Here is a 102,571-nt window from a genome sequence, read left to right on the forward strand (position 1 = left end):
CACCGATAATGTTGGCGCCGTTGATCAGGCCCGCACCCGCTTGTGCATTCAGGGTCGAGTTGACGGTGCTGAAGTTGCTCACCAGCGGCATATTTTCGCGGTAGTTCAGGTCAAGACCGACGCTGACCGGCCCCACACTTTTCGACAGGCTGATGCCGTAGATGTCGATGTCATCGGCATAGGCGGCCATGTACTCAACGCCTTGCAACCCCGCCAAACCTGGCTGGTGCAAGTTAGGTGCGTTGATCAGCACCGCGGGCATCGGGTCCGAGGTGTTGCGGTAGTAGAAGCCCAGGGTGCCGTCCAGCCATTCCGGGCTCCACTTGGCCATCAGCCCGAAGTCGCCAGAATTGCGCGGTTTGACATCATGCCCGCGCGGTGCGGCGAAATAGGCACCGGCCCCGCCAAGCAGCGTCGGCAAGGGCAGCCAGAACACGTCGGCCCCCTCGCCCAGCATGTCGTAGCCGCCCATGTAAGTCCCGCCCTCAGGCAGACGGGAATTCTGGAATTCCAGGAAGTACTGCGCGCCCAGCGTCAGTTCCGGGTTGACCGTGAACGACACGGAGAGCTGGTTACGCGGCAGGAACAGCTCTTTGGTTTCAGTGCCCGGTACGTTGTACAGCTTGGCAATGTCGAGGGCCGATTGGCCGTAGTTGATGCCGTTGGCCGCGTTGAACAGGGTCTCACCCCAGTACACGTTGTGCTTGCCAAGCTTGGCGCTCAGCATCGACTCATCACCGATTTCAGTGCTGTAGAACACAAAGGCATCGAGGATTTCGCCGGACGGCCCGTTGTAATACCGATCGGTATAACTGCTCAGCCCATGCTTGCTTGCCGTGTGGCCATTCAGCGAGTCGCCCGGCTGAATCAAACCGCCGTTTGCAGGACGAGCCGCCACCAGGTTACCCGCATTGCCCGCCTGCCCCGGGAAAGGGTTGGAGTTGGAACCTACGTGGTCATAGGCATGGTCATACCAACTCGCGCCACTGACACGAAAGCCCATTTTTCCCTGGTAGACCACATCCAGCTCGCTCAGCAGATCGACCCGCTGGCTCACTGCACTGCCGACGCCAAAGTTCTTGTCGCCGTCGTTGAGGTTGGAGGTGTTGGCGATCTTCGAGTTCTGGCCTTCGACCCGCTGGCCATAGCTTGCCTTAAGGGTGTTATCGAAACGTACAGCCCAATCTTCACTGCCATCGGTGAGTTCGAAAGCATAGGCGCAAGGCATGGAGGCCAGCAGAATGGCCGTGGCGAGCAGGCTGCGATGAAAAGAGCTGTGACTTGTTGTGTTGCGCATTACGTTGTCTCCGTTTTTTTTGTTTTTTTTGTTCTAACAACGGCTCACACCCGGGTAAGGCGGCGATGCGAGTGTCTTTCCGGCACCTTTACTCAAGTGCTGACTTGCGATTCTCCAGGGTGACGTGAAGCCAGGCTCGTCGCGCCTAGCGATCCAGCGTGCGGATAAAGGCTTCAGCCTGCGGCCATTCGCCGTAACCGGCGGCCGGGTTGAGATGGCCTACAGCGCCGAGATTGACCAGTTCACTGCCCCAGTCGCGGGCCATTTGGGTCACCGCCTCCAGGCTGGCAAGGTGATCGTTGGTGCTGGCGGCCACCAGGCTGCGGAACGGCAGCGGGCCTTGGGGTAGAGGATCCCAACCCTGGGTACGCAGGGTCTGGGGGGATGGGTAGCCTTGCGGCCAGTTGGCATCGAGATCCGGTGGCGCGGCCAGCAGAGCGCCCTTGATCGGGCGACTGTGCCGCGCAGCCCAGTGCGCGACCATCAACACGCCGGCACTGTGGGCCACCAGAATCACCGGCCCTTCGATCTGCTCCAGCTCGTGCTGGATCGCCTGGACCCGGGCGCAGCAGTCGAGCTTGTCGGTTTCAAGCGGTGGCACACTGCGCACCTTGCACAGCCTGGCCTCAAGCAACGTTTGCCAATGCTCGGCAACGTGCTCGCGCAGGCCCGGTACGATCAGAACGGTTGCGGCAGTTTGCAGTTTGTCCACGTCAACACCTTCGCTTTCTCGATGACTCGACTGGCTCTATCGCCAGAAGCTTTTTGTAGTGCCGACATTAAAGAGCGCCCACACGAGGCGCTTTTCATTGGACGTCAGTCGCTTTTCTTTTGATGACAGATTTCCAGGCATTACCATGCCGCGGCCATGGGTCGAAAAACACCGCAGGTCCTCCCAAGGTCACTGTAATCAATGGGTGAGAGTCGATTAATCCATGAGGCGGCGGTGATTCAGGACAGAACCGGGTGCACACCATCGATGACGTCACAACTGTTCAATTGACGATGTGCTGGATATAGTCGCCACGCTCATGTCCATCGCAACCGGCCCAGGAAAGACCTTCGCATGACCAAGCTTGTTCGCGCCGCCGTCTTGACCAACTACCTGGAGGTCACCCAGTACCTGGGGTTCAACCCGCGCGATTTACTGGCTGCCGTCGGCCTGAGCAAGGCCCAGCTGCAAGCCCCTGAACACCGTATCCCCATCGATGCCGCCGTGCGTTTGCTGGAGGATTCGGCCGCCGCCAGCGGCTGCCAGAGCTTCGGCCTGAGCATGGCCGAGTCGCGCCAGCTCTCGGACTTCGGTGTGGTCAGCCTGCTGCTCAGCCACCAGCGCACGCTGCGTGATGCCTTGCAGGTCGTGGTGCATTACCGTCATCTGATGAACGATTCGCTGGCCATCTTCATTGAAGAGGCCGGCAAGATGGTGATCATTCGTGAGGAGGTGGTCACCGAATCACCGATGCCCTGCCGACAAGCCACTGAGCTGGCAATCGGGGTGATGTTCCGCCTGTGTGCCGCTCTACTCGGCACACACTGGCATCCCTACAGCGTCAACTTCACGCACCAGCCCCCCGACAACCTGCAACTGCATCGTCGCCTGTTCGGCTGCAATCTGGAGTTCGGCAGCGAGTTCAATGGCATTGTCTGTTCCGACGCCAGCCTCGACATGACCAACCCCCATGCCGACCCGGCCATGGCTCGCTACGCCCAGAGTTACCTCGACTCGCTGCTGAGCCACGAAGGCCCCTCGATGCTGTTCGAGGTACGCAAAGCCATCTACCTGCTGTTGCCGATGGGGCGCGCCACCATCGAGCAAATCGCCCAGACCCAGGGCATGAACGTTCGGACCCTGCAGCGCCGCCTCAAAGACGACGGCTGCGCCTTCAACGACCTGATCAACGACGTGCGCCGCGATTTGGTGCTGCGCTACCTGGAAAACCCGAATTACTCGCTGGGCCGCATTGCCGACATGCTCGGCTACTCCATGGCGAGTTCCTTCACACGCTGGTTCATCACCCAGTTCGGCATGCCGCCCGCCGCGTGGCGCAGCGCACAAAAGCACGCCGCCAAAGCACCGCTGGACCTGACCACCCTGCCCTGCTCCAGCGAACCCTGAACCGAACGAAACAGACGCGGGGGATTACAAAAAAAAGCGGCGACTGCTGGTACAGTCGCCGCGAAAGAGCCGGTGTCCATGACACCGGCCCAAAAGCCTGTGGCGAGGGAGCTTGCTCCCTCGCCACCGGTTTTGTGCGCTTACAGCCCCCAATGCAGCAACAGCAGCACCAGCACGACAAGGAACACCGTCTCCCCCACCATCAGCAGGATGGGCTTGATGCCGACTGCCGCCAGCTCCTTGAGTTGGGTCTTCATACCCAGGGCGCTGATGGAGACCACCAGGCACCAGCGCGACAACTCGTTGACCGAGCCCTGCACCACGGGAGCGATCCACCCGGTACTGTTGATACAGGCCAGAATCAGAAAACCGACGGCGAACCACGGCAGCAGCGGCGGTCGTTTGCCCTCCGTGTCGGCGCCCTGCATACGGGTGATCATGGTGGCGCAGACGATCACCGGCAGCAGCATGGCGACCCGCATCAACTTGACCACGGTGGCTATGTCGCCGGTCTCGGTCGACATGCTGTAACCGGCACCGACCACCTGGGCGACATCGTGGATGGTGGCGCCCAGGAACACGCCGGCCACTTGTGGTGACAATGACAGCCAGTTGGCAATCATCGGATAAAGGATCATCGCCGTGGTGGACAGCGCCGACACCCCAATGACGGTGAACAGCGTGGCACGCTCTTTCTGCGGATGATTGGGCAACGCCGCCGCCAGCGCCAGCGCCGCAGAGGCGCCACAGATCGCGGTTGCCCCACCGGTGAGCATGCCGAACAAACGCTGAAAACCCAGCGCCTTGGCCGCGACCACCGAGACGCCAATCGTCACCACCACCAGAATCACCACCAGGGCCACAGGCTTCCAGCCAAGTGCAGCAATCTGTTCGAGGGTGATGCGCATGCCCAGCAGGGCCACGCCGATGCGCAATACGGTGCGTGCCGTGAACTCGATGCCGGCCTTGCACGCGCCCTCGCTGGCGAGGAAGTTCAGCGCCATGCCCAGCAGCAAGGCAAACAGCATGACCGGCGCACCGTAATGCTCGGACAGAAAGGAGGCTGCCGCCGCAACAATCAGACTGACGATGAAACCCGGCGCCAATTCGCGCGTTCGGCTATGGATATGGGTGAGAGCGATGGCGCTCATGGCGCGGACTCCTCAGAAACGATGATGAATGCCTGGCCGCCGACAACCTCGACCGGGTAGTTGGCGACTTTGAGTTGGGTTGAATTGAGCAAGTAGCCGCTGCGTAGATCGAAGCGCAGGCCATGGGCGCAGCATTGAATCACCCTCCCCTCAAGGCGGCCTCCGCACAGCGAGGCGCCCTGGTGCGGGCAACTGTCGTCGATGGCAAACAGGTCACCCTCGACGTTGAACAACGCCAGGCTTTTGCCTTCGAATTCAACCAGCGCACGGCCACCCACCTGCGGGAGTTTTCCGGCGGGCACGGGTACACGCCGACTCATGCCGGGAGCCGCGCGCGATGGCTATCGAGCAAGGCTTCGCACATGGCGTCAAACAGCGCCTCGGCAGGCTGCGCGCCTACCACCGTCAGACGACGGTCGAACTGAAAACAGGGCACACCGCTGCCAGCCCCCGCATCATTGTCATTGCTGACAAAGGGACGAGCGTCGCCTTGCAGGCAATCAGCCAGGTCGCCCGCGTCGAAGCCGCAGGATTGGGCGATGGTGATCAAGGTCTCACGGCAACCCAGGTCCTCGCCGTACTGGAAGTAGGCGGCGAACAGGCGCTCGAGCAAGGCATCGCGCTGGGCTGTGTTGCCAGGCACGCTGGCATGCTCCAACAGACGATGGGCGTCAGCGGTGTTGGGCATTGTGGCGATGCGGCTCAGGTCGATGGGCACCCCCACCGCCTCGGCGGCCTGCTGCACCTGGGCCTGGCGCATGCGTACGGCTTCGGCACTGCCCAGACGCTTGAGATAGAACTCGGCAAAGGGTTCACCCTGTACCGCCAGTTGTGGCAGCAACTGCACCCCGTGCCACACCGTAGTGATTTCCACCTCCGGTTGCTGTATGCGCAGCAACTCCTGCGCACGTTCCATTTGGCGCTTGCCGATCAGGCACCAGGGGCAGATGAAATCGAAGAACACATCAATACGTAAACGACCACTCACGCCTTCACCTCTAACACAGCTTCACTAATCGAATCGTTGACACGCTCGCCCTTAAGCCGGGCGATATCCTTGTGGTAATGGCACTTGGCGTAAAAGAACACCGCCGCTGCCGCGATGCTGACCAGTGGCACCAACTGGAAGGCGGCCTGCAAGCCGATCACATCGGACACCTTGCCGGTGATGAATGGCCCAGGGGCCAACCCGAGCAGGTTGTTGGCCAGGGTCAGCGTGGCAAAGGCCGTGCCGTGGACTGAATAATGGGTCAGGTTGGCAACCATCGCCCCGGCAGGTCCGGTGGTGCCGGCGGCAATCAGCATGCCCAGGCAGATCAGCGCCAGTTGCGCAGGCCCTGCCGGCAAGGCGAAAGCCGCCGACAGCAACAGGCAACTGCCCAGGCAAAAAGCGATGGCCAGGGCGACCTTGCGCTCCGGCGAGTGGAGACACAGTCGGTCGCTGAGCATGCCGCACAGAATCATCCCCGCACCGCTGCACAGCACGATGATCGCCGCGACGCCACCGGCCTTGTCCGTCGTCATGTCGTAATAACGATTGAGGTAACTGGGCATCCACACAATCACGGTGCCACCGACAAACAGTTGCAAGCCACTGCCAATATAGGCCGCGACCACTGAACGGCTGGAACACAACGTGCGTAACGGCCGCTTGACCGCTGCAGCCGCCTTGTTCGCGGCGAGGGCGGCGCGTTGGGGGGCGATGCGCGCCTCCTTGACGATGATCGGGTAAAGCACTGCCAGCAGCAGGCCGAACAGCGCCATGCCGGCGAACGACCAGCGCCAGCCCAGCTTAGCCGCTATTACACCGCCCAACGCCATGCCCAATACCGAACCGAACATGCCGCCCGCCATGAAAGCACTGGCCAGCGTTGCACGCATGTGTTTGGGAAAGACCGAAATCACCACCGCGACGCCGACACTGCCATAGGCCGCCTCGCCGACACCCACCATGAAGCGGGCAATAAACATCTGCTGGTAGTCCTGCGCCAACGCGCAGCCCAGGGTGGCGATGCTCCACAACAGGGCCATCAGCGCCAGGCTTTTTACCCGACCGAAGCGATCAGCCATCAACGACAGGGGAAATGTCAGCAGGCCAACCATCAAGGCGACAATGCCACTGAGCAGGCCAAGCTGGCCGTCGCTCAGGGCCCACTCGCCCTTGAGCATCGGGAACACCGCGTTCAGCACCTGGCGCGACATGTAATCGGAAATCAACAGGCCGAACGTCAGTGCGAAGACGATCCAGGCATATTTGCGCGCAACAACGACACCACTGGAGTCGTCATCGTCTGCGACGATTGGGTGTAAGGCCATGCAGCCTCCTCAAAGCTTTGTTTTATTTTTGTTATCAAGCGTGTTGCAGTGCAGCGAGCGAGAGGCCATCGACCTCCCGCCTGGGCCACTCGGTCAGCCGCGTTGCGGCACACCTTTCTGTCCAGCCTTGCGGTTGGGGGCCATACCGTTGGCCAACAGGGTTTCTTCGATACTCTGGTACTGCACACCGATGCGGTAGATCTCACGCGCCTCTTTGCCGGTGGCGATTGCGCGACCCAGTTCATGGGCCACACGTACGGTTTGCTCGATCTGGGCAACCGAGCCGAAACGATCGCCCTTGTGATCAATGATTGTGTCTTCATTGCCCACGCGCGGGTGCATGCCCATGGCCATTGACATGGTGTTGAACGGCAGCACGTTCTTGAGCAGCGACTCGGAGGTCAGGGTGCAGCCGTCCGGTGCGCGGTGGATGAAGTTGAAGAAGTTGAACGGATTAGGGCCGTCGAAACCACCGCCGATACCGATCCAGGTCAGGTTCAACGGCCCCTTGTAGACGCCCCTGCGTACCAGGCGCTCAAGGGTTTCCATGGCGTGCATGCCGGTCAACTGGAAGTGCGGCTGAATGCCGTTGTCCATCAGACGCTTAAGGTGCTCCGCGACCCAGGCTGGACCTGCCGGTACGGTCATCTCGCTGTAAGCGGCCTGATAGGCCGGGTTAGCCAGGGACGTGCCTTCCAGGTATTCCGGATACAGCAGTTCCATGATGTTCATCTGGGTGGTGTTGATGGCCACCGTGACCTGATCCGGTTTTGGCGTCAGCTCAGCCAGCATGTGGCGAGTATCGTCGGACAGCCACTTGGCGGCTTCGCCATCGCTTTCCGGCGCGAAGGAAATCGAGCCACCGACCTGGATGATCATGTCCGGCACGGCTTCCCGTACGCCGGCGATCAACTCGTTGAACTTGGACAGACGCTTGGAGCCCTTGCCGTCCAGCTCGCGCACATGCAGGTGCAAGACCGTGGCACCCGCCTTATAACAATCGACCGCCTTCTGCACTTGCTCATCCATGGTCAGCGGGATGTCTTCGGGGAAGTCTTCCGGCATCCACTCGGGGCCATACGGGGCCACGGTGATGACCACCTTTTCCATGTTTTCCGGGTGCAAGGAATCGTCGAAGAATTGCATGAGTTACTCCTTTTATTATCATTGTCCGTCCACTCCGGGCGTTGCCGGGGGACGTGTGTACGAGTGCGAATGCAGAAACGGTTGATCAGTAAGTCCTGTCGCCGATGATCCCGGCGCGATCCATCTTGCGATGGCACGGCGGGTAATCCATGACGGCGTAATGCTGGGCACTGCGGTTGTCCCAGATGGCGATGCTGTTGGGCTTCCAGCGCCAGCGCACTTGATACTCGGGGATGTACGCCTGGCTGATCAGGTAACGCAGCAGCTCACTTGCGCCGGGGTTGGCGTCCTGGCCGAAGCGCACCCGCTCAGGAGTGTGGTAGTTACTGATGTGAGTGGCGAAGGCGTTGACGAACAGCACCTTCTCCCCGGTTTCCGGGTGAGTGCGCACCACCGGATGCTCGGCGTCCGGGTACATCGCCCTCAGTGCCAGACGCTTTTCGATCGGCATGGCCGCACCGAAGCTGGCTTCGATGCTGTGGCGGGAGCGCAGGTCGGCAATCTTCACCTTCACGTCTTCCGGCAAACGCGCGTAGGCCTCGACCATGTTGGCCCACATGGTGTCGCCGCCCACCGGCGGGCACTCTACGCAACGCAGCACGCAGCCCATCGGCGGGGCTTCACGCCAGGTGGCATCGCTGTGCCAGGAGTTTTCATAGCGGTCCGTCGGCTGGTCCGGGTTCTTGTAGATGCGCACCAGCCCTGGATGATCCGGGTCGCTGCCGGCCACCGGATGATCTTCCAGCTCGCCGAAACGACGGGCGAAGGCCACGTGCTCGGCGCGGGTGATGTCCTGGTCGCGCAAAAACACCACGCGATGCTTGAGCAACTGGGCGCGGATCTCGGCAAACAGACCGTCGTCATGCACCGCGTCGGCAAGGTTGACGCCGATCAGCTCCGCGCCAATGCTGCAGGTCAATTGTTCGACTTTCATGGCAGACGACTCCCTTAAATGACGAAAATCGACGAGCCCGTGGTCTTGCGTGACTCCAGGTCACGATGGGCCTGGACTGCATCCTGCAAGGCATAGTGCTGGTTAATCTCGATCTTGATTCGACCGCTGCCGACGTGGTCGAACAGTTCGCCAGCCAGCGCTGCTTTCTCAACCGGATCGGCGATGTAGTCGGCCAAGGCCGGGCGGGTCATGAACAGCGAGCCCTTCATCGCCAGCAGTACCGGATCGAAGGCCGGGATCGGGCCGGACGCCGTGCCGACGCACACCATCAGTCCGCGGCGCTTGAGCGAATCCAGGGAGCCCATGAAGGTATTCTTGCCGACACTGTCGAACACCACGTTGACACCCACGCCGTCAGTCAATTCGCGAACGCGCTTGGCGACGTCTTCGTGGCTGTAGTTGATGACATGGTCGCAGCCATGAGCCCGGGCAATTTCGGCCTTGGCCTCGGTGGACACGGTGCCGATGACCGTCAGGCCGAGCAGCTTGGCCCACTGCGAGACGATCAGGCCGACGCCACCGGCGGCGGCATGCAGCAGTATGCTGTCGCCGGCCTTGAAGTCGTAAATGCGTCGCATCAGGTACGACGACGTCAGGCCGCGCATGGTCATGGCCGCGGCGGTCTCGAAACTGATGGTTTCCGGCAGTTTGATCAGCGGCGCGGCCGGGATCAAACGCTCGGTGCTGTAGGCTCCCAGGGTGTTGAGAAAGCCGGTGTAGGTGACGCGATCACCCACTTGTACGTTGGTAACCCCCTCGCCAATGGCCTGGACCACACCGGAAGCCTCAACCCCCATGCCGTTGGGCATCGGGATCGGGTAGGTGCCATTGCGAAAGTAGGTGTCGGCATAGTTCAGGCCGACCGCCACATGGCGGAGACGAACCTGACCCGGCCCGGGATCGCCGACCTCGACCTCCTCATAGCGAAGGACTTCGGGACCACCGGTTTCGTAGAAGCGTATGGCTTTGGCCATGTTTTATTATTCTCCAATCTGCAAGGTTGGCGTGCTGCGTCGATTTGCGCTGATTGGACTGTAGGTTGCAGGTCGATGAGACGCTTCTCATCAGACGACAATGGCTTTTCATTTCATGACAGGCAGTACGCCTGCGTGCGGTGCATCGTTCCGGCAGAGGCGCCTGAACACAAGGGCTCGCACAAGACCTGCGGTGGGTGACTTATCCAGTGCCTCTCGATACCCTTGCGCTCCTCGGCGCCTGACAGTGTTCCAGGTCATTCCACACTCCATCCAAACGAGCATGTCATGAAATCCCCTGCCGGCTTGCTGCTGACGGGTATAGAGCTGGACCGTGCCAGCTCCATTCCCCTTTACCGTCAACTCTATTTGCAGATTCGCAAACAGATTCTGTCCGGACGGCTTCAAGGGGGCGTGCGCTTGCCATCGACCCGGACCTTGAGCAAAGAGCTTGCGCTGTCGCGGATCACCCTCCTCAATGCCTTCGATCAGCTGATTGCCGAAGGCTTTCTGGCGTCGCGGACCGGGGCCGGTACCTATGTGGGCAATGAGTGGGAAAGCCGTGGTATTGCCGACGATCAGCGGCAGCGCCAGCCTCCTCGCCTGTCCAATCTGAGCCAGTCCATGCTGTCTCTGCGCAGCAATCATTTTCGAGGGGTTTCCTATTCCGGCTGGGACCCCGCAAGCCCCACCTCGTTCCTGCCCAGCCACAGCGCTTACGACGCGTTCCCGCAACCTGTCTGGAAGCGTCTGATGAACCGCCACCTGCACAAGCCGACCAAGGCCATGCTTGGCTACGGCGAACTGCAAGGGTATCTGGCCCTGCGCACAGCGATTGCCGACTACGTCTTTGATGCCCGGGGTATCGACTGCAGTGCCGAGCAAGTGGTGATCGTTTCCGGCGCCCAGCAAGCCTTCAACCTGGTGGGCATGTTGTTGCTCAATCCGCAGGACAGTGTGTGGATGGAGGATCCGGGGCATATCGCGGCGCGAATTGCGCTCCAGGCCCAGGGAGCCCGGGTGGTCCCATTGCGTATTGATGAACAGGGGATCGATATCCGCCAAGGCCTGGCCGAGTGCCCTGACGCCCGCCTGGTGTTTACCACGCCGTCGCGCCAGCATCCGTTGGGCGTCACCATGAGTTATGGGCGGCGTCAGGCGCTCATCGACTGGGCCGCGCACAACCAGAGCTGGATCATCGAGGACGATTGCGACAGTGAGTTTCGCTACAGCGGTCGCCTCCTCCCCGCGCTCTATGCCATGGACCCGTTGGCTCGAGTGATCTACGTCGGGACGTTCAGCAAAGTCCTTTTCCCCTCCCTGAGACTGGGCTACGTGATACTGCCGCCGGCGTTGGTCGAACCGTTCTGCACCCTGCGGGCGGTCATGGATCGCAGCCCGCCTACGCTCCTGCAGGCCACAACTGCGGACTTCATGCGCGAAGGCCACTTCCTCGGCCATATCCGCCGCATGCGTACGCTGTACCAGGCCCGTCAGGCAGCACTGGTTAAGCAACTGCAACAGCGTCTGGGCAGTTTCTTCACCCTCACCCCGGTAGAAGCCGGCATGCACCTGATCGCGTGGCTGCCACCCGAGCTCGATGACGGCGCCATCGCCAAGGAACTGGCCCGGCACAATATTCACACCTATGCCCTGAGCGACTACTGTCTTGAGCATGTCCTGCCACCTGCTCTATTGATCGGTTTTGCCGGCACGCCAGAGGACAAGGCCGAGGAGCGCGTCGAAGCACTGGCTCAGGCGCTGATCAAAATGGGGCACCTGCGCCAGGACCCCGTCAGGTGAGCAGAGTGGTCTTATCATTTAAATAATAATGGATCTATCGAGAGTTCCTGTCTGGCGCGATAAAGGCTGCGCCGGTAGACCCGGTGTCTGAACCAGGAATGACTCGAATGAACAATAATATCCAAGAACGATTCAATGCCTTGCTGAGCCACAAGGCTGTCGAAGCCGGGGCACCTCCCGCACTGACTGAAGCACTGGCCCGTCAGCTGCTCGAGCGCCTCGGCCAGTTGCGCTTGTTTGCCCATGCCTATCCCCTGCTGACCAACCTCACCCATGGTCGCGTCACGCCGGCCGACCTGTTGGACTTCGCCTATCGCCACGAGCTGCAGGGTCTGAGCCTGCACCTGCTCGACGGCGAGAAAAACAGCCTGAGTCAAATGACACCCACGCAGCTTCAGGCGTTTGCTGACAAAGCCAATGCGCTGGGGCTGGACGTACACCTGGAAATCAGCAGCACACTGAAAAAAGATGTCGATCAGGTGATCGCCATAGCCAAGACCCTGGGGGTGCGCAACATCCGCGTTTACTCACGCTACGAGGGAACGCTGTCTCGGGTCATGGACGTGATCGAGTCAGACCTGCATTACCTCGCGCAGCAGGCAGACGAGCATGACCTGTTCTTCGACTTCGAGCAGCATGAGGAACTCAAGAGCGCCGAGATCGCGCAACTGCTGAACCGCCTCAACCACCCCCGACTGCATGCATTGTTCGACTTCGGCAACATGATCAATGCCTGCGAACAGCCTATGCAGGCGCTCCGTACTTTGGCGCCGCACATACGCCAGACCCACCTCAAGGGTGTGCGCATCGTCCCCGAGCAAAACGGATTCGGCCATTACGGCGTGCTGCAGGGCTGTGACGAAGACGATCTGCCCAACGCACGCATGTTGTTCGAACTGCTGATGCTCGGCGATTCAACTCCGCAAGTGATCGCGTTCATCCTTGAGCAGGAAAATCACTACGTTGCCCCGGCGTTCCGCCAGACCTTTGAGGCCGCCGACCCGTTCATTGCGTACCGGGAAATGAGTGAAACGGCGCTGCCAGGCGGCTACTCACTTGAGCGAATGTTGGCCGATGAACACCGCTGGGCGAACAACCAGGTCGCCTATGTACGAAGCCTGCTGGCCGAGTTCCGAACCCTGGCCGAGTTGACCCTGGACAACCGCGCTAACGGCTGAACCTGACGTGACAACCGGCACTGCTTACCCAATTACGCCTGGAGAACAATAATGACAACTCATGACAAGGCCAAATGGCTCAGATTCCTGATTCTCATCCTCGGTGGGGGCACCATTTACAAGCTGGCGAACCTCAAGGACGCCTTCTATGTACCCATGCAAGAATTCATGGGGTTGACCCACACTGAAATCGGCCTGCTGCTGAGCGCCAACGCCATCATCGCCACTGCGCTGTTTGTCGTAGGCGGTCTGCTCGCGGACCGTTTCGACACACGCAAGCTAATTCCCATCGGTCTGCTCGGCACCGGTAGCCTGGGGCTCTACCTGGCGACCTTCCCGCCCTTCAGTAATCTGCTGATCGTGTTCAGCCTGCTGGCCGTCTGTGCCGACTGCATCTTCTGGCCCTCGCTGCTCAAAGCCATCCGCAATCTGGGCGACGACAAGGAACAGGGGCGGTTGTTCGGGCTTCTGGAAGGCGGGCGTGGCGTCGTTGATACCGTGGTCGCCTTTTCTGCCCTGGGCGTCTTCGTCGCCATGGGCTCCGGTGAGGCCGGTCTGAAATCGGCGATCCTTTTTTACTCGCTCATCGACATTCTTGCCGGAACGTTGTGCTGGTTCCTGCTCAAGGGCGGCACCACGCAGTCGAACACACAGCCCAAAAACGGCCTGTCCAACCTGCTCGAAGCCATCAAGGTCCCGGGTATCTGGCTGGTCAGCCTCAACGTGTTCATGGTCTATATCGTGTACTGCGGTTTGACCTACTTTATTCCCTACCTCAAGGACATGTACGAACTGCCCGTGGCACTGGTGGGCGCTTACGGCATCATCAATCAGTACTTCCTCAAGATCCTGGGCGGTCCTGCCGGTGGTTTCATTGCCGACAAGCAGTTCAAGAGCACCAGCCGCTATATGAAATGGGCATTCCTGGCTCTACTGCCACTCATGGGCGTGATCATGCTCATCCCTAAAAGCCACGATTTCATCTATGCGGGCATGGCGGCCACCCTCTCCTTCGCGCTCATCGTGTTCTCCATGCGCGGCGTCTTCTGGGCGCCCATGGGTGAAGTCGGCATCCCCCAGCACATCACAGGCTCAGCCTTCGGTATTGGCTGCCTGATCGGTTATGCGCCGGGGATGTTCGCTTACGTCATCTATGGCGCGATCCTCGACCATTTCCCCGGCCAGCAAGGCTACAACTACGTCTTCAGCTTAATGAGTCTGTTGGCCATTCTTGGGTTCATGATGTCCAGTCTGCTGTATCAGGCCGTCCAGAAAAAATCCACCGCAACCGCCGGGGTTAGCGCAGCGCAAACCTGAACATCGTCCTGATAACCAGGAAGAGGCCTGCGTAATGCCTCTTCCTGGAAAAGTTGCTGCAGGATGAAGGACAGTGGTTTCAGGCTGATCAACCTTGTGCCTTGCCTACGGGAGCGCAAGTCGGCTGAATGTTAAAGACGTCACCCTGAGGGATATGCAACTGACATAAGAAACGCCGGGCCGGATCGGAGTTGGCGCTCCCCGTAAAGACGATCATCCTGGACTCGCGCAATACCTGCCGGCTGAGTTATACCAAGATGAGCATAAGGAAAATGGCAGGGGCGGCTGGATTCGAACCAACGCATGGCAGGATCAAAACCTGCTGCCTTACCGCTTGGCGACGCCCCTGTATCTGTTGCTACGAGTGCCCAGCACCCTCTTCCTGATTGTGCAGCTTGGAGCAACATCGAGATGTTGCTTCCTTTCGCTACAAGCCCTGTAAGAGCCTCTGCAAGAATGCGCGGGAATTTATCAACTTTCGCTTCGCCTGGGAAGACCCAAAAAACATAAATTTGTTTGAAAACAGCCAGTTACTATTGATTGAGGTTAGGCACAATCCTCTCGGGGGCTTTTGAGCTTTCCAGTGGGCGCTGGAACGCCCAGGCCAGGCCAGTCTCCATCAAGGCTTTCCTGGCACCGGGCGAAATCAAAAACGCGGTTTGATCGCCTTCCACTCCGGCTTGTAACGCCGCATCTGTTTCACGTCATCGCGCTGCCGAATGCCGCAGGTCAGGTATTGGTCATGCAGCTTGCCCAGTTGGTCGTGATCTAGTTCCAGACCCAACCCGGGCGCACGCGTGATTTTCACGCAGCCATCGACGATGGGCAGCTTGCCGCCCTTGATCACCTCTTCATCCGGCTCCTGCCAGGGGTAATGCGTGTCGCAGGCATAATCCAGGTTGGGCACCGAGGCGGCTACATGCGCCATTGCCATCAGGCTGATGCCCAAGTGCGAGTTGGAATGCATGGACACTCCAAGGCCAAAGGTCTGGCACATTTTGGCCAGCGCCTGAGTGTCGCGCAGCCCCCCCCAATAGTGGTGGTCGGCGAGCACGATTTGCACGCTGTTCAACGCCACACTGCGGCGAAACTCATCGAAGTCAGTCACCACCATATTGGTCGCCAGCGGCAGGCCGGTGCGCTTGTGCAGATCGGCCATGCCCTCCAGGCCAGGCGTCGGATCTTCGTAATATTGCAAATCGTCGCCCAACAGTTCGGCCATGCGAATCGATGTTTCCAGGGACCAGTTGCCGTTCGGGTCGATGCGCAGCGGGTAACCGGGGAAGGCCTTTTTCAGCGCCTTGATGCACGACACTTCGTGTTCTGGAGGTAGCGTACCGGCCTTGAGTTTGATGCTCTTGAAACCATAGGTCTCGATCATGCGTCGCGCCTGCGCGACGATCTGCTCTTCGTTCAGGGCTTCCCCCCAACTGTCCGGTTTGTAAGGCGAGTCGACATGCTGGGCATACTTGAAAAACAGATAGGCACTGAACGGAATCTCGTCGCGAATCGCACCGCCCAGCAAGTCCACTAACGGCACGTTCAACGAATGTGCCTGTAGATCAAGGAAGGCCACTTCGAACGCCGAATACGCGTTGCTCACCGCTTTGCTGGCATGAGAGCCCGGCGCCAGTTCCGCACCGGCGATGCTGGCGGGTTTGTTCGCCGCCACGGTGGCCTGCACGATGGTGCGCAGCTGATTGAGGTTGAACGGATCGAGGCCGATCAACTGATCCTTCAGTTGTTGCTGGATCAACAGCGCCGGGGCATCGCCGTAGCTTTCGCCCAGGCCAATGTAGCCATTGTCGCTCTCGATCTCGATGATCGAACGCAGCGCGAAAGGTTCGTGAATACCGCTGGCGTTAAGCAGTGGCGGATCACGAAAAGCGATGGGGGTGACGGTGACTCGTTTGATTTTCAAGAGGCTGCTCCCTTTGGACCTGAACTCGAGGCTTGATGACGGATGGATTTTTTTGGCGCCGAGTCTTCGGCAGGTTTGCCGGTCAGCGAGCGGAGCGCGTCGCCACGCGGTGCAGTACGGGCGAAAAAGATCACCACGGCCGCCACCAGTGATGTGGCCGCCAGGCCGTACAGGCCGCCTTCGATGGAGCCGGTGGTCTGCTCCAGAAAACCGAACGCGGTGGGGGCCACAAAACCGCCAAGGTTGCCAATGGAGTTGATCAAGGCGATCACCGCGGCGGCGATGCGTGCGTCCAGGTAGCCTTGTGGAATTGGCCAGAACAACGCCGAGGCAGCCTTGAAACCAATGGCGGCAAAACAGATGGCGACAAAGGCGAAGATCGGTCCGCCCATGGTCGACATGAACATGCCGAACGCTGCAATCACCAGCGTCAATGCAACCCAGGCCTGCTGGTGTTTCCATTTGCTGGCCATCGCGGCGAAGCCATACATCGCGATGATCGAAATGATCCACGGAATCGAGTTGAACAAGCCGACCTGGAAGTCGCCGAGGTTGCCCATTTTTTTAATCATGCTCGGCAGCCAGAACGTGGCGCCATAGATGGTCAAGGCGATGGAAAAGTAGATGAAGCAGAACAACGCAATCTGCTTGTCGGCCAGCAGTTTGAACATCGACGGTTTGACCGTTTGCACGGCTTCGCGAGCCTGCTGTTCCAGCGCGATGGTTCCAACCAGTGCGCTCTTTTCTTCTTCGCTCAGCCATTTCGCTTCGCGCGGATGGGATTGCAGCCAGAACCAGACAAAACCGCAGAGCACGATGGAGGCAAAGCCTTCAATCAGGAACATCCACTGCCAGCCATGCAGGCTGAAACCGCTGACGTTCAGCAGCGCGCCGGATACCGGGCCGGAAATCACCGACGCAATGGCCGAACCGCTGAGGAAAATCGCCATGGCCTTGCCACGTTCGGTCGACGGTAGCCATTGGGTGAAGTAGTAAATGATGCCGGGGAAAAAACCCGCTTCGGCTGCACCGAGAACAAAACGCAGCACATAGAAGCTGGTCTCGCCGCGCACAAAGGCCATGGCCATGGCGGCTGCGCCCCAGGTGAACATGATGCGCGTCAGCCAGGCGCGAGCACCGTAGCGTTGCAGCAGCAGGTTGGAGGGGACTTCGAATATCGCGTAACCGATGAAAAACAGCCCGGCCCCCAAGCCATAGGCCGCAGCGCCAATGCCCAGATCGGTTTCCATGTGACTGCGCACGAAGCCGATGTTGACCCGGTCAATGTAGTTGACGATGAACATCACCACGAACAGCGGCAGCACATGGCGCTTCACCTTGGCCGCTGCACGGGCAAGCACAGTGGGGTCCGGCGGACTCTGGAGGGTATTCAAGGGGCAACTCCCGATCATTGTTTTTTTAGGGGCAAGCCGATCATGGACGCGCCAATTGATCCCGTCTAATCTAACTTGGCATTCGATTGATACCTGGATTAGATCAATGTTCGAGCTAACACAACTGCGTTGTTTCACTACCGTGGCGACCGAACTCAACTTCCGTCGTGCCGCCGAACGACTGAACATGACTCAACCGCCCCTCAGTCGACAGATTCGACTGTTGGAGCACCACCTGGGCGTCGAGCTATTCACCCGCACCACCCGCAGCGTCGCCCTGACCGCCGCCGGCCGCGCATTTTTCATCGAAGCACAGAACCTGCTGGAGCGCGCCCAGCAAGCCGCAGTGACCGCCCGGCGCTTCGCCGAAGGGGACATCGGCTCGGTCAACATCAGTTTCGTCGGCAGCGCGGTATACGAGTTCCTGCCCAAGGTCATCGCTGAAGCACGGCTTAAACAGCCTCAGGTCAAAATCGATCTATCGGAGATGAACACCTACCAGCAGCACGAAGCCCTACGCGCTCGCCGCATCGACCTGGGCATCGTCCGCGCACCTTTGCTGGAGCCGGGCTACGCCACCGAATGCCTGGTGCGCGAGCCGTTCGTATTGGCCGTCCCCAGCAACCACCGGCTGGCCAGTGCCGAAACCGTGTCCGTCAAAGACCTCGACGCCCAACCCTTCCTCATGTACTCCCACGCAGCCTATCCCCCGTTCAACGAACTGCTGACCGGCATGCTCCGCTCTGCCCGCGTCGCCCCGGAATACGTGCAATGGCTCGGTTCATCACTGACCATCCTGGCCTTGGTCAACGCGGGAATGGGATTGGCCCTGGTGCCGCGCTGCGCCACCAGCGTCGTGTTCAAGAACGTCGTGTTTCGTGATATCGATTTGGGGGAAGGCGTACAGAGCGAGCTGCATTTGATCTGGCGCGAGAACAATGACAACCCGGCATTTGCGATGTTGTTGGACGGGATTCGCAAGGCTGTGAGGGAGGGATGGGGAGTATAAATACTGTCCGATCCCCAGGTATCGAGGTAGACGACACTTTGGAGATTGCAGAGCAGACAGAGGTTGGATCACCCTCTGCCGGTGCCAGCCACACAGCTCGCTAACCGGCCATTTTCTGCCGGTCGGGATCGGCTGCGCTGGGTCGCTGGCAGCCGGTCACGCCAATTTGATGGAGCCGCCCTGGATGTCGTCGCGCGCCAATCGCAAGTCATTGGCGTCCTGATTGAGCCGGTGAATCAGGTTGAGCAACCGCTGGCGCAACACCTCGTCCTTGAGCTGCTCAGTTGCGCGCATTACATCCAGCGCCGCGGCCTCGTTGTTGGCGGCGACTGAGTCGAGCAGTTTGCGCATGCTGCGTGATGGCCGATTCATCTCTAGAACCCTTGGTTTCCGTTGACGCGGATCATACGGCCCGAATGTTTCGCCAGTGTTTCAGTTGTGGCCATAGCCACTGTGATAAACGACGGCAACGCGAGTAATGTTAGTCATGGTGCTTTCCTCAGAAGTGATCAAGTGGGTCCACCCATGATTTGCTGCGGATTTAGAGTGATCATCTACCGATCAAAATCGATTGACGCACCATGCTTCATGGCCTACTCGTTCGAGGATTTGGAACATGTTGTCGATTGAAGACCTCACCCTCCTTGAAGCCATCCGGGAAACGGGCAGCCTGTCGCGGGCCGCCGCACGCCTTGGCAAGGCGCCTTCGACAATCTCCTACGCTGCGCGGCAACTGGAAGAGCGCTTTGACGCTCTGCTGTTTGATCGGCGTCGCTATCGCTTGCAACTGACACCCGCCGGGGAGTTATTGGTGAATGAAGCTGCGCGACTGATGCAGGACGTATCACGACTGACTCAGCGAGTGCAGCAGGTAGCCAATGGATGGGAGAGCCGCTTGTGGATCGTCACCGATGAACTCCTGGAGTTCGAAGCGTTGATCCCGGCAATTCACGAGTTCGATGCGCTGGAATCCGGTGTGCCGCTGCGGGTGACCCATGAAGTATTGAAGGGGGTCTGGGAAGCCCTGCGCGAAGGCCGCGCGGATCTGATTATCGGCGCCACCAACGAGCCTCCGGCCATCCCGACATTGCGCTGGATGCAACTGGGCGAAATGGAATGGGTGTTCGCTGTCTCGGCGAAACATCCCCTCGCCAAAGCAAAGGAGCCGATTTCAAGGGCAATAGTTGCGCAACACCGGGCGATTGTCGTAGCCGACTCGTCGAGAGCCACTGAAGGCAGCACCTATGGCGTATCCGGAGGGCAATCTGTGCTCGCCGTGCCAAGCATGCGCGCGAAAATCCTGGCCCAGTGCGACGGCCTCGGTGTTGGCTGGTTGCCGAGACATCGGGTCGGGTCGTTGCTGAAAAAAGGCACGCTGATTGAAAAACAGATGGCCGACCCACGAGAGCCCAATATCCTCTACGCCGGCTGGCGAGGGGATCATGACGGCCGCGCCCTCGGATGGTGGCTCGAAAAACTGAAACAGAGCTACTTTTCCAAGAGGCTGGTTCAAGGGAATGACTCGTTTATTTAATAACGTCCTCGCTCGGTTTAATGAGCCGTTCTCACCTCTGCCCCCCCATCATTCGCGTCGATGTTCACCATCGACCCAATGAAGTTCTCATAAAAATTCTGACGCGTAACATCCGCTCCATACCCAACCAATAGCACTCCGGAGCACACCACCATGAAACGCCAAATCATCCTCAGCATTGCTTTCTCGGTACTTGCAGCCAACGCTTTTGCTGCTTCCTCGGCTCACCCGGTCATCGCTGAAGGTGGTTCCGACCGCCTGATCGAAAGTCGCGTCGCCGAAGGTGGCTCGGATCGTCTGATCGAAAGCCGTGTTGCTGAAGGTGGTTCGGATCGTCTGATCGAAAGCCGCGTTGCTGAAGGTGGTTCGGATCGTCTGATCGAGAGCCGTGTGGCTGAAGGTGGCTCGGATCGTCTGATCGAGAGCCGTGTGGCTGAAGGTGGCTCGGATCGTCTGATCGAAAGCCGCGTCGCTGAAGGTGGTTCGGATCGTCTGATCGAAAGCCGCGTCGCTGAAGGTGGTTCGGACCGTCTGATCGAAAGTCGCGTTGCTGAAGGTGGTTCCGATCGTCTGACTCAGAATCGTGCATGAATGGCCTGTCTGCGGTACTCAACGAAAAGCCCGGCTTAATCAGCCGGGCTTTTTTTATGGGCGCTGCTAAAAGCGCAGAAAACCGTTTACCCCGTCAGCGGCCCGAAGCCCGAGCCATGCAGCGCTGATGACGTTCGTCGACCCGTTTGGCATACCAGGCTGTAGTGAGTTTGCGGGTGATTTTCGGGCTTTGCAGCAGGATGCCCGGCAGTACCGCCCGTGGCAGTGGCTTGCCTTCGGCCTTTTCGGCCAGGGCGAACACTCGTTCGTAGAGCGTGCTGTCTTCGAATTCGAGGCTTTTGCCCTGCTCCAGCTGACTTCTGATCGTCGGGTTACGCATGTCCAATTGCTTGCCCAAGGTGCGCACCGCCAACTCCGTCGCCCCGGGCATGATGGCGCCAGGGCGGATCAGATCGCCGTCAAGTTCCAGGGGTATGCCCGAAGCGCGACTGACGGCGCTCTGGAAAGCGGCATTGCGGCTGGCGTACCAACCGGCATTGAAATCAGCGAAGCGGTACAGCGGTTTGGAGTAACTCACCGGATAACCCAGCAAATGCGCGATACCGAAGTACATGCCGCCGCGACGGCTGAACACTTCGTGGCGAATCGAACCCTCCACAGGATAGGGATAGGCCCGTGCCTGGGATTGGGCAAAGTCGATGCTGACTTGCATCGGCCCGCCGGTATGCACCGGATTGAAGTTCCCGAAGAGACTGCGGCCCATCGGCACCATGCCGATGAAGTCGTCGAAAATGGCGCTGAGCTCCTTTTCGGTACGCGCGGCACTCAGGCGATCGCTGTAACTCTTGCCGTTGGGCGAGCGAACCTGCAAAGCGGCGCTCACCAATAAAGCGGGAACATGGGCGGCGGCGGCACGGCGGTCGATCTCATCCCGCGCGATTTTCCCCAGCCCTGGTACCACAGGATCGACCTGAAAAGTGGACTCCTGCTCAGCCACTGCCAGCACGGAACAAAGGTTTTCCGTGGTCGGTGCAATGCCTTGCGCCGCGAACGCCGCATAAATGTCGGTGGCCCAGCCCTCACGATCAACCGTCTTCGCCGGCAATAGCCGAACAATCTTCGCCTTCACCTCGGCCGGTCGTGCAGGCGACTCCTGAGTGCGCTGACTGCCGCAACCGGCCAGCATCAGAAGCATGGCGATACCCATGATGAATCGATTTGATCGCATGTGTCCCCGAATGGCGTTGGGCTAATGGAGCGACTATGAACAAAGCCGCCGCGGATATCGACCCTTGCGTCGAATGGCTGTTCAATGCCGGGAATCTATTCAACTGCTCAACTCGCAACATAGGCGCACAATCAACGGCATGGAATTGATCTCTACCTGAGGGCAACGACATGAAACGCTGTGACGTTCTGATAATCGGGGCCGGCCCGACGGGGCTGGTTCTGGCGCTCTGGCTCAGCAAGCTTCGGATCAAGGTGCGGATCCTCGACAAGACCGCCGTGCCAGGCACGACATCGCGAGCCCTGGCGGTCCAGGCGCGAACCCTAGAGCTCTACCGTCAGCTCGACCTCGCAGACGCCATTGTGCAACGCGGTCACACGGTGCCTGCGGCCAACCTCTGGGTCAAAGGCGAACCGGTTGCGCGTTTGCCGTTCGAGACTATTGGCAAGGATCTGACGCCTTATTCTTTCCTCGAAATGTACCCTCAGGACGAACACGAACAACTGCTGATCGAACGTCTGGAAATGTTCGGCGTTTCGGTCGAGCGCGAAACCGAACTGAAGAACTTCGAGGAGGCCGACGGTTACCTCACCGCGCACTTGATCAACGCTCATGGGCAGGAAGAGACCTGCGAAGCCCGTTATCTCGCGGGTTGCGACGGCGCCCGTTCGACGGTGCGCAAAACCCTTAATACGGGTTTTCCCGGGGGCACCTATCAGCAGGTTTTCTATGTCGCCGATGTGGACGCAGCAGGTCCACCGATCAACGGTGAACTGCACGTGGACCTCGACGAAGCAGACTTCCTCGCAATCTTCCCCCTGGCAGATGCAGGTCGTGGACGTGCCCGGTTGATCGGGACGGTACGCGACGAGCGCGCCGAACACGCCGAGACGCTCAAGTTCGAGGACGTCAGCAGCCGGGCCATGGAGCATCTCAAGGTTCAAGTGCTCAAGGTGAACTGGTTTTCCACCTATCGTGTGCATCACCGGGTGGCGGACCACTTCCGCAGCGGACGAACGTTCCTGCTGGGCGACGCCGCGCATGTCCACAGCCCCGCCGGTGGTCAGGGGATGAACACCGGGATTGGCGATGCGATCAATCTCGCCTGGAAACTCGCCGCCGTGCTGAAGGGCAACGCTTCGGACACCCTGCTGGAGAGTTATGAAACCGAGCGCATTGAATTTGCCCGGCGACTGGTGGCAACCACCGATCGGGTGTTCAGCTTCGTCACCGCCGATGGGCCCATTGCCAACATTGTGCGTACACGCCTGGCGCCGTTACTGCTCGCCAAGGCCACCTCACTGGCAGTGGTACGCGAATTTATGTTCCGCACGATTTCGCAGATCACCCTGAACTATCGAGGGATGCCCCTGAGCACCGGCAGTGCCGGCGACGTTCATGGGGGTGATCGGTTGCCCTGGGCGCACGATGGCGATTTCGACAACTTCGACACCCTGTCGAGCCTGTCCTGGCAGGTCCATGTGTATGGGCTTGCCAGCGACCCATTGGTTGCATGGTGCACTGAGCACGGCATAGCGCTGCACATTTTTCCTTGGGGACCGGCCCCTGAAGCGGCCGGTCTTGCGCGCAATGCCTTCTATCTGCTGCGACCCGACACCTACGTGGCGATCGCTGAACTGTCCAGCGATCCAAAGGTGCTTGAGCGTTACTTCAACGCGCGCGGGATCCAGCCAGGGCCCTAGTGGCCTATGTGATTAGTCATCATGGAGCCAACCTTGGCTGCAGCCATTTGCTGAACAGACGGGTCACCCGTGGCATGAACACATAGACGACCAACAGCACGATGCTCAGGGTGATCAGCACATTGCTCTGCACGTAACCACCCAGCCAGGGTTGCCAGGCGAACAGTGGCTTCCACAGCATCGGCACCAAAAAACTCAGCGGAAGGATCACCAGAAAGGTTATGCAGGCCTGTTTCCAGCGAGGCGGCGGGCCTTGCCCTTCATCGACCGGCGTAAACCAGAACTCACGGTCGGCGTTGACTTCGATTTGATCACCATCGGCCAACAGTGGCTGCGCTTCTGATACCAACTGCTGGCGATCTTCCGAATCCAGCCAGTGCTGCAATTGCGCAGTCGAGGCGAAGCGCAACACAGAGGTGAACAGTGCCAGCCCACCGTTTTGCCCGCGCATCACATCAATGCCCAGATGCCCCGGATAACCACGGGCAATCGCGATAGTGCGGCGCAACCAGGCTTCATACTCCTCATCCCGGCCCTGTTTGACTCTGTGCCGCACCAGCAGCGTTACCACCCCATCCGATACCTCGATGTTCATGCCTGGCTCCTCCCGATCGTGATCGTGGATCAGCTTAGTCCAAGCCAGGAGACAGGCCTGGGCGTTGTCGGTTTTGACGAACGCCCCAGTACAACGCCCAGCGTTTATGGCACAACGCAGCGCCTTACCAGAGCGCGATGTCATAGGTGAAATACACTCGATTACTGTCGCGACCACGGGAGAAGTCCGAGCGGTACACGTAGTTGCGCAGTTTCACCCCCAGCCCTTTGAAAGTGCCACTCTGGACGACATAGGCCACCTCCGCATCGCGCTCCCATTCGCGAACGTTTGAGTTCGACTTGCCATCGTCGCCTTTCAAATAGCGGGTCATGAACGTCAGCCCCGGCATCCCGAGCGGCGCAAAGTCGTAGCCATAACTGAGCATCCAGGTTTTTTCGTCCTCCTCAATGAACTTGCCGACGCCGACGTTACTGAACGAGTAGACGGTGGCCCCGTTGACAAAGGGCAAACCTGCGTCACCGCTGAGTTTTTGATAACCGGCACCCAGGGCGTGGCCGGAGATGGCATAGGAAAGCTGGCCGCTGAGCATATCGTTGTCGATCTTGCCGCCATAGGCAGTCCCGGCATCGGAACTGTGGAAGTAACGCAAGTCACTGGTCAGTACGCCGGAGCCCAAGGGCAGATCGTGCTGGATACCGGCAAAGTTCTGGCGGTAGAAGTTTTCCAGTTCCCCGTAAAAATAACTGAGGCGTATGTTTTTGCCGAGTTTGTAATCGGCCCCGGCAAAACTGAAATCGCCCCCCTTGGTGCCTGAGTAGCCATCTGGAACGATCGAGCGGCTGTCGCTGGAGTCCCTCAATTTGAATTGATCGAGGTGACCGCCCGTGAGGGTCAGATTGTCGATATCGGTGCTGGTGATTTGGGCACCTTCATAGGTCTGCGGTAACAAGCGTGCATCGTTGTAGATCAACACGGGGGTTTTGGGCAGCAAGGTGCCATATTTGACTGTGGTTTTAGCCAGCTTCGCCTTGGCCGTCAGCCCTGCACTAGAGAATTCGTCGGCAGCGCGGCCATCGTCATGTACCGGCAACAAACCAGTGCCGCTGCGCCCGCGCCCGGAGTCGAGTTTGACCCCGAGCAAGCCCAGGGCATCGACACCAAAGCCGACGGTTCCTGGGGTAAAGCCCGACTGAAAATCGAGCAGAAAGCCTTGAGCCCATTCCGTGCGTTCACTCTTGGCGGTGCGAGCAGAACGCGCACTCAAGCCGTGCTCATCACGGAAATTTTCATTGATGTAGACATTGCGCAATTGCAGCTTCAACTTGCTGTCGTCAATGAAGTCGGTGGCGCCGGCACCGGCCACTGGCAACAGGCTCAGAAGAGGAAGGATGGCCCCACGGGTCAGAAAACTGGTCATGTCGAACTACTCATTGTTGTTATAGAGGATGCACGTCGCCGCACGCCCTGCTGGAGGGGCGCGTGGGAAAACACCGGGGTGAATCAGGAAGTCAGGCGAGTAGCGTCAAAGCGCCGGTCAGCAAGGCGAGCACCGTAACCACCAGAGAGGTGAGCACGGCCCATTTGACGGTGGCTTTCTGGAAGTCACCGATGTCGCGGTCGACCATGCCGACCAACAACAAGGTCGAGGCCACCAACGGGCTCATCAGATGGACCGGCTGGCCCAGAATCGAGGCCCGGGCGATCTCCACCGGGCTGATGCCATAGGCTGCGGCAGCATTGGCCAGGATCGGCACCACGCCAAAATAGTAGGCATCGTTGGACAGGACGAAGGTCAGCGGCATACTGGTGATCGCAACCACCAACGGAAACAGATGACCCCAGGACGGCGGGATCCAGTCGACCAGTGTTTGCGCCAGGGCGTCGACCATTTTGGTGCCCGAGAAAATGCCGGCGAAGATGCCCGCCGCGAACACCAGCAGCACCACGGTCATGGCATTGCCCGAGTGAGCAAGGATGCGTTCTTTCTGAATGTCCAGTTGCGGGTAGTTGATCAGCAGCGCCAGGACGAAGCCGATCAGAAACAGGATCGCCGAGTGCATCAGGCCCATGACCAGCGCGGTCATGACCGCGATCACCAGCAACAGGTTCACGTAGGCCAATTTTGGCCGTTTGTGCGGCGTGTCTTCAAGAATTGCCTCGATGTAGCAGTCCCCGCCGCCGCTCTGCAATTGGGTGCTACCGATACGTTTACGCTCGGCTCGACCCAACAGAAACGCAGTAAAAACCACCCACAGTGCACCGCCGATCATGGTCGGCAACAACGGGATGAAGTACGCCCCGGCATCGAGCCCCAGCGCGGCAATCGCTCGCGTAGCCGGACCGCCCCAAGGCGTCATGCCGCTCATGATGCTGAGTGAGAGCATGGAAATCGTCGCCAGAATCATAGGATTCATACCGATACGCTTGTACAACGGAAGCATTGCGGCGCAGGTGATCATGTAGGTGGTGGTGCCGTCGCCATCCAGGGCCACGGTCAGAGACAGCAGCGCGGTGCCGACGGCAATTTTCATCGGGTCGCCATTGACTCGCTTGAGGATCTTTCTGATCAGGGGATCGAACAGCCCCGAGTCGATCATCAAACCAAAAAACAGAATGGCGAACAGCAAGAGTGCCGCAGAAGGTGCGACCGTTTTCAGGCCGTCGAGCATCATCTTTCCGGTGGTGCCACCAAAACCACCAATCACGGCAAATACGATGGGCACGATCGTCAAGGCAACGATCGGGGACAAACGCTTGGTCATGATCAGGTAGGTGAACACGACCACCATGGCCAAGCCGAGTAAAGCAAGCATAGACATCTCTCTTGTTGTTATAGATAGCGTGGCCGACGTGAAGGCGAACGAGCCCGTGCCCGCCAGGCGACGCGATAAACGGCGCCTGGCAGCAGGTCTTTATGTTTTGAGTTTTTTTGCAGCGCCCCGCAGACGACTAGATGTGTTTGGGCGCCTCGACGCGGTCCCACGCTTGATCAGCCGCAGGCAGAGCTATTTTTCCGTCGAGTGCCTGGAGCAAGACTTCGCGGTCGCAGGCGTTCTCGGACAGCGAAATCACCACTGTCGCCACGGCGTTGCTCGCCAGGCTGGTCAGCGCCCGGGCTTCGGACATGAAGCGGTCGATGCCGATCAGCAACGCCAGCCCTGCCAGCGGAATGTCATGGATCACGCTGAGCGTGGACGCCAGTGCGACGAAGCCACTGCCTGTCACCCCCGCCGCGCCTTTGGAGGACAGCAACATGATCGCCAGCATGGTCAGGGTTTGCGTCAGTGTGAGGTCGATGTTGCACGCCTGAGCGATGAACACGGCTGCCAACGACAGGTAGATCGCCGTACCGTCAAGGTTGAACGAATACCCGGTTGGCAACACCAGACCCACTACGCCTTTGCTGCAACCCAGCGCCTGAAGTTTTTCCAGCATGCGCGGCATGACCGGCTCGGTGGACGACGTCCCGAGCACCACCAAAAACTCTTCACGCAAGTAACGCAGCAGTTTCCACAAGCTGAAGCCATGGGCACGACAGATGCTGCCCAGCACCACGAAGACAAAGAAGCCGCAGGCGATGTACAGGGTCATGATCAACTTGGCCAGCGAGCCCAGCGAAGTGATGCCGTATTCTCCGACGGTGAACGCCAGAGCGCCAAAAGCACCGATTGGAGCAAAACGCATCAGGTAGGAAAATATCTTGAAGACCATCTGCGACGCGGACTCAAGCACATCGAGCACCGGCTTGCCGCGCTCGCCCAGCGAGGACAAGGCAAAACCGCAGAGCACCGCAATGAACAACACCGGCAGGACTTCACCCTTGTTGAAGGCTCCGATAAAGGTGTCCGGAATGATGTGCATGAAAAACTCGACCACGCCCAGCTTGGCGGCGGACTCGGTGTATTGCGTCAGCCCGGACGTGCTCAACTGGCTCGGATCGATATTCATGCCCACGCCCGGTTTAAACACATAGACCGCCACCAGACCGATGATCAGGCTGATCACGGTCAGCCCCAGAAACAGCAGCATAGTCTTGCTCAGCAGGCGCCCGAGGGAACGCTTGTCACTCATCCCGGCAATGCCGGTCACGATAGTGCAGAACACCACCGGCGCAATCATCATCTTGATCAGTTTGATGAAAGCATCACCCAGTGGTTTCAGGGCGATGGCTTGCTGGGCCCAGAAGTGGCCGACCACCACGCCCAGGAGCACGGCACAGATGATCTGGAAGTACAGCGATTTAACGACTTTCATGGCATCACCCATTTTTAGAATTGTTCTGATGCAGAACTGCAGTGACTGCGTGCGGTACGAGGATTAGCTGGCGAGTCGTTGAGAAACAGGTGCGTACACAAAGCCAGAAAACAGCCTTCGTGCGGTACGAACGACCGAAGCGCGAATGGTCTCACCGTTTGTGCCTGTGTAGGACAATACGACATCGATTCCGCCACTGGGGTGTTCTATCCGAACCTGTTGCACGCGAGGCTCGGTGGTCGCACCGAGCATCTGCGCAACCACACTGCCCTCGCTGACGCAGGCCGTTGCCAGCCCGATAGAACCGGTGATCGCCAAAGCACGATGGCAGTTGTGCGGCATAAAGTAGCGAACCTGCAAGGTGCCCCCGGCCTTGGCCGGTGAAACCAGCACTGGCTTGGGAATGACCTTGTCGCTGACGTCGCCCAGGCCCATGGCCATACCCGCACGCAAACGCAACGCCTCCAGGCGACGCAGGAAGTCCTTGTCCGCATCCAGTTCGGCCGGTGTCTCGTCACCGCGCTTGCCAAGGTGCCTGGCTTCGATGATCAGCATCGGCATGGCCATGTCGATACAGGTCACCGGGATACCATCGAACCAGTCCAGGGTCTGCCCGGTCGGAAACAGCTTGCCGGTCTTGCTGCCGGCGGCATCAAGGAATGTCAGTTGAACCGGGGCCGCTGTGCCAGGCACGCCATCGATGGCAGTCTCGCCTTCGTAGCTGACTTTGCCATCCGGTGTCTGCACATCGGAGGTGACGAACGTCCCGGTATTGAGATTGCGAATGCGCACACGGGTCAGATTGCTGACAGCCTTGACCAAGCCCTGCTCGATTGCGAAAGGCCCTACTGCACACAACATGTTGCCGCAGTTGGGCGCGGTATCCACCCGACGCTGCGAAACCATGACCTGCACGAACAGATAGTCGACATCGGCATCAGGGTGCAAAGAAGGACTGACGATTGCGACCTTGCTGGTTTGCGGACTTCCGCCACCGATGCCATCGATTTCAAGTTCGTGGCCGGAGCCCATCACAGAGAGCAACAGCTCATCGCGTTCTTCAATCGATACAGGCAGATCCCAGGCCAGAAATACCGGTCCTTTTGAGGTACCACCGCGCATCAGTACACAAGGAATTCGTTGCATAGCCACTGACTCTTGTTGATCAATCGGGGCAATTGATGTCTTGGAAACAAGAGTGTCAGGGTTTTAAAAGTGTTTCCAATGCAAATATCAGAGCTATTATTGTGTTTGACGCATGAAATAATTAAAGTTCGCCACGTCGTCAGCAGTCCTCTTCTGAAGAGATAAAAAATGGAATATGAACTTCAAGATATCCGATCTTTCGTGAAAATCGCCGAGCTCGGCAGTTTCCATGAGGCTGCGGACGCCTTGCATCTGTCTCAACCAGCACTGAGCAGGCGGATAAAAAAGCTTGAAGAGGGCTTGGGCACCATGCTCCTGGACAGAACCACCCGCAAAGTCAGCCTGACCAGCGTCGGGCGCGACTTTCTGCCAAAAGCACGGCGACTGCTGGATGACTTTGACGATTCGATCCTGAACATCCGCGAGCTGGCGGAACGGCAAATCGGCCAGGTGACCCTGGCCTGTATTCCTACCGCCGCGTTCTATTTCTTGCCGTCGGTGATTCGTCTTTACAACGAGCGATACCCGAAAATTCGCATACGCCTGCTGGATCTCAGTGCCAACGAAGGGCTGGAAGCGGTGCTGCGAGGCGAAGCGGATTTTGGTATCAACATGATGAGCGGCCAGCACCCGGACATCGAGTTCGTGTCCTTGGTCAACGAACCGTTTGTGCTGGCCTGCCGCCGCGATCATGAATTGGCTGAGCGAACCTCCGTCACCTGGTCCGAGCTGAGTGCTTACCGCCTGATCGGCGTTGGGCGCCTGAGCGGAAACCGGATGTTGCTGGACCATGCCCTGTCAGGCCTGAGCTGGCGCCCTCAGTGGTTTTACGAGGTGCAGCACTTATCAACATCACTGGGTATGGTCGAAGCCGGTTTGGGCGTCTCCGCCATGCCCAGCCTGGCAATGCCTGCGGCTGACCATCCAACACTGGTGAGCGTCCCGCTGATAGAACCGGTGGTCAACCGAACCCTGGGCCTGGTCTATCGACGGGGCGCGTCGTTATCGCCAGCGGCGGAAAAGTTCGTGTCCATACTGTTGGAGCAGTGGCCGCATTGATTGTGCTGGCCTCAGGTCAAATCCCGCTCAATGCCAAATCCATCGCAAAGTAGGTGAAGATCAGGTCCGCACCCGCGCGTTTGATCGCGCCCAGGCTTTCTCGAACGATCCGTTCTTCGTCTATCGCGCCAGCCGCAGCGGCGAACTTGATCATCGCGTATTCGCCACTCACCTGATAAGCCGCCAACGGCAGCCGCGAGGCCTCACGAATATCGCGGATGATGTCCAGATAAGCGCCCGCGGGTTTGACCATCAAGGCGTCGGCACCTTCCTGTTCATCCAGTAGCGACTCGCGCACCGCTTCGCGGCGATTCATCGGGTTCATCTGGTAGCTTTTGCGGTCGCCCTTGAGCGCGCTGCCGCCGGCTTCGCGGAACGGGCCATAGAGCGCCGAAGCGAATTTGGTCGAGTAGGCCATGATCGCAGTGTTGCTGAAACCAGCCTCGTCGAGGGCCCGGCGGATGGCCTGGACTTGGCCGTCCATGGCCGCAGACGGTGCAATGATATCCGCCCCGGCACGGGCCGCCGCGACCGCCTGTTTGCCCAGGTTGATCAGCGTTTTGTCGTTGTCGACCTCCTCACCGTGCATCACGCCGCAATGGCCGTGATCGGTGTACTCGCAAAAGCAGGTGTCGGACATGACGATCATGTCCGGCACCGCATCCTTGCAGATGCTCGCCATGCGCGAGACCAGACCGCGCTCATTCCACGTATCGCTGCCCGCGCCATCCAAATGATGAGACACGCCGAAGGTCATCACCGACTTGATGCCGGCCCGCGCATAACGCTCGATTTCGCCCGCCAGTTTCGACTCAGGAATACGCATCACGCCGGGCATGCTTTTGATCGGGACAAATTCGTCGATTTCTTCCTCAACGAAAATCGGCAGCACCAGATCGTTCAGTGTGAACTCGGTTTCCTGGAACAGGCTGCGCAGGCTGGCGGAACGTCGCAGACGACGTGGACGTGCTTCTGGGAACTGGCTGGACATTGGTTTTCCTGAAGGGAGGCCAAGGATGTAAACGAGACGAACGTCTTGAGGGATGAGAGCTTATGCCCGCCTCCCGGAACGACACAAACGTCACTTCAGAAAGAGTTTATTACCGTTTTCGTAACAATGGCGGGTTACGCCGTAGGGATGGTCCCGCCATCGATCACGTATTCCGTGCCGGTAATCGACCCTGCACGCGAGGAAACCAGAAAGGCAATCAGATCGGCGACTTCAGACGGTTTTGCCGGTCGACCCAACGGAATACCGCCCAATGAATTCATGATGATCTGCCGGCCACCCTCTTCGTCCGTACCGCTTTGTCGGGCCACTTCCTGGACCAGCCTCACTGCGGCATCGGTTTCCACCCAGCCCGGTGCGACCCGTACCACCCGCACGCCTTGGGGGCTGACTTCTTTAGATAGGCTTTTGCTGTAAGTCGAGAGCGCGGCCTTGGCCGCCGCGTAGGCGGTCGTTGACTCCGGCAGCGGCAGTTGGCGCTGAATCGAGGTGACATGAACAATCACACCGGAGCCTTGGGCAAGCATCCCGGGAAGCAGTGCGCGATCCAGGCGTACCGCCGCCAATAGATTCTGATCCAGTGCGTGCTGCCATTGCTGATCATCCAGCACCGCGAAACCACCGGCCGGCGCAGAGGAACCGCCCACCACGTGAACAATAATGTCGAGCGCGCCAAAACGCTCGCTGACAGCTTTTGCGACCCTGGCGCAGCCTTCTGCCGTGGACACATCGGCCACGACAAATGCGTCATCCGCAAGATTCTCAGGCCGGGAGCGCGCGGTGGTCAGCACCGTTGCGCCGCATTCACGCAGACGCTTGACCACCGCCTCGCCGATACCTTTGGTGCCGCCGGTGACCAGTGCGCGCAGACCTTGCAACTCCAGTTCGGCATTCATGAGCCAATCCCCAGCGAAACAATCCGGCCCTGTTGCAGGACAAAGCGGTAAGTGACCTCGACCGGGCTGCCCGGGAAATTTCCGGCGAGCCGGGCGCGCACCAGCGTAGTGCCTTCCTCTTGCGAGACACTCAGGGGCTCGACGCTATAGCGGTACTTGGCCTGTGCCGCTTGTTTCCAGGCTTTAATGGCGTCCAGTCCCTGATACACCTGCCCTTCATCGCGGACCTTGGCGTCGCTGGCAAAACAGCGTTCTATGACAGTGGAATCGGTGGTTTTCTCACCCGAAAAATACTCGGCAAGGGGTTCAGGCAGCACAATGCTCATCGCTCTTTCCTCGATTGTTCAGTGAGGGTTGCATGGCCTGAATGTGCGCTATAGGTTTATCCCTGACAAGAACGCACGAAAAGGTAAGTCAGGCACCCATGAGTAAGGTCTATACCCCGGCTACCGCGGCGAACGCTGTGGAAACCGCGCTCAAACAACTGGAAGGACGCTGGAAACTGGTAATCCTTTTCCACCTGTTCGGTGGCCAGGTGCAGCGCTTTTCCGAGTTCGAGCGCTTGATCCCCGATATCTCGCAAAAAATGCTCGCTCAGCAACTGCGTCAGCTGGAAGCCGCAGGCATTGTGCAGCGCACGGTATATCCGCACGTGCCACCGAAAGTCGAATACCGGATGACAGAATGGGGCCAGAGCCTGTGTCCGGTGCTGGATGCGCTGTTGAAGTGGGCAGCGCTTGGGCCGGTCTCTGAAGGCATATCCGGCGCAAGCGACATCCACTAAGATCGTCCCTTGCTAAAGGCTCAACGTGCCCTCGATACAGGTCACCGTCGAACCGCCGATCCAGATCTCATCGCCGATCTGCTCGACATGAATTCTCCCGGCACGGCCCATTGTCAGGCCCTGGCTCACCACGTAAGACGAGGGCGCCAGGCCTTTGCTCAATAGCCATTGTGCGACGCCAGCATTCAGGCTGCCGGTGGCAGGATCTTCAGGCGCACCGTCACCGGAAATGAACGCGCGCACTTCAAACTGCGCATCAATGTCGTCCCGCTCTGGGCAGCAGGGTGCGATAACGCCCACGGCCAGCCCACGCAACTGCGCATAATCGGGCTCCAACGCCAACACCTGCGCACGATCAGCGAGCATCAGCACCAACCAACCGGCACCGTTGTCGACCCACTGCGCATCCGTAATCGTCCCCTCCTCCAGACCCAGCCCAAGACGAACACGCTCCACCAGATCAGCGTCCACGGGACCGGATCTCAGCAACGGTGGTGCGAGAAAGGCAAGATCGTCACCCTGTCGACGGATCCGCACCAGGCCGACGCCGCATTCCTGAATGATCTCCTCGCCTTTGGGAATTCCTCCGGCCTCAAGCCAGGCATGGCAAGTCCCGAGGGTCGGATGGCCGGCGAACGGCAGCTCTTGCAAGGTGGTGAAGATCCGCACCCGGTAGTCGGCCCGGGGATCACGCGGTTCCAGCACGAACGTAGTTTCGCTGAGGTTGGTCCAGCTCGCGAAAGCGGCCATGCGCTCATCGCTCAGCTCGTCAGCGCCGAACACCACAGCCAGGGGATTGCCCTTGAGCGGCCTGCGACTGAAGACGTCCACTTGTTTGAAATCGAATTGACTCATTGTCCATCCTGGTCATGATGAAAATTACTTGGGAATTTCGAGACCGCGCACAACCGCCGGCCGTGCCACGAAGCGCTCCAGCACCCGCAAGACATTGGGATAGTCCTTGATGCCCACCAGATCCCCGGCCTCGTAAAACCCGATCAGGTTGCGCACCCATGGGAAGGTCGCAATATCAGCGATGGTGTAACGATCGCCCATGATCCAGTTGCGGCCGATCAGGCGCGCTTCAAGCACATTCAGCAGACGCTTGGTCTCTGCGACATAACGGTCGCGGGGGCGTTTGTCTTCGAAATCCTTGCCGGCAAACTTGTTGAAGAAGCCGACCTGGCCAAACATCGGGCCAATACCCGACATCTGAAACATCAGCCACTGGATCGTCTCGTAGCGCGCCGCCGACTCTTGAGCCAGGAGTTGCCCGCTTTTGTCGGCGAGGTAGATCAGAATGGCGCCGGACTCGAACAGTGCCAGCGGTTGATCGCCCGGGCCGTGCGGGTCGATGATCGCCGGGATTTTGTTGTTGGGGTTGAGCGACATGAACTCGGGAGACAGTTGATCGTGGGTGTCAAAGCCCACACGGTGCGGCTCGTAAGGCAGCCCGATCTCTTCGAGCATGATCGACACCTTGACGCCGTTGGGGGTCGGCAAGGAATAGAGCTGGATCCACTCAGGGTACTGGGCAGGCCATTTTTGGGTGATGGGGAACGTAGAGAGATCGGTCATGGTGAATGTCCAATGACGGTGTTGTTTGAGGATTGAGCCGCGCGCGGGGTTGTCACGGCGGGCTGATTATAGACACAGCCCTATCGGCTCTTCTAAATTCCAAAACGGGTTGTCGATAACCTCCCCATCCGCCATTCTTCAGCTCGGATAACGTACGCCCTCAATGACATGGAAAACCACACAACACCGCACGCTCGCGGTGGACAGGCTAGTCAGCCTTAATCGAATACGCGGAAGATCAACTATTCAATGAAGATTCCAGGGAATATCACCAAACACTTGAAACACCGCTCTTATATTTTCTTTGCTGCGCTGCTGGTGGCTGGCGCGTTGTTCCTGGCCTTTGAGGCCAGTGAAACCCGTGCGCAACCGGCTGACGGAACCCAGACCCTGGTGTTCCTGCGCCATGCCGAAAAACCCGCTGGCGGCCTTGGGCAGTTGAATTGCCAAGGCCTGAACCGCGCCATTGATCTGGCGACGTTGTTGCCGGAAAAGTTCGGCAAGGCCAATTACGTGTTTGCCGCCAACCCGACGCGTAATGTCAAGGAAGGCGAACAGGACAACGCTTACAGTTACATCCGCCCTTTAATGACGATCAATCCCAGCGCGATAAAACTCGGGTTGCCGGTGAACATCAGTTTCTCGGCCAACGACACCAGCGATCTGGCCGACGAATTGCTGCAGAACAAGTACCACAACTCGATCATCTACACCGCCTGGTCCCACGGCTACCTGCCCAAATTGATCAACACAGTGGCTAAAGAGGCCGTCGGCGAAAAACGCCCCATTATCGAAGACTGGGAGTCCAACGATTTCGACTCGCTGTATGTGCTGACGCTGACCTGGCATAACGGTAAGGCCACCTTGGTCAGCCACAGCTACAAGCAAGGGCTGGACAATGGGTCGCAGGATTGTCCGACATAAACTATCGACTGCAGCCCACATGCAGTGGGATCAACAGGGTTAACTGCGGTGAGCTATGATGCACCGTAATTCCTTACTGCCCGGATCCCCTCCATGCCCATCTCCTCCGCAGTCCCCGCTCGGGGCTTGTCGCTCTGGTGGAAACCCATCCTGTTCGTGCTGGTGGCCTGCATTGGCCTCTATTACGTCAAATGGTCCCCGTACTACCTCAAGGCCTTCGTAGCCGCCGACAATCACAGCATTGGCGCATCGATCCTCAACGATCAACAGACCCAACCGCTGGCCGCTGCCTTGGCCTACGCCAAGGTGTATTTCCTGGCGATCTGGAAAGCCGCAGTCCTGGCGGTGATCCTCGGTTCGCTGTTGCAAGTACTGATCCCGCGGGACTGGCTGCTGCGGCTGTTCGGCCGCGCCGGTTTTGCCTCGACCTTGCGCGGCGGGCTATTCGCGCTGCCGGGGATGATGTGCACCTGCTGCGCTGCGCCAGTGGCTGCAGGCATGCGTCGTCAGCAAGTATCAGTCGGCGCGGCGCTGGCGTTCTGGATCGCCAACCCGGTGCTGAACCCCGCGACGCTGGTGTTCATGGGCTTCGTGCTGGGTTGGGGTTTTACCGCACTGCGGCTGGTGGCAGGCATCGTATTGGTCCTGGTCGTGTCCTTGGTGGCGCAACGCATCTCTGGCCCCGATCACATGCCTGAAGCAGCGCTGGACGCCGTGGCTGAAGCCAGCACAATAGACTCACAACCGTTCCTGACGCGCTGGGGGCGGACCTTGTGGCAGCTGTTCTGGAGCACTATTCCGGTCTATATCCTGGCCGTTCTGGTGCTGGGCGCCGCCCGCGTCTGGATGTTCCCCCACGTCGATGGCGCGATGGCCGACAGCCTGCTCTGGCTGGTGCCGCTGGCCATCGTCGGCACGCTATTCATGATCCCCACTGCCGCAGAAATCCCGATCGTACAAACCATGATGGCCATGGGCATGGGCACCGCCCCGGCGGTCGCGCTGCTGATGACCTTGCCGAGCATCAGCCTGCCGTCGCTGCTGATGCTGCGCAAGGACTTCGACACCCGGGTGCTGGTGGCCGTGGCGGTGCTGACCATGCTGATCGGTGTAATCTGCGGCCTGGTGGGTGCAGCGCTGCTTTAACCCTTAGCCACGCCGGCTGCCGCGCTCACGCAGATACTCGAGCACGGCGGCCCGCTCTCCAACGAACTCGATGCGCTCGCCTTTGCTCTCACGCTGGAAGGCGTACATCGGGTCGTAGTACTCACTCAGCAAGCCTTCGATCCAGTCGCGGTGCAAATCCACCGCCCCGCTGCGCGCCTGTTCCGCCAACGCCGCCTCCATCAGTGCCAGCATCCGTTGGTGACGCTCGCCACCCAAGCGTTTGTGGATATTGTTCAAACTCGCCAGCATTCGCTCGCAAAAGAGTGCGAAGCCCTGCTCGCCATGCACCGCAATAAACTCCGCACACAGGTTGACCACGTAATCACGCAGGATCCGTTCGACCCGCCCTTGCAGGCTGTCTTCGAGCCAAACCATGGGGAAACGCTGCATACCCTGATAAAGCGGGAGCGGCAAGGCGCAGCCGCCGACCATGCGACTCTCATCCTCCAGCACGAATTGCTCGATGCCCTTGGCGCGCTTCTTCAGCACGTCCACGGCCAGGCGGTTTTCAAAATCGATATTTGTGGGTTGGCCCGTCGCGCGCTTGCCGAAACTGGATCCTCGGTGATTGGCGTGGCCTTCCAGGTCCAGGCCATTGCTCAGCTGAGTGAGCACCTCGGTTTTACCGGTGCCGGTCATGCCACCGAGCAAGACAAAATCGCACTGCGCGACTGCTTGATCCACCGTTTCCAGCAGGAAGGTGCGCATCGCCTTGTAGCCGCCACCAACACGCGGGTAGTCGATACCGGCCTCGTCCTTGAGCCATTGCTGGGCGATCTGCGAGCGCATGCCACCGCGAAAGCAATACAAACACCCATCGGGATTGGCCCGGGCAAAATCTGCCCAGGCCCGAATGCGTTCGGCCTTGATGTCGCCAGAGACCAACTGATGGCCGAGGACGATGGCCGCCTGCTGGCCCTGCTGCTTGTAGCACGTACCGACCCGCTCGCGTTCGTTGTCGGTCATCAGCGGCAGGTTGATCACCCCGGGGAAGGATCCCTTGGTGAACTCGACCGGCGCACGGGTATCCATCATCGGCCGGTCGTTGAGGAAGATGTCGCGGTAGTCGGTGATGTCGATGGGCATCAAAACACCTCTACCGCGTTCGTCTGTCGTTCAACCAGTTCACCGATGGGTGCGAGCACCAGGCCCAGTTCTGCGGCAACCGCCAGGAACTGCGCGTTGCCCTCAGGCGTCACGGCGACCAGCAAGCCACCGCTGGTCTGCGGATCGCAGAGCACTCGTTTGTGCAGCTCCTGGACGCGACCGATCTTGTCGGCATAGCTGTCAAAGTTACGCAGGGTTCCGCCCGGCACGCAGCCTAGATCGAGGTAGTACTCGACCCCAGGCAGACGCGGCACGCGGTCATATTCGATACGCGCCGTCACGCCACTGCCATCGGCCATTTCCACCAGGTGCCCAAGCAGACCAAAACCGGTGACATCGGTCATCGCCGTCACGCCCGCCAGCTTACCAAAGCGGCTGCCGGGTTTGTTCAGGGTGCACATCCAGTCGCGAGCCAGACCGACATCGGCGTCACGCAGTTTGCCCTTCTTCTCGGCCGTGGTCAGGATGCCGATGCCCAAGGGCTTGGTCAGATACAGCAGGCAACCGGCCGTGGCCGTGTCGTTGCGCTTCATATGACGTTTTTCCACCAGACCGGTGACGGCCAGGCCGAAGATCGGCTCTGGAGCATCGATCGAATGCCCGCCCGCCAAGGGAATCCCCGCCTCGTCGCAAATCGAACGTCCGCCGCGAATCACTTCCCGGGCAATCTCCGGCGCCAGCACGTTGACCGGCCAGCCAAGAATCGCAATGGCCATCAAGGGATCGCCGCCCATGGCGTAGATATCGCTGATGGCATTGGTGGCGGCAATACGACCGAAATCGAACGGATCGTCGACGATCGGCATGAAGAAGTCGGTGGTCGACACCACGCCGCGCTCTTCGTCGATGGCATACACCGCCGCATCATCACGGGAGGCATTGCCCACCCAGAGTTTGGGGTCGAGGTTCTGCGCACCGCTGCCGGCCAGAATCACCTCCAGCACCTGGGGCGAAATCTTGCAGCCGCAGCCTGCGCCGTGGCTGTACTGGGTCAGGCGAATCGGCTCGCTCATGGGGGTGCACCTCGTTAAGTCAAGGTGAGAGATTCTACAGCAACACTGCCCCGATGGAGTTGCTGCAGGCTGGGACCTTGGGGCGGTTCGCCAGATGGCCAGGATCAAAATCAAAAGATCGCAGGCTCCGCCAGCTCCTACGCCGCCTTGCGCAGCTGCCTACAACTGCGCCAGAGCCTGCTGGCTTGTGCGTCTAGCTACCCGCCTCTATTGTCTCCCCGTCACTGTCGATTCAGCGACCGGGTTTGGTAGCCCGAGTTCATCAGGGCGCACAGCGCCAACTTTTTTAATCAGTTGACGCTTTTATGTCTCAAGGAGCGTCACCATGATCAAAGTAACCCCCAACTCCCCTGAAACCGAAAGCACTTCCCCTTACGAATCCCTCGATTCCAAAAAGCTCCACGAAGCCGCCGAACGCGCCCTCGATTTCCATCTGCCGCCGCCGTGCGAATCCAAGCCAAAAACCACTCCACCATCGCCGCATATTTTCGCCGTGGTTGATGGCATCGACACTGAACGTCTGTTGGTCAACCTCAGCGAAACCCTGGCCTCGGCCAACGCCATGGTCAGCGATCTGGCATTCGAACTGGAAGGCTCGCGCCGTCATGTCGCGCTGGGCATTGCGCAGTTGATCGAACTGGGCGAGTTGTTGGCGAATCGGGCGCTGGATAACGTTGATCCACGGGATTCGGGGGAGTAGCGGGTCAGACCCGGCCGCTCCATTGGGTAGAGCGCATTGTGGCGAGGGGGCTTGTCGGAACGCCGCACCGCCCCGTTCGGCGGCGAAGCCGTCGTAAGGCGGGGTTCTTTGATTGTGTACATATCCGTTTCTGCAGTAACGGCGACTTAGGGTTCCGCCCTTATGGCGGGTCACTTTCGAAAAGCCGGAGTGCCGGCTTTTCGAAAGTGACTCGCTGTAAAAGCGAAACCAATAGTCGCCGCGACCACAAAAACGGATATGTACCCGGTCAAAAAACCCAGGCCGGCTATCAGGCCGCCATCGTAGGAACCCGCCCGCAGCAGGCCCCACTCTCCACAGGTCCAGTGTCACACCTTAACTTACCGGCATTGGAACAAGCCCCCTCGCCACAGGTTAGCGCTCGACGTAAACACCGTATCAAGGCACCAAAACCACCTTCTCGCCGCTGCCTTGATTCACCTCGCTATAGCGCTCCAACCCTTCGGCCAATGGCGATTCAAACAATCCTTCGGGCAACGGCAATAACCCTTCATCGAAAAACCGACCGAACTGCTCGAGCATTGCCGCACAGGCCTCTACGCCGTACAGCAACGAGTTGATCCCGACCACCGAACCACCTCGGCGATACAGGGCCAGAGCCGGCAACTGCACATGGCCGTCCGCTGGCGCAGCGATGATTGCGATGCGCCCAAAATTCGCCAGCGCCGGTACCGCAGCCGGCAGCCAGAAACCCGTGGTGTCGAAAATCACGTCGGCGCCACCGGCATAGACAGCGTTGACCTGTGCTGCAAGGTCCCCCGGATTATCCAGTTGAATCGCGTTGAAGCCCTGGGCCTGCAACGCCTTGACCTGTTCGGGACGACGGGCCGCCGCCAACACCTGAGCGCCACGAATCTTCGCCAGCGCCAGTGCCGCGCTGCCCACCGCGCCACTGCCGATCACCAGCAAACGAGTTTCGGCGGTGACCAGACTGCGCTCCAGCGCATCCCACGCCGTGGTGTAAGGCACACCGAGGCTGGCGGCCTGAGCAAAGCTCAAATGAGTGGGTTTGCGCGCCACACCCTTGGCTGAAAGGGTCACGTATTGCGCATGGGAGCCATCGGCGAAAAAGCCCAGCTCTTTGCCCGTGCCCCAGACTTCCTGTCCAACCAGCGCCTGCGGACCTTCCACCACGACACCGGCAAAGTCACGGCCGGGAATCCGCGGCAGGGTGGTGTAAGGAAAGCGCCCCAGCACGTTCTTCACATCGCTGGGGTTGAGGCCTGCGGCTTTGATCTGCACCAGCACCTCACCGGCACCCGCTACCGGCATGGGGACGTCGACGTATTGCAGCGCCGCGAGGTCGCCGGTTGTGGAAAATTGCAGTGCTTTCATAAGTGCCTCCGTCAAAAAGAATCCAGGGATCTTGCAGCGCGTTTCAGGACAACCAGCCAGCGACCAACTGCCGGCCCATGGGCCACAACTGCTCGCCAGCCAACATGCCCAGCAGCCCCACCAGCGCGATGGCCGGCGGCGCAGGCGAGCGGAAGTCCAGCGCGCCATAGAGCACACCAACACCCAAACCAATAGCCAATGAAATAAGGTAGTTCATGTTCGACTCCGTGCACGTGGTGTCGCGGCCCGGGAGGGCGAGCGACGACGTTAAGACAGGCACAGAGTGTAAGAGCCGGTCGCCGAAGGGATCGGCCAAGTACTTCTGGCTTTCGGCCAAAAACCGCCGTCCTGACCGCTCAGGGCTGGGGATTGCCCAATGGGTACTGCGAAGGCGCCACACCCAGTTCACGACGGAACATGTCGCTGAAACTGCTCGGCGAATAGCCCAGCGAGCGCGCAATCAAGCTCACCGGCACTCCCTGAATCAACTCGGCCACCGCTGTCGCCAGTTGTACCTGCCGCCGCCACTCAGCGAAGCCCATACCCAGCCCGTCCTTGAACAGCCGCGCGAGGGTGCGCACGCTGGCGCCGGCATTTTCCGCGTGTTGCTCAAAAGGAATATCCAGCGAAGGCGCCGACATGACCGCCTGACACAGATTCATCAGGCGTCGGTCGGAGTCGTCGGGCATAGGGATTTTCAGCACTGAACGCCTGGCTCGTTTGAGCTCCAGCAACGCCAGACTGACCAACGCCTGGTAGTAATCCTGTTGCTGATCGTCGCCCTGCTCCACCAGCCTGAGGATCAATTCACGCAACAACCCGCCTACCTCGATGACCTGGACGCTGCTGTCCAGCGTCGCGGCCAAGGCCGGTCGCAAATAGATATTGCGCATCTGCAGATCCGACACCACACGAATCCCGTGCGCCACCCCAGGCGGCAACCAGACCGCCCGTTGCGGCGGTACCACCAGCGCTTCGTGAGGCGTTTCGACCCACATGACTCCGCTCATCGCGTACAGCAACTGGCCCCAGACATGCTCGTGCGGCTCGATATACAAGCCACGCGGATAGGTGCGCGACAAAGGTTGCACCGGCACATCGGTATCACTGAGATCGGGGGGAGCGGCAAGGGCCATGGCGAAGGATCGTAATCGTCTGGAGATGCCCCATCGTAGCGAGGCGTCGGGATTGTTACCACTTGGCGAAGAAACCGAATACCACTCAAACGGATATTAAAACCTTAAAAACAAATCCGTTCGGACATCATAAAAATCACGAAATCACCCAAGATGTTTCCATCAGACAATCCGAGTGAATTTTCCAGAACATCAATGATCACTTTACTTACAACAGGGAGGAACAGTGGATCTATGACCAACGCAAAACTTTTCATCATTGAATACACCCTGCACGGCACGCCGAAGTCTTTCATCATCCGCCTGGACAAAATGGACAACGCAGAGGCCTGGCACTGGGCGAGTTGTGACGCGGGGGTCGGCCGGATCGGTCGCTTTGGGCTGGAGAAAGTAAAAAAAACCAGCAGGCCGGTGGCCGAAAAATTCGGAATCGAAAACGTCACATGGCGGCCGACCCGTTAATCAGCGCCCGCAACAGAATGAGAGTGGAGCCGCGCCAGGCTCCACCTTAGTCTTCGCGATCAGCCGTGGGCGCCTTTGGCACACTTGCAGCCCGTTGAAGCGCAAGCCTCTCCGTTCGCGTGATGATCGGCACACGCCTGGCAGCAATAGTGCTTGCCGTGGCGGACGATGGAATGCTCGCCGATTTTACAAGTGCAGTTTTTGCAGGCGCAGGTGTCAGTTGCCATAAGTTTGACTCCAGTGTTGTGGTCGTCAAAACACAGCTTAGCAGCCACGCCTTAAACCGTGATCGCCCTTTTTCGATCTTGATTCCTGGCGTTCCAACACATGGACAGCAAGCCCTCTGAGGTCAATGATGGAAGTCAGCTGTTCCTGCGAACAGGCCTCTAATAAAAGCAACTCAGGGTCGTTAGCTACCCATGAATATTCTCTACGATGAACGCGTCGACGGCGCTCTGCCTGACGTTGATAAGGGCGCCCTGCTCCTGGCTCTACAAGCACGATTGCCCGATCTGGACATCCTGCACCGCGAGGAAGAACTTAAGCCTTACGAGTGCGACGGTCTGTCCGCCTACCGCACCACACCAATGCTGGTGGCGCTGCCGCGCAACATCGAGCAGGTACAAGGCCTGCTCAAACTCTGCCATGAGCGCCAGGTGCCGGTGGTCGCACGCGGTGCCGGTACCGGGCTTTCCGGTGGTGCATTGCCGTTGGAGAAAGGCGTGTTGCTGGTGATGGCGCGCTTCAACAGCATTCTGCACATCGACCCCGCCGCCCGCAGCGCTCGCGTTCAACCCGGCGTGCGCAACCTGGCGATCTCCCAGGCCGCCGCCCCTTTTGGCTTGTATTACGCGCCGGACCCGTCCTCACAGATCGCCTGTTCCATTGGCGGCAATGTGGCCGAGAACGCCGGTGGCGTGCATTGCCTCAAGTACGGGCTGACCGTGCATAACCTGCTCAAGGTCGACATCCTCACCGTCGAAGGTGAACACCTGACCCTGGGTTCAGACGCCCTCGACTCGCCGGGTTTCGACCTGCTGGCGCTGTTCACCGGCTCCGAAGGCATGCTCGGGATCATCACCGAAGTCACGGTCAAACTGCTGCCCAAACCGCAAATCGCCAAAGTGCTCCTTGCCGCCTTCGACTCCGTGGAAAAAGCCGGACGCGCCGTCGGCGACATCATTGCCGAAGGCATCATTCCAGGTGGTCTGGAGATGATGGACAACCTGGCGATTCGCGCGGCCGAGGATTTCATTCATGCCGGCTACCCGGTAGACGCCGAAGCCATTCTGCTGTGCGAACTCGATGGAGTCGAAGCGGACGTCCAGGATGATTGCGACCGGGTGCGCGCGGTACTTGAGCGCGCAGGCGCCACCGAAGTGCGCCAGGCCCGCGACGAAGCCGAACGGGTTCTATTCTGGGCCGGACGCAAAAATGCCTTTCCTGCGGTGGGACGACTGTCGCCAGATTACTACTGCATGGACGGGACCATCCCCCGCCGCGAACTCCCCGGCGTGCTCAAAGGCATCGCCGCGCTGGCCGCCGAATATGACCTGCGGGTCGCCAACGTGTTTCACGCCGGTGACGGCAACATGCACCCGCTGATTCTGTTCGATGCCAATCAACCTGGTGAACTGGATCGTGCCGAGACCCTTGGCGGCAAGATCCTTGAGCTGTGCGTCAAGGTCGGCGGCAGCATCACCGGCGAGCACGGTGTCGGCCGCGAGAAAATCAACCAGATGTGCGCCCAGTTCAATAGTGATGAGTTGACCCTGTTCCACGCCGTTAAAGCCGCGTTCGACCCCAGCGGTCTGCTCAATCCCGGCAAGAACATCCCGACGCTGCACCGCTGCGCCGAGTTCGGTGCCATGCATGTGCACCTGGGACAGTTGCCCTTCCCTGAACTGGAGCGTTTTTGATGTATGTCGAACAGAATGTCGACGCCAGCGCTGCGCTGCTGGAACAGGTCAACCAGGCGCTGAACAATGCCACGCCGTTGCTGATCCAGGGTTCCAATAGCAAGGCGTTTCTCGGCCGCCCGGTCGCAGGCGAAGTGCTCGACACGCGCGGTCATTGCGGCATCGTCAGTTACGACCCGACCGAACTGGTGATCACCGCGCGGGCCGGCACGCCGTTGGCCGATCTGTCCGCAGCCCTGGAAGCGGCCGGCCAGATGCTGCCCTGCGAACCGCCGTCTTTCGGCGAGGGCGCGACAGTGGGCGGAATGGTCGCTGCGGGTTTGTCCGGGCCCCGTCGACCCTGGGCCGGCTCGGTGCGTGACTTCGTCCTCGGCACCCGCGTGATCAACGGCCTGGGCAAACACCTGCGCTTCGGCGGCGAGGTGATGAAGAACGTCGCCGGTTACGATCTGTCGCGTTTGCTGGTGGGCAGTTACGGCTGCCTTGGCCTGCTGACTGAAGTGTCGTTGAAGGTTCTGCCCAAACCGCGCCAGTGCTTGAGTATTTCGCTGGAAATGGACAGCGCGCGCGCCTTGAGCAAGCTTGCCGAATGGGGCCAACAGCCCTTGCCCATCAGCGCCGCCAGCCATGACGGCCAGCGTTTGTATCTGCGTCTGGAAGGGGGCGAAGGGTCGGTGGCTGCCGCCCATGATCGCCTCGGCGGCGAATCGCTCGAGCCAGGCTATTGGTGCGAGCTGAATGAACAGCGTCTGGCCTTTTTCGATGAAGGCCAGCCGCTGTGGCGTCTGTCAGTGCCCAACAACACCGGCGTCCTTGATCTGCCCGGCGAGCAGCTGATCGATTGGGCCGGTGCCCAACGCTGGCTGAAATCCGACGCCGATGCTGACGTCATTCGCTCAATTGCCCAAAAGGCCGGCGGTCATGCGACCTGCTACAGCCACGGGCTCATCGACAGTCCCTTCCAACCGTTGCCCCCCGCATTGCTGCGCTATCACCGCCAACTCAAGAGGCAACTGGACCCGCAAGGGATCTTCAACCCGGGCCGGATGTACGCGGAGCTTTGAACCATGCAGACCACCTTAAGTGAACAGGCCAAACGTCTGCCCCGCGCCGAAGAAGCCGAAAGCATCCTGCGCACCTGCGTGCATTGCGGTTTCTGTAACGCCACCTGCCCGACCTATCAACTGCTCGGCGATGAGCTGGACGGCCCACGCGGGCGCATCTACCTGATCAAGCAAGTGCTGGAAGGCCATGAGCCCACCGCAAAGACCCAACTGCACCTGGACCGTTGCCTGACGTGCCGCAACTGTGAAACCACCTGCCCGTCCGGCGTGGATTACCACAACCTGCTGGACATCGGCCGCGCGGTGGTCGACGCGGCCGTGCCGCGCCCTCTCGGCCAGCGCCTGCTACGCGAGAGTCTGCGGGCGGTGGTGCCAAACCCCGGGTTATTCAGGACCTTGATCAACACCGGCGAAGTCTTTCGTCCGCTGTTGCCTGAGGTACTTCAGGTCAAGTTGCCGCGCACCGTGCACCCGGCCAAGGCGCGGCCGACGACGCAGCATGCGCGGCACGTATTGATGCTCGAAGGCTGCGTGCAACCGAGCCTGTCACCCAACACCAATGCGGCCACGGCGCGCGTCCTGGATCGTCTGAAAATCAGCGTCACGCCGATCAGCCAGGCCGGATGCTGCGGCGCCGTGGACTATCACTTGAACGCCCAGGAGGCCGGCCTCAACCGTGCTCGACGCAATATCGACGCCTGGTGGCCGAGCATTGAAAACGGTGCCGAAGCCATAGTGCAGACGGCCAGCGGTTGTGGGGCCTTCATCAAGGATTACGGCCATCTGCTGGAACAGGACCCGGCCTATGCGGCCAAGGCCAAACGGGTCAGCGCCCTGGCCAGGGATCTGGTGGAGGTGCTGCGTGATGAGCCGTTGGAACCACTCAAGGTCAACGCTGCCATGCGCATCGCCTTCCATTGCCCCTGCACCTTGCAACACGCACAAAAGCTCGGCGGCGCGGTGGAAGAGCTGCTGACCCGCCTGGGCTTCAACCTCACGCCCGTCCCGGACAGCCATTTGTGCTGCGGCTCGGCGGGCACTTATTCGCTGACCCAACCCGAGCTGTCCAGGCAGCTGCGCGACAACAAGCTCAACGCACTGGAAAGCGGCAAACCCGAGGTGATCGTCACCGCCAACATCGGCTGCCAGACCCACCTCGATGGCGCCGGCCGAACCCCTGTCAGGCACTGGATCGAACTGGTCGAAGATGCCCTGCTTTAATCGAACGAACAGCGTCCATTGGAGAACCCCATGAAAACCAAAGCCGTATTGAGCCAGACCGAAGTCAGTCAGATCCTTGCCGCCGCACGCACCGAAGCACAGACCCATCAATGGGCGGTGACCATCGCCGTCGTCGATGACGGTGGCCACCCGTTGGCCCTTGAACGTCTCGATGGCTGCGCAGCGATCAGCGCCTATATCGCCACGGAAAAAGCCCGCACCTCAGCCCTCGGTCGCCGTGAATCCAAGGGCTATGAGGACATGGTCAACGGGGGGCGCAGCGCCTTTCTGTCGGCGCCACTGCTGACCTCGCTGGAAGGCGGCGTGCCGATCATCGTCGATGGGCAGGTGATCGGCGCGGTCGGGGTGTCTGGGGTGAAAGCCGAGCAGGACGCTCAAGTCGCCAGAGCCGGCGCCCAATGCCTGAATTGAGCAAAACCGTGCATTGCCGGGTGATAAAAAAACGCCATGAAGACTGACGCTGCCCCCTCATCAAGGAACCGGATGAACACCACCACCCCGCCCTTCCTGCAACCCGGTGACCGCGTCGTGTTGTTCGACGGTGTCTGCAAGTTATGTAACGGTTCGGTGCGATTTTTGATCCGCCATGACCGCCACAAAAAGATCAAGTTGGCGTCCGTGCAATCCGTCGAAGGACAAGCCTTGCTGGCCTGGTTCTGCTTGCCGACGGAGCGTTTCGACACCATGGCGTTCATTGAAGGCAATACGTTGTATGTGCGCTCAGAGGCCTTTTTGCGGGTAATGAAGCATCTGCCACAACCCTGGCGCCTGCTGACAGTGATGAGTGTCATTCCCAAAGGAATCAGGGATTGGTGCTACGACCGCATCGCACAAAATCGCTACCGGCTGTTCGGTCGCTACGATACCTGCCAGTTGCCCAGCGCTGATCATAAAGGGCGGTTTCTTGATGATCAGGACTGAGATCGTCCTGGCGCCTTCGTAAGGCTCAATCACGCCAAGCAGAACCTCAAACAAACTGATCGCGCCCCTGCACCCGTAGCGTCATCAAATGGCGCTGCTGATAGCGAGACTTTCAACAGACAACATGTTCGATGCTTTCGCACGACTAGACCGAAATGATGGTACGTCAATCGAACATGATTGGCTCACCATCAGCCTCAGTTCCGCTCCCCCCTACATTGACTGAGGCCTACACCATGAAATTTTATTTCCACCCGTCACCGAACCCGATGAAAGTCGCGCTGCTGCTCGAAGAGCTGGAAACGCCCTATGAGCTGATCGGCGTCGACACCTTCAAAGGCGAGCAACATCTGCCCGCGTTCCTTGCAATCAACCCGAACGCCAAGGTCCCGGCGCTGGTGGAGGGCGACGTCCAGGTGTTCGACTCCCAGGCGATCCTGCTGCACCTGGCGCAAAAACATCAGCGTTTCCTGCCGACCTCCGCCACCGGTCAGGGTGAGCTACTGTCCTGGCTGATGTTCATCGCCACCGGCCTTTCGCCGTTCTCCGGCCAGGCTGTGCACTTTCTGCATCACGCCCCGGAAGCGCTGCCTTACGCGAAAAACCGTTACCTCAAAGAAGTCGAACGCCACTACCGCGTGCTCGATCAGCGCCTCGCTGACCACCCTTATCTGGCGGGTGACAACTACAGCATCGCCGACATGGCTCTGTGGGGCTGGGCCAACTACGCACCGTACATCCTTGGCGAAAACGGTCTGGCCGCTTACCCGAACGTGCAACGCCTGTTCAACGAAATCAGCGCCCGTCCTGCTGCGCAACGCGCTTTGAGTCTGAAAGAGAAACTGGTTCTCAAAGCTGAATTCGATGAAGAAACCCGTCGTGCGTTGTTCCCACAGAACGCAGCGCTGTAACCCGATCAGCGCTCTATCAAGGAAAACGATACTGGAGTGATTTGCTCCACCCATGGGATGATCGCCTCCACAGCGCGATCACCCTGGAGAGTTGGAATGTCATTGTTCGGTAACAAAGCCATCGTTTTGCTACTGGCCGCCGCGGCCAGTTTCGGGGCCATGAGCGTCTACGCAGCCACCCAGCCGGCGGCGAAAACCTCGACCGAGCAAAAGGTCTCGACCCTGGGCGGTAAATTCACTGTCAACCTGCCCCAGGGCTTTGAGGCCAACCCGCTGCCTCCTGGCGACTCAGCCAGCGGCACTGCCGGTGCGATGGGCACGATGTACACCAACCAAACCAGCAAAACCGTGGTGCTGGTTGCTGAAAACGTCCGCACCGATGGCGTGCAAACCAAAGACAACGACAGCACATTCCTCGACAGCGCGGTTGAAAGCTTCCTCCAGAAACAAAGCGCAGCGTTGCCTGACTTCAAGAAACTGGACGAAAAGAAACTGACCATCAAAGGCCTTGGCCTGCGCCAGATCGAGAGTGCAGCCACCATGGGCGGCGGCAATACCCTGGACACCACCTTATTGGCGGGCTCGGGCAGCCGCATCCTGGTGATTCAGATCATCTCCCGCGCCGATGACCCGACCGGACACTCTGCGCTGGTCAAGCAGATCATCGGCGGGAAATAAGCCGGATGGGAGCGGAAAATGCCGCTCCAGCCTCATTGATTGAGCGTGCGCAGCCAGCTGTTCAAATCCTGCATTTCGTTTGCAGTGATGGTGTGGCCGATGCCCGGATAGGCATGAAATGCTGGTTTCAGCGCCAGACTTTTCAACAGGCTGTCGGCATCGCTGCCATCGGTATAGGGAAGCCGCTGATCGGCCGTGCCATGGCCGATAAAAATCGCCAACTGTTCAAGATTTTTGGCGGGTTTGAGCTGAGACTTCAGCACCGGTAGAACCTTGCCGCTCAACGCCGCGATCCCGCGCACCATCTCTGGATGGCGCAGGGCAACCTCGTAGGACATGATCGCGCCCTGACTAAACCCCACCAGAAAAACCTTGTCGCTTTGAGTGTGATATTTCACGGTGGCCTGGGCGATAAAATCGGCGATCAGCTTGGCGCTGCTGTTCAGGTCAGCGGTTTCGCCGTCGTAGGCACCCTCGCCTTTTTTGTGAAACCACTGATAGCTGTCTCCATCCAGCACCTGCGGCGCCCGCGCCGAGACATAGGTGTACTGGGCAGGCAACTCGTCCTTGATCCCGAACAAATCCTCTTCATTACTGCCGTAACCATGCAGGAAAATCACCAGCGGCTGATTGCGCGAGTCAGGATTGGCCTGTTCCAGATACTTCAACGGCAAATCGGTTTGCAGCGGGGTTTGCGCCTGCGCGGCGGTGGACGCCAGCAACAGCGCCATGGCCAAAAACTTGAACATAGTCCTTCCTTTTACAGCACAGCGGATTCGCGCCAGAGCCTAGCACTGTGAAGGTGGATCACGAAGTTTCATGTGGCGAGGGGGCTTACCCCGTCGGTCGGCGCTCTGTCTGAAGAACCGTGGCGGCTGGTTTTGGGGCCGCTTCGCAGCCCATCGCGGGCAAGCCCGGCTCCCACAGAGACCGCGTGATTTCTGTGGGAGCGTGGCTTGTCCGCGAAGACATCATCACAATCGACGCATATCTGTTATAAAAAATCACGATCGTGCCACCGACTGAACAGAGGAACTGCCGTGCCGAACAATCCAACTTCATTGAGCCTGATCCAGCACCATCCCGCCGAAGGGCCAGGCGCCATTGCCCAGTGGGCCGAAGCCCGAGGGCTGACGTTGAAGGTTTTTCGTGCCGACCTCGGTGAACTGCCGCCCATCAGCGCTTCACCCGTGATCATTCTGGGTGGGCCGTACGAGTCCAACGCCGGGCCGGACTGGCTGGGTGAGGAACGTAACTGGTTGGCTGCAAGCCTGGCCCAGAATGCACCGGTGTTCGCGATTTGCCTTGGCGCGCAACTGCTGGCACGGGCCCTTGGCGGGGATGTGCGGCGGATGGCCGACACCGAGACCGGCTGGACTGAGGTGACCTTTGCCGATGGCCGTTCATTAAAGGTGCTGGAATGGCACGAGGATGCAATCGATCTACCGCCAGACGCCAAGTTGCTGGCCAGCAGCGTGAAGTGCGAGCAGCAGATGTACGCCGTCGGCCCGACACGGGTGGGTTTGCAGTTTCATCCGGAGTGGAACGCTGAATCGGTGGCAGCACTTAATGCCCACTTCGCCGAGGAATCACCCCTGCCCCGCGACCAGGATGACAGTGTTGCCTACGGGCAAGTGTTTGACTGGTTGCAGGGGGCGCTGGATGAGTGGTGGGGCTGACTGGGCGGTGAGTAAAGCTCGATTCTTGCGTTGTATTTGAGGGCCAATCGCGAGCAAGCCCGCTCCCACACTGAATCTCGGTCTTACACAGTTTCTGTATACGCAGGAGATCTAATGTGGGAGCGGGCTTGCTCGCGATTGGCCTGGACAGACACCACAAATTTTGAACACTCACTCTCCAGATTCAGGTTTTCGCAACAAATACGTATCCATAATCCAGCCATTGGCCAAGCGCGCGGCTTTGCGTACGCGCTCGATTTCATCGGCAACATCCTTGAGTTTGCCAGCAATCAGAATTTCATCCGGCGTACCCAGGTAAGCGCCCCAATAGATGTCCAGATTCTGATCCATGACATGCCGCCAGGAATCCTCGGCATCGAGCATCACCACCACACTGTCGGCATCGCTGACCAATCCGGCAGCCAGCCGTCGCCCGGTGGTGATCTCTACCGATCGACCGATGCTGTTCAATGGCACTTTGTGTTGCGCCGCCAGCGCCTGAACGCTGCTGATGCCGGGGATGACCTCGAAGTCGAAGGTGCAACGACCGCTCGCGAGAATTGCCTGCAAAATTCTGATGGTGCTGTCGTACAACGCCGGATCACCCCACACCAAAAATGCCGCGCATTCGTCGTCCGCCATCTCCTCGTTGACCAGTCGCTCGAAGGTTTGCTGCTTGTCGCGGTTCAGATCATGGACGCTTGAGGTGTAGTCCACATCGCCACGGACACGCTCGGGGCTGTGGGCTTCGACGAAGCGGTAGTCGTGATCGGTGATGTAGCGTTCGCAGATGTCACGGCGCAGGTCGGTGAGCTTTTCCTTGCTCTGCCCCTTGTCCATGATGAAGAACACATCAACCCGATTCAGCGCGTTGACCGCCTGCACAGTGATGTATTCCGGGTTACCGGCGCCGATGCCGATGATCAGAATTTTTTTCATGGGGTGATCGTCTCCGTGTCAGCGCCGTTTGCCTGCAACCGTAATCTCCACCGCCCATTGAAGCGCAACTCGGTGGCCGACAAGGGCTCGACATCGATCACGTTGAACGCAGCAGGTGGGCACTGCATGACGTGCATTATCGCTGCGCGAATGACGAACGGATGAGTGATCGCGACGAAGTGCCCTGGCGTACTGCGCAACGTCTCCAGCCAATCAGCCACCCGCTCGCACAGTTGCGCGACAGATTCACCGCCGTGGGGCGCCGAAGAGTGATCGGTCAACCAGGCTTGAAGTGCTTCGGGTTCATTCTTTTGCAGATCATCGATCCGCAGACCTTGCCACCGCCCGAAGTCGCAATCGCGCAAGGCAGGAACGATTTCGATCTCGGCCCCGAACAACCCGGCGGTCTGCTTTGCCCTGGCCTCGGGCGCGCGGAGCAATTGCGGCGCACGCTTGAAGTCGCCGGCCCGAGAGCCCTGCGCTACCTGCCAATCCATTTCCAGGGACTCGTCCAAGGGAAAACGCGCCAGCTTCTGTGCGACGGTTCGGGCATGGCAGATCAAGGTCAGACGGGTGGCTTGCAAGGTCAATCTCTCGGGTCAGGGCAATCGAGACGCTGTCGATGGGTTTGTATCATTTGTCGCCGAGACTTTCCCGATCTGTCACGTTTACTCCACCTTGATCACCTCATGTGATCGTTCCCACGCTCCCGCGTGGGCGGATGCGACAACCAGGAACCGCTTCACACCGAGCGGACCATGAGCTGATGCGGTGTCCCATCGGCCCGGCAAATGACCCGGTTACGTCCAGTGGCTTTTGCTTCATATAACGCCTGGTCGGCATCATGGAGCCACAGGGTCGGGTCGGTGTGCGCCGAGCTGAACGAGGCCAGACCGATGCTCAGGCTGACCTTCAGCGCTGGGGTTTGCTCATAACCCAGACAGGCGAAGCGATCGCGTAGGGCATCCATGGTCTGCACGGCGCTGGTCAGCGGCACGTCCGGCAGAATCACGCAGAATTCGTCGCCGCCGTAACGCCCGACCAGGTCGCTGGCACGCAGGTTTTGTTTGAGGATCTTGCTCAACTGACGCAGCACGATGTCCCCGGCGACATGGCCGTAGGTATCGTTGATGGATTTGAAATGATCGATGTCGATCAGTGCAATCGCCCCACCCTTGCGCTGGCACTGGCAACGCTGAAACTCGATGTCCAGTTGATCCTTCCAGGCGCCATGGTTCAGCAGGCCAGTCAAGCTGTCGGTTCGGCTCAGCGCCAGCAACTCGCGCTTGTGCCGCCCCAACGTATGGGCTTGCCGAAAACAGATCCAGCCCAGCACCAAGGGGTATAGGGTCAACAACGGCAGGCAGGCATACAGCTGCAACGGGCTGGTTTGGGGGATGAAGGCCGGTGAAAAAATCAGCAGACCGGTGCCGATGCCCAATAGCTGAGCGGCACCACCGACCAGTAGAAATCGCATGCCACCGATGGCGACGTTATTCATCGCCATCATCGACAGCGTGCTCGCACTGGGCAATGGATTGAAGTGCATGGCAGCGACCCAGAAGCCGCCGAGAAACGAGTCGATCAGCAAATTGCGATGTTCCGCGTGGTAAGGCACGTTCGACCGGCGCGCCCATTGAAAGCCCAGATGCGGCCAGATCACGGCGTTGAAAACCATGAACACCCAGACCCAGCGCGGTGGATCGAGCGGATACATCGCCGCCGCCACCAAAAGAAGTCCCAAGGCAAGGCCCAGCATTCGCGAGGTGTACAGCCTCCTGGCCAATGAAAGTCCTTTTCCTCCAGAGTGTCCCATAGGGGGCCAACGCTCCTCTGTGCTGCTGAACGGAACCTGAGACGCCGGTTTTCTGCTTGCGGGTTTGCTGAGAGTCTATCAGGGCAACGGCAAATAGCCATCACCGGTCAGCGCCTCGAAAGAGCGCGCAGGTCTGAACCCAAGGCATTGCCCAGCTTCGCGTGGAGCTGTGGGACGACATCGGGCATATGCCGATGGTTGAGCGCCCGGCGCAAACGGCGCGGCTGTACCGGGAGTTTTTGGAAGGACAGGCCTGATGCCGGTCAATTAAGCTGATGCAATCTCCAAAACTTCACAGATCCAGTGTGGGAGCGGGCTTGCTCGCGAAGAACGATGACACGGTTGAACTGATACACCGCAGCGTCTGCATCGCGAGCAAGCCCGCTCCCACATTAGATTTTCCTTGCATCAAGTCCGAGTCAGCTTAACTTATCGGCATCAGGCCCTCCTTCGCCACAGGGCTGTGCTCTACATCGCAGGTGCAGTCATTTGCAGAATGAAGTTCAGAAGAAACTTCGTTTGTCAGCGCCCCCTGCCCCGAACAGAATCGGGTAACGAAAAAACTCCTTGAACCCACGATTTTCACTGCGCCGGGAATTCTGTCTATGAGCATCCAGAGCTTTGTCAGCCCTGACCTGATCCGCCAACGCTTTTCACGGGCAATGTCGGACATGTACCGCGAAGAGGTGCCGTTGTATGGCGCGTTGATGGAATTGGTAGCGCAGACCAACGCCCAGGTGCTGAGGGCCGACAGCAGCGTCGCGCAACAGCTGCGCACCACCGGTGAAATCGAACGACTGGACCTGGAGCGCCATGGCGCCATCCGCGTCGGCACCGCCCAGGAACTGGCGACCCTCAGCCGCTTGTTTGCCGTGATGGGCATGCAACCGGTTGGCTATTACGACTTGACGCCCGCCGGGGTGCCGGTGCATTCCACCGCGTTCCGCGCGGTGCATGAGGCGTCGTTGCAGATCAGCCCGTTTCGGGTGTTCACCTCGTTGCTCAGGCTGGAACTCATCGAAAACCCTGAGCTGCGAGAGTTTGCCCAATCGGTTTTGGCCAAGCGCTCGATCTTCACGCCAACCGCGTTGGCTTTGATCGAGAAGTCCGAAGCCCAGGGCGGGCTCAACGAACAGGATGCCAAGGACTTCGTCGAACAAGCCCTGGAAACCTTCCGCTGGCATCACAGCGCAACCGTCACCGCCGAGCAGTACCAGAAATTGAGCGCTCAGCACCGATTGGTCGCCGACGTGGTGGCCTTCAAAGGGCCGCACATCAATCACCTGACCCCGCGCACCCTGGACATTGATGTGGTTCAGGCGCAAATGCCCAAACACGGCATTACCCCAAAAGCCGTGATCGAAGGCCCGCCGCGCCGTGAGTGCCCGATTCTGTTGCGCCAGACCAGCTTCAAGGCCCTTGAAGAACCCATCGCTTTCGTTGATCAAGGCCAGGCCAGCGGTAGCCACAGCGCCCGTTTCGGCGAAATCGAACAACGCGGCGCGGCGCTGACACCAGAAGGCCGGACGCTGTACGACCGCTTGCTGAATGCCGCTCGCGATGAACTGAAGGATTTCCCCAACGAAGAAAATGCCCAGCGCTACAACACGCTGCTGCACGCACATTTCGCCGGGTTCCCGGACACCTACACCGGCATGCGCCAGCAAGGGCTGGCCTACTTCCGCTACTTCGTCACCGAAAAGGGCCTTGCCGCAGGCGGCGATCTGTCGAACGCACAGACACTGGAAAGCTTGATCAGCGGGCACTACATTCGCTTCGAGCCGCTGGTGTATGAGGACTTTTTGCCGGTCAGTGCGGCGGGCATCTTCCAGTCCAACCTGGGTGATGACGCGCAAAGCCACTACGCCAGCGAATCGAACCAGCAGGAGTTCGAGAAAGCCCTGGGCCGTTCGACCATCAACGAACTGGCGCTGTATGCCGAGACTCAGCGGCGTTCGATACTGGAATGCTGTACCGCGCTCAATCTGCCACCACTGGCGTGACTGTGCCGTTATCAGACCGTACGGTTGATATGAGTGAGTTCTATGTGGATTAAGCGCGCCAGATCTGGCGTGCGCTTGAGTGTCGCTTAGCGATCAGAAGGGAGTTCGCCCAGTGCGGTGGCCTTGGCAATCCGTGCACCGGTAAAGAGCCGTTACACTGGGCGAACGGTAGGGATTTTAAAGGAACCTGAGCAATATGTCCGCGCACAGACTCTGAATAAATCTGGACACAATATTTCTTGAACTGAACTCACCCGTTTGACCATTCAGAACTGATCGCACCGACTCAATACCCGGTCATTTCCAGATAACCGCTGCCGGCATGACTGCCACTCACCTGCACCGGGCCCTCCCAGTAAGGAATCCGCAGCGCCATCCAGGCGTTGGGGTTCAACGCTACCGTGGTGATGTCCAGACCTTTGCCGGGGATTTTGATCGACCAGCGGGTCGGCATCTTGCGCCCCGCTACATCAGAGGACGCCAATGGCGTGAGGCTGATGTCGCCCTGGTGCAGTGTTTGAGTTCGTCCATCGGCCCCTATCCAGGTCCCGGTCAGGTACGAGGCGCCCTCCTTTTCGCGCACACGAAACAGCATCAGTTGCTCACCGTTATCCAAATGCAGGGAAAACCAGTCCCAACCGGTTTGGTTGGCGGTCAACGGCTGGCTGCTCCACTCGCGGTCGAGCCAGGCCGGACCGCTGACCTGCCAGGTTTTGCCGTCGATCTCAAGACTGCCCGCTGCCTGAAAAAACGGCTGGCTGTAGTAATACGACGCCTGGCCTTGTTCCGATTTTTGACTGAAGCCCTGCTCGCCTTGCAGCACCAAGGGTTTGCTCGAGGTCAGGCGCAATTGATAGCTGAAGCCTTGCCCACCTGCGTGCAACTGCAGGTCGGCCAATGGGTTTTCGGTGCCTGACTGGCTGGCAAAATTCCAATCATCGATCCAGGCAGAGAACGGCGTAGCACTGACCCCGGCCTGGCCGACGCCGCCACGGGCATAGCGTTCGGCGGCGTGGTGCTGATAGGCGGAAGTCACCGCGGCATGGCCCAGCCAGATCGTCTGGTTGCCCCAACCGGGTTGCTCGGGCACGGCTTTCAGCGCATTGCGGAACAAGGTCCACTGCACACCGAAGCTCTGCCCCTGATCGTCTTTCAGGTTGGCGGTGACGTACCACCACTCGATGCGAAAGCCGTCGTGGGGCCCGTGATCGGCTGGAAAACTGAAGGTTCTACCGGGAACCACGGGCGTGAAAGCCGCCGCCTCATTGCCCAACCCGGCAAAGCTTTCGGTGTTTTTGGGCGAGTCATCGCAACCGCTCAGTTGCCACAGCACCCACAACAACACGCCGAGCCGCAGCGGTTTAATCTTCATGGGCAAAGGTCCTGAGCAGATCGGCCGGTTGACTGCGGTAGAGTTTGAGCAGCGGCCAGGCCGACGCCAGCAACGTCGCCAACAAAGCCAGGGCCATCAACTGCAACAGTTGCAGCGGGAAGATCCGCAGCGGCAGACGCCAGCCAAACGCCTGAACGTTAATCACCGCGTTCAGGCACCACGCCAGCACGATCCCTAACGGCAACGCCGCCAGCAACGTCAGCACCGCCAACAACCAGGTCTGCCCCAGGTTGAGCAGCATCAGTTGACGCCGGGTCACACCCAACGCCCATAACGGTGCCAGTTGCCCGAGACGACTCTGGCTTTGAGTCAGCAGACTGATAAACAGCGCCACACCGGCTACCCCCAGGGTCAGGCTGTTGAGCGCTGCGGTGGCGGCGAAGGTGCGTTCGAACACTTGCGTGGACCACCCCTTGAGTTGCGTCTGATCGACGATACGGTTGTCGTCCAGCGCAAAGCGCGCTTGCAGAGCGCGCACCAATGGCGGCACGGACGCCGGGTCAATGCGCACGTTGAAACGACTCGGCGCCAGCTGCGGCCAATAGCGCTGAAGGTGTTCGGCGTTGACCAGTAAATGGCCTTTGGGATTGCCGTAATCGGCATAGATCCCGACGATGCGCGGCGACCATGGGCCTTGGGGGCTGGGAATCGTCAGCCGATCGCCCAGCTGCACCTTCAGTCGGCGGGCCAATTGTTCGCTGAGCATCAGCGTGTCGTCGGCGGCGAGCTGATCCCAGGGGTTGTCCCCCTGCCCTTGCAGCAACGGCCAGTGTTGGCGATACATCGGGTGATCGATGACGCCATACACATCCGCTGGCCAGCCTTGCAACTGGATTGAAACCTGCCAACTGGGCAATACCGCAGTGATCTGTGGCTGTTGGTTCAGCCAGGTTTGAATATCGCGGGCCTGGGTCGGTCGGGTTGGAGTGATGTACAGCTCGGCGCTCAGGCGCTGCTCGAGCCAGTCGCTGAAGGTCTGACGAAAGCCGGCGGTCATGCTGCCGGCGCCAATGTTGGTGGCCAGTGCCAACAACAGCGCCATCAACGCCAGACTTAACGCCGGTAATTGCTGGCGGCAATCGGCAATAAACCACTGGCCCAACACCGAGCGAGTGCGCGTGAGCACAACGCTCAGTACGGCATTAAGCAACACTGGCAAGCCCAGTGCCGCCCCCAGCAACAGGCCCGCCATCAGCACAAAACCGCTGGTCAAACTGTCACCCCGCCACAACGCCAATAGCGCCACCCCACCGGCAATGGCCGCCACCCACCCCTGACGTCGCAGCCAGCGGGCATAGGCCTGATGCCAGGCTTGCGGGTTGGCCAGCGCGAGCAACGGCAAGCGCGCCGCACGCAGCAAACTGTTGGCACCGGCCAGCAGCGCACCGAGCAGACTCACGCCCACCCCACTGAGCCACCAAAGCGGGCTCAGGTTCAAGTGCCCGGCCACTTCGGCGCCGTACAACCCACGCAGGCTGGCAGCGACATCCGGCAACAGCCAACCGGCCAGCCAGTAACCGCTGGCGACCCCGGCAATTGCGCCCAGCAGCGCCAGGCCACCCAACTCCACACTCAGGCTGAAGATCAGCATCCGCGCACTGACACCGCAGGCCCGCAGGGTTCTTATTAATCCGCGGCGTTGCTCCAGGGCCAGGCCGATAGCGGCGTGCACGATAAACAGGCCCACCACGAACGACAGAAACCCCAAGGCGTCGAGGTTCAGGTGAAAACTTTCGGTCAGGCGCGACAGGTTGTTTTCTTCGCCACTGCGTTTGAGCACTAACTGCCTGGCAACCGCTTCAGGTAACGACGGCTGGGTGGCGGCAAAATCTTTGGGCAGCAACAGTCGCGAGAGTTGTTGTGGCATGTCCAGCAGCTGTTGCGCAAAACCGATATCCACCAGCAATACACCGGGCGCCATGTCGGTCTGGCTGTGCAGCGGCGGTAAGCGTTGCCCCTTCACGGTGAGTGGTTGTTCACCTTCGTGATAACCCAATGTCTGCAACGTTTGCGGCGCGATCCAGGTGCTGCCCGGCGGGCTGATGAAGTCGACCATCCGCGCCATCTCCAGCGCCTGCCCGGCCACCGCAGACCCGGCCGGTAACGACAGCGGTTCTATCCCCATCAATTGCAGGCGTTGATCTTCATGGCCCTTGAGCGACAACCGCGCCTGCAGCATTGGCGATACCGGCCAACCGGCACGCCGCAAGTTAACGAACAATTCCTGGGAGAAGGTCGCCCCATTGGGCGCAGTGAGGCTGGCCTGGGGTTCGCCGCCGATCAACTGGCTGGCCCGCGCGTAGCTATCGCGCGCCTGACTGTTCAGCGCTTGCACACCGGTCAGCAGGCCGGTGGCCAGCCAGAGCCCGGTCAGCACGCTGAAAAACTGTACCGGATGCTGCCGCCAGTGGCTGAGCAGCGCCCGCATTGCCCCATAAAAAACCCGCATCAGGGCTCCCCGACGCCAGCCAGACGCCCGCCATGCAGCACGACTTTCTCCGCCAGACGCGCCGCGACCCTCGGGCTGTGAGTGACCATCAACAGGCTGGTGGGGCTGTCTTCGAGCAGTTCCAGGAGCAATTTCAGCACTTCATCGCTGGTGGTTTCGTCGAGGCTGCCGGTGGGTTCATCGGCCAGCAGCAAAGCAGGACGCGAAGCCAGCGCACGCCCCAGGGCCACCCGTTGTTGCTGACCGCCAGAGAGCTGTTCGGGGTAGCGCTCAAGCACGTCGCCCAGCCCCAGCCGCTCGATCAACTGCGCTTGCCACACCGGTTCATAACGCCCGGCCAGACGCGCCTGAAAGGCCAGATTGTCGTCCACCCGCAGGCTGCTGATCAGGTTGAATTGCTGAAACACCAGACCCACTTCGGTACGCCGCCAGTTCGCCAGTTGCGCTTCGTTCATCTGATCGAGCCGCTGATCGCCGATCCGGATACTGCCGCGATCGACCTTATCCAGCCCGGCAATCAGGTGCAGCAGCGTGCTTTTGCCACTGCCCGACTCCCCCATCAGCGCCAGGCTACTGCCGTGCCTCAACTGCAAGTCGACACCCTGCAACACCGCCAGCGGACCCTGCGGCGTTGCATAGCTCTTGAACACGCCTTGCACCTGAAGCATGGGAACACTCGTTTAGCAGGGGGTGAGGCCAAGGATAGCGGACGCTGGTGGTCTCCCCGAATGGTATTTGACAGCCAACCGCGCATCGTGAGTTCGTCAGATCAACCGCGTTATCGTTCATCGCGAGCAAGCCCGCTCCCACATTAGTTCTTGGCCAATCACACCATTGTGGTCTAACGCAGATCCAGTGTGGGAGCGGGCTTGCTCGCGATGAGGCCCTCCCCGTCAACACAGAAGTTATTGACCTCCCCTCATATCTGGCCCACCGCCACCCCCCGTCTGCCGAACGTCCTACACCAGCCTCGGAGATCCCGCCACATCAACGCCTTGCACCGCTCCAAGGATGAAGCTTATAGTCCGCCGGTCGCCCACATGGCGACCGGGTTTGGCGACTCGCAGATCGGTAAATCTCTTTAATCAAGTGGAGTTTTTTGCCCATGAATCGCTATATGCCCATCACTGGAGTCGACAACGACTTCCACGCCCTGTTAATCGACACCGAAGCACCCCTCGACGTCCTGCTCGAAATGGCTGACTACCGCCTCCGTGCCGTGACCCAACTCCTGGAAAACCTCGCCATGCGCGAAGAGATCCACTCCGACGCCGTGGTCCTGCACGACTTCGCCCGAGTCCTCGCCATCCCGCTGCGCGACGGCTGCGATCTGATGGACGTGATCGGACGGCGACTACGGGCGCAGATGGCGCCATAAACAAAACGGGCGACCTCAGGGGCGCCCATGATCGTTCCCACGCTCTGCGTGGGAATGCAGCCCGTGACGCTCTGCGTCACTGCCGAAGCGATTGCTGCGCGTCCAGTGAGGCATTCCCACGCAGAGCGTGGGAACGATCCAATTGTTAGCCCTATTCTTCGGTGTTATCCGTCTCTAGCCAGAGCCTATAAAAACCTTTTTGTATTTCTGGATCATTTGTAAGGTTGTTTTCTTCGTAATCAAAAATACTCACTACATCACTTAGTGAAGGAGCCTTCCCTAGTGTTAGCTCATATGCCTTTATTCCAAGAGACATTTGTGACGACATGCTGGACGGATGGACATTTATTTTTGCACCTTTACACAGAAAAGTGATGTCGCGGTGGTCCGCTCTGATATGACTCAAACAGTCATAAAAATCACTCCCGGTGTAAACTTTGCTAAACCCATTTTCCATAATTAAATCAATAGTCAATTTTTTCGTATCACAAACAAGCTTTGCGTTTTGTCGTTTGTTATTCCTGATGATGGTTACTTCTACACTGTCCATTTTTATTTCCTATATGGATTTGGGATGGAGTACCTAGCACTGCGGCCGTCAGCTCCAATAGGGGTTGCCCCGAGGATATCCTCTCTTTTAATCTTGTCTGGAATTGCTATTTCCTTTTCGTTATCAAACTTGTATTTTTTTCCGAGTTCTTTTTTTAGATCCCTACCCGGAATTTTTCGCAGTGCGTACAGAAATCCACCTCTCGTATTAAAACCAGTCGCAAAGGCAATTCCTACGTTTTTATCAGGAGAAGTACTAATGAAGTTGCTCGGTGGGTTATCGCTATCGATAGAGTGAAGGAGCAAATCATTGCTGTCTCCCTTACTTTTAAAACCGTGTTCAAAAATCTCATCTGGGTGACGGTCATCGCCACGGTATAAATATCCCTCTTTCCCCTTTGATGAAGGTAGCTTCGGCTCCCCCTCATCAACCTTAGCCTTGCTAACGCCATCCGGTAACGCGCATCCACCCTTCTTGTTCCCCGGCGGGCAATTGGCGTTGAGCCCCAACGGATCCACCCACCCCGTCGGATTCGGGGTGTACTGGTAGCCGTTCAGCCCGCCGGCCAGCTTGCTCGGGTCCGGCGTCAGGTAGCGGCCGATGTCTGGATTGTAGTAGCGATGGCGGTTGTAGTGCAGGCCGGTTTCCGGGTCGTAGTACTGGCCCTGGAAGCGCAGCGGTTGCTCGAGTGGTTCTTTGGCGGCCTGGTTGAGGCGGGTGAGTTTTCCGTAGGCGCTGTAGGTCGCCGACCAGACGATTTCGCCGTTATGGGCGGTGAGTTCCTGCGGGGTGCCGAGGTGGTCGAGTTGGTAGTAGAGCGGGCGGGCCTTGCTGGGGCCTTCGCCGTCGAGCAGCGCCAGGGGGCGGAAGCTGCCGGGTTCGTAAACGTAGCTGCGGTAATGACTGCTGCTGCGTTCGGCGATCAGTTGCTCGCCTTGCCAGAAAAATTCGGTGCTCTGGTCGTCCACGGTTTTGCGAATGCGGCGGCCGAAGGCGTCGTAGCGGTAGCTCGCAATACTGCCGTCGGGCAGGGTCACGCCGATGAGGCGGTGCTGACAGTCGTAGCGGTACTCGGTGATGATTTTGTGTGCGGTGCCGCGGCGTTCGCGGATCAGGTTGCCGTAGGCGTCGTAGTCGTAGTGGCGGTCGCCCTGCATCAGCAGGCGGTTGCCTTTGAGGCTGGTGGGGCCGGGGCGGTCGTGGATCAGCAGGTTGCCGGCCGGGTCGTGGCTGAAGTGTTCCGGGCGTTCGCCGTGGGGATGGCGGACGCTGATCAGCCGGTCCAGCGGGTCGTAGTGGTACACCCGCTGGCCGTGGCGGCTGTCGCTGATGAGGGCCAGATTGCCGTTCGCGGCATAAGTGTAATGCCGGCGATACAGTCCACCTTCTGGCTGGCTGACGGCGTGGGCCTGCAAACGGCCCTGTTCGTCGTATTGGTACTGGCTGAGCAGCAGGCCTTGCTGGCGTTGTTGTTCGCGACCGGCGCGGAACTGGTGGCTGGTCAGCCGGGCGCCGTTGAGGTCGATGGCGCTGAGGCTGCCGCCCTCGGCGTGGTGGTAGTCGAGCTGGTTGTTGTCCGGCAGGCGCAGGTGGTTGAGCCGGCCGCAGGCGTCGTAGCGATAGCGCAACGTGCCCCAGCCTTGATGCTCGGTGATCAGCCGGTCGTGCCGGTCGTACTCGAATTCCAGCGGCCAGTCGTGGCCGTCGTCGACACTGACCAGTCGGCCGAGGCCGTCGTAGCAGTACTCAACGGTGTTGCCATCAGGCAGGGTCTTGCGGGTCAGCCGGCCGTGAGCATCGCGTGCATAAGCGGTGAGCAGCTGACTGCCGTCCTCGCCAAACTCGGTCTTCTCCAGCAACTGACCCTTGAGGTCGTAGGCGTACGCGGTGCGCCGCCCGTCAAACCCGGTTTCCTGCCGGATCAGCCCGTTGGCGCCGTACTCGAGCTGATAGCGTTCGCCGACTTCGTTTTCGATCTCGCTGAGCAGCAAGCGCGCGTTGTCGTAGCGGTAGCGCAGCTGGCTGCCGTCGGGGTTGATCCGGCGGCTGACCAGGTGCAGGTCGTCGGCGTACTCGTAGCGGGTGACGCGTCCCAGTTCATCGCGCTCGGCGGTGACTTTGCCGTAGGCGTTGTAGCTGAAGGCGCGGGTCGCGCCGCCGGGCAAGGTGGTCTGCAGCAGCCGGCCCACGGCATCCCACTGGTAGCGGGTGACCGCGCCGTGCTCGTCCTGACGGTAGATCTGCCGGCCGCGGACGTCATAGGCATACCGGCGCTGGCCGCCGTCCGGCAACATCTCTTCGATCAGTTGCCCGAGCGCATTCCAAGCCAACGTGTGGAGGCTGTGGTCCGGATGACGGATCGACAGCAGCCGACCCTGGGCGTCGTAGTGGTACTGGGTGACCTGACCGCTTGGGTCGGTCTGCCGGGTGATGTCGCCCTGCGCATTGCGCTGGTAGGTCCACTGCGCCTGGCCGCGCTGACGGCGGTGCAGATGGCCGTCGCGGTACTCAAACGCCGTCGGTTCGTCCTCGGCGGGCAATACTGCGCTGAGGCGGCCGGCGTCGTCATACACATACTCGGTGACGGCACCGAGCGGGTCCTGCTCGGCGGTCAACCGGCCCTGCTCGTCGTAGGCCTTGCGGTGTTCGGCGCCGTCCGGCTCGACCTTGCGCACCAGTCGCGCCTGCTCATCGTGGACGTACACTTCTTCGCTGCCGTCAGCGTGCCGGACGCTGACGCTGCCCTGCTCATCCCAGACGTAGCGCGCGTCCATCTGCGCAAAACTCGCCCAGTGCCGGATGCAGCGCGCCGCTTTGCCGACCCGTTCCCATTCCCAGAAAAAGCTCGCGCCACCGGCCAGTTGCCGCTGGAGGATGACCTGCTGATCGTCGTAGTCGTAGCGCTCGCATTCACCGGCGGCGTTGGTCGCCTCGACCAGCCGTTGACGCTCGTCATAGTGGTAGCTGACCAGCGTCTGCTCGGTGCGCCAGCACGCCTCGAGGTGGTCCGCCGGGTGAAAGCTTTGGTAGTCGACGGCGATGATGTGCGCGCGGTCGTAGCGCAGGCGCAAGGCGCGGCCGGCGCCGTTGTCGAGGCGATTGATCCGGTCGTGGATATCGCGGGTGATCTGCAGGCGGTTGCCGTAGGCATCACTGATGGCGTTCAGCCGACCCGCGCGAAAGTGGTAGAACCGTGCCGCGTCGCCGGCCTGGGCGAGGATCAGTTCTTCCGGCTCGTCGCCCAGATAAATCGCCGCCCGCGACAGGCTGTTGTGGATCGCCGGGCGCTCGACACTCGGCAGCGGAAAGGTGGTGCGACGGTTCTCCTGGTCGGTCCAGATCACCGCATCGCCGCTGATCTCCAGGCGCTGCGCCAGCGCATGGCTCCAGCCAAAACCGAGGCCGCAATCGAGCTCCACGGCACTGCTGCGGTACAGCCGGGTCCAGCTAAACGACAGCACCCCGTCCAGTTCGCCATCGGTCAGGGTCAGCAGTTCTTCGCCGGTGACCATCGACACCGGGCAGCCGTGGGTGGCGGTTTTACTGGCGGTGTCGGCGCTGTCGCCGTTGGGGTTTTTCGCCTGGTGGGGGGCGTCGTCGTGGTGTTCTTTTTTGCTCAGACTGGTCATGCGCCCGGTCTTGTCCCGAGCCAGAGCAGCTGGGTTTTTCACTTCCAGTGTCGGTGTGTTGCCGGGGTGGAGCGGATCAATGGGCGCGATCTTGAGCGGGACGCTTGGGGTGGGTGCGAGCGGTGCGCCCCGGGCGTTGAGCATCAGCGGCTTGAGGGTGTCGGCGTGGGTGGCAAGGCGATGGTCGCTGGTGAGTTCGGCGAGCTTTTCGCCCAGCTGCGCAAACCACTGTCGAGCGCGGCCGGACTTGATCTTGCTCAGGACCTTGGTGCTCATGCGCAGCTTGAAGCCAATACCCGCAGTGCAGCTGATCAGCAAAAGATTGATCAGCACTTCGCTGCGAACTTCAGCCAATACTTCTATGAGGTAAGGCGGTGGCAGCATCCGTAGCCAACTGACGATGGCCGACAGGTAGACGAACTGCAGCGGCTCATCGCTGAGCACCAGCAGGCCGTTGGCAATGGCTTCCTTTGAGGCGCTCAGCAGCGTGTCGAGTTCGACCTGGGTCAGGTACTCGAGGAGCTTTTCGCTGTTCGGTTTCAGGTCGGCCAACAACTGGTAGAGCTGCTGAACGTCATCCCATAAACCGAACAAGGCATTCTCGAAGCCCCGCCAGTCGGCTTTGTGCAAGGCGCGGTAGCGCTCAAGCAGATCGGCCTGGGAATAGCTCGCCCACAACGGCTGAAACTGGCTTGTCCACTCATTGCGCAACCAGCCTTCAAGTTCACCGATCACCCCTTGATAAGAGGCGTACAGCGCCTTGACGTGATCCTGGGAAACGTTGGGAAAAAAGGTGATGCGATAGCGACTGCCGCGCCAGCATTCGGGGATTTCGAGGATGCCGCTGGGGCCGATGGTTTTGTGAATCGGCTCGCCGACCACCACGTCTGCGTTGCGGCCATTGATGACCGGTTCGAGCATCACCTGCGTGTTGCCGATGGGCACGAAGCGCGCAGTCTGGAACATGTGCACCAGAGTCAATGGCCCGCTGGCGGGGCACATTGCGACCGTCGTGCTGACCGGCGTGCGGGAGTTTTTGGGAGCGACGAGACTGACTTCGTCGCCAACCTTGAACACTTGCTCGACATCCAGTGCCCAGCCGGTCCAGAAGCTTTCGGCCCAGGCCTGATAATCGTTGAGGCAGTGTTTGAAGTCGTTGAGGACGGAATTGATGTCGGGGTTTTTCGGGTCCATGGCGGCGAAGACCAGCAAGCCGATGGAGGTCTTCACAACGCCCGTTTCCCGGGCAGGCAGGTAGCTGAGGTGTACATCCGCAATCCCTCGCGTGGGTGGTATAGGGCGCGAGACTTTGCAGGGGATGGAGGGGGAATAAAGTCGGGGAAGTTCGAGAAGGCGAGTAGGATTTTTCTCTAAATCAAACGGTAAAAATCAGCGGGCACAGGAAGTCAATTAATTGACGACAGCTATTCGTCTGCACCCTCTTGATCACTCATCTGTTCAGGCACCAGCGTCGCACCACGCAGTGCAAGGTGCTGTTTCATCCATGAGCGCGTCAAAAAACAGGTGACTCAAATCTGACACCCTCCTAGCGCCAAGAGCCATACAGATCAGGCCATACGACCGATCGTCGTTTAAATTATCAGGCTTTCTCTGATTCAAAAACGTATCAAAGCCGCGACCACAAAGCCCCTGATGGCAAAGCGCCTAAAACGCTAGGATTTCCCAGCCACGAAGAACATGTCATTTCGTTGACACGTTTTGCCCACGCTGGTCTATACCCACTCCTACGTCTTATCCAAGTTACATCCACTGCTCGTTGCGAGGCGCGCCGATATGGATTTGTGCGTACTCGGTACGGGCTACGTTTGCCTGATTCAAGCCGTCGTAGAGGCACCGCTTGAAAGTGGGACTTCGTCACTGGCAGTACCTGTGCAGAAACGGAGAAGGGTATGACCGGTCAACAAGAAGGTGTGCAGCTCAATGAGCTACATCCGGACAAACGCATGGATCCCAATCATCGCATGCGCCTTGATGCCGCGATCCACAGGCAGGGCCGCGGCTGGATCACCGGCCACGATGGCGGTCGTCCCTGGACCTTGTCACGAACCAATCGCGTGCTGGCCTGCCTGGGTGCGCTGGTACTGCTGGTACTGCTCTCGCCCCTTCTGCTGACACTGACCCTGATCGTCAAGCTGACCAGCTCCGGCCCTGTTCTGTTCGTTCAGAAACGCACCGGGTTTCGCGGGCGTGGTTTCGGCATGTTCAAGTTCCGCACCATGGTGGCCAACGCCGAAGCACTCAAAGAGTCCGTGCGCCACCTGAACAAACATGGCGTCGATGCCATCGACTTCAAAATCGACCAGGATCCGCGGGTCACGAAGATCGGTCGCTGGTTGCGCCGTAGCAGCCTGGACGAGTTGCCCAATCTGATCAACGTGGTCTGCGGCGACATGCGTCTGGTGGGTCCTCGCCCCACCTCTTTCAATGCTTACCGTTACAAGGATAACCACCTCATGCGGCTGAGCATCTACCCCGGGATGACCGGCCTCTGGCAGATCTCCGGGCGCAGCAATATCGACTTCGACCAACGCGTGGAGCTGGACCTGAGTTACATCGCAGAACAAAGCCTCATGCTTGATGTGAAGATCCTGTTGAAAACCCCCTTCAAAGTATTCAGCGGCCACTGAGCGAGTTAAATGGACGGTTCATCCACCAAAAGCTTGACCATCGCGAACCCGAACTGGTCGGTGCCGAGCGTCATGCATTGGGTGCGTCATTGAACGCGCCGCTCACCCCTGCGCTGCCGATCGTCCATCTGCTCAGCAGCGGTGGCTTCTACGGGGCTGAGCGGATGTTGCTCGACCATTGCCTGGCGACGCCAGGACAGCACCAGGTGCTGTTCCTCGATGCGACACCCGAGCTGATCGCGCGCTTTCATGACGCGGGTGTCGATTGTCGCGGCTGCTCGGGGCTGGGCGAACTGTTGCGGCACCTGCGCCAACGCCGTGACGAACGCCCGTTGATCAATACCCATAACTTCAAAGGCCTGTTGTTTGGCTGGGTGGGCGCTACGCTGTGGCGCCTGCCGCTGGTGATTACCCAACACGGCTTCACGCCGCGCAGTCGCAAGCAACGCTTCTACACCTGGCTGAGCGTGCAACTGTGCCGTACGTCCTCGGTCGACCGGGTGGTCTGTGTCGCCGAAAGCATCGCCGTGCTGCATCGCCGCGCCAGTGTCCGGGCAGAAAAGCTGCATGTGATCCCCAATGGTCTGCCGGCCGCCACCGCCCTGCGCCAGCGCACGGCCGATCACCAGCGCTGGCTGGCCGGTTATGTCGGGCGGTTGAGCAGCGAGAAAGGCCCGGATTTATTTCTCGATGCGCTGATCCCGCTGTGCCGGCAGCACCCCGAGCTGCACGCGGTGATGCTCGGCGACGGCCCCGAACGCAAGACCTTGCTCGCACGGATCAGCGCTGCCGGATTGTTGGATCGCATTCAGCTGCCGGGCTACCAGAACGGTATGTGTGCCTGGTGGACGAAACTCGATGCACTGGTGATCAGTTCGCGCACCGAAGGCACACCGATGATTCTGCTCGAAGCCATGCAAGCCGGCGTGCCAGTGGTGGCGTTCGGCGTGGGCGGGATTCCCGATGTGATTGAGGATCGGCACAACGGCTTGCTTGCCGCACCCACAGACAGCGCTGCGCTGGCCCGCCAGATCGCAACCTTGCTGGGCGACAAAAAGCGGGCTCGGCTACTGGCAGAAAATGCCCGCCGTACCCAGCTCGACCGTTACGACCTGCCGGCCCTGGCCGAACGTTGGTCGCAACTTTATATCCGTACTGCACGGGAGGCTCGCGCGTGATTATTCCTCAGTACCTGTGGATCATGCTCGCGCTGTCCTGGGTACTGCGACTGAAGGTTGAACAAAGCCCGCTGCCGGAGCGTCAGGCATGAACAGCATCAGCGTCGTCGTCCCTATGTACAACGAGGCGCAGCACATCGCCCGCACCTTGCAGGCTGCGCGTCTGGCAGCGAAAGTCGCCGGGCTTGAGTACGAGCTGATCGTGGTCGACAACGGCTCCCAGGATCAAGGGCCACAGATTGCCCGCAACCTCGGCGCCCAAGTGCTGAGCCAGCCCGGTCTGCACATTGGAGCCCTGCGCAATCGCGGTGCGGCGCTGGCCACCGGCGACTGGCTGGCGTTCCTCGATGCCGACATCGAGATGCCGCAAAACTGGCTGACACTGCTGATTGATCTGCAGTCCAGCGGCCAGGCCGATGTGCTCGCGCTGGACCTGCAAACGCCCGCTCAGGCGCCGTGGTTTGCCCATGCCTGGCAACGCCGCACCGACAAGGCCAATGGTCAGTCCGCAATTGCGGTGCAATGGCTACCGTCCGCCAACCTGTTGATGCCCCGCGAATGGTTCGTGCGTATCGGCGGTTTCAACGAAGAATTGCGCACCGGCGAAGACAAGGACTTGACCCTGCGTCTGGGCAAGACCGGCGCACGGTTAATGGCAGTCAACGAATGCGTGGCGTTGCATTGGGGATACGAGAGCAGTTGGCGCGAGTGGCTGGGCAAGGAAATGTGGCGCCAGGGCAGTCATCTGCAACTGCTGCGCAACCACGGTGTGAGCCTGCGCTTGCTGCGCTTTCCCCTGCTCTCTCTCGGTGCCTGGGTGCTGGACGGCATGGCGCTGTCGGCACTGCTCTATGGAAAGGTGCACCTGACCCTGGCGTTTTTGCTGATCAGCAGTCTGCCAGCACTGGCGCTTAGCCTGGGCCAGAGCCTGAAACACCGCGACCCCAGTTTGACGCTGCAACTCTGGGGCCTGCACGGGTTGCGCCTGCACCTGGCCGGTGTGGCCTTCGTCCTCAGCCATTGTCATTGGAACGCCAGGAGACCTGCCCGTGGCTAAACTCATTTTCTGGTTGTGCCTGTTGCTGCCGGTGTACGCCTACCTGGGTTACCCGCTGCTGCTGACGGTCGCTGGGCCGTTTTTTCCTCGACGCAGGCCAGCGCCCTTGCCTGCGCAACGGGTCAGCGTGGTGGTTGCCGCGCACAATGAGCAACGCAATATCGAGAACAAACTGTGCAATCTGCTGGCCCAGGACTATCACACCGCCAGCTTGCAGATCATCGTCGCCAGCGACGGCTCCACCGATCAGACCGTGGCCCTGGCGCGCAGCTTCGACGACCCGCGCATCGAGGTGCTCGACCTGCCTCGCCAAGGCAAGAACAGTGTGCTCAACGCCGCTGTCAGCCGCTGCACAGGCGATATCCTGGTGTTTACCGATGCCGATGTTCACTGGATCGACGGCACCTTGCAGCGGATGCTGGCGCCGTTTGCCGACCCTGAGGTCGGTGGTACCGTCGGCAACATGAACATCCCCGTCCCAGGCTCAGGCCTGAGCCTGGGCGAAAGCCTGTACCGCCACTACGAAGCCTGGCTGCGCCGGGTGGAAAGCCGCACCGGCTGCACGGTCTCGGCCGACGGTGCCCTGCAGGCGTTGCGCCGCGAGCTGTACCAACCGATTCCAGCCCTGGTCAACGACGATTTCTTTATCAACACCTGCGCACCGGTCGCGGGCAAGCGCGTCGTCTATGTCGACGACGCCAAGGTGCTCGATCAAGGCGTGGACGAGGCCGACCGACAGTTCAGCCGCCGCCAGCGCGTCACCGTCGGCGGCCTGATCAGCCTGGCGGCCCGGCGTGAGCTGCTCAACCCGCTGCGCCATGGCCTGTACGCCATCGCGTTGATCAGCCACAAGCTGATCCGCCGGCTGGCGCCGGTACTGTTGCTGCCCTTGCTAGTGGCCAACCTCTGGCTGCTCGATGAGCATGGCTTCTACCGCCTGACCCTGGCCGCCCAGTTGCTCGGCTACGCCTTCGCCGTGGCCGGCCTGCTGGACGTGCGTCACCGCTTGCCCAAGCCGTTTCGCCTCGCCGCGTTCGTGCTGGTGACCCTGGCCGGCATGAGCGTCGGCCTGTGGCAGTTCTTGCGCGGGCACAGCTACAACCAGTGGAACCCCGACCAGACTCGATGAGTGCCTGACATGCCGATCAAGACCAGTATCAAACGTGCCAGCGGCTGGTTGTACCTGAACTCCCCCCGGGGCCGCCGTCAATTGGGCGGCGCCGGAGTGATCCTGTTGTTGCATCGAGTGCTCGCCGACGACCGCAGCGCCGAGCTGCCCCATCGCAATGAGCTGTGCGTTGGCCCCCGTGCATTCGAGCATTTGCTGCACTGGCTCAAGCACCATTTCGACTGTGTGACGCTGATGGAGCTGCTGCAAGCCGACGCCCATCCAAATGCGTCGGCACGGCCAAAAGTCGCCCTGACCTTCGATGATGGTTGGCGTGACAACGCCTTGAATGCCTTTCCGCTGCTGCTGCAGCACCAGGTGCCGGCGAGTATCTTTCTGTCCACCGACTTCATTGGCAGTCACCAGCGCTACTGGTGGGAAAGCCTGGGTGAAACCTTGTGGGGCATCTATGGCAGCACCCCGCGTCAACGGCTGATCGAACACCTGGAACGGATCGGCCGGCCGCTGCCACCCGTTATCCTGTTCAATGGCAATGAACAGCAGCGCAGCCTGGCCCTGGCCAATTATCTGGATAGTCTGAAAAGCCTGTCGCCGCAGGACCTCGACACCCTCAACGACAATTGCCCAAGGGAGTCGCTGCCCCAGGCACTGGACTGGCAGCAAGTGCGTACCCTGGAAAAAACCGGGTTGATCCGCTTCGGTCCACACGGCGCCAGCCACGCGACCCTCACCGGGCTCGATGACATTCACCTGGACCAGGAACTGAGCCGTAGCCACGATGCGTTGCTGCAGGGTTGCCGACAGCCGCTGCCGGTTTATTGCTACCCCAATGGTGACCACGACGAGCGTGTCCGCCAACGGCTTGTTGCGCATCGCTACACCTACGCTTTGAGCACCAGCGCCGGCATCTATCGCGGCAACAGCGACCCACTGGCACTGCCGCGCATCGGTGTCAGCCAGCGCACTGCCAGCCGCCCTTCGCTGCTGGCGTGGCGCATCAGCAAGGGCGGCCTCGCATGAGCCGCAGGAGGCAACATGAGTGCATTGCAAAAGCTCAAAGAACGCATCACACAAAAAGGCTTGCGCCAGACGTTCACTACACTGTGGAAGCGCTTTGTGTTTTTCCATTGGGAATTGTTGTGGATGGAGCGCGATCTGGTTAGCCCGATACCGCCGCACACGCTCAGACCCTACTCACCGTTACGCCTGGAAACCATCACGGCGCAGAATGCCGGGGCCTTTGCCAAACACTTCGGCGACCGTGTGGGGACCATGGCCGAACTGGCTAGTGAGGGCCATACCGGGCACATGTACCTGGACGACCAGGGCAACGCGGTCGCCTTCATCTGGGGCAGCAATGGCGACTACTACGATCGCCACTATTACGGCTGCCGGTTCCCGGTCAAAGCGGGCGAGTTTTTCGAGTTCGGCGGCGAACAAATCCACGCCTACTGGGGCAGCACCCTCTCGGTGGATTTCCAGCTCGATCTGTGGAAAACCATGCAAGCGAAGGGCTGTAAAAAGGTGGTGGATGTGTGCGAAACCCATAACATCGCAACCCTGAAACTGCACATCCGCATGGGTTATAAAGAGCAAGGCCGGGTCATGCATGTGTATGGTTTGTTCGGGCTCTGGCGCTTCTTCCGCGAAACCCGCTACAGCGGCTCGCGACTGGACGCCTTGCGTAGACCTGGCATGCCCACCGTCGCGGCACCTGGGGTCTGACCGGCATGTCTGTGCATTTCCAATGGCGCACTTCGCTATGCGCCGCAGACTTCCCGGCCGTTACCCACAAAGGCGCCGCGCCAATCACCCACCCGCTGGAGGGCGAAAATGCCTCAGCAAGTCATAGTCAACGCTGACGATTTCGGCCTCAGCGAGAACGAGAACGCGGTGATCCTGCGGGCCTTCCAGACCGGGCTGATCAGCTCCGCCACGGCGATGGCCAACATGCCGGCGTTTGCCGCCGCCTGCGCCATCGCAAAACACCCGCTGCTGCAAGGGCGAATCGGTCTGCACTTCAACCTGACCTATGGCTATCCGCTCAGCGAAGCCATTCTCGAACAACCGATCTTCTGCACCGACCATGGCGAGTTCGATCTGGATTTGTCTCGCCACAGCCTGTGGCTCGGCCGCTCGGCCCGGCAGGCTGTGCAGGAAGAGCTGGAGGCGCAATGGCAACGCTGCCTGGAGATGGGTTTGCAACCCAGTCACCTGGACTCGCACCACCACGTCCACAATATCTGGCCAATCGGCGAAATCGTTGCCCGCTTCGCCGCCAGCCAAAGCGTCCCCATACGCTTGGCGCGCAACCTGGGGCAAAACATCGGGCCCGGCAAACGCCTGTTCAAAACCTTGCTCAACCGGCGTCTGCGCAACCTCGCCGGCGCCACCGCCGACCATGTCTGCACCCCAGCCGATCTGCGTAATGCCCCACCACCGACCACCGGCCTGCTTGAGGTCATCATCCATCCCAACCTGCTCGGCGCCGACTTCGGCGATACCTATCTGAGCCCCGGGGAATCGTTGACTCAGGTGCTGGAGTGCCGCCTGTTGGACGTCCCACGAGTTCCTTACGGCGCGGCAGGCAAAGTGCCGACGGGATTGGCCACCGCGCTGGAATAATTGAAGTTCAGCCCTACTCCTGCCCTAACGCATAGAGCAAGGAAAGCCCCAAATGCACCATCGCGTCGTCCGAATGGTTTAAAGAAGAAGTCCTGAGGTTGATCGGCTCTCCCCCTTCTTCCCCAGGATGAACCATGCCTTGCAGCGTTACATGCAGGGCCCATACCTGCTGCCAAATCGGCTCATCCTTTGGGTCCTTGCCCTGTCTTTCAATGACGTACTTTGCGTACATCCCGGCTTCATTGGTGAAAATCCTGAGATGGGCTCTGGCGACACCAAAGGGCGACTCAATACGCCAGGAAGTACCGTCTTCAAGTATCTCAAATGTTACCCCCCAACTTTTTTTGGGGTGATCGTCATCGAATAGCGCCTTCAGCCTTTTCGTCAACCCGACAGCATATATTTTAAGCTGTTGCGCCTCTTCGGCGGCGGATGTGACGGTGGCCCACTGCTCTTCCGTTATCGATTGATATCTCATGGCAAACTCCCGGCCGGCTCGGACTTTCAATATGTCACCGCAAGCCGTACCTGCATCAAATAGACGAAAAAGCCCCGCACAGTGACGGGGCTTTTTTGACGAGTATCAGGGCTTCAGTGGCCGCTCTTCATCCAGATCTGACAGACTTTTGCCATCATCTGGATGCTTCCAGGTTTGTGGTGGCGGATTTTCTTGCTCTGTAGCTTCTTCATCATCTTCCCTGGACGGATCATTTGGCTCTCGGGGTTTGTGTTCGGTTGCCATACCTGCCTCCATTCCTTAAGGATTTCTCGTCAGTATTAAGGATAGGACAAACTCATCCGGTTAGCGCTGGATCGCAATGAAATCGATTCTCTATATCAACGACAGCGTGCGCTGATCGGCTTGACCCTCGAAATACTGCTCCAGCGCTGCACGAAAAATAGTGCCGTCGACAGCGACACGCTCGAAGAGGGTCATGCAAGAACGGAATTTCAAGTAATCCGGCGCTCCGAATATCGACTGGATTGATTGTCCCTGAAGTTGTGTCACCAGCCGGGTGCAGTCGTCCAGACGCGGGCCAAGTACCGGATGACGCAGATAGGCCGCAGCCTCATCAAGGGAGCTAATGGCAAAATGACGTGACATGTCGCTGTGACCCAGGCCGGCGTATTGGGGGAAGATAAACCACATCCAGTGGCTGCGCTTATGCCCGCTGCGCAGCTCGGCCTGGACTCGATCAAAAACCGGATCCTGCGCTTGAACGAAACGCTGCAGGCGAAAGAGATCATCAGTGCTTCTCATGTCAGCACACTCCCCTCAGGTGTCATGCATTGACTCATACCATTGCCAGTGGATGCTTGCGCTTCGGGGCGCAGAACACCCGGTCAATCGCCTGCAGATCCTCTGCGTCCAGCTTCAATGTGGCCGCTTCGGCATTTAGCCGGACATGCTCAAACCTGACGGCTTTGGGGATGGCGATGACCCCCTCCTGACGCAACACCCAGGCCAGCGACACTTGGGCGGGAGTCACACCATGACGGTGGGCGATGTGCTTGAGCGTCGGGCTATTCAGGAGTTCTCCTCCCTGGGCGATCGGGCAGTACGCCATCAGCGGCAGGCTGTGCTGCTGCCACCAGGGCAACAGGTCAAATTCGATGCCGCGCTGTTCGATGTTGTAGAGCACCTGATTGGTTGCACAGGCCGGGGATGCCAGCTCTTGCAGATCCGCCACGTCGAAATTGGAGACGCCCCAACGGTTAATCTTGCCGGCTTCGCGCAAGCGTTCGAAGGCCTCGACGGTCTCTTCGAGGGGATATTGTCCGCGCCAATGCAGCAAGTACAGATCGATATGGTCGGTGCCCAAACGCTTCAGGCTGGCCTCGCACGCGTGGGGGATGCCTTTGCGACTGGCGTTGTGCGGGTAGACCTTACTGACCAGAAACACCCGATCGCGCTGGCCTGCGATCGCTTCCCCGACCACTTCCTCTGCGCCGCCCTCAGCGTACATTTCTGCGGTGTCGATCAGCGTCATGCCCAGATCAATGCCTGATTGCAATGCTGCCACTTCATTGGCGCGCTGGTGCGGATCCTCGCCCATGCGCCAGGTCCCTTGGCCGATGACAGGGACGGATACGCCGGCCAGATCGAGCGTTCGCATTGCAACCTCCAGATGAAATCCGATGCTTATGAATGAGGCATCAGTTAAGCAAAGGGGTTCAATACGGGCAGTCAGATTTATCGTCATGAGGTCTAACGAATCAGCAAAAGCATTGTCCTAGCAGGACTCGGGCAAATAACCCGCGCATAAGGAGACAACCGTGCTTACTTGCTTTTCAAGACTGGCCTTGGTGGCTGCGATCCTGGCGTCCTCGGGATGCTTCTACCATGACTATCGCGATCGGGATTACGATCGAGACGGCCGCTATGATCACGACCATCGCCATCATAGAGACCGGGATTCGTATGACCGTCGCGACGATGACCGCAGAGGAGACGACTATCGCCGTGACTAGCGCTTTATCGTTTTAGCTGAGCCACATTGCAGTTTAGCCCGCCCATCCCGCGGGCTTTTTTTCGTCTTGGGGAAAGCGGTTTTCCAGAGGTCAGTTGACCGTAGTGATTAGCGGAGTATTCACTCGATTTTTACCCGGCGGTTCCGCGCGGGCGGCGGCTGCTTGTATCTCATTGTGTATAGCTGCCATCGCGATACACCCACTCCACTTTAGTCACGCCAATGGACACATGCCGGATACACCTGCTTGATGAACTACGCCTGTAGATCGGTGGGGGCGCCGGGCGTGTCCCCACTTCCCTGACAATGGTTCAAAGGAGTTCAAGAAAATGCAGGCAACTCTCTCATCAGCCTTGAAGGGGCTGCACCTTAACCTTGATCGAGCTGGAGACTGGATCGCACCGCTGAGCCTGCGCACTTTTCTGGCGTGGGAGTTTTTCGAGTCTGGGTTGGAGAAATGGAACGGTCAAAACTGGTTCCAGGACATCCAGGCGGCTTTCCCGTTTCCTTTTAACCACGTTCCGGCCACGCTGAACTGGGAGCTCTCCATGTGGGCAGAATTACTCTGCGCTATTGCCCTGCTTGTGGGCTTGGGAACACGTCTCTCGGCATTCATTCTGATAGTGGTCACCGTCGTAGCAACCGCCGCCGTTCACTGGCCAGCCGATTGGTCGACCTTGAGCGAACTTGCCCAAGGCTATGCCATCAGCAACAAAGGCCACGGCAACTTCAAACTGCCCGTGATCTATCTCGCAGCACTGCTGCCGCTTCTGCTCACGGGCGCCGGCAAGCTGAGCATGGATGCGTTCCTCGAACGATGCTGGTGGCGTCGGCAAACACGTTGAAGGTTTCTCTTAACTGATTGATATTTTGGCGATCCCGAACAGACACAAAAAGCCCCCGCTGCCGCAAGGCAACGGGGGCTTTTTGTTTAGATGACGCTTGGCTCTTGCGGACGCCATCTTTGCGAGAGGGGCAACGCTACGCGAACCGTAGGGGGACAGCGCTGAACCTGAAATCCCTTTAACTGACTGGCACTAGGGCAAGCCCGGATGGCAGTCAGGTAGGTTCGTCAGAAGATCAACAGATCGCAGCCTGCAGCATTCCTGGCAATCCCGCCCGCGCCGAACGTCTCTGGTTACGTCGAAGGCTTCTCTTGGCTGACCAGTATTTTGGCGAGCCCTGACAGACGCAAAAAAGCCCGACTTTCGCCGGGCCAATTATTTCAAGCGCAATCAGAATCGAAGCTTCGTGCTTTACGTCGCCGCTCCAGGGGTGTCGCCCGTTGCTTTGCTGTCAGCCCTCGCCTCCTCCAGCAGCTGTTCAATCACCTTCTCTTGCTGGGCGTAGCTGCCTTCACCAAAGTGGCTATAGCGTACTTGTCCCTTGGCATCAATCAGGTAATGGGCGGGCCAGTACTGGTTGTCGAAGGCGCGCCAGATCGCATAGTTGTTGTCGATAGCGACCGGGTAACCAATGCCGAGCTGCTTGACCTGCTGACGGACGTTACCGATGATTTTCTCGTAGCCGTACTCAGGCGTATGGACACCAATCACCACCAGCCCGTCCTTCTCGTACTTCTTCGCCCAGTCGTTCACATACGGCAGAGTGTGCTGGCAGTTGATGCAGTTGTAGGTCCAGAAGTCCACCAGGACCACTTTGCCACGCAGTGACTCGCTACTCAGAGGCGCAGAGTTCAGCCACTCGACCGCACCGGACAGTGAGGGCATGCTGCCCTTGGCTCCCAATTCCATTGATGACGCAGCGCTGACTTTGCTGACGAGATAGTCGACAGCCTTGGGGACCACTTCCAGGATACTTTGCTCAACGGCTGTGGCGCCCTCGGAAGAGGTGCCGGCAAGCAGTGTGTTATCGGTCCCGGTGGCAATGACCACCGCCGACAGCAGCACCGCGCAACCCGCCCCGCGTCTCAGCCAGCCGGTGACCGGTATCGAGGGTTTCAATCGGCTGACCAGGCCTCGGCCGGCGAAGATCAGCGTCCCCAGGGACAGTGCGCTGCCAACGCCATAGGCCAACAGCAACAGGCTGGTTTCTGCGCTCGCACCCTGGAGCATGGCGCCGGTGAGGATCACCCCGAGGATCGGCCCGGCGCAAGGCGCCCAGAGCAAACCTGTTGCGACACCTACCAGCACCGATGCTAACGGCCCGGACATCTTGCGGCTGGCGGGATCGATGTGGTTACCGAGCATGACGAAGGGACGCGCCAGCCAGGTCCCGACCTTGGCGAAAATCAGCGACAAGGCGAACAGCACCATGACGATCAAGGCCAAATACCGCCCCGTGTTATTGGCCTGGACAACCCAATCGCTGCTCACCACCGCGACGCTTGATACCAGCGCGAAGGTCAATACCATGCCGCTCAAGGTGAGAAAGACTGAAGAGCGTGTGTGGCTCGCACGGGCAAACAGGAAAGGCACGACCGGAAGAATACACGGGCTGAGGACAGTCAATATCCCGCCCAGAAAAGCAATGAGTAGCATGGGAATCACCTGCGAAATATGCGGACGAGGCACGCCGCTATGCGGCATGCCTCATTGGCTGGGGACTTGTTTCAGGGGGCAGACGAGACAGACTGGATAAGGCGAGCGATCTGTTCGCTACCGCTTCAGGCGTTTTGAGCCTGGCTGTCCAGTTGCATACCCTGCGGGGTTCGGCTCGAACCGTTCTCCGCTACTTGCATGCCCTGCGGCGTTCGGCTGGAACCGTCGGCTGCCAGCACCGGCAACGCCCCTCTGCCCGCCAATGGCGTCAGTTGGAAACAGATGCCGCTTTCGCAGCGGTGATTTTCAGTGGCGGCATTGGCATGCACGGCAACACCGGCCAGAGAAAAGACGATCGCGGTCAAAAAGCTTTTTACGTTTTTCATGAAATTTATCCTGGTTTCAAAGTAGGGCTGGACGGGAAATGGGCGCAGGGAAAATCAGCTCCCCTCGTTGCAGGAATCAGCGAATTTGCTGTAGTCGAGAATTTGCGTCTGGCCCTTGGAATCCAGGTAGGTCATGCGGGCATTCACCACCGCGCAGGAGGGCGCTGCGTCCTGTGTCATCGACAGCACTTTCTGGACATCCAGAGGCGTGCCGTAGCTGTAGGTGTGAGGTTTGGCGGTGGTTTCGGCATGGGCTGAAATCGCGCAGATGTTCAGCGCGGCAAACAGGCAGGCGGCGTAGATGGCTTTCGAGTTCATGTGCGTTTCCTCAGGCATTTAATGGGTATGTCGTTCAATGGAGCCGAGGCGTGTCGCATTGCCTCGATGGAGCCTATTGAATGCCCTTGAGGTATCCCGTTTGTGTCGAAAACAGCCGCCGGTTAAATCGGCACGTATCAAAGTGGCGCCTGGATACACAGCGATACATTCAGCCGATGCCAGTAGGCGCCCTTCCTGGCGACCGCTGCCTTGCGGGCATGACCGACATCGAATTCATCTACACTGAAAAATCCATGGGAACGCAAGACTCGATCAAGGCGTATCACTCATGAATCAGCGTTACACCCGCACGGCGATTTCCCTCCATTGGCTAATGGCGCTGGGGCTGATCGGCACCTTCGCGCTTGGCTTCTACATGCCCGACCTTGCGCTTTCGCCGACCAAGCTGAAGCTGTACTCATGGCATAAGTGGGCAGGCGTGACTCTGTTTCTTCTCGTACTGCTGCGCCTCGGTTGGCGCCTGCGCTATCACGCACCGCCCCTGCCGACGACAATTCCGGCCGTGTTGCGTGTCATGTCCCATGTCATGCATTGGCTGCTGTATGCGTTGATGATCGCGATTCCCGTCAGCGGTTGGCTCATGAGCTCGGCGGAAGGTTTCCAGACCGTGTGGTTTGGTGTATTGCCGCTGCCGGATCTGCTGCCCAAGGACGCGGCGCTGGGTGACCGCCTGAAGGACCTGCATAAGGTATTCAACTATATCTTGCTGGGTCTCGTGGTCATTCATACGGTCGCCGCACTGAAGCACCACTTCATCGATCGCAACGACGTGCTCACGCGCATGCTGCCGCAGAAGAACAAAGGCTGACCTCAAGCCATGAAGCTCGCGCCACGAGCGGAGAGTTCTATGAATTATCGATTTCTACGTTCTGCCGCGTTGGTCACCACACTCACACTCGGCGCCTTGACCTGCGCCCACGCCGTTGAATACAAGCGAGTGAACGCGGCTGCCAGCCAAATCACCTTCACCTACACCCAGATGGGCGCGAGGGTGTACGGCAGATTCGGCAAGTTCGACGCCAAGATCGACTTTGACTCGGCGAACCCCACAGCGGCCCACACCGAACTCACCATCCAGCTCGACAGCATCGACGCCGGTACCAGCGACGCCAACAGCGAACTGCAAAAGCCCGCCTGGTTCAACACAGCGAAGTATCCCGTGGCAAAGTTTGAATCGAGCAGCGTGAAGTTACTCGACAACAACCGATACGAGATCACCGGCAAGCTCGCGATCAAGGGCCGCACCCGCGACGTCAACGCGCAGGTCATTTTGAAGCCGGAGCACTCCATCGGCGTATTCAGTGGCGAGTTCATCCTCAACCGCGCCGACTTCAGCATTGGTGAAGGTGAGTGGGCCGATATCGGCATCATTTCCAACGATATCCACATCAAATTTCGCGTGGTCGTTCCCGCGCAGTAGCTGTCCTTCTGCTTGAGAGCTCGGACTTCTGCGGGATATGCCAATCCATCGACTGAAGGAAAGCGTCTTTCTCCTTCTCTCACGCTTTCTCGCTCGGCGGCGATTTACGCCACGGATAGCCCTTCGCGCTGAGCTGAAAGGCGTAATCGAATAAACGCTTCATGTACTCGCCATCGAATTTCTGACTGCGAGAAAAGTGAAAGTCAGAGCCAATGTACGCAAGATTGAAGTCCGCTCCATCCTGCTGCGCCATACGGTAAATTCGATCCAGGTCACTGATCCCCTGAGTTTGAATCAATGCACTGATGGCTCGACCGCCGATGCTCAATGTACGGCGCTTCGTCCCAGACCACTGCGGCTCCAGTTTCCCATTGCGAATGACATAGAAATTACGTTCGAGTCGCAAAGGTGCTCCGGTGGATCTGTTCAGCGCCATCATGGTGCCAGGTGGGTAAAGGAACACCTGAGTGATAACCCCTCCGTCCACGTGCATTTCCTGAAACTGTTTGCCCTCAACCTCCACATCGATCATGACGGGTGAAACTGCGCCGGGAATACTCATCGACGCGATCATGATGTTGCGAAAGAGCTCGAGCGCTCCCGGTGCTTCGCTGGAGGCAATAGTGCCCATGTTCCAAGTGACTGGCCGCCCTGAATCAAGGTCAGTTGTGCCGATCAGCAGGATTCGTCCTTTTGCGTATTCCGACGCGATCGCCGCAAGAATCTCCGCAGTGACGTACTTTGTAATGAGCCGCGACAGTGGCTTGCTGTCCGCTATACCGTCGCTGGCAAGACGGGTTAGCACGTTTCGCGAATGGAAAACGTCTTTTGGACCGATTGCGTTGGCGATATACCGAATGACGCCGTCGTACTCGGATCCCAGGTAAGCGAACGGGGCGACCAGGGCGCCCGCGCTAATGCCCGTGACGACCTTGAACATGGGTCGAGTCCCATGCGTGGTCCATCCCGTAATGAGTCCCGCTGCGAATGTGCCTGCGTCGCCGCCTCCCGAAACTGCCAGCATATTTGCCAGCGGCAGGATGTTGTTCGGCTTCCCAGCCCTGGCGAGAGCCTCACTCTCGCGTTTGTTTCCCTCAAGTGCATCCTGAATGAACAGAGTCAGGTCGCGGTCCAACCAGTAGCGAGCATTGGGAATACCTGGGATGACCGCTTTTTCCGTTAACGTTTGCGGCACAGCGTCACGGCGTGGCAAGCCTCCTTGCAGGAACATGTTCAGAGTTGAGGCACCAGGCCTGAGCAGCAATGGTTTCAAAACGTCTCCTCCGGCCCCGGCAGTCGACAGCGAACGTGCTCATCGTGTTCGGTGATATGTCCTTACCCGTGGTGCCCGAGATGGCTACACGCCAGCCGACTGCGACACGTCACTCGCACGTCCAGTAGCTCATCTTGCGCTCCTTCACATGATAAAAAAACTCGTGCCTCTTCGCCTGTCAGGATCAATATCTGGCAGCGAGAAGAACGGAGGGAGCGCACTACTACTATAATTTTGGCACGACCAAAGAACCTTCTTAGATGGCGTAGACGCCTGCCAGAAGCCTCATTACGGGGGAAATGGAATGTTCAAAACAACATCAAAAGACAGTAAGCCCTTGGTTTTTCTATCACTTTTGGCTATCAGTCTTTCGTTTATTGCAGGATGTGCACATAAACACACGGAGGTGGGTGCTGCACCTCCAACTGGGGGCTCGAGCTGCTACGCGACTGCAATGCCCACTGTTGGAGAGGGGGGCTTGGCATGGGGTTCCGATCTGCAGAAGGTAAGCACAGCGTCAATGAATAACTGCAGACGCTATGCAGGTCGATCAGGTGGAACCCCGAATACCTGCAAGATAGTGGAAGCTCGCTGCAAAAATTAATCTTGCGCTCTGTTAGCGTCGTATCGCCAAGTCCAGACAGGGTGTCCACCTGATTTTGAGGACGGACAGCTAACCCTTGGCCGATGAGAATAACGAGACACTCGTTAATCGTTATTCGTTAATTGTGTTCGCGTGAACATTTTTACCAACTTCTGCAGCAGAAATTGGTACGGAGTCTAAAATCTGAATCACCGTTAACATGTAGGCGGCTTTGGAGCCAACACCGGACCGGTGTTGGCAAAATAGATTTAAAAGTGGAGGGAACCATGAGCACTATCACCGCCATCGGCGAACCACCTGAAGCCGTCCGTCTCATAATCAAGGTTTATGCCAGCTTGCTGCTCGCAGGATTTGCGTTTGTTCCGGCCTATCTGATTGGCTACTTATTCTTCTTTCAGGACCCCACCCTTGTATTCGAGAACCACGCGTTCCATATAATTGCGATCACGGCAGCCACCTTGGAAGGCTCGTTTGTTACTTACGTAACGTGGCGCTGCTATCAGTCATCGGGAGACCCGCTGCTGCGATGGATGACACTTGGCTTTCTCGGTTTTGTGCTGATCTACGCGTTGCATGGTGCGTTCACTGGGCTCGCACACCACAATATCTGGCTCTTCCTGCTTTATGGACCGGCCTCTCGACTGGTCATGGCGATTCTGCTGTTAGTCGGAATGCTGTCGTACCACCGCCCACCTGATCCCGCGGACCAACGAATGAAGCCCCGCCGGTGGTTGACCTGGATAGGACTGTTCCTGCTGGTTGACCTGGCAGTGGCGTACGTCGCGAATTCGCCGATCGCCGGCCATCTCGCGGTGCGTCTCTCGATGGAAGGTGGAGCCCTCGTTCTTTCCTCATTGACCGTGGCAATGCTCCTGTTGCGCCGTATCCGCTCGCCGCTGATGGTGATTTTTGTCATCTCGGTCACCGCGTTCGCGTTGTCATCGCTCGCATTCATCCTTGCACGTCCGTGGAACCACATGTGGTGGCTCGCTCATGCGATCTTCGCCGCTGGATTCTTCCTGTTGAGCTATGGGGTAGTGCAAGCGTTCCTCACCACGCGGTCATTCTCGAAGATTTACAGTCAAGAGGAGCTGATGGTGCGTCTTGCCGAGGCGATGGAGTACACCGAGAACGCCCTGCAGGAACTCCAGCGCACCAATCAAGAACTCGGGCACCTTGCGGCGACCGATCCACTGACAGGCGCTGATAATCGGCGTCGGTTCATGGAGCGAGTCGAAGACGAAATTGACCGGACCAAGCGCGGCGGTGCGCCGTTCTCCGTGTTGGCACTCGATCTGGACAATTTCAAGTCCATCAACGATCGCTTCGGGCATCAGGTTGGCGATGACATCCTGAAGGGGTTCGTGCAGAAATGCCTCGATTCGATCCGGCCGTATGACGGCGTAGCCCGAGTGGGCGGGGAAGAATTCATGATACTGCTACCTCAGACTTCACTCGAAGGCGCGCGCGTAATCGCCGAACGTCTGCGAACCAGCGTTGCAAATACTTCTTTTCATAGCGGCCTGCTACGGTTAACCGTGGTCACCGTGAGCATCGGCATATCGCAATCTGGCTACGACGGCGACACCATCGAGGCAGTTCTGCACGTAGCCGATCAACGCCTGTATCACGCTAAACACCAAGGCCGTAACCGTGTGGTCACTGCCATCAAAAACAGCCTCCAACCTCTACCCTGACCATCATTCGATACCGTTAATTAATTGCGCCGATTTTTTGATGGAACATCACGCGCACCAGGAGGATTCAGTGAGTCGCACCCGCCATGTCTGCCTGATGGCGACCTATAACCAGTGGATGAACGCCAACGTCTATGAGGCGGCCAAAAGCCTGTCTGATGAAGAACTCTCAGCCGACAAGAAAGCATTTTTTGGCTCTATTCTAGGGACGCTGAATCACTTGATGGCCGGGGACATAATCTGGCTAAAGCGATTTGCCACACATCCTGCCCACCCTGCAACGCTTGAGCCGATTCGACGTCTTCCTGACCCGAAAAGCCTCGATCAATTGTTGTTCTCTACTATCCGAGAGTTCTCGAAGCACCGAGAGTGGCTCGATCGAGTCATCGTCGAATGGGCTCGCTCGATTACCGAGCCCGAGTTAGATCACACCCTTCATTACCTAAGCATGAAGGGGGTAGCGGCAGATAAGAGCTTCTACAGCCTGATCATGCATTTCTTCAACCATCAGACCCATCACCGCGGCCAGGTTACGACCCTGCTTTCTCAAGCGGGGGTGGACGTAGGCGATACGGATCTGGTCGCCCTCATCCCCTCGCAGCACTATTGAAGCTGTCTTTGCTTGTGCAGCTCCGTCTTCAGCCATGTGCTGGACGATTGGTTACCTGTTGGGCAGCGCACTTCATAGGCCTTGCCACTGATGCTGCTTTTCGGGCTTTGTTGTGTTTGCCATCAACGCCATTGAAGACAGGATAGCAAGGACAAAAAAAAGCCCGCATGCGGGCGGGCTAAGGGAATTCTTGAAAAGGAGTAGGCTCAATCTAGGCGCCTGCGAGTGAAGGCTTCGTGAAGGGTATGTCGCAAGAATGAAAAAAGGCTCTTCACCCATTGCCGTGAAAAACCTCAAATAAAGAGGTTGTCGATCATTCAGATAAGCGGCGAGAGCAATGTATCCGCACATCAACTAGGGTTCGTGGATGGTAGCCATGGAGCCAGCCGTGAAGCCCGCGCATTTTATTATCTGCTACCGCTTCAACGGGTATCGAGTCGTGTTCGTTCATCCCTCGAGAACCATGACAGAGGCAGATGCTTACTACCTCTCCTTCCTGCACTCCGGGTGCACGTTAGCCTCAAGTCCACCCTGCGGCGGTACCTTCCGAGCGATGCGAGATTTTGTGAGTCTAAGCGGCATCACCGAGGTTATGTGGCACCGGTCTTTGCAGCTTCCGACTGATACGAAAAGGCCCTGACAGATGCCGAGGCCTTGAAACAGGTTTGCAGTCTTTCCCGCCCGTGCGCAAGCATTTCTTCTGGCTTGCTCATGCCTCCCAGTCCCAATGAATTTTTGGGTTGATCGGTGGAATGCATTCGAGCGTTGCCAGGTTGAGCAGCGTGAAGTGGCCATCCATCCAGCCGGCGGTATCGATGTGATAAACGTTTCCGAGCACTGCCACCTGGCGCAGCGGGGTATGCCCGGCGACAACTGCGCGAACGCCTTCAACCACTGACCTGTCTTGATACTGAAGGCGATGGCGCGACCATTGGCATATTGCGGCCAAGTGATCTGCCTCGCTATTGCCAAGCTCGATCGCCTCTACCAGTTCGGGCCAGCTATTGCATGGGCAATCAGCGTGAACCAGCCCCACCCGTCCAGTAGCCGTCTGGACCTCAATCAGCAGCGGCAAATCGCTGAAAATGCTTGAGTAGCAGCCTTGCTCGATGCTCGAAAGAGCGTAAAACCACGCGCCACCATTGATGAAGTGAAGGCTGCCCTGACGGCTGCCTTTACCCCCTTCGTATGACTCGATCGCCATCTGCTCATGATTACCGCGAATGGCATGAAACCACGGCTTGCGCAGCAACCAGTCATCTGCGTCTAGCGATTCAGGCCCGCGGTCGACCAGATCACCAACGCTGAACAGCCGATCCACAGCAGGATCGAAGCCAGCAGCATCCAGAGCGGCCTGTAATCGGGTGAAGTGACCGTGAATGTCGCCAACAGCAAAATCGCGACCAGTGGTATTGATTTCGAAACGCCGGATCTTGTTCATATCGCCACCCCCTGCCTATTCGGTAGACCTTTTTCCAGCCAAATAATTTACGAAAAAGAAGAATCCCGGGTGACCGTCGGCCTCACCTTTGGTCGCAAGTCGATTGACTTGACGGGGGCCTTTGGAGCCCAGTAACCAACGGACTAAACCAGACCAAAAGAAGATAAGTTCATGTCGAAAATTACTGTTGTATCCGGTGATTTCCTGGCAGGTGATGCCGAATTTCGGTCTGGATCGTTCACTCTAAAATCCGCATTAAAACCTGCTCGCGAACTAACAATACCCCTTTCAAAACTGGAAACCCTGGAAACAGCAACCGAAGAAGTCGTCAATAAAACAGGCAGCATTATTCGATGGAGCCTAGCCGGCGCTTTGCTTCTAGGGCCCATTGGACTCGTTGCGGGCTGGTGGTTATGCGATAAAGAAAAGGAAGTAACCTTCTACGCAAAATTCAAGGATGGCCGCTGCTTTCTGGCCACAACTGACAGCGACACTTACTCCAAAATTTCTGCCTCTCCCCACAAATAAGTCCGATGGCCAAGAAAGCTGACTGGGTGTGATGCCAACCGTTTGGGGATTATGCTGCACCTCATGATCACGGTTTTTTACTTCCCCTTTTGAACACCACTCAGGAGAATACCTATGAATCTCGGCATCGCGGGGCGTTGGGCACTGGTTTGTGCTGCCAGCAAAGGGCTTGGCAAAGCGTGCGCCCAGGCGCTGATCAGCGAAGGCGTCAACGTTGTGATCACTGCTCGGGGCGAAGAGTCTCTGAATGAAACCGCCCATCAGTTACGTGCGTTGAACCCCGCCGTCACCGTCATTGCCGTTGCAGGCGATATCTCGTCTGCAACGGGTCGCGCTGCCGCGCTGGCTGCCCACCCGCATTACGACATCCTCATCAACAATGCCGGCGGGCCACCTCCGGGAGACTTCCGCGACTGGGACCGGGATGCCTGGATCAAGGCACTGGATGCCAACATGCTCACCCCCATTGAGCTGATCAAGGCAACAGTGGATGGTATGGCCGAACGAGGTTTCGGCCGTATCATCAACATCACCTCGAGCGCCGTTAAGTCCCCCATCGAGAGTCTTGGCCTGTCAAACGGAGCACGCAGCGGGCTGACCGGTTTCATTGCAGGGCTCGCCCGGCAAGAGAACATCGCCAACCGCAACGTGACCATCAACAACCTTCAACCGGGCTCGTTCGACACCGATCGGTTGCGCAACAACCTGGTAGAAGCAGCAGAAGCCCTCGGACAGGACAGCGAAGCCTTCCTGGCCGACTGCCGTCGAGAGATCCCGGCAAAGCGCTTTGGCTCTCCTGAAGAGTTCGGCGCTTTTTGCGCGTTTGTGTGTAGCGCTCACGCCGGCTATTTCACAGGGCAGAACCTATTGATTGACGGAGGCGCTATTCGCTCCAGTCAGTGATTGCATAAGGTCGGGAAACGGGGGGACTCAATCTATTTCGTACTGCGGCAATGCGTCGTTGATCTCGAACCGCGGCGCAAGTTGTGCACTAGCCAACACATGCATAATTTCCACTCCAGGCGACTAGTGGTACTTGAGCGCGAAACCCCGCCTTCCTACGATATATTCACGCGGCTGCTCAAATGCTTCAGCAGCTGCGTGGATGGTGAGTGATCTGAACGCATACCAAGCTCGCCATTCGCTCCATGCGCATCTTGAGCCTCAATGGCTCTACTTCCTCCCCATCAAAGAGCTTTGAGGCCCTTTTTTGTCCTGAAAAGGGGAATGTAGCCTCGGGCGAGCACATGCCATCCAGCGCTATAGGCATTCACGAACAGCGTTCTTGATCGCACTTTTTACAATATGCAGCGGTGAGCCTTCGTAGAAGAAAACGTTGCTGCCCGTTTTGCTTTTTGAAACTTCCAGCACGTCATCTGCCGTCAAACTGCTAGAGACCGTCAACCTGAATCCATTGGACGTCTTGACCACTTGAGATTTGGGGTCAGCTGCCTTCCATTTGGTATGTACGCATGACGCATACTGCTCTGGGGTTTTTGCGCTTGTTTCCCTTTCAGTCGGCGCGTTCGGACTCAACGCCGAGGGAAGTGAGCAGCCAGCCAACAGAACGCTGGACATGCCAATGGCAATAATCTTTTGCATGCAAACTCCTTATTCAAAAAGCAGTAATGCTTTGCTCTGTTCCTTACGTTGACCGGATCACTATCGTCGAGGCGAGCGTCACTTAGTGGTTCACGGATATGAAGCTATCGGCACCACCTGAACAATATTTAATGTAGTCATTCCTTGGCTCCACCGAGAAGCGGACGTTCGATCGTTGATCAGCGAATGTCCGCTCTCGTTCATCATGCCTTAGAACTGCTTCCGGGTCGGCGGACGGCTCTCACCTTCCCGCTACTTCCGCCTCCACAGAAGAACTGATCGCCGCCATCGGACTCGAGCCCCGATACGCCTACTCCAGGCGGCATTTTAAGACTCTCCAGCACCTCTCCCGTTCGAGAATCGACTCGCCTCAAATCGCTCTCTTCACCTTCCCAGGTGCCGTGCCAGAGTTCTCCGTCGATCCAGGTGACCCCGGTGACGAAGCGGTTGGACTCGATGGTGCGAAGAATCGCGCCTGTTTGAGGATCGATTTGATGAATCTTCCGGTCCCGATACTGGCCCACCCAGAGTGTCCCTTCGGCCCACGTAAGCCCCGAGTCACTGCCGCCACCGGGCGCCGGGATCGTGGCAAGCACACGGCCGGTCTTCGGATCGATCTTCTGGATGCGATCCTCGGCGATCTGAAACAAGTGCTGGCCGTCGAAGGCCGTTCCTGCATGCGCGGCGACATCAATCGAGCGCAGCGTCTTCCCGCTCGCCGGATCCAGAGCGTTCAGCTTGTCTCCAGAAGCAAACCAGACGTGCTGACCGTCGTACGTGACCCCATGCACGCTGTCGACACCCGGAAAGGGTCCATATTCACGGACGATTTCAACCTCTGATCGTTTCATGTTTCCATCCTCTTCACTGGGTAGTGGAGTGCATCCTAGTCACTCGGTAGTGGTGCGGTGAGTAACAAAGTCGTCGCGAATCCCGGCACAGGCGGGGTTATCCAACGACGCGCGCGCCCGCGACCAAACGACTGCACCTTGCCTGCTGCCGCAAGCGAGTCGAGTGCCCGCTGCACGGTGCGCTGGCTGGCTCCGAGCGCAAGCGCCAGGGCCGAGCTCGACCACGACTCACCATCGGCAAGGAAGGCGAGCACCGCCGCATGCGCCTCTTCGACGGGCCGCGCCAGCACGACGACCTCGCCTGCGCTGCACGGCACCAGCGCAAACCCTCGCTTCGTCGCGATCACGCCGGCCAGCGGCAGAAGCGCCGCGCGAAGCCGCCCGACTTCGACTCGCAACCGCGCGCGATGCGACTCATCAGCGAGCTTCAATCGAAAGGCTCGCACGATGAGCGTCTCCCTCGGCACCTCTGCGGGCCATGCTTCGCCCAGCGCGCGTGCGAGTGCGAACAACACCGGACGCCTTGCGAGCGAGACCAACGAGCGTGCATCACGCACCACATGACGGCACGCGTCCACAACGAGCACCCTTGACACCAGTAACGCTTCAACCTCCTCGAGCAGCAGGAACCGCTCCTCGCCATGTGCAATCAGGCGTGCCGCGGGCGTGTTCAGGACGAGAGAGGCGCTTTCGACCTCTGCTGTCAGCGCTGGGATACCTGCGTGGCGCGCGGCGCGCTCGGCCCGAGCGAGGGCTGCGCGCGCCGTCTTCGTGCGCAGGTGTCGCATCGCGATCCCCGCAACGAGCAGCTCGTGGGCGGCCCTCAACGCGGGCGGTAAAGGCGTGGGGTCGAGCTCGGCGAGCATACGCTCGGCCTCGTCGAGGCGCCCGATCAGGAGCAAGCGCCGGATCTCGAGATACCGCGCATGCGCGGCGTTCACCCGGTCGCCGTGCTCCTCGAGCGTCGCCCGCGCTGCGTCGAGCGCCTTCGCCGGCCAACCCAGATCGCGCGAGGCGAGCGCAACCTCGGCCTCGGCGACCACACACCTTGCGCGGGCCAGGGCTTCTTTCGGACCGAAGGCACGCGCCGCACTTCGAAGCAGAGCCTTCGCTCGAACAAGCTCGCCGAGCTGCGCCATCGCGATGCCTCGAAGCGCGAGCGCAGGCGCATCGTCGCGCAAGGCGACCCGATTCAGTGCGCCGAGGGGATCACCCGCCGCAAGCGCACGCGCCGCGGCCGTGATCAGCGAGTCCATCGCAATCGCGCCACACTTGTCACTCCCACCGTTAGGTGACCGGTGCTTAGTCTATCTCACGACCACCCACCCGCACGTCGTATCGAGAACTGAACGAACGACGAAGCACACCCCCGGGAGAACAATGATGACCAGACACATGACCGGAACACGTGAGGAATGGCTGGCAGCGCGGCTCGAGCTGCTCGAAGCGGAAAAGGCGCTAACCCGGCGCAATGAGACGGGCCCTTGGTGGCGCCGGCATGACGAGTACGACAAGGACTGACTTGAAAACTTCTTCGTTCGTGCTGCCCGCCGTGAGGCCCCCACAAACACAACACATCCTCCGCGCACAAAAAAGCCCACTGACCGTTACCGGTTCAGCGGGCTTTTTTTTACTTCAGGGCCGCGTTTTACAGGGCCATATCAGCAGCAGGATTACTCTGCTGTGGTTTCGGCTTGGCAGTCGCTGCTTCCTGAGGAACAACTACCTGACCCATCACAGGCGGCGGATCAAGCTGCAGAACTTTGGCGGTATACGCCCATTCTTGAGCAACGCGCTCTGGGCTACCGTTGAGCTGAGTACCGTAGCTCGGAACGATCTGGTGCAGCTTTTCCTGCCAGGCAGGGGTCGCGACCTTGTCCTTGAACACTTTCTCAAGCACGGTCAGCATGATCGGAGCCGCGGTGGACGCGCCTGGCGATGCACCCAGCAAGCCGGCAATGGTGCCGTCCTGGGAGCTGACAACTTCGGTGCCCAGTTTCAGGACGCCGCCCTTCTCTTCATCGCGTTTGATGATTTGAACGCGCTGGCCGGCTTGCCACAGACGCCAGTCTTCCATCTTGGCGTTCGGGAAGTATTCCTTCAGCGCATTGAAGCGGTCTTCATCCGACAGCATCAGTTGGCCAGCCAGGTATTCAACCAGTGGGTACTGCTCGATGCCCACTTTGGTCATAGGCCAGACGTTGTGCGTGGTGGTGCTGGTCAGCAGGTCGAAGTAAGAGCCTTGTTTCAGGAACTTCGTGGAGAAGGTCGCGAACGGGCCAAACAGGATCACGCGCTTGCCATCCAGCACACGGGTGTCGAGGTGAGGAACCGACATGGGCGGTGCACCGACTGAAGCCTTGCCATAGGCCTTCGCCAAATGCTGCTCAGTGATTGCCGGGTTGTCGGTGACCAGGAAGGAGCCGCCTACAGGGAAACCTGCATATTCTTTGGCTTCAGGGATGCCCGACTTCTGCAGCAAATGCAGTGCACCACCGCCTGCGCCAATGAACACGAATTTGGCGTCGGTCTGGGTTTGCGTGCCGTCCTTCAGGTTTTTGTAAGCAACACGCCAGGAGCCATCTGCATTGCGCGTGATGTCTTGCACTTCGCTCGAAAGCTTCAGAGAGAAGTTCGGCTTGGTTTGCAGATAACCGGCGAACTGACGAGTGATCTCGCCGAAGTTGACGTCCGTACCGATTGGGGTCCAGGTAGCCGCGACCTTTTGATTCGGGTCACGACCTTCCATCATCAACGGAACCCATTTCTTGATCTGCGCCGGATCTTCCGAGTACTGCATACCGGCAAACAGAGGGCTCGCCTGCAGAGCCTCGTAGCGCTTCTTCAAGAACTTGATGTTGTCATCGCCCCACACAAAGCTCATGTGCGGTGTGGAGTTGATGAAGGAACGGGGATTCTTCAGGACATTGTTCTGGACTTGCCATGCCCAGAATTGACGCGAGATCTGGAAGGCTTCGTTGATCTCGATGGCCTTCGGGATCTCGACCTTGCCATTCTTGTCTTCTGGCGTGTAGTTCAACTCAGCCAAGGCAGAGTGGCCGGTACCAGCATTGTTCCAGCCGTTTGAGCTTTCCTCGGCGACGCCATCGAGACGTTCAACCATCTCCATGGACCAGTCGGGCTCGAGTTCATTAAGCCAAACCCCCAAGGTCGAACTCATGATGCCCCCGCCGATGAGGAGAACATCAACTTTTTTTGTCTCAGCTGCGTGCAAGGGCATGAGTACCATCGACAGGGCCAAGCCGAGTAGCCCTGTGTTCATTTTTTTCAACATTCAGTAATACCTGGGATAGAACGCCATCCACCCGCCACTCTCGATCATGAGGTGCCCAGGCTCACCGTATGCAATGCCGCATGCCGCCGAACCCCGCACTCAGAAGGACTGATGGGTGAACATATAAGACCGATAGACATTATCGGCCTCACTTATATGCCCCTCCTGTGCTGACTTTTTATTAGTCATTGGCTTCAGCTACTTGGGTGACACTAATTCTGTTTGTAAATATCCGCCTGGAAAGCGTACTCGAAGCGCTCGGCAGCCCCTTGCGGTTGGCCGTCGTGCGCATGATCCCTGAGGGCGGCGAGCATCCATGCTGCGGCATTCTACCTCAGGTCGCCAGATCGACGAACACGCATCCTTGTTCGCATCCTTCGGGACAACGGCATGATAGAGGGATCGCAGAAATCGCTACCTATAGTCGTGGCAGTGTCACCAGGATTTACGGTCCACGAGGGGGCATGAAACCCTATGAATAAAGGGCTCGTTCCTGCTTTCGATCAAGTGCTGAGCAGCACGGCGACCCATTTCGTAGTACGGGAGTTGCACGGTGCTCAGCGGTGGATAGAACAGCTCGGCAACACCGATCATATTGTCGTAGCCCAGTACCGCCACCTCGGCCGGAATGCGCAGACCACGACCGAGTAGGTACTGATAAGCGACCAGAGCGATGCGATCGTTGCCACAGATAAGCAGATCGAAGGCCGGCTTCCCATCCGACTCACGCAATTGCTGCTCCAGCGCTACAACCGTTTCCCCATAGGCGTCATCGGTCGACAGGTTGTATTGGGGAACACTGTCCAGGGACATATCGAACTCTGCGAGAGCGCGAACCAATCCCTGCTGACGCTGACCCCAGGCCAGGCTGCTTTGCGGCAGGTTAATGCAAAGCGGATGCCGATAGCCCTTTTTCAGCGCCTGGTGCACGGCCTGATACTGACCGTCTTCGTCGTCGGGCACGTAGCAGGCCACGCCTGGCTCTGAACTCATGCAGTTGCTCAGTACCAGCGGCAGGCTGCGCAGCGCTTGGGGAATCTCGACTGTGCGTAACTGCATGGCACTGAAAATGATCCCGTCGGGCTGATGCGACAGCATCAGGTCGATGGTTTGCTGATTCGGCGGAGCCTCGAACACGTTGAGAATGAAGACGTTCCAGCCGTTTTCTCGGGCAGTGCGTTCCATTGAAAGGAGCATTTCAACGGCAAAGGGAGTTGTCGCCGTGTCGAGTGCGAAGACTCCGATGGTCTTGCCACGGGAGTGACCGCCACGGATCTGGCGAGCGGAAAGGCTGGGGACGTATCCCAAGGCCTCGACCGCTTGAAGAACTTTTGCCAGGGTTTCCTGGTTCAGCTTTTCCGGGGTATTGAGTGCCCTGGAGACGGTCATGAAGGAAACTCCCGCCAGCCGTGCGACATCTTTAACTGAAGCCATTCGCAGGTGCCATTGCTTGTCTAGCTAAGCATCATGTCATGCCTGGCAAAAGCATGACAACACGATGGCAGGCCGCAGACGGCACATATGGCACATATGACAGATAGAGGCGTTCAGAGCTGGAGATCGGCCAGGTTCCAGGCAGAGGTCTCCCCGAATAGCCCCAACCCGTTGACAGCGAAGGCGCTGACACTGAGGCTGTCGGGGCGTGGATAAATCCGACTGCTCAGGCTATAGGCCCCATCGTCGACGAAAACCTCAATGGAGGAGCGATCCAGGAAAATCCGCAGAGCGATCTGCGTTTGCCCTGGTGCCACCGGTACGCTACGGACACCGCTCACGCCAGTTCCCGAGTGTTGCCTGTCGAGTACCAAGCGTCGGGCCATGGCATCGAAATACAGCAATGTCCGTTCCCGCTGGTCTTCGCTACAGCGCAGTGCCAGGCCAAAGTGCTCAGCTGTGCTGCCCGCCAGGTCCAGTTCGAGTTCAAGCTCCAGCAGAGCGCCACGCACTTCAAGTGTACGACTCTGTGACTCGACCCCCCCGATCTGCAGCGTTCGTCGTGACTGACGTAGCGCTGTCAGCTCACGTGCCGGACGCATGCGTAGCCGGTCGCCGTCGCGGCTTAACTCACGTGGCAACGACAGCGCGCCACACCAGTGTTGTTCTTGACTCGGCATAGGGCTGTCCCACATGTCCATCCATGCCCAGAGCAGGCGGCGCCCGTCCGGAGCCAGCAGGGTCTGTGCGGCATAGAAATCGTGACCGTGGTCGAGTTCGCGCAGCTGGCTGGTCTCAATGAAGCAACCGGAGTTGTCCAGCTGGCCCAATCGATAGCTGTTCTGGAATTTGTTCCAGTTGTCGTAACCACTGGGCTTCAGACCTTGCGGCGAGCACAGAAAAACGTCGCATCCATCCAGTTCGAACACGTCCGGACATTCCCACATGTAACCGTCAGCCTCGCGTTGACCGTCCAGGGCACAGCCGAGGTAATCCCAATGATGCAGATCCTGGGAGCGATAGAGCAAAAGCTGCGGGTCATCCCCTTGACGAGCGCCAAGCGCCATCCACCATTGGTCTGCGCGCTTCCAGACCTTCGGGTCGCGGAAATGCATGATGTCCGGATGCGGTGGCGTTTCAATCACAGGCCCATGTTTGGTGAACGTGATGCCATTCGTGCTGCTGGCCAGGCATTGGACCTGGTGAATTTTTTGGTCATCGCCCGGCTCCCCTAACCAGGTGTGCCCGGTGTAGATCAGATAAAGCGTATCGCCCGCAACGACAGCCGACCCTGAAAAACAACCGTCTCGATCGTAAGCATCGCTGGGCGCTAACGCTATAGGCAGATGCTCCCAGTGGACCAGGTCCTTGCTCTTGGCATGACCCCAGTACATCGGGCCCCACTGCGCCGAATAAGGATGATGCTGGTAGAACACGTGGTATTCGCCTCGAAAATAGGCCAGTCCATTGGGGTCATTCATCCATCCGGCCGGTGGCGACAGGTGATAGCCGAGGCGATAGTCGTTGCCACGTTCAGGCAGTTTTTTTTCGATGGCGCGATGCGCTTCGTCCAGCTGTGCAGCGTGCATGGCGTAATCCTTACTAGGGTTCGTAACGGTTGGCTGATTGAGCGATGGCAGGAAGCTCCATCGAATCATGAGCTTTTGCCTGGGATGATTTGCGGGCCGGGTCCGCGCGTAACAACGACCATGACAGCAGCAGGCAACTGCCTACCAGGCCAGCCATCAGAACGTAAACGCTCGAGAAGCCATAATGGTCGTAGCCGTATCCCACAAGCGGCGACAGCAGCATCGCGGTCAATTGCTGGGCGAACTGGAATCCCACCAGATAGATCGAGGCGGACAGACGCGAATCGAAATTGAACGAAATGTATTTGAATATCGAGACCAGCAGGATTGGCACTTCCAAAGCGTGCAACATCTTGCAGGCGGCAATAGTCCAGGCCTCCGTTGCCAGCCCGGAGCCAAGAATACGAACGAACATGATGCTGCCAGCCAGTATCAATCCGTATTTAGCGCCCGTGCGGTTGACCACCCAGGGGGCGAACAACATCAATACGGCTTCGAGCAGAACCTGGGATGAATTCAGGTAGCCGTAGGCTCGGGTGCCCTCCTCCGGGGTCGGGAAGAAGGAGGAGAAATACACGGGAAACTGTTGTTCGTAGATCATGTAGATTCCACAAACCCCGGTCAGGTACAAGCTGAATGCCCAGAAGCGTGGAAGTGTCAGCAGCTTCCAAAGATCGTTCAGCCGCACCGGCATGGCCGCTTCACCACCCATTTGCGTTTCTGGTTTGTTGAACCTGGTCAGATCCAGCCGGGACAGGATCAGCAAAAACACAACCCCGGCGGCGCTGCTCATGTAAAAGGCGATGTCCGGGTCAATGTTGAATACCACTCCGACGACGCCCGTCGCGGAGGCCCAGCCCAGCGAACCCCACATTCTGGTGGTACCGAACTCGAAGCCCGCGTGGCGCGACATTCGCTCCGTATAGGATTCGATGACACCCACTCCCGCGAGCATGGAAAGCGCCAGGAAGGCCGCGCCGACTACTGCACCCAACACCACGTTCTGGGCCAATAGATTGGCGTATACGTAGATCGAAAATGGGGCCGCGGCGCAGAGCAATACGCCAATCCATACCAGCAGTTTTTTGGACAAGCCAAGTCGATCCTGGAGAGCACCATAGAACGGCTGAATGAGCAGTGCGGCAATCGCGTTGGCGGCAAAAATGAACCCGGTTTCCGTTCCATTCAGACCGATGACTCGATGAAGCCATATCGAGAAAAGCGAATAGCTGGATGACCACGCGAAGAAGAAGAAAAACAGCAGACCACTGATAAGCCAGTACTCACGTTTGACTGACAGCTGCATGTGACGACCCTCTTGTTTTTGTTTAAGTTAACGTTAACATATCAATCCATTACGCCTCCTCTACCCGCTCGCTGTCAAGTGGATCCGAGTGCAAAAGGACGGGGTATCGCGCTGAGTAAACCGTGCAGAAGTGACTCTCCCGGTTTGCTCATTGGACGGTTCTGGTCTTGCACAAGCGATATTTCGGCTGGAGGAGAAGACCTGTTCGAAAGGTCTTTGCAGTACCCGAATACAAAAACAAGAGGGTTACACATGAGTTCTACGGCCTGTCGGCCTTTGGCTGGCTTCTCCTTGCTTTTTCTCTCCACTCAACTGCTCGCAGCGCCAGCACAAAGCATCGAGGAACGTCTTGCCAGGCTTGAGGCCAGGACCTCCGTCGCCGAGACCCGCGCCTTGGTGGCCGAAGCTGACGCTGCTCGATTGCGCAAGGAAGTCGAGCACTCAATAAGCAAATCACCAGCAAGCTCCCGGTAACTGCACAAGCATCCCTCAACGAGCGCGTTGCCCGGATAGAGGCGAACCAGCAGTCCCTTGAAAGCCCTCCCCTGACCACCGTGCCTTCTGCCCATTCGAACGAGCCTCCGAACGATGGCTTCACCTTCAGTGGGTATGCTCGCTCCGGGATAATGACCGACTGATCAGGTGCCGGTCATGGCGGCCCTTACGTGACCCCCGCAGGCTCAGTCGGTGGAGCTGTAGGTCGGCTTGGCAATGAAGTCGATACCTACATGGAGGCCAAGTTTTCGAAGGAGAAACAGGCCAGCAACGGTACGCATTCCAAATATACGTTGATGCTCGCCGACGGCCTGGAAACGCCTAACGACTGGACCGCCGCTGAAAGCTCGCTCAATGTGCGACAGGTCTACGCTGAACTTGACCATTTAGCGTCCTTTCGAGATAGCCCCGCGTTTCGCGATGCAACACTGTGGGCTGGCAAGCGCTTTGATCGGGATAATTACGACATCCATTGGCTCGACAGGGGGATCGTTTTCCTTGCCGGGACCGGTGGTGGTATCTATGACGTGCATCTGACCGAAGACTGGCGCATCAATGCGTCTCTGATGAGCCGCTCCTACGGCGATTTCGGTACTGAGGAAAATGAGGACATCAGGAGCTATGTCGCTACCCTCAATCAATTTTTCGATGATGGTCGCTGGCAGATCATGCTCAATGGCCTCTCTTCGGGCCAAAACGATGCCCGTCTGAACGAGCAGAGCAAGCAGACATTCGCCAGAGATACCCGGTTGAACAAGGCGGGGTTCAGCCCTGCCGAAAGCGGTTCGCATGGCATGTTCGCCTACCATAGGCCGGATTTTTTCGGCCGAGAAGGATACTTTAAAGCCGCGCTGCTGTACGGCAAGGGATTGGGGGCGGAGGTCAACAGCATTGGTGCCGATGGCGACTTGCTGGACGAGGCTCAGACATTGCGGCTGGCACTCTATGGCCATACTCGCCTGAATGAAGATTGGCGCATCGCACCTGCTCTGATTGCCGAGCACAGCAAGGATCGCTATGTCCCTGGCGACGACTATCGCTATTTGACGCTCAACCTGAGACTGGCCAATGAACTGACCAGCAACTTCGAAATGCTCTATGAGCTGAGCTGGCAGACGATGGACCTGAATGCGCTTGGCTATAAAGGCCGACAGACAGCCAATGGTGACTATTGGAAACTCACGTTTGCGCCCACGTTCAAGATGCAAACCGGAGACTTTTTCACTCGCCCTGAATTGCGCCTGTTCGCCACTTATATGAACTGGTCCAGGGACCTCGATAACTTTAGCGCCACAGACGATTTTGGTCAGAAGGGCTTCAAGTCTGGCGGGGACTGGCAATTCGGAGTGCAGATGGAGACTTGGTTCTAGGTAACCGATATCGCGTTCAAATGGAGCTTCGCCCACTTGGGACGGTTTGCTCAGGAATGTAAAAAACGTCGAAATCGGGTGGACGAGCTCAGAGAGAGAGAAACAGGCTCACCCGCCCATCAAGAAGATTTGCTTAGCCACAAGTAGGCAGCGACAATTAGCATCCCAAATTTTTCGAGGTTCGCAACATGCGTAAAGCACTTTCCGTCTTGGCCCTGAGCGCCCTGTTTGCCCAAGGCGCTATGGCCGCAGGCGGCACCCAGGCTGCGGTTGGCGGTGGTTTGGGCGGCGCCCTGGGTAACGTTCTTGGTCAGAAGCTTGGTGGCGGCAGCACAGGCGCAGCCGTCGGCGCGGGCCTGGGCGGCGCGGCAGGTGGTGCCGTTGCAGCCAAAAAAGGCCACAAAACCAAGGCAGCCATTGGTGGCGGCCTGGGTGCGGCAGGTGGCTCACTCATTGGCAACAAACTTGGCGGTAGCACCGGTGGCGCCATTGGCGCAGGGCTTGGTGGTGCTGCTGGCGGCGCTATTGGCGGTAAGTGAAACTGATTCTATCGCTAACAAAAACCCGGCGCGGCGTCCGGGTTTCTTGAGCAAATTGCCGTAGGAAAAATAGAGCTCGCTGACTGCCCACCTTGGTGCATTCAGCGATAGCGAGCGCGAGGCAAATCGATTCGTTAGTTGCGAAGCTCGGCCCCGGCAACGGCGAATCCGGTTCGGACAGCCGCAGCACCACATCAGCGCTGATGGATTGCAGGGACAAGACACTGTCCAGTGAGATGATTTCCAGTCGCACACAGGCATTACGTCGCAGCAGCAAAATCAGATAACGCCCTAGGATGTCATGCAAGATCGACTCGGCCACCGCCAGCCTGATCAGGGGCTGCTCGATGAGCGGAAATTTTCGCCCGTGGGCCAGGGCGATTAGCTGCGCGTGCAACTGCTGCCCTATCAACGAGTAGCCGGGAATGCTCTTGCGCTGCTGATCATCAAGTGAGCATCATCCTCCTGAATCGCCTGGCTAATACGAGTATGAGTCAACAACCCGTTTTACCTTTTTGAGCGCTTCCTGGAGCGCGGTCAGCGATACAGATCCTAGCGCCAAGCGGATCGCATGGGGTACATGTGCAGACGTCGCAAACGGTTCGGCAGTCGATACCGAAATCTGCTCGCGCATAAGCGCCGCCGCTACTTGGTCGGCTCGAACCTCTTCTCCCAAAGGTAGCCAGACAAAATAGGAGGAAGGATGGCTGATGTATTGGAGTCCTGAGAGCGCTGCATTCGCTATTGATTGACGAACCCTGGCATCGCGACGCTTCTCTTCCTCCAGTCGTATGACAGTGCCATCCTCAAGCCAGCCACAGGCGATAGCCGTCATGACGCTCGGTGTGTTCCATGTGGTAGCCCTGATTATTCGCTCAATCGCGCAAACCCATTGAGTGGGAGCTGCAACAAATCCGACGCGAATTCCGGTGGCAACACTTTTGGAGAGTCCTGAGACGTACACGGTTGTTTCTGGTGCAAGTGTCGCCAATGGAGGGGACGGATCCTCTGCCAAAAAGGCATAAGCCGCATCCTCGATGATAAGCAGACCGTACTCACGGGCTATCGCTACCAACCTTAGTCGCCACTGCATGCCTGTCACCCATCCCAGCGGGTTGTGCAGTGTTGGCATCGTGTACACAGCACGTACTCGCCGACTCTTGCACAGCCGCTCCAGAGCGTCCAGGTCGGGTTCATGACCTGCCGAAGGAATAGGTGCCAGTTCGAGGCGGTGTGCCTGCGCAAGGACTTTGAATCCTGGATAGGTCAAGACGTCGGTCGCAACGACATCACCGGGGCGAAGCAGTGCCATGACCGTGGCCGCCAGTCCATGCTGTGCTCCACTTACGATTAACACTTGATCCTCGGACACGGCCAACCCGCGACATCGGAGATGGCGCGCCACTATGGCCCGCTCATGCTTGCGCCCTGCATGAGGTTGATACCGCAGCATTGCCTCCATGTCGCCGGAAATCGCGAGTTGGCGCAATGCACCTCGTAGCAACTCGGCCTGGCCAGGCAGAGATGGGTAGTTAAAGTTGAGATCAAGGATGCCTGAAGCAACCGCATGCTGGTCGATGCCCTGCCCTAGAGGTAACGAGGTTTCCCGAACAAAGGTACCTCGCCCGGCTTCCCCACTGACCAGTCCCATAGCCTCAAGCTCTGAGTAAACGCGGGTAGCAGTAACCAGGGCCAGCCCCTCTTTTGCCGCGAGTTCGCGGTGTGTAGGCAGCCGGGTACCTGGTTGCAAACGACCTGCCTGGATATCGGCAGCCAATGCGTCGACCAACACCTTGTAGCGGGAGCGAGCCATGGACAATGTATCCATTACAATAATTTGATTGTACTGATTCTCGGCCCTAGCATCTTCCTTCGCAACGGATTCGCATGGCCAGCACCCGAGAGTGATCCGGAGGCCATCGTCTAGCAGTACTCACAACCCAATTTGCACAGGAAGGCGACAACATGCATATCGCTATTTTGACCTTCGAAGGTTACAACGAACTCGATTCTCTCATTGCACTGGGTGTGCTAAATCGCGTCAAGAAGCCGGGTTGGCGAGTGTCGATTGCCAGTCCCACTGCCCGTGTTCGTTCTATGAATGGGGTAGTCATCGAATCACAAGCAACGCTTCGAGAAGCGAGTGAAGCCGATGCGGTCATTATTGGCAGCGGTTCGCAGACACGTGAGGTGGTCGCTGACACCGCCCTGATGGCGCAGTTGCAGCTTGATCCACGCAGACAACTGCTGGGTGCCCAGTGTTCAGGCACGCTTGTATTGGCCAAGCTAGGCCTGCTCGAAGGTGTTCCAGCCTGTACCGATTTGACGACGAAACCATGGGTTCAGGAAGCGGGTGTGGACGTGCTCAACCAAGCTTTTTTTGCGGAAGGTAATGTTGCCACCGCCGGAGGGTGTCTTGCCTCTCAATATCTTGCCGCCTGGATTATTGCCCGTCTGGAAGGTATCGAAGCAGCGGCAAGCGCGCTGCATTACGTCGCGCCGGTGGGGGAGAAAGATGACTACGTGTTGCGTGGGATGCGGCATATCACACCCTATCTGCACAACGAATAGGTCTTCTTGCAAGGAAAATCTAATCGTGAGCATCTGAGGGGAGGCAAACGAAGCGGTGCCAAGTGGGCTTGAGGAATTGGCCCGCCGCCGCCCACTTTTCTGGCGCGCAAAACAAAACCCCTACCTGCAGAAGCAGATAGGGGTTTCGGAAGTTAATCTTGACGATGACCTACTCTCACATGGGGAAACCCCACACTACCATCGGCGATGCATCGTTTCACTGCTGAGTTCGGGATGGGATCAGGTGGTTCCAATGCTCTATGGTCGTCAAGAAATTCG

The 102,571-nt window shown here is 58.9% G+C and carries 97 protein-coding genes, 1 tRNA gene, 1 rRNA gene and 4 pseudogenes (1 of these 103 only partly in view); 44 read left to right on the top strand and 59 right to left on the bottom strand.

Annotated features, from left to right (window positions below; genetic code table 11):
* Together ACN1C3_RS08975 and ACN1C3_RS08980 are read right to left on the bottom strand one after the other, a co-directional pair.
* Positions 1-1,297, bottom strand: partial view of a DUF1302 domain-containing protein gene (locus ACN1C3_RS08975; RefSeq protein WP_419115453.1) — the 5' portion only. 581 nt of this gene lie to the left of the window's left edge; the window shows 1,297 of its 1,878 coding nt (coding positions 1-1,297); the start codon lies at positions 1,295-1,297; its stop codon lies beyond the left edge, outside the window.
* A 145-nt stretch (positions 1,298-1,442) separates the two neighbouring features.
* A complete protein-coding gene (locus ACN1C3_RS08980; RefSeq protein WP_419115454.1) occupies positions 1,443-2,009 on the bottom strand; it encodes an RBBP9/YdeN family alpha/beta hydrolase in 567 nt (188 codons plus the stop codon).
* Positions 2,010-2,363: 354 nt separating this feature from the next.
* Between ACN1C3_RS08980 and ACN1C3_RS08985 the strand changes: the two genes are divergently transcribed.
* Positions 2,364-3,416 (top strand): AraC family transcriptional regulator, encoded by a 1,053-nt coding sequence (locus ACN1C3_RS08985; protein ID WP_419115455.1) that lies wholly within the window; start codon positions 2,364-2,366, stop codon positions 3,414-3,416.
* 140 nt (positions 3,417-3,556) lie between these two features.
* Here ACN1C3_RS08985 and ACN1C3_RS08990 read toward each other — a convergent pair whose 3' ends face one another.
* From ACN1C3_RS08990 to ACN1C3_RS09020, 7 genes are all read right to left on the bottom strand, one after another.
* Complete coding sequence (locus ACN1C3_RS08990; protein ID WP_419115456.1) at positions 3,557-4,567, bottom strand: YeiH family protein; 1,011 nt, start codon at positions 4,565-4,567, stop codon at positions 3,557-3,559.
* Positions 4,564-4,887 (bottom strand): Rieske (2Fe-2S) protein, encoded by a 324-nt coding sequence (locus tag ACN1C3_RS08995; protein WP_419115457.1) that lies wholly within the window; start codon positions 4,885-4,887, stop codon positions 4,564-4,566. The genes ACN1C3_RS08990 and ACN1C3_RS08995 overlap by 4 nt, the downstream gene beginning before the upstream one ends.
* Positions 4,884-5,555, bottom strand: coding sequence for a DsbA family oxidoreductase (locus tag ACN1C3_RS09000; RefSeq protein ID WP_419115458.1), 672 nt, complete (start codon positions 5,553-5,555; stop codon positions 4,884-4,886). Before ACN1C3_RS09000 ends, ACN1C3_RS08995 begins: the two co-directional genes overlap by 4 nt.
* Positions 5,552-6,883 carry an MFS transporter gene (locus tag ACN1C3_RS09005; protein WP_419115459.1) on the bottom strand — a complete coding sequence of 444 codons (1,332 nt, stop codon included), beginning with the start codon at positions 6,881-6,883 and terminating at the stop codon, positions 5,552-5,554. Before ACN1C3_RS09005 ends, ACN1C3_RS09000 begins: the two co-directional genes overlap by 4 nt.
* 93 nt (positions 6,884-6,976) lie before the next feature.
* Complete coding sequence (locus ACN1C3_RS09010; protein WP_419115460.1) at positions 6,977-8,029, bottom strand: 3-keto-5-aminohexanoate cleavage protein; 1,053 nt, start codon at positions 8,027-8,029, stop codon at positions 6,977-6,979.
* A gap of 85 nt (positions 8,030-8,114) precedes the next feature.
* Complete coding sequence (locus tag ACN1C3_RS09015) at positions 8,115-8,963, bottom strand: TauD/TfdA dioxygenase family protein (RefSeq protein WP_419115461.1); 849 nt, start codon at positions 8,961-8,963, stop codon at positions 8,115-8,117.
* 14 nt (positions 8,964-8,977) lie between these two features.
* Positions 8,978-9,958 carry a quinone oxidoreductase family protein gene (locus ACN1C3_RS09020; protein ID WP_419115462.1) on the bottom strand — a complete coding sequence of 327 codons (981 nt, stop codon included), beginning with the start codon at positions 9,956-9,958 and terminating at the stop codon, positions 8,978-8,980.
* Between the two features lie 288 nt (positions 9,959-10,246).
* Between ACN1C3_RS09020 and ACN1C3_RS09025 the strand changes: the two genes are divergently transcribed.
* The 3 genes from ACN1C3_RS09025 (at position 10,247) to ACN1C3_RS09035 (ending at position 14,256) form a co-directional block, all read left to right on the top strand.
* Positions 10,247-11,761, top strand: a complete 1,515-nt coding sequence (locus tag ACN1C3_RS09025; protein WP_419115463.1) for a PLP-dependent aminotransferase family protein — start codon at positions 10,247-10,249, stop codon at positions 11,759-11,761.
* 107 nt (positions 11,762-11,868) lie between these two features.
* Positions 11,869-12,939, top strand: coding sequence for a sugar phosphate isomerase/epimerase family protein (locus ACN1C3_RS09030; protein ID WP_419115464.1), 1,071 nt, complete (start codon positions 11,869-11,871; stop codon positions 12,937-12,939).
* 51 nt (positions 12,940-12,990) lie between these two features.
* A complete protein-coding gene (locus tag ACN1C3_RS09035) occupies positions 12,991-14,256 on the top strand; it encodes an MFS transporter (RefSeq protein WP_419115465.1) in 1,266 nt (421 codons plus the stop codon).
* A 273-nt stretch (positions 14,257-14,529) separates the two neighbouring features.
* Here the strand turns inward: ACN1C3_RS09035 and ACN1C3_RS09040 are convergent.
* From ACN1C3_RS09040 to ACN1C3_RS09050, 3 genes are all read right to left on the bottom strand, one after another.
* Positions 14,530-14,604, bottom strand: a tRNA-Gln gene (locus ACN1C3_RS09040).
* Positions 14,605-14,902: 298 nt separating this feature from the next.
* Positions 14,903-16,177, bottom strand: coding sequence for a glucarate dehydratase family protein (locus ACN1C3_RS09045; RefSeq protein WP_419115466.1), 1,275 nt, complete (start codon positions 16,175-16,177; stop codon positions 14,903-14,905).
* On the bottom strand, positions 16,174-17,571 hold the full coding sequence (locus tag ACN1C3_RS09050; RefSeq protein WP_419115467.1) for an MFS transporter: 1,398 nt from the start codon (positions 17,569-17,571) through the stop codon (positions 16,174-16,176). The genes ACN1C3_RS09045 and ACN1C3_RS09050 overlap by 4 nt, the downstream gene beginning before the upstream one ends.
* 106 nt (positions 17,572-17,677) lie before the next feature.
* On the opposite strand from ACN1C3_RS09050, the gene ACN1C3_RS09055 reads away from it, so the two are divergent.
* The gene (locus tag ACN1C3_RS09055; protein WP_419115468.1) at positions 17,678-18,580 is read left to right on the top strand and encodes a LysR substrate-binding domain-containing protein; all 903 of its coding nucleotides are present in this window, start codon (positions 17,678-17,680) and stop codon (positions 18,578-18,580) included.
* Positions 18,581-18,736: 156 nt separating this feature from the next.
* Here ACN1C3_RS09055 and ACN1C3_RS09060 read toward each other — a convergent pair whose 3' ends face one another.
* Entirely contained in the window at positions 18,737-18,952 is a 216-nt protein-coding gene (locus tag ACN1C3_RS09060) for a hypothetical protein (RefSeq protein WP_419115469.1), read from the bottom strand.
* 244 nt (positions 18,953-19,196) lie between these two features.
* Between ACN1C3_RS09060 and ACN1C3_RS09065 the strand changes: the two genes are divergently transcribed.
* Complete coding sequence (locus ACN1C3_RS09065) at positions 19,197-20,114, top strand: LysR family transcriptional regulator (RefSeq protein WP_419115470.1); 918 nt, start codon at positions 19,197-19,199, stop codon at positions 20,112-20,114.
* Positions 20,115-20,267: 153 nt separating this feature from the next.
* The gene (locus ACN1C3_RS09070; protein ID WP_419115471.1) at positions 20,268-20,705 is read left to right on the top strand and encodes a phage infection protein; all 438 of its coding nucleotides are present in this window, start codon (positions 20,268-20,270) and stop codon (positions 20,703-20,705) included.
* Positions 20,706-20,799: 94 nt separating this feature from the next.
* Here ACN1C3_RS09070 and ACN1C3_RS09075 read toward each other — a convergent pair whose 3' ends face one another.
* Complete coding sequence (locus tag ACN1C3_RS09075; protein WP_419115472.1) at positions 20,800-21,894, bottom strand: DUF1615 domain-containing protein; 1,095 nt, start codon at positions 21,892-21,894, stop codon at positions 20,800-20,802.
* 170 nt (positions 21,895-22,064) lie between these two features.
* Between ACN1C3_RS09075 and ACN1C3_RS09080 the strand changes: the two genes are divergently transcribed.
* Entirely contained in the window at positions 22,065-23,597 is a 1,533-nt protein-coding gene (locus ACN1C3_RS09080) for an FAD-dependent monooxygenase (RefSeq protein WP_419115473.1), read from the top strand.
* 19 nt (positions 23,598-23,616) lie between these two features.
* Here ACN1C3_RS09080 and ACN1C3_RS09085 read toward each other — a convergent pair whose 3' ends face one another.
* The 5 genes from ACN1C3_RS09085 to ACN1C3_RS09105 all read right to left on the bottom strand — a co-directional run bounded on the left by ACN1C3_RS09085 (position 23,617) and on the right by ACN1C3_RS09105 (position 29,553).
* Positions 23,617-24,192, bottom strand: coding sequence for an antibiotic biosynthesis monooxygenase (locus ACN1C3_RS09085; RefSeq protein WP_419115474.1), 576 nt, complete (start codon positions 24,190-24,192; stop codon positions 23,617-23,619).
* A gap of 124 nt (positions 24,193-24,316) precedes the next feature.
* Positions 24,317-25,570: an OprD family porin gene (locus ACN1C3_RS09090; RefSeq protein ID WP_419115475.1), complete on the bottom strand. Its 1,254-nt coding sequence runs from the start codon at positions 25,568-25,570 to the stop codon at positions 24,317-24,319.
* Between the two features lie 91 nt (positions 25,571-25,661).
* Complete coding sequence (locus tag ACN1C3_RS09095) at positions 25,662-26,966, bottom strand: CitMHS family transporter (protein ID WP_419115476.1); 1,305 nt, start codon at positions 26,964-26,966, stop codon at positions 25,662-25,664.
* Positions 26,967-27,102: 136 nt separating this feature from the next.
* On the bottom strand, positions 27,103-28,419 hold the full coding sequence (dctA, locus tag ACN1C3_RS09100; RefSeq protein WP_419115477.1) for a C4-dicarboxylate transporter DctA: 1,317 nt from the start codon (positions 28,417-28,419) through the stop codon (positions 27,103-27,105).
* Between the two features lie 51 nt (positions 28,420-28,470).
* Positions 28,471-29,553, bottom strand: coding sequence for a 4-oxalomesaconate tautomerase (locus tag ACN1C3_RS09105; protein ID WP_419115478.1), 1,083 nt, complete (start codon positions 29,551-29,553; stop codon positions 28,471-28,473).
* Positions 29,554-29,721: 168 nt separating this feature from the next.
* On the opposite strand from ACN1C3_RS09105, the gene ACN1C3_RS09110 reads away from it, so the two are divergent.
* Positions 29,722-30,612, top strand: coding sequence for a LysR family transcriptional regulator (locus ACN1C3_RS09110; protein WP_419115479.1), 891 nt, complete (start codon positions 29,722-29,724; stop codon positions 30,610-30,612).
* Between the two features lie 16 nt (positions 30,613-30,628).
* Here the strand turns inward: ACN1C3_RS09110 and hemB are convergent, their stop codons facing one another.
* From hemB to ACN1C3_RS09125, 3 genes are all read right to left on the bottom strand, one after another.
* Positions 30,629-31,603, bottom strand: coding sequence for a porphobilinogen synthase (hemB, locus tag ACN1C3_RS09115; RefSeq protein WP_419115480.1), 975 nt, complete (start codon positions 31,601-31,603; stop codon positions 30,629-30,631).
* A 134-nt stretch (positions 31,604-31,737) separates the two neighbouring features.
* The gene (locus tag ACN1C3_RS09120) at positions 31,738-32,517 is read right to left on the bottom strand and encodes an SDR family oxidoreductase (protein WP_419115481.1); all 780 of its coding nucleotides are present in this window, start codon (positions 32,515-32,517) and stop codon (positions 31,738-31,740) included.
* Positions 32,514-32,843, bottom strand: coding sequence for a nuclear transport factor 2 family protein (locus tag ACN1C3_RS09125; protein ID WP_419115482.1), 330 nt, complete (start codon positions 32,841-32,843; stop codon positions 32,514-32,516). Before ACN1C3_RS09125 ends, ACN1C3_RS09120 begins: the two co-directional genes overlap by 4 nt.
* A 98-nt stretch (positions 32,844-32,941) precedes the next feature.
* Between ACN1C3_RS09125 and ACN1C3_RS09130 the strand changes: the two genes are divergently transcribed.
* Complete coding sequence (locus ACN1C3_RS09130) at positions 32,942-33,301, top strand: winged helix-turn-helix transcriptional regulator (RefSeq protein ID WP_419115483.1); 360 nt, start codon at positions 32,942-32,944, stop codon at positions 33,299-33,301.
* Positions 33,302-33,313: 12 nt separating this feature from the next.
* On the opposite strand, the gene ACN1C3_RS09135 is transcribed toward ACN1C3_RS09130, so the two are convergent.
* Positions 33,314-34,156: a PhzF family phenazine biosynthesis protein gene (locus ACN1C3_RS09135; protein WP_419115484.1), complete on the bottom strand. Its 843-nt coding sequence runs from the start codon at positions 34,154-34,156 to the stop codon at positions 33,314-33,316.
* A 24-nt stretch (positions 34,157-34,180) separates the two neighbouring features.
* Entirely contained in the window at positions 34,181-34,879 is a 699-nt protein-coding gene (locus tag ACN1C3_RS09140; RefSeq protein ID WP_419115485.1) for a glutathione S-transferase C-terminal domain-containing protein, read from the bottom strand.
* 249 nt (positions 34,880-35,128) lie between these two features.
* Here ACN1C3_RS09140 and ACN1C3_RS09145 point away from each other — a divergent pair, with 249 nt between their 5' ends.
* A complete protein-coding gene (locus ACN1C3_RS09145; RefSeq protein ID WP_419115486.1) occupies positions 35,129-35,803 on the top strand; it encodes a histidine phosphatase family protein in 675 nt (224 codons plus the stop codon).
* 93 nt (positions 35,804-35,896) lie between these two features.
* Positions 35,897-36,949, top strand: coding sequence for a permease (locus ACN1C3_RS09150; RefSeq protein WP_419115487.1), 1,053 nt, complete (start codon positions 35,897-35,899; stop codon positions 36,947-36,949).
* A 3-nt stretch (positions 36,950-36,952) separates the two neighbouring features.
* On the opposite strand, the gene mnmH is transcribed toward ACN1C3_RS09150, so the two are convergent.
* Both mnmH and selD read right to left on the bottom strand, forming a co-directional pair.
* Complete coding sequence (gene mnmH, locus ACN1C3_RS09155; protein ID WP_419115488.1) at positions 36,953-38,056, bottom strand: tRNA 2-selenouridine(34) synthase MnmH; 1,104 nt, start codon at positions 38,054-38,056, stop codon at positions 36,953-36,955.
* Positions 38,056-39,090, bottom strand: a complete 1,035-nt coding sequence (selD, locus tag ACN1C3_RS09160) for a selenide, water dikinase SelD (RefSeq protein WP_419115489.1) — start codon at positions 39,088-39,090, stop codon at positions 38,056-38,058. Before selD ends, mnmH begins: the two co-directional genes overlap by 1 nt.
* Positions 39,091-39,415: 325 nt before the next feature.
* Here selD and ACN1C3_RS09165 point away from each other — a divergent pair, with 325 nt between their 5' ends.
* On the top strand, positions 39,416-39,790 hold the full coding sequence (locus ACN1C3_RS09165; protein ID WP_419115490.1) for a DUF6124 family protein: 375 nt from the start codon (positions 39,416-39,418) through the stop codon (positions 39,788-39,790).
* A 417-nt stretch (positions 39,791-40,207) separates the two neighbouring features.
* On the opposite strand, the gene ACN1C3_RS09170 is transcribed toward ACN1C3_RS09165, so the two are convergent.
* The 3 genes from ACN1C3_RS09170 to ACN1C3_RS09180 form a co-directional block, all read right to left on the bottom strand.
* The gene (locus ACN1C3_RS09170) at positions 40,208-41,164 is read right to left on the bottom strand and encodes a quinone oxidoreductase family protein (RefSeq protein WP_419115491.1); all 957 of its coding nucleotides are present in this window, start codon (positions 41,162-41,164) and stop codon (positions 40,208-40,210) included.
* Between the two features lie 43 nt (positions 41,165-41,207).
* A complete protein-coding gene (locus tag ACN1C3_RS09175; protein ID WP_419115492.1) occupies positions 41,208-41,381 on the bottom strand; it encodes a DUF1427 family protein in 174 nt (57 codons plus the stop codon).
* 139 nt (positions 41,382-41,520) lie between these two features.
* A complete protein-coding gene (locus ACN1C3_RS09180; protein ID WP_419115493.1) occupies positions 41,521-42,300 on the bottom strand; it encodes an AraC family transcriptional regulator in 780 nt (259 codons plus the stop codon).
* Between the two features lie 234 nt (positions 42,301-42,534).
* Here ACN1C3_RS09180 and ACN1C3_RS09185 point away from each other — a divergent pair, with 234 nt between their 5' ends.
* Entirely contained in the window at positions 42,535-42,762 is a 228-nt protein-coding gene (locus ACN1C3_RS09185; protein WP_419115494.1) for a DUF6555 family protein, read from the top strand.
* A 59-nt stretch (positions 42,763-42,821) separates the two neighbouring features.
* Here the strand turns inward: ACN1C3_RS09185 and ACN1C3_RS09190 are convergent, their stop codons facing one another.
* On the bottom strand, positions 42,822-42,989 hold the full coding sequence (locus tag ACN1C3_RS09190; protein ID WP_419115495.1) for a metallothionein: 168 nt from the start codon (positions 42,987-42,989) through the stop codon (positions 42,822-42,824).
* A gap of 192 nt (positions 42,990-43,181) precedes the next feature.
* On the opposite strand from ACN1C3_RS09190, the gene glcD reads away from it, so the two are divergent.
* The 7 genes from glcD (at position 43,182) to ACN1C3_RS09225 (ending at position 49,497) form a co-directional block, all read left to right on the top strand.
* On the top strand, positions 43,182-44,681 hold the full coding sequence (glcD, locus tag ACN1C3_RS09195) for a glycolate oxidase subunit GlcD (protein WP_419115496.1): 1,500 nt from the start codon (positions 43,182-43,184) through the stop codon (positions 44,679-44,681).
* On the top strand, positions 44,681-45,745 hold the full coding sequence (glcE, locus tag ACN1C3_RS09200; RefSeq protein WP_419115497.1) for a glycolate oxidase subunit GlcE: 1,065 nt from the start codon (positions 44,681-44,683) through the stop codon (positions 45,743-45,745). Before glcD ends, glcE begins: the two co-directional genes overlap by 1 nt.
* A gap of 3 nt (positions 45,746-45,748) precedes the next feature.
* Complete coding sequence (glcF, locus tag ACN1C3_RS09205) at positions 45,749-46,966, top strand: glycolate oxidase subunit GlcF (RefSeq protein ID WP_419115498.1); 1,218 nt, start codon at positions 45,749-45,751, stop codon at positions 46,964-46,966.
* A 30-nt stretch (positions 46,967-46,996) separates the two neighbouring features.
* A complete protein-coding gene (locus ACN1C3_RS09210) occupies positions 46,997-47,398 on the top strand; it encodes a heme-binding protein (RefSeq protein WP_419115499.1) in 402 nt (133 codons plus the stop codon).
* A 72-nt stretch (positions 47,399-47,470) separates the two neighbouring features.
* Positions 47,471-47,908 carry a thiol-disulfide oxidoreductase DCC family protein gene (locus tag ACN1C3_RS09215; protein WP_419115500.1) on the top strand — a complete coding sequence of 146 codons (438 nt, stop codon included), beginning with the start codon at positions 47,471-47,473 and terminating at the stop codon, positions 47,906-47,908.
* 236 nt (positions 47,909-48,144) lie between these two features.
* A complete protein-coding gene (locus ACN1C3_RS09220; protein WP_419115501.1) occupies positions 48,145-48,819 on the top strand; it encodes a glutathione S-transferase family protein in 675 nt (224 codons plus the stop codon).
* A gap of 96 nt (positions 48,820-48,915) precedes the next feature.
* A complete protein-coding gene (locus ACN1C3_RS09225) occupies positions 48,916-49,497 on the top strand; it encodes a hypothetical protein (RefSeq protein ID WP_419115502.1) in 582 nt (193 codons plus the stop codon).
* Between the two features lie 32 nt (positions 49,498-49,529).
* On the opposite strand, the gene ACN1C3_RS09230 is transcribed toward ACN1C3_RS09225, so the two are convergent.
* Positions 49,530-50,246 carry an alpha/beta hydrolase gene (locus tag ACN1C3_RS09230; RefSeq protein ID WP_419115503.1) on the bottom strand — a complete coding sequence of 239 codons (717 nt, stop codon included), beginning with the start codon at positions 50,244-50,246 and terminating at the stop codon, positions 49,530-49,532.
* A 291-nt stretch (positions 50,247-50,537) separates the two neighbouring features.
* On the opposite strand from ACN1C3_RS09230, the gene ACN1C3_RS09235 reads away from it, so the two are divergent.
* Positions 50,538-51,176, top strand: a complete 639-nt coding sequence (locus tag ACN1C3_RS09235) for a type 1 glutamine amidotransferase (protein WP_419115504.1) — start codon at positions 50,538-50,540, stop codon at positions 51,174-51,176.
* A gap of 171 nt (positions 51,177-51,347) precedes the next feature.
* Here ACN1C3_RS09235 and cobF read toward each other — a convergent pair whose 3' ends face one another.
* The 3 genes from cobF to ACN1C3_RS09250 form a co-directional block, all read right to left on the bottom strand.
* Positions 51,348-52,115: a precorrin-6A synthase (deacetylating) gene (gene cobF / locus ACN1C3_RS09240; RefSeq protein ID WP_419115505.1), complete on the bottom strand. Its 768-nt coding sequence runs from the start codon at positions 52,113-52,115 to the stop codon at positions 51,348-51,350.
* Positions 52,112-52,699, bottom strand: a complete 588-nt coding sequence (locus ACN1C3_RS09245; protein WP_419115506.1) for a histidine phosphatase family protein — start codon at positions 52,697-52,699, stop codon at positions 52,112-52,114. Before ACN1C3_RS09245 ends, cobF begins: the two co-directional genes overlap by 4 nt.
* Positions 52,700-52,857: 158 nt before the next feature.
* Complete coding sequence (locus tag ACN1C3_RS09250; protein ID WP_419115507.1) at positions 52,858-53,931, bottom strand: diguanylate cyclase; 1,074 nt, start codon at positions 53,929-53,931, stop codon at positions 52,858-52,860.
* 137 nt (positions 53,932-54,068) lie between these two features.
* On the opposite strand from ACN1C3_RS09250, the pseudogene ACN1C3_RS09255 reads away from it, so the two are divergent.
* Both ACN1C3_RS09255 and ACN1C3_RS09260 read left to right on the top strand, forming a co-directional pair.
* A pseudogene (locus ACN1C3_RS09255) lies at positions 54,069-54,188 on the top strand (alpha/beta hydrolase); the annotation flags it as partial.
* A 348-nt stretch (positions 54,189-54,536) separates the two neighbouring features.
* On the top strand, positions 54,537-55,934 hold the full coding sequence (locus tag ACN1C3_RS09260) for a VOC family protein (protein WP_419115508.1): 1,398 nt from the start codon (positions 54,537-54,539) through the stop codon (positions 55,932-55,934).
* Positions 55,935-56,220: 286 nt separating this feature from the next.
* Here the strand turns inward: ACN1C3_RS09260 and ACN1C3_RS09265 are convergent, their stop codons facing one another.
* From ACN1C3_RS09265 to ACN1C3_RS09275, 3 genes are read right to left on the bottom strand one after another with little or no spacing between them, the layout of a single operon-like run.
* The gene (locus ACN1C3_RS09265) at positions 56,221-57,306 is read right to left on the bottom strand and encodes a lipocalin-like domain-containing protein (protein ID WP_419115509.1); all 1,086 of its coding nucleotides are present in this window, start codon (positions 57,304-57,306) and stop codon (positions 56,221-56,223) included.
* Complete coding sequence (locus tag ACN1C3_RS09270; protein WP_419115510.1) at positions 57,296-59,776, bottom strand: FtsX-like permease family protein; 2,481 nt, start codon at positions 59,774-59,776, stop codon at positions 57,296-57,298. Before ACN1C3_RS09270 ends, ACN1C3_RS09265 begins: the two co-directional genes overlap by 11 nt.
* Positions 59,776-60,444 carry an ABC transporter ATP-binding protein gene (locus tag ACN1C3_RS09275; protein ID WP_419115511.1) on the bottom strand — a complete coding sequence of 223 codons (669 nt, stop codon included), beginning with the start codon at positions 60,442-60,444 and terminating at the stop codon, positions 59,776-59,778. The genes ACN1C3_RS09270 and ACN1C3_RS09275 overlap by 1 nt, the downstream gene beginning before the upstream one ends.
* 437 nt (positions 60,445-60,881) lie before the next feature.
* Between ACN1C3_RS09275 and ACN1C3_RS09280 the strand changes: the two genes are divergently transcribed.
* The gene (locus ACN1C3_RS09280; RefSeq protein ID WP_419115512.1) at positions 60,882-61,154 is read left to right on the top strand and encodes a hypothetical protein; all 273 of its coding nucleotides are present in this window, start codon (positions 60,882-60,884) and stop codon (positions 61,152-61,154) included.
* A gap of 151 nt (positions 61,155-61,305) precedes the next feature.
* Here ACN1C3_RS09280 and ACN1C3_RS09285 read toward each other — a convergent pair whose 3' ends face one another.
* The gene (locus ACN1C3_RS09285; protein WP_419115513.1) at positions 61,306-61,704 is read right to left on the bottom strand and encodes a hypothetical protein; all 399 of its coding nucleotides are present in this window, start codon (positions 61,702-61,704) and stop codon (positions 61,306-61,308) included.
* A gap of 2 nt (positions 61,705-61,706) precedes the next feature.
* Positions 61,707-66,527 carry an RHS repeat-associated core domain-containing protein gene (locus ACN1C3_RS09290; protein WP_419115562.1) on the bottom strand — a complete coding sequence of 1,607 codons (4,821 nt, stop codon included), beginning with the start codon at positions 66,525-66,527 and terminating at the stop codon, positions 61,707-61,709.
* A 716-nt stretch (positions 66,528-67,243) separates the two neighbouring features.
* Between ACN1C3_RS09290 and ACN1C3_RS09295 the strand changes: the two genes are divergently transcribed.
* The 7 genes from ACN1C3_RS09295 to ACN1C3_RS09325 all read left to right on the top strand — a co-directional run bounded on the left by ACN1C3_RS09295 (position 67,244) and on the right by ACN1C3_RS09325 (position 73,970).
* Positions 67,244-67,981, top strand: coding sequence for a sugar transferase (locus tag ACN1C3_RS09295; RefSeq protein WP_419115514.1), 738 nt, complete (start codon positions 67,244-67,246; stop codon positions 67,979-67,981).
* Positions 67,982-68,070: 89 nt separating this feature from the next.
* Complete coding sequence (locus ACN1C3_RS09300) at positions 68,071-69,159, top strand: glycosyltransferase family 4 protein (protein WP_419115515.1); 1,089 nt, start codon at positions 68,071-68,073, stop codon at positions 69,157-69,159.
* Between the two features lie 88 nt (positions 69,160-69,247).
* A complete protein-coding gene (locus tag ACN1C3_RS09305) occupies positions 69,248-70,216 on the top strand; it encodes a glycosyltransferase (RefSeq protein ID WP_419115516.1) in 969 nt (322 codons plus the stop codon).
* Positions 70,209-71,345 carry a glycosyltransferase family 2 protein gene (locus ACN1C3_RS09310; protein WP_419115517.1) on the top strand — a complete coding sequence of 379 codons (1,137 nt, stop codon included), beginning with the start codon at positions 70,209-70,211 and terminating at the stop codon, positions 71,343-71,345. Before ACN1C3_RS09305 ends, ACN1C3_RS09310 begins: the two co-directional genes overlap by 8 nt.
* A 9-nt stretch (positions 71,346-71,354) precedes the next feature.
* Positions 71,355-72,365, top strand: a complete 1,011-nt coding sequence (locus tag ACN1C3_RS09315) for a polysaccharide deacetylase family protein (protein ID WP_419115518.1) — start codon at positions 71,355-71,357, stop codon at positions 72,363-72,365.
* A 15-nt stretch (positions 72,366-72,380) separates the two neighbouring features.
* Positions 72,381-73,070, top strand: a complete 690-nt coding sequence (locus ACN1C3_RS09320; protein ID WP_419115519.1) for an N-acetyltransferase — start codon at positions 72,381-72,383, stop codon at positions 73,068-73,070.
* Positions 73,071-73,178: 108 nt separating this feature from the next.
* The gene (locus ACN1C3_RS09325; RefSeq protein WP_419115520.1) at positions 73,179-73,970 is read left to right on the top strand and encodes a ChbG/HpnK family deacetylase; all 792 of its coding nucleotides are present in this window, start codon (positions 73,179-73,181) and stop codon (positions 73,968-73,970) included.
* Between the two features lie 13 nt (positions 73,971-73,983).
* Here ACN1C3_RS09325 and ACN1C3_RS09330 read toward each other — a convergent pair whose 3' ends face one another.
* The 4 genes from ACN1C3_RS09330 to ACN1C3_RS09345 form a co-directional block, all read right to left on the bottom strand.
* On the bottom strand, positions 73,984-74,448 hold the full coding sequence (locus ACN1C3_RS09330) for a hypothetical protein (protein WP_419115521.1): 465 nt from the start codon (positions 74,446-74,448) through the stop codon (positions 73,984-73,986).
* A 105-nt stretch (positions 74,449-74,553) separates the two neighbouring features.
* A complete protein-coding gene (locus tag ACN1C3_RS09335; RefSeq protein WP_419115522.1) occupies positions 74,554-74,712 on the bottom strand; it encodes a hypothetical protein in 159 nt (52 codons plus the stop codon).
* A gap of 90 nt (positions 74,713-74,802) precedes the next feature.
* A complete protein-coding gene (locus ACN1C3_RS09340) occupies positions 74,803-75,231 on the bottom strand; it encodes a DUF1810 domain-containing protein (RefSeq protein ID WP_419115523.1) in 429 nt (142 codons plus the stop codon).
* Between the two features lie 34 nt (positions 75,232-75,265).
* Positions 75,266-76,087: an aldo/keto reductase gene (locus ACN1C3_RS09345; RefSeq protein WP_419115524.1), complete on the bottom strand. Its 822-nt coding sequence runs from the start codon at positions 76,085-76,087 to the stop codon at positions 75,266-75,268.
* Positions 76,088-76,314: 227 nt separating this feature from the next.
* Here ACN1C3_RS09345 and ACN1C3_RS09350 point away from each other — a divergent pair, with 227 nt between their 5' ends.
* Together ACN1C3_RS09350 and ACN1C3_RS09355 are read left to right on the top strand one after the other, a co-directional pair.
* The gene (locus ACN1C3_RS09350) at positions 76,315-76,458 is read left to right on the top strand and encodes a hypothetical protein (protein ID WP_419115525.1); all 144 of its coding nucleotides are present in this window, start codon (positions 76,315-76,317) and stop codon (positions 76,456-76,458) included.
* A 312-nt stretch (positions 76,459-76,770) separates the two neighbouring features.
* Entirely contained in the window at positions 76,771-77,286 is a 516-nt protein-coding gene (locus tag ACN1C3_RS09355) for a DoxX family protein (protein WP_419115526.1), read from the top strand.
* Positions 77,287-77,697: 411 nt separating this feature from the next.
* On the opposite strand, the gene ACN1C3_RS09360 is transcribed toward ACN1C3_RS09355, so the two are convergent.
* The 3 genes from ACN1C3_RS09360 to ACN1C3_RS09370 form a co-directional block, all read right to left on the bottom strand.
* The gene (locus ACN1C3_RS09360; RefSeq protein ID WP_419115527.1) at positions 77,698-78,942 is read right to left on the bottom strand and encodes a cytochrome c biogenesis protein DipZ; all 1,245 of its coding nucleotides are present in this window, start codon (positions 78,940-78,942) and stop codon (positions 77,698-77,700) included.
* A gap of 125 nt (positions 78,943-79,067) precedes the next feature.
* Complete coding sequence (locus tag ACN1C3_RS09365; RefSeq protein ID WP_419115528.1) at positions 79,068-79,328, bottom strand: hypothetical protein; 261 nt, start codon at positions 79,326-79,328, stop codon at positions 79,068-79,070.
* A gap of 54 nt (positions 79,329-79,382) precedes the next feature.
* Positions 79,383-79,646, bottom strand: coding sequence for a DUF2790 domain-containing protein (locus tag ACN1C3_RS09370; RefSeq protein WP_419115529.1), 264 nt, complete (start codon positions 79,644-79,646; stop codon positions 79,383-79,385).
* Between the two features lie 289 nt (positions 79,647-79,935).
* Here ACN1C3_RS09370 and ACN1C3_RS09375 point away from each other — a divergent pair, with 289 nt between their 5' ends.
* On the top strand, positions 79,936-80,475 hold the full coding sequence (locus ACN1C3_RS09375) for a cytochrome b (protein ID WP_419115530.1): 540 nt from the start codon (positions 79,936-79,938) through the stop codon (positions 80,473-80,475).
* A 39-nt stretch (positions 80,476-80,514) separates the two neighbouring features.
* The gene (locus ACN1C3_RS09380; protein ID WP_419115531.1) at positions 80,515-81,087 is read left to right on the top strand and encodes a YceI family protein; all 573 of its coding nucleotides are present in this window, start codon (positions 80,515-80,517) and stop codon (positions 81,085-81,087) included.
* Between the two features lie 79 nt (positions 81,088-81,166).
* Here ACN1C3_RS09380 and ACN1C3_RS09385 read toward each other — a convergent pair whose 3' ends face one another.
* Entirely contained in the window at positions 81,167-82,360 is a 1,194-nt protein-coding gene (locus ACN1C3_RS09385; protein WP_419115532.1) for a patatin-like phospholipase family protein, read from the bottom strand.
* Between the two features lie 870 nt (positions 82,361-83,230).
* Here ACN1C3_RS09385 and ACN1C3_RS09390 point away from each other — a divergent pair.
* Positions 83,231-84,661, top strand: a complete 1,431-nt coding sequence (locus ACN1C3_RS09390; protein WP_419115533.1) for a GGDEF domain-containing protein — start codon at positions 83,231-83,233, stop codon at positions 84,659-84,661.
* 70 nt (positions 84,662-84,731) lie between these two features.
* Positions 84,732-85,271: a DinB family protein gene (locus tag ACN1C3_RS09395; RefSeq protein WP_419115534.1), complete on the top strand. Its 540-nt coding sequence runs from the start codon at positions 84,732-84,734 to the stop codon at positions 85,269-85,271.
* Here ACN1C3_RS09395 and ACN1C3_RS09400 read toward each other — a convergent pair.
* Positions 85,265-85,372, bottom strand: a pseudogene (locus ACN1C3_RS09400) (DUF5329 family protein); the annotation flags it as partial. The gene ACN1C3_RS09395 and the pseudogene ACN1C3_RS09400 overlap by 7 nt on opposite strands.
* Before the next feature lie 608 nt (positions 85,373-85,980).
* Positions 85,981-86,712: a metallophosphoesterase gene (locus tag ACN1C3_RS09405; RefSeq protein ID WP_419115535.1), complete on the bottom strand. Its 732-nt coding sequence runs from the start codon at positions 86,710-86,712 to the stop codon at positions 85,981-85,983.
* A 171-nt stretch (positions 86,713-86,883) separates the two neighbouring features.
* On the opposite strand from ACN1C3_RS09405, the gene ACN1C3_RS09410 reads away from it, so the two are divergent.
* Complete coding sequence (locus ACN1C3_RS09410) at positions 86,884-87,240, top strand: hypothetical protein (protein ID WP_419115536.1); 357 nt, start codon at positions 86,884-86,886, stop codon at positions 87,238-87,240.
* 114 nt (positions 87,241-87,354) lie between these two features.
* Positions 87,355-88,143 carry an SDR family oxidoreductase gene (locus ACN1C3_RS09415; RefSeq protein ID WP_419115537.1) on the top strand — a complete coding sequence of 263 codons (789 nt, stop codon included), beginning with the start codon at positions 87,355-87,357 and terminating at the stop codon, positions 88,141-88,143.
* A gap of 357 nt (positions 88,144-88,500) precedes the next feature.
* Here the strand turns inward: ACN1C3_RS09415 and ACN1C3_RS09420 are convergent, their stop codons facing one another.
* From ACN1C3_RS09420 to ACN1C3_RS09430, 3 genes are all read right to left on the bottom strand, one after another.
* Positions 88,501-88,842, bottom strand: a complete 342-nt coding sequence (locus tag ACN1C3_RS09420; protein WP_419115538.1) for a hypothetical protein — start codon at positions 88,840-88,842, stop codon at positions 88,501-88,503.
* 203 nt (positions 88,843-89,045) lie between these two features.
* Complete coding sequence (locus ACN1C3_RS09425) at positions 89,046-89,693, bottom strand: glutamine cyclotransferase (protein WP_419115539.1); 648 nt, start codon at positions 89,691-89,693, stop codon at positions 89,046-89,048.
* Between the two features lie 35 nt (positions 89,694-89,728).
* Positions 89,729-90,949 (bottom strand): helix-turn-helix domain-containing protein, encoded by a 1,221-nt coding sequence (locus tag ACN1C3_RS09430; protein WP_419115540.1) that lies wholly within the window; start codon positions 90,947-90,949, stop codon positions 89,729-89,731.
* Between the two features lie 127 nt (positions 90,950-91,076).
* On the opposite strand from ACN1C3_RS09430, the gene ACN1C3_RS09435 reads away from it, so the two are divergent.
* Complete coding sequence (locus ACN1C3_RS09435) at positions 91,077-91,214, top strand: hypothetical protein (RefSeq protein WP_419115541.1); 138 nt, start codon at positions 91,077-91,079, stop codon at positions 91,212-91,214.
* Between the two features lie 127 nt (positions 91,215-91,341).
* On the opposite strand, the gene mqo is transcribed toward ACN1C3_RS09435, so the two are convergent.
* From mqo to ACN1C3_RS09455, 4 genes are all read right to left on the bottom strand, one after another.
* Positions 91,342-92,988, bottom strand: coding sequence for a malate dehydrogenase (quinone) (mqo, locus tag ACN1C3_RS09440; protein WP_419115542.1), 1,647 nt, complete (start codon positions 92,986-92,988; stop codon positions 91,342-91,344).
* A 435-nt stretch (positions 92,989-93,423) separates the two neighbouring features.
* Positions 93,424-94,422: a LacI family DNA-binding transcriptional regulator gene (locus tag ACN1C3_RS09445; protein WP_419115543.1), complete on the bottom strand. Its 999-nt coding sequence runs from the start codon at positions 94,420-94,422 to the stop codon at positions 93,424-93,426.
* 113 nt (positions 94,423-94,535) lie between these two features.
* Positions 94,536-96,011: a glycoside hydrolase family 32 protein gene (locus ACN1C3_RS09450; protein ID WP_419115544.1), complete on the bottom strand. Its 1,476-nt coding sequence runs from the start codon at positions 96,009-96,011 to the stop codon at positions 94,536-94,538.
* 13 nt (positions 96,012-96,024) lie between these two features.
* Entirely contained in the window at positions 96,025-97,317 is a 1,293-nt protein-coding gene (locus tag ACN1C3_RS09455) for an MFS transporter (RefSeq protein ID WP_419115545.1), read from the bottom strand.
* A 252-nt stretch (positions 97,318-97,569) separates the two neighbouring features.
* On the opposite strand from ACN1C3_RS09455, the pseudogene ACN1C3_RS09460 reads away from it, so the two are divergent.
* Together ACN1C3_RS09460 and ACN1C3_RS09465 are read left to right on the top strand one after the other, a co-directional pair.
* Positions 97,570-99,182 (top strand): annotated as a pseudogene (locus tag ACN1C3_RS09460) (carbohydrate porin).
* 188 nt (positions 99,183-99,370) lie between these two features.
* A complete protein-coding gene (locus tag ACN1C3_RS09465) occupies positions 99,371-99,721 on the top strand; it encodes a bacteriocin (RefSeq protein ID WP_419115546.1) in 351 nt (116 codons plus the stop codon).
* A 115-nt stretch (positions 99,722-99,836) separates the two neighbouring features.
* On the opposite strand, the pseudogene ACN1C3_RS09470 reads toward ACN1C3_RS09465, so the two are convergent.
* Both ACN1C3_RS09470 and ACN1C3_RS09475 read right to left on the bottom strand, forming a co-directional pair.
* A pseudogene (locus tag ACN1C3_RS09470) lies at positions 99,837-100,127 on the bottom strand (LysR family transcriptional regulator); the annotation flags it as partial.
* A gap of 72 nt (positions 100,128-100,199) precedes the next feature.
* Positions 100,200-101,534, bottom strand: coding sequence for a PLP-dependent aminotransferase family protein (locus ACN1C3_RS09475; protein WP_419115547.1), 1,335 nt, complete (start codon positions 101,532-101,534; stop codon positions 100,200-100,202).
* 152 nt (positions 101,535-101,686) lie between these two features.
* Here ACN1C3_RS09475 and ACN1C3_RS09480 point away from each other — a divergent pair, with 152 nt between their 5' ends.
* Positions 101,687-102,292 (top strand): DJ-1/PfpI family protein, encoded by a 606-nt coding sequence (locus tag ACN1C3_RS09480; protein ID WP_419115548.1) that lies wholly within the window; start codon positions 101,687-101,689, stop codon positions 102,290-102,292.
* A 156-nt stretch (positions 102,293-102,448) separates the two neighbouring features.
* On the opposite strand, the gene rrf is transcribed toward ACN1C3_RS09480, so the two are convergent.
* Positions 102,449-102,564, bottom strand: a 5S ribosomal RNA gene (gene rrf / locus ACN1C3_RS09485).
* Between the last annotated feature and the right edge of the window lie 7 nt (positions 102,565-102,571).

The sequence above is a fragment of the Pseudomonas sp. H11T01 genome (assembly GCF_048515765.1).
Taxonomy (GTDB): domain Bacteria; phylum Pseudomonadota; class Gammaproteobacteria; order Pseudomonadales; family Pseudomonadaceae; genus Aquipseudomonas.

Bases quoted from the DNA above. Each gene is read 5' to 3' on its own strand.
- ACN1C3_RS09305 (WP_419115516.1), top strand. From the start codon at position 69,248: ATGAACAGCATCAGCGTCGTCGTCCCTATGTACAACGAGGCGCAGCAC.
- ACN1C3_RS09035 (WP_419115465.1), top strand. From the start codon at position 12,991: ATGACAACTCATGACAAGGCCAAATGGCTCAGATTCCTGATTCTCATC.
- ACN1C3_RS09370 (WP_419115529.1), bottom strand. From the start codon at position 79,646: ATGAACTCGAAAGCCATCTACGCCGCCTGCCTGTTTGCCGCGCTGAAC.
- ACN1C3_RS09355 (WP_419115526.1), top strand. From the start codon at position 76,771: ATGCAGGCAACTCTCTCATCAGCCTTGAAGGGGCTGCACCTTAACCTT.
- ACN1C3_RS09070 (WP_419115471.1), top strand. From the start codon at position 20,268: ATGAAACGCCAAATCATCCTCAGCATTGCTTTCTCGGTACTTGCAGCC.
- ACN1C3_RS09390 (WP_419115533.1), top strand. From the start codon at position 83,231: ATGAGCACTATCACCGCCATCGGCGAACCACCTGAAGCCGTCCGTCTC.
- ACN1C3_RS09280 (WP_419115512.1), top strand. From the start codon at position 60,882: ATGAATCGCTATATGCCCATCACTGGAGTCGACAACGACTTCCACGCC.
- ACN1C3_RS09260 (WP_419115508.1), top strand. From the start codon at position 54,537: ATGAGCATCCAGAGCTTTGTCAGCCCTGACCTGATCCGCCAACGCTTT.
- ACN1C3_RS09295 (WP_419115514.1), top strand. From the start codon at position 67,244: ATGACCGGTCAACAAGAAGGTGTGCAGCTCAATGAGCTACATCCGGAC.
- ACN1C3_RS09215 (WP_419115500.1), top strand. From the start codon at position 47,471: ATGAACACCACCACCCCGCCCTTCCTGCAACCCGGTGACCGCGTCGTG.
- ACN1C3_RS09170 (WP_419115491.1), bottom strand. From the start codon at position 41,164: ATGAAAGCACTGCAATTTTCCACAACCGGCGACCTCGCGGCGCTGCAA.
- ACN1C3_RS09290 (WP_419115562.1), bottom strand. From the start codon at position 66,527: ATGGACCCGAAAAACCCCGACATCAATTCCGTCCTCAACGACTTCAAA.
- ACN1C3_RS09025 (WP_419115463.1), top strand. From the start codon at position 10,247: ATGAAATCCCCTGCCGGCTTGCTGCTGACGGGTATAGAGCTGGACCGT.
- glcF (WP_419115498.1), top strand. From the start codon at position 45,749: ATGCAGACCACCTTAAGTGAACAGGCCAAACGTCTGCCCCGCGCCGAA.
- ACN1C3_RS09190 (WP_419115495.1), bottom strand. From the start codon at position 42,989: ATGGCAACTGACACCTGCGCCTGCAAAAACTGCACTTGTAAAATCGGC.
- selD (WP_419115489.1), bottom strand. From the start codon at position 39,090: ATGAGCGAGCCGATTCGCCTGACCCAGTACAGCCACGGCGCAGGCTGC.
- ACN1C3_RS09150 (WP_419115487.1), top strand. From the start codon at position 35,897: ATGCCCATCTCCTCCGCAGTCCCCGCTCGGGGCTTGTCGCTCTGGTGG.
- ACN1C3_RS08995 (WP_419115457.1), bottom strand. From the start codon at position 4,887: ATGAGTCGGCGTGTACCCGTGCCCGCCGGAAAACTCCCGCAGGTGGGT.
- ACN1C3_RS09380 (WP_419115531.1), top strand. From the start codon at position 80,515: ATGAATTATCGATTTCTACGTTCTGCCGCGTTGGTCACCACACTCACA.
- ACN1C3_RS08985 (WP_419115455.1), top strand. From the start codon at position 2,364: ATGACCAAGCTTGTTCGCGCCGCCGTCTTGACCAACTACCTGGAGGTC.
- ACN1C3_RS09165 (WP_419115490.1), top strand. From the start codon at position 39,416: ATGATCAAAGTAACCCCCAACTCCCCTGAAACCGAAAGCACTTCCCCT.
- ACN1C3_RS09130 (WP_419115483.1), top strand. From the start codon at position 32,942: ATGAGTAAGGTCTATACCCCGGCTACCGCGGCGAACGCTGTGGAAACC.
- ACN1C3_RS09365 (WP_419115528.1), bottom strand. From the start codon at position 79,328: ATGAAAAACGTAAAAAGCTTTTTGACCGCGATCGTCTTTTCTCTGGCC.
- ACN1C3_RS09335 (WP_419115522.1), bottom strand. From the start codon at position 74,712: ATGGCAACCGAACACAAACCCCGAGAGCCAAATGATCCGTCCAGGGAA.
- ACN1C3_RS09015 (WP_419115461.1), bottom strand. From the start codon at position 8,963: ATGAAAGTCGAACAATTGACCTGCAGCATTGGCGCGGAGCTGATCGGC.
- ACN1C3_RS09090 (WP_419115475.1), bottom strand. From the start codon at position 25,570: ATGACCAGTTTTCTGACCCGTGGGGCCATCCTTCCTCTTCTGAGCCTG.
- ACN1C3_RS09330 (WP_419115521.1), bottom strand. From the start codon at position 74,448: ATGAGATATCAATCGATAACGGAAGAGCAGTGGGCCACCGTCACATCC.
- mqo (WP_419115542.1), bottom strand. From the start codon at position 92,988: ATGTTGAAAAAAATGAACACAGGGCTACTCGGCTTGGCCCTGTCGATG.
- mnmH (WP_419115488.1), bottom strand. From the start codon at position 38,056: ATGCCCATCGACATCACCGACTACCGCGACATCTTCCTCAACGACCGG.
- ACN1C3_RS09325 (WP_419115520.1), top strand. From the start codon at position 73,179: ATGCCTCAGCAAGTCATAGTCAACGCTGACGATTTCGGCCTCAGCGAG.
- ACN1C3_RS09185 (WP_419115494.1), top strand. From the start codon at position 42,535: ATGACCAACGCAAAACTTTTCATCATTGAATACACCCTGCACGGCACG.
- ACN1C3_RS09430 (WP_419115540.1), bottom strand. From the start codon at position 90,949: ATGGACTCGCTGATCACGGCCGCGGCGCGTGCGCTTGCGGCGGGTGAT.
- ACN1C3_RS09210 (WP_419115499.1), top strand. From the start codon at position 46,997: ATGAAAACCAAAGCCGTATTGAGCCAGACCGAAGTCAGTCAGATCCTT.
- ACN1C3_RS09420 (WP_419115538.1), bottom strand. From the start codon at position 88,842: ATGCAAAAGATTATTGCCATTGGCATGTCCAGCGTTCTGTTGGCTGGC.
- ACN1C3_RS09125 (WP_419115482.1), bottom strand. From the start codon at position 32,843: ATGAGCATTGTGCTGCCTGAACCCCTTGCCGAGTATTTTTCGGGTGAG.
- ACN1C3_RS09425 (WP_419115539.1), bottom strand. From the start codon at position 89,693: ATGAAACGATCAGAGGTTGAAATCGTCCGTGAATATGGACCCTTTCCG.
- ACN1C3_RS09065 (WP_419115470.1), top strand. From the start codon at position 19,197: ATGTTGTCGATTGAAGACCTCACCCTCCTTGAAGCCATCCGGGAAACG.
- ACN1C3_RS09080 (WP_419115473.1), top strand. From the start codon at position 22,065: ATGAAACGCTGTGACGTTCTGATAATCGGGGCCGGCCCGACGGGGCTG.
- ACN1C3_RS09315 (WP_419115518.1), top strand. From the start codon at position 71,355: ATGCCGATCAAGACCAGTATCAAACGTGCCAGCGGCTGGTTGTACCTG.
- ACN1C3_RS09360 (WP_419115527.1), bottom strand. From the start codon at position 78,942: ATGCTACTCATTGCTTTTCTGGGCGGGATATTGACTGTCCTCAGCCCG.
- ACN1C3_RS09225 (WP_419115502.1), top strand. From the start codon at position 48,916: ATGTCATTGTTCGGTAACAAAGCCATCGTTTTGCTACTGGCCGCCGCG.
- ACN1C3_RS09010 (WP_419115460.1), bottom strand. From the start codon at position 8,029: ATGCAATTCTTCGACGATTCCTTGCACCCGGAAAACATGGAAAAGGTG.
- ACN1C3_RS09265 (WP_419115509.1), bottom strand. From the start codon at position 57,306: ATGAAGATTAAACCGCTGCGGCTCGGCGTGTTGTTGTGGGTGCTGTGG.
- glcE (WP_419115497.1), top strand. From the start codon at position 44,681: ATGTATGTCGAACAGAATGTCGACGCCAGCGCTGCGCTGCTGGAACAG.
- glcD (WP_419115496.1), top strand. From the start codon at position 43,182: ATGAATATTCTCTACGATGAACGCGTCGACGGCGCTCTGCCTGACGTT.
- ACN1C3_RS09110 (WP_419115479.1), top strand. From the start codon at position 29,722: ATGGAATATGAACTTCAAGATATCCGATCTTTCGTGAAAATCGCCGAG.
- ACN1C3_RS09475 (WP_419115547.1), bottom strand. From the start codon at position 101,534: ATGGCTCGCTCCCGCTACAAGGTGTTGGTCGACGCATTGGCTGCCGAT.
- ACN1C3_RS09105 (WP_419115478.1), bottom strand. From the start codon at position 29,553: ATGCAACGAATTCCTTGTGTACTGATGCGCGGTGGTACCTCAAAAGGA.
- ACN1C3_RS09375 (WP_419115530.1), top strand. From the start codon at position 79,936: ATGAATCAGCGTTACACCCGCACGGCGATTTCCCTCCATTGGCTAATG.
- ACN1C3_RS09275 (WP_419115511.1), bottom strand. From the start codon at position 60,444: ATGCTTCAGGTGCAAGGCGTGTTCAAGAGCTATGCAACGCCGCAGGGT.
- ACN1C3_RS09220 (WP_419115501.1), top strand. From the start codon at position 48,145: ATGAAATTTTATTTCCACCCGTCACCGAACCCGATGAAAGTCGCGCTG.
- ACN1C3_RS09145 (WP_419115486.1), top strand. From the start codon at position 35,129: ATGAAGATTCCAGGGAATATCACCAAACACTTGAAACACCGCTCTTAT.
- ACN1C3_RS09320 (WP_419115519.1), top strand. From the start codon at position 72,381: ATGAGTGCATTGCAAAAGCTCAAAGAACGCATCACACAAAAAGGCTTG.
- ACN1C3_RS09075 (WP_419115472.1), bottom strand. From the start codon at position 21,894: ATGCGATCAAATCGATTCATCATGGGTATCGCCATGCTTCTGATGCTG.
- ACN1C3_RS09435 (WP_419115541.1), top strand. From the start codon at position 91,077: ATGACCAGACACATGACCGGAACACGTGAGGAATGGCTGGCAGCGCGG.
- ACN1C3_RS09135 (WP_419115484.1), bottom strand. From the start codon at position 34,156: ATGAGTCAATTCGATTTCAAACAAGTGGACGTCTTCAGTCGCAGGCCG.
- dctA (WP_419115477.1), bottom strand. From the start codon at position 28,419: ATGGGTGATGCCATGAAAGTCGTTAAATCGCTGTACTTCCAGATCATC.
- ACN1C3_RS09030 (WP_419115464.1), top strand. From the start codon at position 11,869: ATGAACAATAATATCCAAGAACGATTCAATGCCTTGCTGAGCCACAAG.
- ACN1C3_RS09140 (WP_419115485.1), bottom strand. From the start codon at position 34,879: ATGACCGATCTCTCTACGTTCCCCATCACCCAAAAATGGCCTGCCCAG.
- ACN1C3_RS09020 (WP_419115462.1), bottom strand. From the start codon at position 9,958: ATGGCCAAAGCCATACGCTTCTACGAAACCGGTGGTCCCGAAGTCCTT.
- ACN1C3_RS09005 (WP_419115459.1), bottom strand. From the start codon at position 6,883: ATGGCCTTACACCCAATCGTCGCAGACGATGACGACTCCAGTGGTGTC.
- ACN1C3_RS09060 (WP_419115469.1), bottom strand. From the start codon at position 18,952: ATGAATCGGCCATCACGCAGCATGCGCAAACTGCTCGACTCAGTCGCC.
- ACN1C3_RS09415 (WP_419115537.1), top strand. From the start codon at position 87,355: ATGAATCTCGGCATCGCGGGGCGTTGGGCACTGGTTTGTGCTGCCAGC.
- ACN1C3_RS09340 (WP_419115523.1), bottom strand. From the start codon at position 75,231: ATGAGAAGCACTGATGATCTCTTTCGCCTGCAGCGTTTCGTTCAAGCG.
- ACN1C3_RS09450 (WP_419115544.1), bottom strand. From the start codon at position 96,011: ATGCACGCTGCACAGCTGGACGAAGCGCATCGCGCCATCGAAAAAAAA.
- ACN1C3_RS09055 (WP_419115468.1), top strand. From the start codon at position 17,678: ATGTTCGAGCTAACACAACTGCGTTGTTTCACTACCGTGGCGACCGAA.
- ACN1C3_RS08990 (WP_419115456.1), bottom strand. From the start codon at position 4,567: ATGAGCGCCATCGCTCTCACCCATATCCATAGCCGAACGCGCGAATTG.
- ACN1C3_RS09445 (WP_419115543.1), bottom strand. From the start codon at position 94,422: ATGGCTTCAGTTAAAGATGTCGCACGGCTGGCGGGAGTTTCCTTCATG.
- ACN1C3_RS09180 (WP_419115493.1), bottom strand. From the start codon at position 42,300: ATGGCCCTTGCCGCTCCCCCCGATCTCAGTGATACCGATGTGCCGGTG.
- ACN1C3_RS09230 (WP_419115503.1), bottom strand. From the start codon at position 50,246: ATGTTCAAGTTTTTGGCCATGGCGCTGTTGCTGGCGTCCACCGCCGCG.
- ACN1C3_RS09405 (WP_419115535.1), bottom strand. From the start codon at position 86,712: ATGAACAAGATCCGGCGTTTCGAAATCAATACCACTGGTCGCGATTTT.
- ACN1C3_RS09465 (WP_419115546.1), top strand. From the start codon at position 99,371: ATGCGTAAAGCACTTTCCGTCTTGGCCCTGAGCGCCCTGTTTGCCCAA.
- ACN1C3_RS09285 (WP_419115513.1), bottom strand. From the start codon at position 61,704: ATGGACAGTGTAGAAGTAACCATCATCAGGAATAACAAACGACAAAAC.
- ACN1C3_RS09345 (WP_419115524.1), bottom strand. From the start codon at position 76,087: ATGCGAACGCTCGATCTGGCCGGCGTATCCGTCCCTGTCATCGGCCAA.
- ACN1C3_RS09480 (WP_419115548.1), top strand. From the start codon at position 101,687: ATGCATATCGCTATTTTGACCTTCGAAGGTTACAACGAACTCGATTCT.
- ACN1C3_RS09455 (WP_419115545.1), bottom strand. From the start codon at position 97,317: ATGCAGCTGTCAGTCAAACGTGAGTACTGGCTTATCAGTGGTCTGCTG.
- ACN1C3_RS09270 (WP_419115510.1), bottom strand. From the start codon at position 59,776: ATGCGGGTTTTTTATGGGGCAATGCGGGCGCTGCTCAGCCACTGGCGG.
- ACN1C3_RS09085 (WP_419115474.1), bottom strand. From the start codon at position 24,192: ATGAACATCGAGGTATCGGATGGGGTGGTAACGCTGCTGGTGCGGCAC.
- cobF (WP_419115505.1), bottom strand. From the start codon at position 52,115: ATGAAAAAAATTCTGATCATCGGCATCGGCGCCGGTAACCCGGAATAC.
- ACN1C3_RS09175 (WP_419115492.1), bottom strand. From the start codon at position 41,381: ATGAACTACCTTATTTCATTGGCTATTGGTTTGGGTGTTGGTGTGCTC.
- hemB (WP_419115480.1), bottom strand. From the start codon at position 31,603: ATGTCCAGCCAGTTCCCAGAAGCACGTCCACGTCGTCTGCGACGTTCC.
- ACN1C3_RS09120 (WP_419115481.1), bottom strand. From the start codon at position 32,517: ATGAATGCCGAACTGGAGTTGCAAGGTCTGCGCGCACTGGTCACCGGC.
- ACN1C3_RS09410 (WP_419115536.1), top strand. From the start codon at position 86,884: ATGTCGAAAATTACTGTTGTATCCGGTGATTTCCTGGCAGGTGATGCC.
- ACN1C3_RS09095 (WP_419115476.1), bottom strand. From the start codon at position 26,966: ATGCTTGCTTTACTCGGCTTGGCCATGGTGGTCGTGTTCACCTACCTG.
- ACN1C3_RS09250 (WP_419115507.1), bottom strand. From the start codon at position 53,931: ATGGGACACTCTGGAGGAAAAGGACTTTCATTGGCCAGGAGGCTGTAC.
- ACN1C3_RS09350 (WP_419115525.1), top strand. From the start codon at position 76,315: ATGACTATCGCGATCGGGATTACGATCGAGACGGCCGCTATGATCACG.